Source organism: Microbacterium sp. 22215, assembly GCF_052045655.1.
Taxonomy (GTDB): Bacteria; Actinomycetota; Actinomycetes; order Actinomycetales; family Microbacteriaceae; genus Microbacterium; species Microbacterium phyllosphaerae.
In genome coordinates this window covers 1-115343 of sequence record NZ_JBQEPC010000006.1, presented here as the reverse complement: position 1 = coordinate 115343, position 115343 = coordinate 1, and the positions used below count along the sequence as shown (strand labels likewise).

Annotated in this window: 100 protein-coding genes and 1 tRNA gene (1 of these 101 running past the window's edge); 67 read left to right on the top strand and 34 right to left on the bottom strand. The window is 66.7% G+C overall.

Going from position 1 to position 115343, the window contains the following annotated elements; genetic code table 11:
* Window positions 1–286, bottom strand: partial view of an Hsp20/alpha crystallin family protein gene (locus tag ACTJKH_RS11795; RefSeq protein ID WP_440737082.1) — the 5' portion only. It extends 137 nt beyond the left edge of the window; the window shows 286 of its 423 coding nt (coding positions 1–286); its start codon is at window positions 284–286; the stop codon falls past the left edge of the window.
* 122 nt (window positions 287–408) lie between these two features.
* On the opposite strand from ACTJKH_RS11795, the gene ACTJKH_RS11790 reads away from it, so the two are divergent.
* Both ACTJKH_RS11790 and ACTJKH_RS11785 read left to right on the top strand, forming a co-directional pair.
* Window positions 409–693, top strand: a complete 285-nt coding sequence (locus tag ACTJKH_RS11790) for a MerR family transcriptional regulator (RefSeq protein ID WP_194765006.1) — start codon at window positions 409–411, stop codon at window positions 691–693.
* 38 nt (window positions 694–731) lie between these two features.
* Window positions 732–2462, top strand: coding sequence for a cation:proton antiporter (locus tag ACTJKH_RS11785; protein ID WP_210098939.1), 1731 nt, complete (start codon window positions 732–734; stop codon window positions 2460–2462).
* Between the two features lie 88 nt (window positions 2463–2550).
* Here the strand turns inward: ACTJKH_RS11785 and ACTJKH_RS11780 are convergent, their stop codons facing one another.
* Entirely contained in the window at window positions 2551–3975 is a 1425-nt protein-coding gene (locus ACTJKH_RS11780) for a dicarboxylate/amino acid:cation symporter (RefSeq protein ID WP_440737081.1), read from the bottom strand.
* Between the two features lie 137 nt (window positions 3976–4112).
* Window positions 4113–4460: a hypothetical protein gene (locus tag ACTJKH_RS11775; RefSeq protein WP_440737080.1), complete on the bottom strand. Its 348-nt coding sequence runs from the start codon at window positions 4458–4460 to the stop codon at window positions 4113–4115.
* A gap of 107 nt (window positions 4461–4567) precedes the next feature.
* On the opposite strand from ACTJKH_RS11775, the gene ACTJKH_RS11770 reads away from it, so the two are divergent.
* The gene (locus ACTJKH_RS11770; protein ID WP_440737079.1) at window positions 4568–4936 is read left to right on the top strand and encodes a YbjQ family protein; all 369 of its coding nucleotides are present in this window, start codon (window positions 4568–4570) and stop codon (window positions 4934–4936) included.
* A 108-nt stretch (window positions 4937–5044) separates the two neighbouring features.
* On the opposite strand, the gene ACTJKH_RS11765 is transcribed toward ACTJKH_RS11770, so the two are convergent.
* The 3 genes from ACTJKH_RS11765 to ACTJKH_RS11755 are packed head-to-tail and all read right to left on the bottom strand — an operon-like array spanning window position 5045 to window position 6671.
* Complete coding sequence (locus ACTJKH_RS11765; protein ID WP_440737078.1) at window positions 5045–5275, bottom strand: helix-turn-helix domain-containing protein; 231 nt, start codon at window positions 5273–5275, stop codon at window positions 5045–5047.
* Complete coding sequence (locus tag ACTJKH_RS11760) at window positions 5272–6051, bottom strand: hypothetical protein (protein ID WP_440737077.1); 780 nt, start codon at window positions 6049–6051, stop codon at window positions 5272–5274. The genes ACTJKH_RS11765 and ACTJKH_RS11760 overlap by 4 nt, the downstream gene beginning before the upstream one ends.
* The gene (locus ACTJKH_RS11755) at window positions 6051–6671 is read right to left on the bottom strand and encodes a hypothetical protein (protein WP_440737076.1); all 621 of its coding nucleotides are present in this window, start codon (window positions 6669–6671) and stop codon (window positions 6051–6053) included. Before ACTJKH_RS11755 ends, ACTJKH_RS11760 begins: the two co-directional genes overlap by 1 nt.
* A 227-nt stretch (window positions 6672–6898) precedes the next feature.
* Here ACTJKH_RS11755 and ACTJKH_RS11750 point away from each other — a divergent pair, with 227 nt between their 5' ends.
* The 3 genes from ACTJKH_RS11750 (at window position 6899) to ACTJKH_RS11740 (ending at window position 11500) form a co-directional block, all read left to right on the top strand.
* Entirely contained in the window at window positions 6899–9424 is a 2526-nt protein-coding gene (locus ACTJKH_RS11750) for an ATP-dependent Clp protease ATP-binding subunit (RefSeq protein WP_440737075.1), read from the top strand.
* 173 nt (window positions 9425–9597) lie between these two features.
* Entirely contained in the window at window positions 9598–10101 is a 504-nt protein-coding gene (locus ACTJKH_RS11745; RefSeq protein WP_210098931.1) for an amino-acid N-acetyltransferase, read from the top strand.
* Between the two features lie 988 nt (window positions 10102–11089).
* Entirely contained in the window at window positions 11090–11500 is a 411-nt protein-coding gene (locus ACTJKH_RS11740; protein WP_210098929.1) for a dehydrogenase, read from the top strand.
* A 37-nt stretch (window positions 11501–11537) separates the two neighbouring features.
* On the opposite strand, the gene radA is transcribed toward ACTJKH_RS11740, so the two are convergent.
* Window positions 11538–12905: a DNA repair protein RadA gene (gene radA, locus ACTJKH_RS11735; protein ID WP_210098928.1), complete on the bottom strand. Its 1368-nt coding sequence runs from the start codon at window positions 12903–12905 to the stop codon at window positions 11538–11540.
* Between the two features lie 100 nt (window positions 12906–13005).
* On the opposite strand from radA, the gene ACTJKH_RS11730 reads away from it, so the two are divergent.
* The 5 genes from ACTJKH_RS11730 (at window position 13006) to cydC (ending at window position 19662) form a co-directional block, all read left to right on the top strand.
* Complete coding sequence (locus ACTJKH_RS11730) at window positions 13006–13650, top strand: helix-turn-helix transcriptional regulator (protein ID WP_440737074.1); 645 nt, start codon at window positions 13006–13008, stop codon at window positions 13648–13650.
* Between the two features lie 109 nt (window positions 13651–13759).
* The gene (locus ACTJKH_RS11725) at window positions 13760–15175 is read left to right on the top strand and encodes a cytochrome ubiquinol oxidase subunit I (RefSeq protein WP_210098926.1); all 1416 of its coding nucleotides are present in this window, start codon (window positions 13760–13762) and stop codon (window positions 15173–15175) included.
* A 14-nt stretch (window positions 15176–15189) separates the two neighbouring features.
* Window positions 15190–16212, top strand: a complete 1023-nt coding sequence (gene cydB, locus ACTJKH_RS11720) for a cytochrome d ubiquinol oxidase subunit II (RefSeq protein ID WP_440737073.1) — start codon at window positions 15190–15192, stop codon at window positions 16210–16212.
* A 109-nt stretch (window positions 16213–16321) separates the two neighbouring features.
* Window positions 16322–17989 carry a thiol reductant ABC exporter subunit CydD gene (gene cydD, locus ACTJKH_RS11715; RefSeq protein ID WP_440737072.1) on the top strand — a complete coding sequence of 556 codons (1668 nt, stop codon included), beginning with the start codon at window positions 16322–16324 and terminating at the stop codon, window positions 17987–17989.
* Window positions 17986–19662 carry a thiol reductant ABC exporter subunit CydC gene (gene cydC / locus ACTJKH_RS11710; protein ID WP_440737071.1) on the top strand — a complete coding sequence of 559 codons (1677 nt, stop codon included), beginning with the start codon at window positions 17986–17988 and terminating at the stop codon, window positions 19660–19662. The genes cydD and cydC overlap by 4 nt, the downstream gene beginning before the upstream one ends.
* 103 nt (window positions 19663–19765) lie before the next feature.
* Here cydC and ACTJKH_RS11705 read toward each other — a convergent pair whose 3' ends face one another.
* Window positions 19766–20542: a hypothetical protein gene (locus tag ACTJKH_RS11705; RefSeq protein ID WP_440737070.1), complete on the bottom strand. Its 777-nt coding sequence runs from the start codon at window positions 20540–20542 to the stop codon at window positions 19766–19768.
* Between the two features lie 149 nt (window positions 20543–20691).
* On the opposite strand from ACTJKH_RS11705, the gene ACTJKH_RS11700 reads away from it, so the two are divergent.
* Window positions 20692–20782: transfer RNA gene (locus ACTJKH_RS11700), tRNA-Ser, on the top strand.
* Between the two features lie 271 nt (window positions 20783–21053).
* Here the strand turns inward: ACTJKH_RS11700 and ACTJKH_RS11695 are convergent.
* The 3 genes from ACTJKH_RS11695 to ACTJKH_RS11685 form a co-directional block, all read right to left on the bottom strand.
* The gene (locus tag ACTJKH_RS11695; protein WP_440737069.1) at window positions 21054–21833 is read right to left on the bottom strand and encodes an ATP-binding cassette domain-containing protein; all 780 of its coding nucleotides are present in this window, start codon (window positions 21831–21833) and stop codon (window positions 21054–21056) included.
* Window positions 21830–22921, bottom strand: a complete 1092-nt coding sequence (locus ACTJKH_RS11690) for an ABC transporter permease (RefSeq protein WP_440737068.1) — start codon at window positions 22919–22921, stop codon at window positions 21830–21832. The genes ACTJKH_RS11695 and ACTJKH_RS11690 overlap by 4 nt, the downstream gene beginning before the upstream one ends.
* A gap of 68 nt (window positions 22922–22989) precedes the next feature.
* Window positions 22990–24018, bottom strand: coding sequence for a substrate-binding domain-containing protein (locus ACTJKH_RS11685; protein ID WP_440737067.1), 1029 nt, complete (start codon window positions 24016–24018; stop codon window positions 22990–22992).
* Between the two features lie 163 nt (window positions 24019–24181).
* Here ACTJKH_RS11685 and ACTJKH_RS11680 point away from each other — a divergent pair, with 163 nt between their 5' ends.
* On the top strand, window positions 24182–25033 hold the full coding sequence (locus tag ACTJKH_RS11680) for a sugar phosphate isomerase/epimerase family protein (protein ID WP_440737066.1): 852 nt from the start codon (window positions 24182–24184) through the stop codon (window positions 25031–25033).
* Window positions 25034–25047: 14 nt separating this feature from the next.
* On the opposite strand, the gene ACTJKH_RS11675 is transcribed toward ACTJKH_RS11680, so the two are convergent.
* On the bottom strand, window positions 25048–25809 hold the full coding sequence (locus ACTJKH_RS11675) for a GntR family transcriptional regulator (RefSeq protein ID WP_440737065.1): 762 nt from the start codon (window positions 25807–25809) through the stop codon (window positions 25048–25050).
* A 162-nt stretch (window positions 25810–25971) separates the two neighbouring features.
* On the opposite strand from ACTJKH_RS11675, the gene iolC reads away from it, so the two are divergent.
* From iolC to ACTJKH_RS11635, 8 genes are all read left to right on the top strand, one after another.
* Window positions 25972–26925, top strand: coding sequence for a 5-dehydro-2-deoxygluconokinase (gene iolC, locus ACTJKH_RS11670; protein WP_440737064.1), 954 nt, complete (start codon window positions 25972–25974; stop codon window positions 26923–26925).
* Window positions 26925–27839 carry a class I fructose-bisphosphate aldolase gene (locus ACTJKH_RS11665; protein WP_440737063.1) on the top strand — a complete coding sequence of 305 codons (915 nt, stop codon included), beginning with the start codon at window positions 26925–26927 and terminating at the stop codon, window positions 27837–27839. The genes iolC and ACTJKH_RS11665 overlap by 1 nt, the downstream gene beginning before the upstream one ends.
* 24 nt (window positions 27840–27863) lie before the next feature.
* A complete protein-coding gene (locus tag ACTJKH_RS11660; protein WP_440737062.1) occupies window positions 27864–29381 on the top strand; it encodes a CoA-acylating methylmalonate-semialdehyde dehydrogenase in 1518 nt (505 codons plus the stop codon).
* Window positions 29382–29443: 62 nt separating this feature from the next.
* Window positions 29444–30379 (top strand): 5-deoxy-glucuronate isomerase, encoded by a 936-nt coding sequence (gene iolB, locus ACTJKH_RS11655; RefSeq protein WP_440737061.1) that lies wholly within the window; start codon window positions 29444–29446, stop codon window positions 30377–30379.
* Entirely contained in the window at window positions 30379–32292 is a 1914-nt protein-coding gene (gene iolD / locus ACTJKH_RS11650) for a 3D-(3,5/4)-trihydroxycyclohexane-1,2-dione acylhydrolase (decyclizing) (protein ID WP_440737060.1), read from the top strand. Before iolB ends, iolD begins: the two co-directional genes overlap by 1 nt.
* A gap of 37 nt (window positions 32293–32329) precedes the next feature.
* Window positions 32330–33274: a sugar phosphate isomerase/epimerase family protein gene (locus ACTJKH_RS11645; protein WP_440737059.1), complete on the top strand. Its 945-nt coding sequence runs from the start codon at window positions 32330–32332 to the stop codon at window positions 33272–33274.
* 25 nt (window positions 33275–33299) lie between these two features.
* Window positions 33300–34313 carry a Gfo/Idh/MocA family oxidoreductase gene (locus ACTJKH_RS11640; protein ID WP_440737058.1) on the top strand — a complete coding sequence of 338 codons (1014 nt, stop codon included), beginning with the start codon at window positions 33300–33302 and terminating at the stop codon, window positions 34311–34313.
* A gap of 15 nt (window positions 34314–34328) precedes the next feature.
* Window positions 34329–35195 carry a sugar phosphate isomerase/epimerase family protein gene (locus ACTJKH_RS11635; RefSeq protein ID WP_440737057.1) on the top strand — a complete coding sequence of 289 codons (867 nt, stop codon included), beginning with the start codon at window positions 34329–34331 and terminating at the stop codon, window positions 35193–35195.
* A gap of 177 nt (window positions 35196–35372) precedes the next feature.
* Here the strand turns inward: ACTJKH_RS11635 and ACTJKH_RS11630 are convergent, their stop codons facing one another.
* Window positions 35373–36821, bottom strand: coding sequence for a sugar porter family MFS transporter (locus ACTJKH_RS11630; RefSeq protein WP_440737056.1), 1449 nt, complete (start codon window positions 36819–36821; stop codon window positions 35373–35375).
* Between the two features lie 180 nt (window positions 36822–37001).
* Between ACTJKH_RS11630 and ACTJKH_RS11625 the strand changes: the two genes are divergently transcribed.
* From ACTJKH_RS11625 to ACTJKH_RS11585, 9 genes are all read left to right on the top strand, one after another.
* The gene (locus ACTJKH_RS11625; protein WP_440737055.1) at window positions 37002–37409 is read left to right on the top strand and encodes a tautomerase family protein; all 408 of its coding nucleotides are present in this window, start codon (window positions 37002–37004) and stop codon (window positions 37407–37409) included.
* A 12-nt stretch (window positions 37410–37421) separates the two neighbouring features.
* A complete protein-coding gene (locus tag ACTJKH_RS11620) occupies window positions 37422–38519 on the top strand; it encodes a transaldolase family protein (RefSeq protein ID WP_440737054.1) in 1098 nt (365 codons plus the stop codon).
* Window positions 38516–38962, top strand: a complete 447-nt coding sequence (locus ACTJKH_RS11615; RefSeq protein WP_440737053.1) for an acyl-CoA thioesterase — start codon at window positions 38516–38518, stop codon at window positions 38960–38962. Before ACTJKH_RS11620 ends, ACTJKH_RS11615 begins: the two co-directional genes overlap by 4 nt.
* 129 nt (window positions 38963–39091) lie before the next feature.
* Window positions 39092–40198 carry a LacI family DNA-binding transcriptional regulator gene (locus tag ACTJKH_RS11610; RefSeq protein WP_440737052.1) on the top strand — a complete coding sequence of 369 codons (1107 nt, stop codon included), beginning with the start codon at window positions 39092–39094 and terminating at the stop codon, window positions 40196–40198.
* A 120-nt stretch (window positions 40199–40318) separates the two neighbouring features.
* Window positions 40319–41596 carry an extracellular solute-binding protein gene (locus ACTJKH_RS11605; protein ID WP_440737051.1) on the top strand — a complete coding sequence of 426 codons (1278 nt, stop codon included), beginning with the start codon at window positions 40319–40321 and terminating at the stop codon, window positions 41594–41596.
* A 78-nt stretch (window positions 41597–41674) separates the two neighbouring features.
* Window positions 41675–42526 carry a carbohydrate ABC transporter permease gene (locus ACTJKH_RS11600; protein WP_440737050.1) on the top strand — a complete coding sequence of 284 codons (852 nt, stop codon included), beginning with the start codon at window positions 41675–41677 and terminating at the stop codon, window positions 42524–42526.
* A 4-nt stretch (window positions 42527–42530) separates the two neighbouring features.
* Window positions 42531–43448, top strand: a complete 918-nt coding sequence (locus ACTJKH_RS11595) for a carbohydrate ABC transporter permease (RefSeq protein WP_440737049.1) — start codon at window positions 42531–42533, stop codon at window positions 43446–43448.
* Complete coding sequence (locus ACTJKH_RS11590; protein WP_440737048.1) at window positions 43445–44977, top strand: glycoside hydrolase family 43 protein; 1533 nt, start codon at window positions 43445–43447, stop codon at window positions 44975–44977. Before ACTJKH_RS11595 ends, ACTJKH_RS11590 begins: the two co-directional genes overlap by 4 nt.
* A gap of 166 nt (window positions 44978–45143) precedes the next feature.
* The gene (locus tag ACTJKH_RS11585) at window positions 45144–45554 is read left to right on the top strand and encodes an FCD domain-containing protein (protein WP_440737163.1); all 411 of its coding nucleotides are present in this window, start codon (window positions 45144–45146) and stop codon (window positions 45552–45554) included.
* 101 nt (window positions 45555–45655) lie between these two features.
* Here the strand turns inward: ACTJKH_RS11585 and ACTJKH_RS11580 are convergent, their stop codons facing one another.
* Entirely contained in the window at window positions 45656–46810 is a 1155-nt protein-coding gene (locus ACTJKH_RS11580) for an ROK family protein (RefSeq protein ID WP_440737047.1), read from the bottom strand.
* Window positions 46811–46947: 137 nt separating this feature from the next.
* On the opposite strand from ACTJKH_RS11580, the gene ACTJKH_RS11575 reads away from it, so the two are divergent.
* A complete protein-coding gene (locus tag ACTJKH_RS11575) occupies window positions 46948–49434 on the top strand; it encodes a glycoside hydrolase family 2 protein (RefSeq protein ID WP_440737046.1) in 2487 nt (828 codons plus the stop codon).
* A 15-nt stretch (window positions 49435–49449) separates the two neighbouring features.
* Window positions 49450–50466: a Gfo/Idh/MocA family protein gene (locus ACTJKH_RS11570; protein WP_440737045.1), complete on the top strand. Its 1017-nt coding sequence runs from the start codon at window positions 49450–49452 to the stop codon at window positions 50464–50466.
* An 83-nt stretch (window positions 50467–50549) separates the two neighbouring features.
* Here ACTJKH_RS11570 and ACTJKH_RS11565 read toward each other — a convergent pair whose 3' ends face one another.
* Window positions 50550–52688, bottom strand: a complete 2139-nt coding sequence (locus ACTJKH_RS11565) for an alpha-galactosidase (RefSeq protein WP_440737044.1) — start codon at window positions 52686–52688, stop codon at window positions 50550–50552.
* Window positions 52689–52943: 255 nt separating this feature from the next.
* Here ACTJKH_RS11565 and ACTJKH_RS11560 point away from each other — a divergent pair, with 255 nt between their 5' ends.
* From ACTJKH_RS11560 to ACTJKH_RS11530, 7 genes are read left to right on the top strand one after another with little or no spacing between them, the layout of a single operon-like run.
* Window positions 52944–54647, top strand: coding sequence for an ABC transporter substrate-binding protein (locus tag ACTJKH_RS11560; RefSeq protein ID WP_440737043.1), 1704 nt, complete (start codon window positions 52944–52946; stop codon window positions 54645–54647).
* Between the two features lie 52 nt (window positions 54648–54699).
* Window positions 54700–55689 carry an ABC transporter permease gene (locus ACTJKH_RS11555; protein ID WP_440737042.1) on the top strand — a complete coding sequence of 330 codons (990 nt, stop codon included), beginning with the start codon at window positions 54700–54702 and terminating at the stop codon, window positions 55687–55689.
* A gap of 55 nt (window positions 55690–55744) precedes the next feature.
* On the top strand, window positions 55745–56758 hold the full coding sequence (locus ACTJKH_RS11550; protein WP_440737041.1) for an ABC transporter permease: 1014 nt from the start codon (window positions 55745–55747) through the stop codon (window positions 56756–56758).
* Window positions 56755–57645, top strand: coding sequence for an ABC transporter ATP-binding protein (locus ACTJKH_RS11545; protein ID WP_440737040.1), 891 nt, complete (start codon window positions 56755–56757; stop codon window positions 57643–57645). The genes ACTJKH_RS11550 and ACTJKH_RS11545 overlap by 4 nt, the downstream gene beginning before the upstream one ends.
* On the top strand, window positions 57642–58538 hold the full coding sequence (locus tag ACTJKH_RS11540) for an ABC transporter ATP-binding protein (protein WP_440737039.1): 897 nt from the start codon (window positions 57642–57644) through the stop codon (window positions 58536–58538). Before ACTJKH_RS11545 ends, ACTJKH_RS11540 begins: the two co-directional genes overlap by 4 nt.
* Window positions 58531–60702, top strand: a complete 2172-nt coding sequence (locus tag ACTJKH_RS11535) for a glycoside hydrolase family 36 protein (protein WP_440737038.1) — start codon at window positions 58531–58533, stop codon at window positions 60700–60702. Before ACTJKH_RS11540 ends, ACTJKH_RS11535 begins: the two co-directional genes overlap by 8 nt.
* A complete protein-coding gene (locus ACTJKH_RS11530) occupies window positions 60699–62741 on the top strand; it encodes a beta-galactosidase (RefSeq protein ID WP_440737037.1) in 2043 nt (680 codons plus the stop codon). Before ACTJKH_RS11535 ends, ACTJKH_RS11530 begins: the two co-directional genes overlap by 4 nt.
* A gap of 31 nt (window positions 62742–62772) precedes the next feature.
* Here ACTJKH_RS11530 and ACTJKH_RS11525 read toward each other — a convergent pair whose 3' ends face one another.
* Both ACTJKH_RS11525 and ACTJKH_RS11520 read right to left on the bottom strand, forming a co-directional pair.
* Window positions 62773–63528 (bottom strand): SDR family oxidoreductase, encoded by a 756-nt coding sequence (locus ACTJKH_RS11525; protein WP_440737036.1) that lies wholly within the window; start codon window positions 63526–63528, stop codon window positions 62773–62775.
* The gene (locus tag ACTJKH_RS11520; protein WP_440737162.1) at window positions 63525–64649 is read right to left on the bottom strand and encodes an alcohol dehydrogenase catalytic domain-containing protein; all 1125 of its coding nucleotides are present in this window, start codon (window positions 64647–64649) and stop codon (window positions 63525–63527) included. Before ACTJKH_RS11520 ends, ACTJKH_RS11525 begins: the two co-directional genes overlap by 4 nt.
* Before the next feature lie 151 nt (window positions 64650–64800).
* Between ACTJKH_RS11520 and ACTJKH_RS11515 the strand changes: the two genes are divergently transcribed.
* The 8 genes from ACTJKH_RS11515 (at window position 64801) to ACTJKH_RS11480 (ending at window position 73138) form a co-directional block, all read left to right on the top strand.
* Window positions 64801–66120 carry an MFS transporter gene (locus ACTJKH_RS11515; protein ID WP_440737035.1) on the top strand — a complete coding sequence of 440 codons (1320 nt, stop codon included), beginning with the start codon at window positions 64801–64803 and terminating at the stop codon, window positions 66118–66120.
* Between the two features lie 72 nt (window positions 66121–66192).
* On the top strand, window positions 66193–66870 hold the full coding sequence (locus ACTJKH_RS11510) for a GntR family transcriptional regulator (RefSeq protein WP_440737034.1): 678 nt from the start codon (window positions 66193–66195) through the stop codon (window positions 66868–66870).
* Window positions 66867–67754: an NAD(P)-dependent oxidoreductase gene (locus tag ACTJKH_RS11505; RefSeq protein WP_440737033.1), complete on the top strand. Its 888-nt coding sequence runs from the start codon at window positions 66867–66869 to the stop codon at window positions 67752–67754. Before ACTJKH_RS11510 ends, ACTJKH_RS11505 begins: the two co-directional genes overlap by 4 nt.
* A 28-nt stretch (window positions 67755–67782) precedes the next feature.
* The gene (locus ACTJKH_RS11500) at window positions 67783–68190 is read left to right on the top strand and encodes a carboxymuconolactone decarboxylase family protein (RefSeq protein WP_440737032.1); all 408 of its coding nucleotides are present in this window, start codon (window positions 67783–67785) and stop codon (window positions 68188–68190) included.
* Window positions 68191–68196: 6 nt separating this feature from the next.
* Window positions 68197–68997: an N-acyl homoserine lactonase family protein gene (locus ACTJKH_RS11495; protein WP_440737031.1), complete on the top strand. Its 801-nt coding sequence runs from the start codon at window positions 68197–68199 to the stop codon at window positions 68995–68997.
* 107 nt (window positions 68998–69104) lie between these two features.
* Window positions 69105–70238: an alpha/beta fold hydrolase gene (locus tag ACTJKH_RS11490; protein WP_440737030.1), complete on the top strand. Its 1134-nt coding sequence runs from the start codon at window positions 69105–69107 to the stop codon at window positions 70236–70238.
* Window positions 70235–71728, top strand: coding sequence for an NAD-dependent succinate-semialdehyde dehydrogenase (locus ACTJKH_RS11485; RefSeq protein WP_440737029.1), 1494 nt, complete (start codon window positions 70235–70237; stop codon window positions 71726–71728). Before ACTJKH_RS11490 ends, ACTJKH_RS11485 begins: the two co-directional genes overlap by 4 nt.
* 162 nt (window positions 71729–71890) lie before the next feature.
* Window positions 71891–73138 (top strand): MFS transporter, encoded by a 1248-nt coding sequence (locus ACTJKH_RS11480; protein ID WP_440737028.1) that lies wholly within the window; start codon window positions 71891–71893, stop codon window positions 73136–73138.
* Here the strand turns inward: ACTJKH_RS11480 and ACTJKH_RS11475 are convergent.
* Together ACTJKH_RS11475 and ACTJKH_RS11470 are read right to left on the bottom strand one after the other, a co-directional pair.
* Complete coding sequence (locus tag ACTJKH_RS11475; RefSeq protein WP_440737027.1) at window positions 73051–75210, bottom strand: alpha-galactosidase; 2160 nt, start codon at window positions 75208–75210, stop codon at window positions 73051–73053. The genes ACTJKH_RS11480 and ACTJKH_RS11475 overlap by 88 nt on opposite strands.
* Window positions 75211–75376: 166 nt before the next feature.
* The gene (locus ACTJKH_RS11470) at window positions 75377–76528 is read right to left on the bottom strand and encodes an ROK family transcriptional regulator (protein WP_440737026.1); all 1152 of its coding nucleotides are present in this window, start codon (window positions 76526–76528) and stop codon (window positions 75377–75379) included.
* A gap of 149 nt (window positions 76529–76677) precedes the next feature.
* Between ACTJKH_RS11470 and ACTJKH_RS11465 the strand changes: the two genes are divergently transcribed.
* The 5 genes from ACTJKH_RS11465 to ACTJKH_RS11445 all read left to right on the top strand — a co-directional run bounded on the left by ACTJKH_RS11465 (window position 76678) and on the right by ACTJKH_RS11445 (window position 82919).
* A complete protein-coding gene (locus ACTJKH_RS11465) occupies window positions 76678–77976 on the top strand; it encodes an ABC transporter substrate-binding protein (protein WP_440737025.1) in 1299 nt (432 codons plus the stop codon).
* An 82-nt stretch (window positions 77977–78058) separates the two neighbouring features.
* On the top strand, window positions 78059–79015 hold the full coding sequence (locus ACTJKH_RS11460; protein ID WP_440737024.1) for a carbohydrate ABC transporter permease: 957 nt from the start codon (window positions 78059–78061) through the stop codon (window positions 79013–79015).
* Window positions 79012–79929, top strand: a complete 918-nt coding sequence (locus ACTJKH_RS11455; RefSeq protein ID WP_440737023.1) for a carbohydrate ABC transporter permease — start codon at window positions 79012–79014, stop codon at window positions 79927–79929. Before ACTJKH_RS11460 ends, ACTJKH_RS11455 begins: the two co-directional genes overlap by 4 nt.
* Window positions 79926–80867 (top strand): aldo/keto reductase, encoded by a 942-nt coding sequence (locus ACTJKH_RS11450; RefSeq protein WP_440737022.1) that lies wholly within the window; start codon window positions 79926–79928, stop codon window positions 80865–80867. Before ACTJKH_RS11455 ends, ACTJKH_RS11450 begins: the two co-directional genes overlap by 4 nt.
* 9 nt (window positions 80868–80876) lie before the next feature.
* The gene (locus tag ACTJKH_RS11445) at window positions 80877–82919 is read left to right on the top strand and encodes a beta-galactosidase (protein WP_440737021.1); all 2043 of its coding nucleotides are present in this window, start codon (window positions 80877–80879) and stop codon (window positions 82917–82919) included.
* On the opposite strand, the gene ACTJKH_RS11440 is transcribed toward ACTJKH_RS11445, so the two are convergent.
* The 10 genes from ACTJKH_RS11440 to ACTJKH_RS11395 form a co-directional block, all read right to left on the bottom strand.
* Entirely contained in the window at window positions 82898–83749 is an 852-nt protein-coding gene (locus ACTJKH_RS11440; RefSeq protein WP_440737020.1) for a helix-turn-helix domain-containing protein, read from the bottom strand. The genes ACTJKH_RS11445 and ACTJKH_RS11440 overlap by 22 nt on opposite strands.
* 39 nt (window positions 83750–83788) lie before the next feature.
* Window positions 83789–84883, bottom strand: a complete 1095-nt coding sequence (locus ACTJKH_RS11435; protein ID WP_440737019.1) for an NADH:flavin oxidoreductase/NADH oxidase — start codon at window positions 84881–84883, stop codon at window positions 83789–83791.
* A 26-nt stretch (window positions 84884–84909) separates the two neighbouring features.
* Window positions 84910–85569, bottom strand: coding sequence for an SDR family NAD(P)-dependent oxidoreductase (locus ACTJKH_RS11430; RefSeq protein ID WP_440737018.1), 660 nt, complete (start codon window positions 85567–85569; stop codon window positions 84910–84912).
* Window positions 85570–85598: 29 nt separating this feature from the next.
* On the bottom strand, window positions 85599–86342 hold the full coding sequence (locus ACTJKH_RS11425; RefSeq protein ID WP_440737017.1) for an SDR family oxidoreductase: 744 nt from the start codon (window positions 86340–86342) through the stop codon (window positions 85599–85601).
* A gap of 35 nt (window positions 86343–86377) precedes the next feature.
* A complete protein-coding gene (locus ACTJKH_RS11420) occupies window positions 86378–86779 on the bottom strand; it encodes a RidA family protein (RefSeq protein WP_440737016.1) in 402 nt (133 codons plus the stop codon).
* Window positions 86780–86811: 32 nt separating this feature from the next.
* Window positions 86812–87465: an NAD(P)-binding oxidoreductase gene (locus ACTJKH_RS11415; RefSeq protein ID WP_440737015.1), complete on the bottom strand. Its 654-nt coding sequence runs from the start codon at window positions 87463–87465 to the stop codon at window positions 86812–86814.
* Window positions 87466–87677: 212 nt separating this feature from the next.
* Window positions 87678–89030: a hypothetical protein gene (locus ACTJKH_RS11410; RefSeq protein ID WP_440737014.1), complete on the bottom strand. Its 1353-nt coding sequence runs from the start codon at window positions 89028–89030 to the stop codon at window positions 87678–87680.
* A complete protein-coding gene (locus ACTJKH_RS11405) occupies window positions 89027–90067 on the bottom strand; it encodes a LacI family DNA-binding transcriptional regulator (RefSeq protein WP_440737013.1) in 1041 nt (346 codons plus the stop codon). Before ACTJKH_RS11405 ends, ACTJKH_RS11410 begins: the two co-directional genes overlap by 4 nt.
* A gap of 46 nt (window positions 90068–90113) precedes the next feature.
* Complete coding sequence (locus tag ACTJKH_RS11400; protein WP_440737012.1) at window positions 90114–92249, bottom strand: family 78 glycoside hydrolase catalytic domain; 2136 nt, start codon at window positions 92247–92249, stop codon at window positions 90114–90116.
* A gap of 371 nt (window positions 92250–92620) precedes the next feature.
* The gene (locus ACTJKH_RS11395; RefSeq protein ID WP_440737161.1) at window positions 92621–94822 is read right to left on the bottom strand and encodes a beta-galactosidase; all 2202 of its coding nucleotides are present in this window, start codon (window positions 94820–94822) and stop codon (window positions 92621–92623) included.
* A 398-nt stretch (window positions 94823–95220) separates the two neighbouring features.
* On the opposite strand from ACTJKH_RS11395, the gene ACTJKH_RS11390 reads away from it, so the two are divergent.
* Genes ACTJKH_RS11390 through ACTJKH_RS11375 form a run of 4 tightly spaced genes read left to right on the top strand, consistent with a single transcriptional unit; the run spans window position 95221 to window position 99297 of the window.
* Window positions 95221–96078, top strand: coding sequence for a carbohydrate ABC transporter permease (locus ACTJKH_RS11390; RefSeq protein ID WP_440737011.1), 858 nt, complete (start codon window positions 95221–95223; stop codon window positions 96076–96078).
* Window positions 96075–96896, top strand: a complete 822-nt coding sequence (locus ACTJKH_RS11385; protein WP_440737010.1) for a carbohydrate ABC transporter permease — start codon at window positions 96075–96077, stop codon at window positions 96894–96896. The genes ACTJKH_RS11390 and ACTJKH_RS11385 overlap by 4 nt, the downstream gene beginning before the upstream one ends.
* A gap of 47 nt (window positions 96897–96943) precedes the next feature.
* Window positions 96944–98215, top strand: a complete 1272-nt coding sequence (locus ACTJKH_RS11380; protein ID WP_440737009.1) for an ABC transporter substrate-binding protein — start codon at window positions 96944–96946, stop codon at window positions 98213–98215.
* Window positions 98212–99297 carry a LacI family DNA-binding transcriptional regulator gene (locus ACTJKH_RS11375; RefSeq protein ID WP_440737008.1) on the top strand — a complete coding sequence of 362 codons (1086 nt, stop codon included), beginning with the start codon at window positions 98212–98214 and terminating at the stop codon, window positions 99295–99297. Before ACTJKH_RS11380 ends, ACTJKH_RS11375 begins: the two co-directional genes overlap by 4 nt.
* 70 nt (window positions 99298–99367) lie before the next feature.
* On the opposite strand, the gene ACTJKH_RS11370 is transcribed toward ACTJKH_RS11375, so the two are convergent.
* From ACTJKH_RS11370 to ACTJKH_RS11360, 3 genes are all read right to left on the bottom strand, one after another.
* Window positions 99368–99529, bottom strand: coding sequence for a hypothetical protein (locus ACTJKH_RS11370; RefSeq protein ID WP_440737007.1), 162 nt, complete (start codon window positions 99527–99529; stop codon window positions 99368–99370).
* A 66-nt stretch (window positions 99530–99595) separates the two neighbouring features.
* Window positions 99596–100771: a 4-hydroxybenzoate 3-monooxygenase gene (locus ACTJKH_RS11365; protein ID WP_440737160.1), complete on the bottom strand. Its 1176-nt coding sequence runs from the start codon at window positions 100769–100771 to the stop codon at window positions 99596–99598.
* 91 nt (window positions 100772–100862) lie between these two features.
* Window positions 100863–101615, bottom strand: a complete 753-nt coding sequence (locus tag ACTJKH_RS11360) for an IclR family transcriptional regulator (protein WP_440737006.1) — start codon at window positions 101613–101615, stop codon at window positions 100863–100865.
* Between the two features lie 118 nt (window positions 101616–101733).
* On the opposite strand from ACTJKH_RS11360, the gene pcaH reads away from it, so the two are divergent.
* The 8 genes from pcaH to ACTJKH_RS11320 are packed head-to-tail and all read left to right on the top strand — an operon-like array spanning window position 101734 to window position 108152.
* On the top strand, window positions 101734–102552 hold the full coding sequence (pcaH, locus tag ACTJKH_RS11355; protein WP_440737005.1) for a protocatechuate 3,4-dioxygenase subunit beta: 819 nt from the start codon (window positions 101734–101736) through the stop codon (window positions 102550–102552).
* Between the two features lies 1 nt (window position 102553).
* Window positions 102554–103114: a protocatechuate 3,4-dioxygenase subunit alpha gene (gene pcaG, locus ACTJKH_RS11350; RefSeq protein WP_440737004.1), complete on the top strand. Its 561-nt coding sequence runs from the start codon at window positions 102554–102556 to the stop codon at window positions 103112–103114.
* 30 nt (window positions 103115–103144) lie between these two features.
* Window positions 103145–104446 carry a lyase family protein gene (locus tag ACTJKH_RS11345; protein ID WP_440737003.1) on the top strand — a complete coding sequence of 434 codons (1302 nt, stop codon included), beginning with the start codon at window positions 103145–103147 and terminating at the stop codon, window positions 104444–104446.
* On the top strand, window positions 104446–105216 hold the full coding sequence (locus ACTJKH_RS11340; protein WP_440737002.1) for an alpha/beta fold hydrolase: 771 nt from the start codon (window positions 104446–104448) through the stop codon (window positions 105214–105216). The genes ACTJKH_RS11345 and ACTJKH_RS11340 overlap by 1 nt, the downstream gene beginning before the upstream one ends.
* Window positions 105216–105608: a 4-carboxymuconolactone decarboxylase gene (pcaC, locus tag ACTJKH_RS11335; protein ID WP_440737001.1), complete on the top strand. Its 393-nt coding sequence runs from the start codon at window positions 105216–105218 to the stop codon at window positions 105606–105608. Before ACTJKH_RS11340 ends, pcaC begins: the two co-directional genes overlap by 1 nt.
* Window positions 105605–106354, top strand: a complete 750-nt coding sequence (locus tag ACTJKH_RS11330; protein ID WP_440737000.1) for a 3-oxoacid CoA-transferase subunit A — start codon at window positions 105605–105607, stop codon at window positions 106352–106354. Before pcaC ends, ACTJKH_RS11330 begins: the two co-directional genes overlap by 4 nt.
* A complete protein-coding gene (locus ACTJKH_RS11325) occupies window positions 106351–106986 on the top strand; it encodes a 3-oxoacid CoA-transferase subunit B (protein WP_440736999.1) in 636 nt (211 codons plus the stop codon). The genes ACTJKH_RS11330 and ACTJKH_RS11325 overlap by 4 nt, the downstream gene beginning before the upstream one ends.
* Window positions 106983–108152: a thiolase family protein gene (locus ACTJKH_RS11320; protein WP_440736998.1), complete on the top strand. Its 1170-nt coding sequence runs from the start codon at window positions 106983–106985 to the stop codon at window positions 108150–108152. The genes ACTJKH_RS11325 and ACTJKH_RS11320 overlap by 4 nt, the downstream gene beginning before the upstream one ends.
* Window positions 108153–108226: 74 nt before the next feature.
* Here ACTJKH_RS11320 and ACTJKH_RS11315 read toward each other — a convergent pair whose 3' ends face one another.
* A complete protein-coding gene (locus ACTJKH_RS11315) occupies window positions 108227–109816 on the bottom strand; it encodes a carboxylesterase/lipase family protein (RefSeq protein ID WP_440736997.1) in 1590 nt (529 codons plus the stop codon).
* A 232-nt stretch (window positions 109817–110048) separates the two neighbouring features.
* On the opposite strand from ACTJKH_RS11315, the gene ACTJKH_RS11310 reads away from it, so the two are divergent.
* Together ACTJKH_RS11310 and ACTJKH_RS11305 are read left to right on the top strand one after the other, a co-directional pair.
* On the top strand, window positions 110049–111350 hold the full coding sequence (locus tag ACTJKH_RS11310; RefSeq protein WP_440736996.1) for a C-glycoside deglycosidase beta subunit domain-containing protein: 1302 nt from the start codon (window positions 110049–110051) through the stop codon (window positions 111348–111350).
* Window positions 111351–111358: 8 nt separating this feature from the next.
* Window positions 111359–112837, top strand: coding sequence for a C-glycoside deglycosidase beta subunit domain-containing protein (locus ACTJKH_RS11305; RefSeq protein ID WP_440736995.1), 1479 nt, complete (start codon window positions 111359–111361; stop codon window positions 112835–112837).
* A gap of 1 nt (window position 112838) precedes the next feature.
* Here the strand turns inward: ACTJKH_RS11305 and ACTJKH_RS11300 are convergent, their stop codons facing one another.
* Window positions 112839–113783 carry a LysR family transcriptional regulator gene (locus tag ACTJKH_RS11300; protein ID WP_440736994.1) on the bottom strand — a complete coding sequence of 315 codons (945 nt, stop codon included), beginning with the start codon at window positions 113781–113783 and terminating at the stop codon, window positions 112839–112841.
* A gap of 228 nt (window positions 113784–114011) precedes the next feature.
* On the opposite strand from ACTJKH_RS11300, the gene ACTJKH_RS11295 reads away from it, so the two are divergent.
* Entirely contained in the window at window positions 114012–115313 is a 1302-nt protein-coding gene (locus tag ACTJKH_RS11295; protein ID WP_440736993.1) for an ABC transporter substrate-binding protein, read from the top strand.
* The last annotated feature ends 30 nt before the right edge of the window (window positions 115314–115343 follow it).

Genomic DNA, 115343 nt, shown 5'->3' with positions numbered 1-115343 from the left:
CGCCGAGTGTGAACTGCCGCAGGAACGAGCCCGCACCGCGTTCCCGCGCGAGCCAGCGGACGCCTTCGCGACCGTCGGCCGTGCGCTGGGCGCGGATCGTGAGCTGTCCCCCGTCGAGGTCGACGTCGATCGACCCCGGATCGATGCCGGGGAGATCGGCGTGCAGGACGTACCTGTCGCCGTCGCGGAAGAGGTCCACCGGCATGAGACGCGGTGCGCGGACGGAGTCCAGCACGCTCGCGGCGAAGCGGTCGAGCTGACTGAACGGATCGAATGACATGGCCATGAGTGTCTCCTTTCGTGTGGCCCTGTCGGGCTGTCTTGGTGCAGATTATCTGCACCGTTTGCTATAGATTTTTTATAGAACAAGTTCCGATAAAGTGCAAGTGATGCACGAAGGAGGTTCCGATGGCTGATCGCGATCCGGGTATGCCGGTGTATGGCATAGCCGTCGCCGCTCAGCTCAGCGGCGTCCCCGAGGCGAGTCTGCGACTCTTCGAGGCGAAGGGGCTCGTCACTCCTGCGCGCAGCGACGGCGGCACCCGCCGGTACAGCGATGACGACCTCGAGCGCATCCGTCGGGTGACCGGGCTTCGTGTCGAGGGGATCAACATCGTCGGCATCCGCCGCGTGCTCGATCTCGAGGACGAGAATGCCGGGCTCCGCGACGAACTCGCCGACGGCCGCGACTGACCTGCACCGCGACGAGGGCGGCCCAGTACCGTAAAGGCATGGATGCCGAGATCTTCTACGTGCTCGTCGGTGCTGTGGTCGTGGCGGCGATCGCCCGATGGCGCGGCTGGCCGGCGCCGCTGCTCGTGACGGTCGTCGCGCTCGCGGCATCCTTCCTGCCCTTCGTGCCCGACGTCGAGATCGACGGGCATCTGCTGCTCAACCTCGTGCTGCCGCCGCTGCTGTACTCGGCGGCGCTCGACGTCTCGTTCGTGGGCTTCAAGCGCAGCCTGCCGCAGATCCGCCGGCTGGGGATCACCCTCGTGCTGCTCACGACCCTCGCGGTCGGTCTCGTGGCGTGGTGGATCCTGCCGTCGCTGACCCTGCCGGGCGCCCTGCTGCTGGGTGCCATCGTCGCGCCGCCCGATGCCGTCTCGGCGGCGGCGATCGGTCGCAAACTCGGGCTGCCTCGTCGCATCATGACGGTGCTCTCGGGGGAGAGCCTGATCAACGATGCGACCTCGCTCACGCTCTACCGGGTGTTCGCGGCGATCATCGCCGGCGCCACTCTCACCGTGTGGGACGGAGTCGGGCAGTTCCTGCTCGCCGTCGGTGTCGGCGTCGCGATCGGTCTCGTCTTCGGCATCGTGCTGCACCAGCTGCGCATGCGCATCAACGACGCCGTCGTGATCGGGACGTTCGGGCTTCTCGCCCCGTTCGGCGCGTACGCGATCGCCGAGCACCTGCTGGGATCCGGTGTGCTCGCGGTCGTCGCGATGGGTCTCTACGTCGGATACAACTCCCCGCGCACCGACTACACGACCCGCCAGCAGGAGAAGCCGCTGTGGCTGTCGGCCGATCTGCTGCTCGAGAGCTTCGTGTTCGCGTACATCGGCCTGCAGTTCCCCCGCGTCCTCAGCGACCTCGGAGGCGAGGAGGTCGGACGCATCCTGCTGCTGTCGGGTGCCGTGCTGCTGGTCGTGCTCATCATGCGGCCGCTCTACGTGTACCCGGCGAACGGGTGGGCGAACTTCCAAGACCGGAAGCGTCTCGAACGCTGGGATCGCACGGTCGAATCCGGCGCCTTCGACGAGCGCCGCAGAGAATCGAAACGCTGGAAGGGCTACAGCGCCGAGGAGCTGCGCTCCAAGATCCTGCGCGACCAGATGGCCGGCCTGCAGCTGACGTGGAAGGACAACGCCGTGATCTCCTGGGCGGGCATGCGCGGCGTCGTCACGCTCGCGACAGCGCTCGCCGCGGCCGATCTCGCGGCCCTCGACACCGAACCGTCTCACGCGATCGTCGTCGTCGCCTTCATCGTCACCGTCGGCACTCTGCTGCTGCAGGGGCTCACGCTGCCGCTGCTGATCCGCGGGCTCGGCATCGCCAGCGACGTCGACGACGAAGACGACGAGAGGGCGATCACGGAGGTCCGGGAGAAGAGCCGCAAGGCCGGCAAGGAGTTCCTCGCCGAGAAGCGCGTCGAGTGGGAGCAGAAGTACGGCGAGGTCGACCTCAGCGTCTTCGACGCGTTCACGAAGCGCATGACGCGGGTCGAGCGAGACACCGACGAGGCGCAGGAGGTCGAGGAGGCCGTGGCCAGGCCCTCGTACGACGACCTCGTCGCCCTGTCGCGCGGCTGGCTGCAGGTGCGCCGCGACATCCTGCTCGCCGAGCGCGACGCCGGCAACCTCGATGAGGAGCTCATGCGCGAGCTGATGACCGCGATGGATGCCGAGGAGCTGGCGCTCGACACCCGCGGCGCCACTCGGCAGCAGGGGCGCGCGTAGCGGCGGGCGCTCAGCGCGACGGGAACGCACCTGCCGCATGCAGGAGCGCCCCGCCCCGAGAGGGGGCGAGGCGCTCGGAGGACGCGGGTCAGCGGGTGCCGGCCGGCTCCTTCTCGGATGCCGCGGCATCCGTCTCGGGGGCGTCGTCGTCGGAGTCGTCGGCGAAGGGCAGGCCCTCACGCGGGGCGTTGTAGAGCTCCTCGTCGAGGATGCCCTCACGCTTGGCGACGATGGTCGGCACGAGCGCCTGGCCCGCGACGTTGACCGCGGTGCGGCCCATGTCGAGGATCGGGTCGATCGCGAGCAGCAGGCCCACGCCCTCGAGCGGCAGGCCGAGGGTCGACAGCGTCAGCGTGAGCATGACCGTCGCGCCGGTGGTTCCGGCGGTGGCCGCCGAGCCGACGACCGAGACGAGCACGATCAGCAGGTACTGCACGAGGTTCAGCTCGATGCCGAAGAACTGTGCGACGAAGATCGCGGCGATGGCCGGGTAGATCGCGGCGCAGCCGTCCATCTTGGTCGTGGCGCCGAACGGCACGGCGAACGAGGCGTACGAGCGGGGCACGCCGAGGTTGCGCTCGGTCACGCGCTCGGTGAGGGGCAGGGTGCCGATCGACGAACGGCTGACGAAGGCCAGCTGGACCGCGGGCCACACGCCCGAGAAGTACTGCCTGATCGACAGGCCGTTGGTCTTGACGAGGATCGGGTAGACGACGAACAGTACGAGCGCGAGGCCGATGTAGACTGCGATCGCGAACCAGCCGAGCGAGGCGAGCTTCTCCCAGCCGTACTTGACCACAGCCGCGCCGATCAGGCCGAACGTGCCGAGCGGAGCGATGCGGATGATCCACCACAGCACCCGCTGGATGACCTTGAGCAGCGACTCGGTGAACGCGAGGAACGGCTCGGCCTTCTTGCCGGCCTTGAGAGCCGCGATGCCCACGGCGACCGCGATCACGATGACCTGCAGGATGTTGAAGTTCACGCTCGACACTGCGGTGCTCGCTTCGACGTCGACCTGCGTGCCGACGCTGAGGCCGAGGAAGTTCTGCGGGATCAGGCCGAGGAGGAAGTTCCACCACGTGCCCACCGTGTACGGGTCGCTCGGCTCGAGGCCGTCACCGGCGCGCGAGCCGGGCTGGATGACCAGCCCCAGCACGATGCCGATGGTCACGGCGATGAACGCCGTGATCGCGAACCAGAGCAGCGTCTGGCCGGCGAGGCGCGCGGCGTTCTGCACACGGCGCAGGTTCGAGATGCTGGCGACGATCGCGGTGAAGATCAGCGGCACGACGGCGGTGCGCAGCAGCGTGACGTACGAGCTGCCGATCGTGTCGAGGGTGGCCGAGAGGCCGTTCGGGCTGTCGGCGGTCGCGCCCAGCTGGCGGGCGATCAGACCGGCGGCGATGCCGAGGACGAGGGCCGCGAGGATCTGGAAGCCGAACGAGGTCAGCAGCTTCCGGACGGGACCGCGGGTGTCTGGCGCCTTCGTGGCGCGGACGGTGGTGCTCATTGGATTGGGGACTCCAGGATCGGTGCGCGCCTGGGGAGCGCGCGGACCTGATCAACGCTAGGAGCCGCTCCGGAGTCCGCGGCCCGAGATGACGAAGGATGACGGATGCCGAAGCATCCGTCATCCTTCGCCGTGTGTCACTCTTCGGTGTCCGGAGTCGCGCACTCGTCGAGGTTGTCCTGCAGGATCTTCGTGGTCAGGGCCTTGTCGGCTTCACTCGACTGCTTGTCTTCGCCGTTGGCGAGGAACGTCAGCGTCTCGTTGCTGAGTTCGGAGTCCACCAGGTATCCGGCGAAGCACTCGGAGGCGCCGTCGGGGAGCTCCTGGCCCTGCGACGTGAAGAACTCGTCCAGACCGGCGGCGACGTCGTCGGCGCTGGGTCGGGTGGAGCCGCCGCAGGCGGCGAGCGAGAAGGCGAGGGCCGCGATGGGCAGCGCCATGAGGAGGCGGGCGGGGGTGCGCAGGTTCCGGTCGTTGAAGGTCATGTCTATGACGCTATCGGCTCACAGTGAATTCATAGAGGGGCTTGCATGGGGACAAATACCCACTCCACTCCTGTCCGAGGCCGGCGCGTCTCTGGCACGATGACCTCATGTTCATGGTGACGACGAACGACATCCCCGGCTATCGCATCACCCAGGTGCTGGGGGAGGTCATGGGATTGACGGTGCGCTCGACCGACTTCGGGCAGGGGTTCGCCGCGGGCTTCCGTTCGCTCGGCGGCGGCGAGATCCCCGAGTACACGCAGGTCATGTACGAGGCACGGCAGGTGGTCATGCAGCGCATGTGGGCTGAGGCCCAGCAGCGGGGCGGCAACGCGATCGTGGCGATGCGCTTCGACGCCGGGTCGATCCAGAACTTCACCGAGATCTGCGCCTACGGCACCGCGGTGGTCGTCGAGCCTCTCGCGCCCGTCGCGCAGCCCCAGCCGCCGCAGCATCCTCAGGCTCCGGTCGCCTGACGGCTCTCGTCGCCCGACCTGGTTCCCGTCGCAGTTCGTGCCGCCTCTGGCGCCTTCAGGCGGCACGAAGTGCGACCCCAACCGCGACGCAGCGTCGCGCGCAGGCGATCAGGCGAGCACGAGCAGCTCGCCGACCTCGCAGTCGAGCGCGTCGCAGATCGCGCGCAGAGTCGAATACCGGATCGCCCGCGCCCGGTCGTTCTTCAGCACCGACAGATTCACGATGCTCACGCCGACGCGGGCGCTCAGCTCGGTCAGCGTCATCCCGCGTGCGGTGAGGAGCTCGTCGAGTCGGCAGTGGATGCCGGTGAGTTCGTCGTCGTTCTCCGCCGGGGTCATACGAGACCTCGCGTGTCGTTCTCGAGAGCTGCGTTCGTGCGTTCCAGCGCATCGCGCTCGTGCTGCAGCTTCAGGCCCTGGCGGAAGATCGTCGCGAGCGCGGCGAGCATCAGCGCGCCGACGAGGGGGAGCGGCGTCACGGTGAGCTGGAAGCGGGGCGGGTACCAGAGGCTGTCGGGAGTGAAGACCTCACGCAGAGCGGCGGTCGCGGCGATGCTGCCAAGCAGGTCGGAGGCCACGCCGAAGACGAGCACGCCTATCGCCCCACCGACGAGCGCGCGGGTGATGGTGCGCGAGAACGCGCGGCCCAGAAGGGTGTTGAAGCAGATGACCGCGAGGATGATCGCGGGCATCGTCGTGAAGACCAGGGTGCTCAGCTGTGCGGCTCCGGCGAGAGCGCGGAGGCCGAGGGAGGCGTTCTCGACCGTGAAGTCGGTCAGCTCCGTGCCGCCGCAGTGGAGCACCGCGCCAGGGGTCGTGCTGAGTGTCGGGTCGAGGCAGGGGATGGACGCGGGCCAGTCCATCCACACCAGCGTGCGACCCGAGAACTCGGCCCACCCGACCTGGAAGACCTTGACGACGATGCCGATGGCGCCGAGCGCCGAGAGCACGACCCACACCGCGCAGATCGAGTAGGCCGCGTTCAGCGCGATGGTCCTGCTGCCGCGGCGGCGCCCGACCCACACCACCAGGCCCACCACCACGGCCATGACTGCGAGCGCGATGCCGATGAATCGCAGGGAGTCCCAGACCGAGTCCGAGCCGAAGGTGATCATCAGACGAGTCCCTCGGTGTCGCGCTGCAGGCGGTCGCCGACCACGAAGACCGTGCCGATGAGCGCGAGGACGAACGCGGCGAGCACGAAGGTGAAGGGTTCGACGCTGATGACGGCGTTCTCGACGCCGTTGTCGGTGATGCGGGCGATCGTCGCGTTGGCGAGCATGTTGTCGAAGAAGCGGACGGCGGCGAACCCGACGAGCCCGGTGATGCCCGCGGTCGACGCGAGAGCGGTGTTGCGGCGGCTGAAGACACGACCGGCGAGAACGCTGCGGGCCAGCACGATGAGGCATCCGATCACGATGACGATCGTCAGGATCTGCGCGATCTGCCCCATGATGCCGGGCACGGCCGCGACCGTCGGCAGCTGAGGTGCCGTGATCACGGCGCTGTCGAGTCCGACGGCGACGGTGTCGCCCGAGGTCAACGGCAGGTCGACCGGGGTCTTCGAGCCGATGAACTCGGCGAGCACCGGGACGTCGACGCCGCGGGCGAGTTCGATGATCCGGACGATCGAATACACCGTGATGTAGGCGGCGATCATCACCCCGGCGATGCAGAAGCCGACCAGGGCTCCGGTGTCTCCACGGGAGAGCGTGCGGTTCTTCGTCGAGGTCATCATCCACTCCTTATCGATCTTCGTTATTACCGATAGTCGTTAACATAACGAGAATCGATATGGTGGTCAAGGCCTCGATCGCGAAGGTTCCCGTCACCGACCGTCACGGCGCTATGCCGACGGCGAACACGGGCATACTGCATCCGCACGGTGGTTACTCTCGATGTACAGGCGCGGAGACCGTCGAGGACTCAGCGCTTCGCCCCGTGCGAATAAGGAGTCACAGCATGTTCGAGAGATTCACGGACCGAGCCCGTCGAGTGGTCGTCCTCGCCCAAGAAGAGGCGAAGATGCTCAACCACAACTACATCGGCACCGAGCACATCCTGCTCGGCCTCATCCACGAGGGTGAGGGCGTCGCAGCCAAGGCGCTCGAGAGCCTCGGCATCTCGCTCGACGCCGTGCGCGAGCAGGTGCAGGACATCATCGGCCAGGGCCAGCAGCAGCCGACCGGGCACATCCCGTTCACGCCGCGCGCCAAGAAGGTCCTCGAGCTCAGCCTCCGCGAGGCCCTGCAGCTCGGCCACAACTACATCGGCACCGAGCACATCCTGCTCGGCCTCATCCGCGAGGGTGAGGGCGTCGCAGCCCAGGTGCTCGTCAAGCTCGGCGCCGACCTCAACAAGGTCCGCCAGCAGGTCATCCAGCTGCTGTCCGGTGCGCCCGGACGCGAGCCGGCAGCCGTCGGTGCGCAGTCGAACGACACCCCGAGCGCCCAGGGCGGCTCGCAGGTGCTCGACCAGTTCGGCCGCAACCTGACGCAGGCCGCGCGAGACAACAAGCTCGACCCGGTCATCGGGCGCGAGAAGGAGATCGAGCGGGTCATGCAGATCCTGTCTCGTCGCTCCAAGAACAACCCCGTGCTGATCGGTGAGCCCGGCGTCGGCAAGACCGCCGTCGTCGAGGGCCTCGCCCAGGCGATCGTCAAGGGCGATGTGCCCGAGACGCTGAAGGACAAGCAGCTCTACTCGCTCGACCTCGGCTCTCTCATCGCCGGTTCCCGCTACCGCGGTGACTTCGAGGAGCGCCTGAAGAAGGTCACCAAGGAGATCCGCACCCGCGGCGACATCATCGTCTTCATCGACGAGATCCACACCCTCGTGGGTGCGGGTGCCGCCGAGGGCGCGATCGACGCGGCCAGCATCCTCAAGCCCCTCCTCGCCCGCGGTGAGCTCCAGACGATCGGTGCCACCACGCTCGACGAGTACCGCAAGCACTTCGAGAAGGATGCCGCTCTCGAGCGCCGCTTCCAGTCGATCCAGGTGAACGAGCCGAGCCTCCCTCACACGATCAACATCCTCAAGGGCCTGCGCGACCGGTACGAGGCGCACCACAAGGTGCAGATCACCGACGGCGCGATCGTCGCGGCGTCGAACCTCGCCGACCGCTACGTCTCCGACCGGTTCCTGCCCGACAAGGCGATCGACCTGATCGACGAGGCCGGCGCCCGTCTGCGCCTCAGCATCCTGTCGAGCCCGCCCGAGCTGCGCGAATTCGACGAGAAGATCGCCAAGGTCCGCGAGCAGAAGGAGCTGGCGTCCGAAGACCAGGACTTCGAGAAGGCCGCATCGCTGCGCGATGAGGAGAAGAGCCTCCTCGCCGAGCGTCTGCGCCTCGAGAAGCAGTGGCGTTCGGGTGACGTCGCGACCCAGGCGGTCGTCGACGAGGGTCTGATCGCCGAGGTGCTCGCACAGGCCACCGGCATCCCGGTCTTCAAGCTGACGGAAGAGGAGTCCTCGCGACTCGTCTTCATGGAGAAGGCGCTGCACCAGCGCGTCATCGGTCAGGAAGAGGCCATCGCGGCTCTCTCCAAGACGATCCGTCGTCAGCGTGCCGGTCTCAAGGACCCGAAGCGCCCCTCCGGCTCGTTCATCTTCGCCGGCCCCACGGGCGTCGGAAAGACCGAGCTGGCCAAGGCGCTCGCCGAGTTCCTGTTCGACGACGAGGCTGCTCTCATCTCGCTCGACATGAGCGAGTTCGGTGAGAAGCACACCGTCTCGCGTCTGTTCGGTGCCCCTCCCGGATTCGTCGGATTCGAAGAGGGCGGCCAGCTCACCGAGAAGGTGCGCCGCAAGCCGTTCAGCGTGGTGCTGTTCGACGAGATCGAGAAGGCCCACCCGGACATCTTCAACTCGCTGCTGCAGATCCTCGAAGAGGGTCGACTGACCGATGGTCAGGGCCGCGTGATCGACTTCAAGAACACCGTCATCATCATGACCACCAACCTCGGTGCTCGTGACATCGCCGGTGGTCCGGTCGGATTCCAGATCGAGGGCGTCAACGCCACGACCTACGAGCGGATGAAGGGCAAGGTCAACGAAGAGCTCAAGCGCAACTTCAAGCCCGAGTTCCTCAACCGTGTCGACGACATCATCGTGTTCCCGCAGCTGTCGAAGAGCGAGCTCGTGCAGATCGTCGATCTGTTCACGAAGCGTCTCGGAGAGCGTCTGCTCGACCGCGACATGACGATCGAGCTCTCGCAGGCCGCCAAGGAGCGCCTCATCGAGATCGGGTTCGACCCGGCACTCGGTGCCCGACCGCTGCGTCGCGCGATGCAGCACGAGGTCGAGGACCGTCTGTCCGAGAAGATCCTGCACGGTGAGCTGAACCCCGGCGACCACGTGAAGGTCGACTCGAAGGACGGCGAGTTCCTCTTCGAGCACGGTCCGCGCGGCGAGCAGGTCGCGGTCGGCGTCAACACCGGCGGAGCGATCCCCGGCACCCCCGACCTGGCCATCGCCAGCGGAGAGTGACCTGAGACAGAAGGGGCGGATGCGAGCAGCATCCGCCCCTTCTGCGTGTCCGGGACCTTCGTCCGAATCGCGCACTTCGCAGGCTTCGGGCCGGACTGTCTGCACAGTGAGCGATTCGAACGGGCGAGACCGCTTCAGCGTCTGTGGAGGTCTCGGGTTCTAGGCTTGACGGTGTGAGCGAGTACATCGTCCGTCCGGCGCGCAGCGCCGACATCATCGGCATCCGGAATCTTCTGCAGCCGATGGTCGAGCAGCGCATCCTCCTCGGCAAGGATCTCGCCGTGCTCTACGGCGCCGTGCAGGAGTTCGTCGTGGCCGAGGCCGACGGCGAGCTGATCGGATGCGGTGCGCTTCACGTGTTCTGGGAGGACCTCGGTGAGGTTCGCACCCTGATGGTCCGCGCCGACTGGCTGCACCACGGGGTCGGAGGGGCCATCGTCGGAGCTCTCGAGGAGCAGGCGAGGGAGCTCGGCCTCAGTCGGCTGTTCTGCCTCACGTTCGAGATCGACTTCTTCGGACGCCGCGGCTACACCACCATCGGCGAGCAGGTCGTCGACCCCGACGTGTACTCCCAGCTGCTGCGAAGCGGCGACGCCGGTGTCGAGGAGTTCCTCGACCTCGCGCACGTCAAGCCGAACACGCTCGGCAACACCAGAATGCTGAAAAGGCTCAACTAACCTGGACTCATGCCCCGTCACTCCGCCGCCGTCTATCGTCGCCGGCGACTCGTGACCCTCGTCGCGCTGATCCTGCTCGTCGCCTTCATCGTCACCGCCGTGTGGCTGCTCGTGGCGCGGCCATGGGCCAGTGCGACCGACGCGACTCCCTCGCCGACCCCGTCTGCGTCCGCGTCGTCGACGCCGNGACGACGCCCGATCCGACTGCCGCCGAGTCGCCCTCGCCGGAGCCGTCGGCTGACGAGACGCCCGGCATCGTGGCCTGCAGCGCGCAGGACGTGGAGGTCGCGGCGGTCACCGACGCGGATTCGTACCAGGCCGGAGTCCTGCCGAAGCTCTCGATCTCGCTGACGAACCGCGGGTCCACCGACTGCACGATCGATGTCGGGTCGACGACCCAGGTGCTGACCGTGTCCAGCGGCTCGGACGTGTGGTGGCGTTCGACCGATTGCCAGGAGAACCCGAGCAGCATGATCGCGACGCTCGCCGCCGGCGCGACGGTGACGAGCAAGGTGCCGGTGACCTGGGACCGCACACGCTCGAGCGTCGAGACCTGCGCGCAGGAGAACCGTCCGCGGGCACCCGGCGGGGGCGCGTCGTACCACGTGGCGGTCGAGATCGGCGGCTTCAAGGGAACGACCACCGCGCAGATCCTGCTCTACTGAGGGCAAGCCGACCTGGCCAAAGGTCTTGAATACAGTCCTGAACTCAGTTTCGGGTGACACTGCGAATTCTTTGGGATACCATTGGGGTGACCCTCGCAGACTTGCGGCGCATGCCATCCCCAGTGGCGTCGAACACAGCGTCCCCAGCGCTTCGACACTGCCGCCCCGAGGGTCAGCGGGCCCTCTCGAGTACCCCAGTCCCCAATGGAGGACTCGAGAGGGCCCCAATCTTCTCTGCTGCGGCTCCGCGCGCAGGTCCGCGTTTCGCCGTGAGCGTCAGCCTCGGCAGTGAGCCGCGGTCGCGGGCTGAATAAGCTGGATGCATGGCATCGAAGAAGGCGAAGTCCGCGAAGAACAAGCCCGCGCCCGAGGACTTCCGGTCGGATGCTCTCGCGCAGGCGCTCGAGAAGCAGGACATCGCCGCGGTCGCCCTGGCGCTGCGCCATGGCACGACCGTCGTACCGCTCGTGAAGCCGGGTGCTCGCGACAATCCGCTCGACAGCGGCGAGGTGTGGACCTACCGCGACCCGAAGTCGGGTGACCTGGCGCTGCTGCTGTTCAGCGACGCGAAGAACAAGCCGGCCAACCTTCCGCCCGGCGTCGGCATCTACACGGCCGACTGGCTGCGCAAGTTCCTCGTCGCGCACCCCATCACCACGGTGTTCCTCGACATCGCCGGGCCGCATCCGATGCAGGCATCGCCCGACGAGCTGCTCAAGGCACTCGACGCTTGACCCCGGCTCGTCAGTGGCGGCGCTCCGCGCCTCCGGATCAGAACGGCGGGATGTCGGCTTCGCGACGCCGGGTGGTGTTGCGCGAGCGGACGTCGTTCAGAGCCGCTCGCAGCGTCTTCGAACGGTCGTCGACCACCTGCTCGTAGCCGAGGCGTGAGGCCTCGGACCTGCGCTGCGCCGACTGGGTGACGGGCCGGATCTCTCCGGCGAGGCTGAGCTCGCCGACCGCGGCGACCGTGCGCGGCACGGAGATCTGCTGGATCGACCCGGCGACGGCGATGGCGATCGCGAGGTCGGCGGCCGGCTCGGTGAAGCGCACTCCGCCGACGGTCGAGACGTAGACGTCGAGGGTGCTGGTCTTGATTCCCGCGCGGCGTTCGAGGATCGCCAGCACCATCGCCACCCGTGAGGAGTCGAGTCCGTGCACGACACGGCGAGGGTTCGGTGCGGTCGTGTTGATCGTCAGCGCCTGCACCTCGACAGGAAGCGCCCTGCGGCCCTCGAGCGAGATGGCGACGCACGTGCCCGGCTCCGTCTCGCCCTGCGAGAGGAAGAGGCCCGAGGGGTCGGGAACCTCGGAGATGCCCGCGCCCGTCATCTCGAAGCATCCGACCTCGTCGGTCGGCCCGAAGCGGTTCTTGAGAGCGCGGATGAAGCGCAGCGACGTCTGCCGGTCGCCCTCGAAGTGGCACACGACGTCGACGAGGTGCTCCAGAACGCGGGGACCGGCGACGGTGCCGTCTTTCGTGACGTGACCGACGAGGATGACCGGCAGCCCGCGGTCTTTCGCGACGCGGATCAGGGTGGCCGCGACCTCGCGCACCTGGCTGGGCTGTCCGGCGGCGCCGTCGATGAGCGACGACGACACGGTCTGCACCGAGTCGACGATCACGAGCTGCGGTGCCACCTCGTCGATGTGCCCGAGGATCGTCGCGAGGTCGGTCTCGCTGGCGAGGTAGAGCTCGTCGTGCAGCGCTCCGGTGCGCTCCGCGCGCAGACGCACCTGAGCGGGCGACTCCTCGGCACTCGCGTAGAGCACGCGCCGCCCCGACCGCGCGGCCTGGGCCGCGACCTCGAGCAGCAGCGTGGACTTTCCGACGCCGGGCTCGCCGCTCAGCAGGATCGCCGCACCCGGCACGATGCCTCCGCCGAGCACGCGGTCGAACTCGCCGACACCGCTCGTGCGGCGCGGGGCGTCTTCGGTGGTGATCTGCGTGATCGGGCGAGCGGCCTTCGCGGCCGTGGGCGCGAGCGGGGTGATGCGGCTCAGGATGCCGGTCTGCGCGCCCTGCTCCTGCACGGTGCCCCACTGCTGACATTCGGCGCAGCGACCGACCCACTTCGCCGTCGTCCACCCGCATTCGGTGCAGACATAGGCGGGGGGAGCGGGTTTTCGGGTGGCCATGCAGCCAGGCTATCGCCGGTATCCGACATCCCTATTGCGGGGCGCATTATTCACGGCCGAATCGTTCCCCACGCCGGCAGCACAACGGGATACTGGGTTCATGGCCAACGGCGGGCCCGTCTGCGGGCCGATCTCGACCTTCTCGCGAGTGCGGATCCTGCACGCGCTGTTCGAAGGTGGAACGACGCGGACGCGGGCGGAGCGCACGATCGGTGAGCTCTGCGACGCCACAGGTCTCCACCCGAACACCGTGCGCGAGCACCTGCAGCGACTGATCGAGGGCGGCTACGTCATCCAGGCCAGCGAGCACCGCACCACCCGCGGTCGGCCGCGCACTCTCTACAGTGCAGCCACCGGCATGGCGGATGCCTCCAGCCCCATCGCTCGCGACAAAGCCAAGGCTGCTGCCGAGCGCGGTGACCTGCTGCGCCGCGTGCTGCCCGCATCCGCCTCCACTCTGGGTCGCGACGCGACCTACCAGCTGGATGCCCTGATCGAACACTTGGAGGAGAGCGGCTTCGAGCCCGTCGTCGACGACGAGCAGCTCACCGTCGATCTCAGCCCGTGCCCGCACGCCGCGGGTCGCGCCGAAGACCGTCCGATGCTGTGCTCCGTGCACCTCGGTCTCATGCAGGGGGTGCTCACCGAAGCCGGTGGGCCGCTCGCTGCCGAGGCCGTGCGCACCTCCGCCCTGCCGGCGGACTGCACCGTGCAGCTGCGCCTGACGGAGATGACCGCCGCCTAGGCGTGCGTCTGACTTATTCACGGTCCGCGGCCCCTCGGGGGCGGCGGGCACGTGGTTAGCGTGGCACTCGGCACACAGAAGAACCAGGGCACGGAAGAAGGAGTGGCTCATGGAATGGCTCGACCCGCTGGTCCTGTCTCGATGGCAGTTCGGTCTGACGACCGTCTACCACTACCTGTTCGTGCCGCTGACGATCGGCATGGCCCTGGTCGCGGCGATCTTCCAGACCGCGTGGGTGCGCACCGGCAAGGTGCAGTACCTGCACCTCACGCGGTTCTTCGGCAAGATCTTCCTGATCAACTTCGCGATGGGCGTCGTGACCGGCATCGTGCAGGAGTTCCAGTTCGGCATGAACTGGTCGGACTACTCGCGCTTCGTCGGTGACGTCTTCGGTGCCCCGCTCGCGTTCGAGGGACTGCTCGCCTTCTTCTTCGAGGCGACGTTCATCGGCCTCTGGATCTTCGGCTGGGACAAGCTCCCGCAGAAGCTGCACCTCGCCACGATCTGGTGCGTCTCGATCGGGAGCATCCTGTCGGCGTACTTCATCATCGCCGCCAACGCCTTCATGCAGAACCCGGTCGGCTACGTCTTCAACCCCGAGACCAACCGCGCCGAGCTCACCGACTTCTGGGCGCTGCTGACGAACCCCGTCGCGCTCGCCGCCTTCCCGCACACGATCTTCGGGGCGCTGATGTTCGCCGCCGGTGTCGTGATCTCGGTGTCCGCGTGGCACCTCGCCCGCGGGCAGCACTTCGACACCATGCGCATCTCGCTGAAGTTCGGCCTCTGGGCGATGATCGTCTCGACCGCCGGAGTCGTGCTCACGGGTGACCAGCTGGGCCTTGCGATGTACGCCGCGCAGCCGATGAAGATGGCCGCCGCCGAGGCGACCTTCAACACGGTCTGCGGCCCCGACGCCTCCTTCAGCATCTTCACGCTCGGCACACCCGACGGCAGCTCCGAGCTCTTCTCGATCCGCGTGCCGTACTTGCTGTCGCTGCTGTCGACGCACACGTTCGACGCCTGCGTGCACGGCATCAACGACCTCAACGCCGAGTACGCCACGACGTTCGCCGACACGGGCCTCACCGAGTTCGCCCCCATCCTCTGGGTCACGTACTGGGCGTTCCGCTGGATGATCGGCCTCGGCATGGCCGCCGCGCTCGTCGCCGTCGTCGGACTCTGGGTCACCCGCAAGGGCGCCAAGAAGCCCCCGGCTCCGTGGATGTGGAAGCTCGCGATCTGGTCGTTCCCGCTCGCACTCGTCGCCAACATCATGGGCTGGGTCTTCACCGAGATGGGCAGGCAGCCCTGGATCGTCTTCGGGCTCATGACCACGCAGGACGGCGTCTCGCCGGGTGTGAGCGGCCTCGAGGTGCTGATCTCGCTGATCGCCTTCACCGCGATCTACGCGGCGCTGGCCGTGGTCGAGATCCGCCTCATCATCAAGGCGGCCCAGAAGGGCCCCGACACCGAAGAGCAGCCCCACGAGGAGACGGCCCAGCTGCCGTCTGTCGTGTACTGAGAAAGGGATCAGTCATGGAATACATGTGGTTCTGGATCGTCGCCTTCCTCTTCGTCGGCTACTTCGTGCTCGACGGGTTCGACTTCGGTGTGGGCATGTCGCTGCCGTTCCTCGGCAGGAACGACGTCTCGCGTCGCCAGGTCATCAACACGATCGGCCCCATCTGGGATCTCAACGAGACCTGGGTCATCGTCGCCGGTGCATGCCTGTTCGCGTCCTTCCCCGAGTGGTACGCCACGTTGTTCAGCGGGTTCTATCTGCCGCTGCTGCTGATCCTGCTCGCGCTGATCCTACGAGGGGTGTCGTTCGAGTACCGGCACCAGCGCGAGTCGGCGAAGTGGAAGCGCGGCTTCGACCGGATGATCGTGATCGGCTCGGCGGTTCCCGCGTTCCTCTGGGGCGTCGCGTTCGGCAACATCGTTCAGGGGGTGGCGATCGACGAGAACCATGTCTACGTGGGCGGCTTCTTCGCCCTGCTGAACCCGTACGCGCTGCTGGTCGGCGTCACGACGCTGCTGCTCTTCTTCCTGCACGGCGTGCTGTTCGTGGCACTCAAGACCGACGGACAGGTGCATGAGGATGCTCGTCGCCTGGTGAAGCTCGTTGCGGTGCCGACCGTGCTCGCCGCCGCCGTCACCGTGATCTGGACCGTCGTGATGGCCGCCGGGCGCGAGGCGCCGCTGCTGTACTTCGTGATCGCCTGCGGCCTCGTGGCTGCTCTCGCTCTCGTGGCGGCGATCGTCGCGTCGCTGCGCCGGCTCGACGGGTGGGCGTTCACGTTCGGCGCAGGCACCGTGGCATCCGCTGTCGCGATGCTGTTCGCGGCGCTGTTCCCGTACGTCATGCCGTCGACGATCGACCCCGCGTTCAGCCTGACGATCGAGAACGCGTCGAGCACGCCGTATACGCTGACGATCATGAGTTGGACCGCCCTGATCGCCCTGCCGCTCGTACTGGCGTACCAGACGTGGACGTACTGGATCTTCCGCAAGCGCGTCACCCGCCGCTCGATCGAGGGAGCTCCGGCGCACGCGTGAGAGTCGTCTTCTGCTCCGGTCGCAGTTCGTGCCGCCTTCCTGAACAGGGAGCGGCACGAACTGCCACCGGAGCGACCTCTCCCGGTTTCGTGGTGGATGAGGTGGAGCGGTGAAGCCGGTCGACATCCGCCTGCTGCGCTACGCGAGCGCGGCGCGCGGATTCCTGCTGCTCTCCGGCGTGATCGGCGTCGTGCAGACCGCGGTCACGGTCGCGTTCGCGTGGATGCTGACGGATGCCGTCATCGGCGCGCTCGCCGGGCGTGACGTCACGGCATCCCTGTTCTGGCTGCTCGGTCTCGCCGCGCTCCGCGGAGTGCTCATCGCCGCCTCGGATGCCGCCGGTACGCGCGCGGCGGCGAAGACCGGGATGCAGCTGCGCGCCGCCCTGATCGCGGCCGTCGGGAAGCTCGGACCCGGCTGGCTCGCGCAGCGCAACCAGGCGGGGCTCGCCGTGACCGCTGGACACGGGCTCGAGGCGCTCGACGCGTACTTCGCCCGGTACATCCCGCAGCTCGTGCTCACCGTCATCGCGACTCCGGTGCTCGTGGCGGTCATGTGGTGGCAGGACTGGCCGAGCGGGCTCACCGCGATCATCACCCTGCCGCTCATCCCGCTCTTCCTGATCCTGATCGGCATCGCGACCCGCACGGTGCAGCGCACGCAGTGGCAGACGCTGCAGCGTCTCGCGGCCCGATTCGCCGACACCGTGCAGGGTCTCTCGACGCTGCGTCTGTTCGGGCGCGAGCGCCGCGCCGCCGCGCAGATCGAGACGACGGCCGACGAGTACCGCCGCGAGACCATGAAGGTGCTGCGGTTCTCGTTCCTGTCGGGTTTTGCGATGGAGCTGCTGGCCTCGATCGCCGTGGCGCTGATCGCCGTCGCGGTCGGATTCCGGCTGCTGTCGGGTGATCTGTCGCTCGAGGTCGGGCTGTTCGTGCTGCTGCTCGCCCCCGAGGCGTTCCTGCCGATCCGTCAGGTCGGGGTGCAGTTCCATGCCGCCGCCGAGGGTGTCGCAGCGACGGAAGACGTGTTCGAGGTGCTGGATTCGGCCGCGGCTCGGGCGACACGCGTTCACGATTCAGCAGGAGATCACGACACCGGTGCTTCTGGCGGGGTGCATGCCGGTCGCGACGATATCCATGCTGAATTGCGAACGGCGCACGGGCGAGACCTCGTCGTCACCGACCTGCGGGTACGTGATCTGCCGCCGGTCGCGTTCAGCGCGACCCCCGGAACCATCACCCTGATCGAGGGGCCGAGCGGCGCGGGCAAGTCGAGTCTGCTCGCGGCGCTGCGCGGTGCGGTCGACTTCTCCGGTTCGGCGACGATGGGCGGCGTCGATGTGCGCGAGCTCACCCCGTCGGCATGGCTGGCCTGGAGTGGACAGCGCCCGCAGCTCAGCCGCGGCACGATCGCCGCCAACGTGGCGTTGGGCGATGAGGCGCCGGATGCCGACGGCATCCGTCACGCCCTCGATGACGCCTGTGCGAACGACCTCGACCCGGCGCTCGAACTGGGCGTGCAGGGGAGCGGGCTGTCGGGTGGCCAGGCGCAGCGCGTCGCTGTCGCGCGAGCGCTTTATCGGCATTCTGTTCGGCAGGATGCGGTGCTGGCGCTCGATGAGCCCTCCAGTGCGCTCGACCCCGACACCGAGGAGCGGCTCTGGACGTCGCTGCGCGCGCGGGCGGATGCCGGAGCCACGATTCTCCTCGTCTCGCACCGCCGCTCGGCCAGGGCGATCGCCGACCACGTCGTCGAGCTGGGGGTGAGGGTATGACCGGCACCACCACTACCGCGGCGCGCGTGCGCGGCATCCTCCGCCTCGCGCAGCCGCCGCTGCGTCGCTTCCTGCCTGGCGCGATCTGGGGTTTCCTGTCGGCGGGCGCCGCCGTGAGCCTGCTCGCCGTGAGCGGCTGGCTGATCGTCAGCGCCTCGATCGTGGACTCGCTCGTGCCGCTGTCGATCGCGGTCGTCGGCGTGCGCTTCTTCGCGGTGTCGCGTGCCGTCACCCGCTACCTCGAACGGCTGAGCGGGCACGATGCGGCGCTGCGTCAGCTCGCATCCGCTCGCGCCGACATGGTGCGACGCCTCACCCCTCTGTCGCCCGCCGGGCTCGGTCGCACCGACCACGGCCGGGTGCAGTCTGCGCTCGTCGATGACGTCGAGAACCTGCAGAACCTGCCGCTGCGCGTGGTGCAGCCGCTCGCGGTGTCGGGGCTCGTCGCCCTCGGCGCGGTCGTGTTCCTGCTGTTCGTGTCGGTGCCGGCCGCGCTCACGCTCGTCGCGTGCCTGGTGATCGCCGCCGCGGCCGCGATCGGTCTGGGGTGGCTGTTCGGATCGCGCGCAGAGGCCGCCGTGTCGCGTCGCCGAGGCGACCTGTCGGCGGCGCTGACCGACTACTTCGGCGCTCTCGACGTGCTGATCGCGTACGGCGCCGAGGCGCAGGCGCGCGAGCGGGTGCGACAGACGGATGTCGAACTTCGCCGAGCCGTCAGCAGGGCCTCGCTCGCGCAGGCGATCGCCGCCGGTGTGGTCTCGGCCGTCGCCGGCGCGGCATCGGTGTGGGCGCTCGCCGTCGCCGCCCCGGGGCTAGCGACCGGCGCGATCGACGGTCCGTGGCTGGCCGTGGCCGTGCTGGTGCCGATGGTCGTCTTCGAGGTCTTCGGTGCGGTGCCGATCGCGGCGGCCTCCTGGCGGAGCGTGCGATCGAGTGCCGAGCGCATCGTCGACGTGCTGCCCTCTGACGTTCCCGCCGAGCTGCGATCGGATGACGGAGAGGATGTCGAGATCTCCGGTGCTCCCGCTCTGACGCTCCGAGATGTCCGTGCGTGGTGGCCGGGCGGAGCGCCGGCGCTGCGGGGCGTCGATCTCGATCTGCAGCCGGGGGAGCGCGTGCTCGTCTCCGGCCCGAGCGGGGCGGGCAAGAGCTCGCTGGCTGCGGCGCTCGTCGGATTCCTGCGCGTCGAGGGTGAGTATTCCGTGGGCGGCATGGATGCTGCCGCGCTGTCGGGCCCCGCCCTTCGCCGCACGATCGGGCTGTGCGAGCAGAGTCCGCAGCTGTTCGATGAGGACATCCGCCAGAACCTGCTGTTCGCCCGGGATTCGGCGACGGACGATGAGCTGATCGCCGTGCTCGACCGGGTGGGCCTCGGGTCGTGGGCGCGCGAGCGCGGCGGGCTGGACGCCCGCGTCGGTGACCGGGGTGGGCTCGTCTCAGGCGGTCAGGCGCAGCGCATCGCCCTGGCGCGGGCGCTGCTGCGGGGCTTCCCCGTGCTCGTGCTCGACGAGCCGACCGCGGGCGTCGACCCCGATGCATCCGATGCTCTGCTGCGCGACCTGCTCCAGGCGGCGGGGGAGCAGTCGGTGCTGCTGATCTCGCACGTCGCGCCCCCGGCGGGGACGGTCGATCGCGTGGTCCGTCTGGAAGACGGGCGCACCGTCTCGGCGTAGTCGGGTGGCGCGCTTCGCCTCGCTGCGCTCGCTCAACGAGCGGGAGCGATTCGGGCGGTGAGCGAGGAGCGCAGCGACGAGACGAAACGGGGCGACGGGCCGGTCAGACGCTGAGGTCGGCGCGGGGCTCCATGACGATGCCCTGGGCTTCGAAGGCGCGACGGCGCTCTTCGATGCGGCGGTGAAGCTCGACCTGTGCGTCGTCGACCAGGCGCGGATCGAGATCGACGGTCGCCGGGTGCGGGTCGCCGTGGTTCGCCTCGATGTAGGCGTCGAGTTCGGGGCCTGACGTCCACGAGGTGATCAGCGCGTACCGCGGGGCTGTGCCCCGGTGCCAGACCGCGTGCCAGAAGCGCTGGGTGTCGACGATGATGCGCGACCCCTCGCGCAGGGGCAGGCGGATCTCGGTCGCCGGATCGAACCGGTCGGACCGCAGGAGGAGCAGCGACTCCGAGTCATCCGACAGGTTGTAATAGCCGCGTACGACCCAGCCGGTGCCGTCTTCGTTGAGGCGGTTGTTGTCGTCCTGGTGCAGGTTGTAGACGGCATCCGCGTACTCGTTGGGCTGCAGCTCGATCACGCGGCAGCGGCCGACTCCGGCGCCAGGCTCGAGCGCGCGGCGCTGCAGGGTCGGCGCGATCGCGACCTGCGAGTCGACCCACACGCCGTCCTTGTCGGTGCGGGGCGGGGTCTGGTTCCAGAAGCCGTTGCACTCGATCTCGCCGGCATAGCTCGCGAGCGGGGCGAAGCGCGTGACGCCCGACGAGCGCCAGCCGATGTACTCGAGGTCGAGCCACTCGGCAGGGTCGGATGCCTGGTCGTGGTCGTCGAGGACGACGTATCCGGTCTCTGCCAGCGCCTCTGATGTGATGAAGCCCATTACGTCCCCTCGGTGCCTCGACTCCGCGGCTCATCCGCGACGGATGCCTTAGGCCATCCTAACCAGCGGGGTCGCCGGTCGATCGAGGCCTGACCGGGTAAAACGCGCTCGATTCGCGCCGCGGCCCCCGGTGTCGTAAGCTTGTCCGCGGTGACGTGTCCGAGCGGCCGAAGGTGCAACTCTCGAAAAGTTGTGTAGGGTAACCCCCTACCGTGGGTTCAAATCCCACCGTCACCGCCACCACGAAGGCCCCGACTCCCTGGGAAACACTGGGATGCGGGGCCTTCGTCATGTCTGGAGTGGCGGTTGCGGTAACGCAGCGGTAACTGACGTTCGCCGGATTCTCGCGCAATGAAGCGTGCACCTCCAGCGGAGCCTCACTTGCCTGCCGGCTGACCGGATTGGCTTCGAGGTGTGCGGTGCGATCCTCGAGCGCAGAGCAGCCTCTGGGGTGGGAGATCTTGCTCCCACCCCAGACCGCTCATCGTCCGAAGACAGAAAATTCCACTCGTCAGATGGCCGCCCCGGCGCGGAAGCGATCGACTCCGACCTGACCTTCCACGACGGCGGCGGTCAGCTCCTCGACGCTGGTGTCCTCGCGGCGGACGTCGAGAATCTTCTTGCCGTGGTTCATCACGATGTGCCGGTCGCAGACCTTGTACGCGTGGTGCAGGTTGTGGGTGACGAGCACCGAGCTCACGCCCTCGGTCTTGAGCTGTCGAAGGTAATCCAGCAGAGCCTCCGTCGCGCGCACGGCCAGTGCCGATGTCGGCTCGTCGAGGATGAGCAGGCTGCGCTTGAAGTGCACGGCACGTGCGATGGCCACGGCCTGGGCCTGTCCGCCTGAGAGTGAGGAGACGAGCTGCTTCGAGCTCTTGATGCCCTCGATCGTGACGACCGTGTCGAGGATGTTCGTCGCGATCTCATCCATCTTCTTCAGCTTCATGAAGCCGAGCGGGTTGGTGATCTCGCGTCCCATGAAGATGTTGCGAGTGATCGACATCTGGTCCACGAGAGCGGAGTCCTGGAAGATGGTCTCTACCCCGAGCGCCTCGGTGGCGGGCCGGTTCACCGTCGGCACGGCGGCGCCGTCCCAGAAGTAGGACCCTGAGGTCATCGGTACGACGCCCGACATGATCTTCACGAGCGTGGACTTGCCGGCGCCGTTGTCGCCCAGCAGGCCCACCACCTCGCCGCGGCCGATGTCGAACGACACGTCCTTCAGAACCGTGTTGGCGCCGTACTTCTTGGTGACGCCTTCGAGGCGGAGCAGGTAGTCGGAGGAGGTCATGATGCCTTTCCTTCCATGAGCTTGTTGAAGACGGCGGCGACGACGATGATCAGCCCCACGAAGAGCTGGATGTAGAAGCCGGGTGCCTTTGCCAGGATGAGTCCGTTCTCGATCAGGCGGATCAGTGCCGCACCGATGATCATGCCGATCACCGAACCGCGCCCACCGTTCAGCGACGTGCCGCCGACCACTGCAGCGGCGATCGCCATCAGTGTGTAGTCGTCCGTGCTGCCGGGCTGCATGGAGCCGGTGCGCACCGAGATCAGGATCGCGGCGAATCCGACGAGCAGTCCGAAGACGCCGAAGGCCAGCAGGCGCACCGAGTTGGGCTTGATGGAGATCGCCTTCGCGGCGGAGGCGTTGCCGCCGACGGCGAAGATGTGGTTGCCGAGCTTGTGACGGTGCAGGAATGCCCAGGCGGCGAATCCGATGATGATCAACCAGATCAACTGCGATCGGAAGAAGCCGAAGTCGCCAGCGAACACTGTGACGAGCGTGTCGTCCTTGCCCTCGGCAAGGATCGCCGGAGACGTGCCGTTGACGAAGATGCTCGCGCCGACCCAGAAGAAGCCCATGCCGAGGGTGGCGATGAACGAGGGAATCCGCGTCAGCACGACGATCAGGCCGTTGATGAGCGCGATGGAGGTCGAGGTCGCGAGGCCTGCAACGATGCCCCATCCCCAGCCGGCGCTTTCGGAGACGTTGATGAAGACGATCGCGGTGAATCCGACGTTCGCGCCGAGGGAGAGATCGAACTCGCCCGCGACCATGAGGATGCCGGCACCGAGTCCCAGGAGAGCCAGCACCGGGATGCTCTGCGAGATCACTCCCGAGAGGTTGCTGGCGGAGAGGAAGGGGAAGTCGGCGGGGGCGGCCAGGCTGGCGATGATGAAGCCGACAAGGACGAGGGCGACGATCACGCCGATCTCGAGTGCGCCACGCCCACGGCTGTAGCGGATGCTCTCGCGCAGCCTGTCGCCGAACGAGCGGGGGGTGTTGTCGCCGAGCAGGCGGCCGGTGACGACCGCTTCGGTGGGGGCGGGAGCGGTCAGCACGTGCTCCCGCTGTCTTTCTGCGGGCTGAGTCATCTCATGCCTTTCAGGGAGGGGAAGAAGAGAAAGGGGGCCGCGCGACGGCGGCCCCGCGACCGGAGCGGTCAGAAGCGAACGCCCTTGAGCCTGTCGTCCTCGAGCAGGCCGACGTTCGTCTTGTCGATCAGACCGCGACCGCCGGAGTTGATGTTGGCGGGGGACAGTCCGAAGTCGATGTAGAGGACTCCCTGCGTGACGGACTGGAAGCCCTGCACGTATCCCTGCTGGTCGGCGGTGGCGATGATGTCGCCGTTCTTGATGCCGGCGACGACCTGCGGTGAGGTGTCGAACCCGACGACCGGAACCTTGACTCCGGCCGCCTCCATCGCGGCAACGATGTTGCGGTGCGGCGTGCCGCCCAGCGGCGCGATGGCGGCGACATCCGGGTTCGCGGTGAGCCAGGCGGTCAGAGAGTTGAGCGCCTCCTCGTCGTTCCCCGAGGTGCGCAGGAACTCACCCTTCGCACCGACCTCGTCGAGTGCAGTCTGCACGCCGCCGCCGCGGTTGATCGCGTAGGCCTGCTCCGGCTCCTCGGCGGGGAGCAGCACCTTGTCGCCGCTGCCGAGGCCTGCCTCCTTGACGAGCCGTGCGCCGACGATCTCACCGACCTCGCGGAAGTCCTGCCCGACGAAGCCCGAGACGCAGTCGGCTGCCGAGTCGGGGGCCGGCACGTTGTAGGCGACGACCGTGATGCCGGCCTTGGCGGCGTCGCAGGCGACGCCCACCCACTTCTCACCTTCGTTGAAGGGCATCAGGATCAACGCTGGCTTTGTGGCGATCGCGGTCTGCACCAGGTCGACCATCTTGTCGGGGTCGCCGTCTGCGGTCTGATGCGTGAGGTTCAGGTCGCCGAGCTCGGCGGCGTCTTCTCCGCCCTGCAGGATCTGCGCCCAGAAGGGATCGCCTGCCGGGTTGTAGTAGGTGAAGAAATAGGCGTCGCGGTTCTCGGCCAGGGAGCCGTAGCCGCTCTTGAGTCCGGCCTTCGTGTCCGTGTCACCGGCGGAACCGCCGGAGGTGCATCCGGCGAATGCCAGCGCAGACGCGGCGATGGCGACGAGGGCGAGACCCTTGCGAGTGCTGTGTGTGAGTTTCACGGCGTCGTGATCCTTTCTTGCGCCGGCGGGTTCCGGCTACCGTCTTTGGGTGCGCTGAGCGTATCGGCACTAAGATCAAAATGTCAATAGAATGTCCTGACATTCGTACTTTTGAAGACCGGGTGCGCTTCGGCGCAAGAGAGCGGGCATCATGAAGATCTCGATGAACTCGACCGCTGCGTTCCACGGAACGACGCTGCGCGACATCGCCGTGGCGAAGGCGACGGGGTTCGATGCCGTCGAGCTGCAGACGCCGAAACTGTTCCGCTTCCTCGACGCGGGCTACTCGGGGCATGATCTGATCGAACCGCTCGACGGTTTCCCCGTCTCGGGGGTAGGGGCGATCCAGGAGGCGCCCGATGCCGAGTTCCGCCACGACGCGACCAGGCTCGCGGAGGTGGCCAAGATCGTCGGGGCGCCTTTCGTGCAGATGTGCACCGGGCCGGTCGACGTGCGCGTCGTGAAGGAGTTCCGCGCCGGCACGCTGACGCCGCAGGACCTGCGCTACCGTGGCGCACTCGGGCTGACTGATGCGCAGACGCTGACCGAGACCGCGACACGAGTGGCGCTTGCCGCGGACATCGCCGCCGACCATGGCGTCGGTCTCTATCTGGAACCCCTGGCCTGGTCTCCGGTGAACCGAGTGGCTCAAGCCTTGGAGATCTTCGACCGGATCGATCGGCCGAACCTGAAGCTCTGCGTCGACTTCTGGCACTTCTGGGCCGCCGGCGACACACCGGACGATGTGGCGGCGCTCCCCGCTGACCTCATCGCCGCCGTGCACGTCTGCGACGGTTTGCACATCCCCGCCGGTGAGATTCCCGACCAGGGGATCTCGCGCAACGTCTGGACCGGAGCCGGAGACATCCCCCTGCAGGAATGGGTGGACGCCTGCCGCTCCACCGGCTACGACAGCTGGTACTGCTCGGAGATCTTCTGCGACAAGGTGGCCGAGTTGGACGATGAACTGGTCGCTTCGACGTTACGAAACACGATCGGCATGCTGTTGCGCTGAGGTCGAGCGGGCGTCTACTTCGCGACGAGCGTGGTCTCGAAGCTGTAGAGGTCGGGACGATAGATGTGTACTCCGAACTCGATCGCCCGGCCAGCGCCATCGAAGGAGGTGCGCTCCATCTGGAGCACGGGGCCGTCGCGATCGATCTCGAGGAGTTTGCCCTCGTCGTCGTGGGCTCTCCGCGCCCCGATGCGCTGCTTCGCGACACGGATCGTCACTCCGCGGCCTCGCAGCAACTGGTAGAGGCCCTGATCCTCGAGCTGCTCGCGGGTGATCTCCGCGATGTCGGCGGGGAACCAGTTCTCCAGGATTGCGACTGGGTTGCCGTCGGAGGTGCGGCGGCGTCGGATGTGCAGCACCTCCGCACCGACGGGGATGCTGAGATGCTCGGCCACATTCTCGGGAGCCAGGGCGACCTCGTGCACCAGAACGGTCGTTCCGGGGCTGTGCTTCGTGCTCTGCAGGTCGTCGAACAGGCTGGTCAGCTCGACCTGGCGAGTGACCTGCCCTTGCACGACTTGTGTGCCGATCCCGCGGCGGCGGACGAGCAGCCCGCGGTCGACCAGCTCCTGGATCGCGCGGCGCACGGTCGGGCGGGAGAGGCCGAGTCGCTCACCGATGGCGATCTCGTTCTCGAGGCGGGCACCCTGGGGGATCTCTCCCGAACGGATGGCTGCTTCGAGTCGGCTGGAGACCTGGAAGTAGAGCGGGATCGGGCCTGTCCGGTCGAGGTCGAGGAACAGGTGGTCCGGCCATACGCCGTCCGTGGTCGCCATCCGGTGATCTCCCTTGTTTGTCCCGACAATATTACGTCCTGGAGGGTTTGTCACTTCTCTTGGAAGCGACGATCCGTGATCTCTTCCTTGCACAGAACCATCCTTGTGTTATTGTTAGGACATAGTTAGTCCGCCCCGATCAGGAAAGTTGTACACAGGAGTATGACCGGAGAGAACATTCCCGACGTCGTCGCCATCGGCCGCCTCGGAGTCGACATCTACCCGCTCGAGAGCGGAGTCGGCCTGGAAGATGTCGCCACCTTCGGCAAGTACCTCGGCGGCAGTGCAGCAAACGTCGCCGTCGCCGCCGCCCGGTACGGACGGGCCGTGCAACTCGTCTCCCGCACGGGCGACGATCCGTTCGGGCGGTATCTGCACCGCGAGCTCCGCCGCCTCGGCGTCGACGACTCGGCGGTTCTTGTCGACCCGGACATGAAGACTCCGGTCACCTTCTGCGAGATCTTCCCGCCGGATGACTTCCCGCTGTACTTCTACCGGGAGCCGAAAGCACCCGACCTCAACATCACCGCCGATCAGCTCGACGCGGGTGCCGTGCGCGGAGCGGGAGTGCTCTGGTCCACCGTGACCGGACTCTCGCAGGAGCCGAGCCGACAGACCCACTTCGACGCCTGGGCGATCCGTGGCCGCGCCGAGCACACCGTGCTCGATCTCGACTACCGGCCGATGTTCTGGGCCGATCCCGCCGAGGCGACCACGCAGGTCGGCCGTGCTCTCGAGCATGTCACCGTCGCCGTGGGCAACCGTGAGGAGTGCGAGGTCGCGGTGGGGGAGACCGAGCCGCTGCGCGCCGCCGACGCCCTGCTCGAGCGCGGAGTGCGCCTGGCGATCGTGAAGCAGGGCCCCAAGGGTGTACTCGCCAAGACGGCGGACGAGGTCGTCGAGGTCCCTCCGCATTTCGTCGATGTCGTCAACGGCCTCGGTGCCGGCGATGCCTTCGGCGGGGCCCTCTGCCACGGACTGCTGGCCGGCTGGGGGCTCGAGGAGATTCTCCGCTTCGCCAACGTGGCAGGGGCCATCGTGGCCTCCCGCCTCGAATGCTCGACCGCCATGCCCACGACGGCAGAGGTGCAGGAACGACTCGAAGGAGCCCGCTGATGACCGGCATCACCCTCTCCGAAGACGACTTTGCCCGCCTCCGCGATCTGCGTGCCGCCGATCCCGTGCGCATCGGCGAGCGCCTGCGAGCCAGGCCGCGCCGTGACCTGCTCGGCGCCGATGGCAAGCTGTTCATCGTGGCCGCCGATCACCCGGCTCGTGGCGCTCTCGCAGTCGGATCCGATCCGATGGCGATGGCCGATCGCTACGACTTGCTTGACCGGCTCGCCACCGCCCTGCGGCGTCCCGGCGTCGACGGAGTGCTCGGCACACCGGACATCATCGACGACCTGGCCGGACTGGGCCTTCTCGACGACAAGATCGTGGTCGGGTCGATGAACCGCGGTGGCCTGCGCGGCGCGTCGTTCGAGATGGACGACCGTTACGGTGCCTACACCGTGGACGAGCTCTCTGCCATCGGCGCCGACTTCGCCAAGACGCTCGTGCGGATCAACCTCGACGATCCGGGTACGGCGCCCACGCTGCAGGCCACGGCCGAAGCGGTGACCGCCGCCGCCGAGGCGCAGCTTCCGATCATGCTCGAGCCGTTCCTCAGCCGCTGGGTCGATGGACGTGTCGTCAACGATCTGTCCACCGACGCCGTGATCCTGTCGATTGCGATCGCAGCGGGACTCGGAGCATCCTCGGCCTACACCTGGATGAAGCTGCCCGTGGTCGAAGACATGGAGCGCGTCATGGCCGCGACCACCATGCCGACGCTCCTCCTCGGAGGTGACTCCGGCGCCGATCCCGACGAGACGTTCGCCGCCTGGGAAGACGCGCTCGCGCTCCCCGGGGTGCGTGGACTCACCGTCGGCCGCACACTCCTCTATCCGCCGGACGGCGACGTGGCCGGTGCTGTCGACGCCGCTGCCGGTCTCGTCCGCGGCGCATCCGTCGCCTCCACCCGTTGAACCGCATCTCCCGAAGGAATCCTGATGACCTCTGTAATCCGAACCATTCCGCACTGGATCGACGGCGCTGAGAGCCCGTCGAAGAGCGGCCGCACCGCGCCCGTCTACAACCCCGCGACCGGAGCCGTGTCGGCGCACGTCGCTCTCGCCGACCAGGACGAGATCGACGCCGCGATCGCTTCGGCAGAGCGCGGTTACCGAGTGTGGAAGACCTACTCGATCGCCAAGCGCCAGACGGTGCTGTTCGCGTTCCGTGAGCTGCTGAACTCCCGCAAGGGCGAACTCGCGCAGATCGTCACCGCCGAACACGGCAAGGTCGTCTCGGATGCACTCGGAGAGATCCTGCGCGGCCAGGAGGTCGTCGAACTCGCCACCGGGTTCCCGCACCTGATCAAGGGCGCCTTCAGCGAGAACGCCTCGACCGGCATCGACGTCTACTCGCTCAAGCAGCCGCTCGGCGTGGTCGGTGTGGTCTCGCCCTTCAACTTCCCGGTGATGGTGCCGCTCTGGTTCGTGCCGATCGCGATCGCCGCCGGCAACGCCGTGGTGCTCAAGCCCAGCGAGAAAGACCCGTCCGCCGCGCTCTGGCTCGCGGAGCTGTGGAAGGAAGCCGGGCTTCCCGACGGCGTCTTCACCGTGCTGCAGGGCGACAAGCTCGCAGTCGACGGACTCCTGCACAGCCCGATCGTGCAGTCGATCTCCTTCGTGGGATCCACTCCGATCGCGCAGTACATCTACGAGACGGCATCGCGCAACGGCAAGCGCGTGCAGGCGCTCGGCGGGGCGAAGAACCACATGCTCGTGCTGCCCGATGCCGACCTCGACCTGGTCGCCGACCAGGCGGTCAACGCCGGCTACGGTGCGGCGGGCGAGCGCTGCATGGCGATCTCGGTGGCGATCGCCGTCGAGCCCGTCGCCGACGAACTCATCGCGAAGATCTCCGAGCGGATCGCGAAGCTGCGCATCGGCAACGGCGCCGGCCAGGACGGCGTCGAGCCCGACATGGGACCGCTGATCTCCGAGGTGCACCGCGACAAGGTGTCGTCCTACGTCGACATCGCTGAGGCGGACGGCGCCAAGATCGTCGTCGATGGCCGAGGCCTGACCATCGACGGGCACGAGGACGGCTTCTTCTTCGGCCCGACGCTGATCGACGAGATCCCGACGACCTCGCGCGCCTACCAGGAGGAGATCTTCGGCCCGGTGCTCTCGATCGTCCGGGTGAAGACGTTCCAGGAAGGACTCGATCTGATCAACTCCGGTCAGTTCGGCAACGGCACCGCGATCTTCACGAACGACGGCGGCGCCGCTCGGCGCTTCCAGAGCGAGGTGGAGGTGGGGATGATCGGCATCAACGTGCCGATCCCCGTCCCGGTCGCGTACCACTCCTTCGGCGGCTGGAAGTCCTCGCTGTTCGGCGACGCCAAGGCGTACGGTGTGCACGGGTTCGACTTCTTCACACGGGAGAAGGCCATCACGAGCCGGTGGCTCGATCCGGCCACCCACGGTGGGATCAACCTCGGATTCCCGCAGAACGACTGACACCATCCGGATGCCGCCCCGCGGGGGAGCGGGGCGGCATCCATTCCTCTGAGAGCACGAAGATGAGCACCACAGAAGATCGCTGGTTCCACCGCCGGGGCACGCTCGCGCGCGACGGCTGGCAGAGCGTCGTCGACGCCTCCCTGCCCGGATGGGAGCACACCGGTATCCGTGTCGCCGAGCTGTCGGACGGCGACGCCCTCGAGCTCGAGGCCACCGACGTGGAGCGCATCATCGTGCCCCTCGCCGGTTCGTTCCGCGTCGCTCACCACCATCACCCCGGAGAATGGCACACGCGGTTGCACGGTCGCGCCTCTGTCTTCGACGGACCCACCGACGTGCTCTACCTCTCGATCGGCACGACAGCGACGATCACCGGCGAAGGCCGCGTCGCGGTGACCGAGGCGCCGACGAGCGAGCGGCGCACGTGGCAGTACATCGCCGCGGACGAGACACCCGTGGAACTGCGCGGTGCCGGCCGGTCGAGCCGCCAGGTGCACAACTTCGGCACCCCGCAGGCGCTCGACGCGGCACGGCTGATCGTGTGCGAGGTCATCACGCCGGCCGAGAACTGGTCGTCATACCCCCCGCACAAGCACGACGAGCATCACCCCGATCACGAGTCCCGACTCGAGGAGATCTACTACTTCGAATCCGCGCCCGCCAGGGTCGGTGGCAACCCGGCCGCCGCGGACGGTGCGTTCGGGATGTTCAGCACCTACTCATCGCCGGCGGGCGAGATCGACATCAATGCCATGGTCGCAACCGGCGACATCGCTCTGGTGCCCTACGGCTACCACGGGCCCGCCGTCGCCGCTCCCGGCTACGACCTCTACTACCTCAACGTGATGGCCGGTCCCGATCCCGAGCGCACCTGGCTGATCAGCGACGACCCCGCGCATGCCTGGGTCCGCGACACCTGGGAGGGGCAGGAGTTCGACTCCCGACTCCCGTACGACAACGATGTGACCGAGAACGACGAGGAAGGCCAGCGCTGATGGCGAACACGAAGACGATGACGGTCAGCCAGGCGCTGGTCGAGTTCCTCGCACACCAGTGGACGGTCGACGGCGACATCCGCGAGCGCACCGTCGCCGGCATGTTCGGCATCTTCGGACACGGCAACGTGGCAGGCATCGGTCAGGCGCTCAAGCAGGCGAACGTCGAACAGCCCGATCTGATGCCGTACTACCAGGCGCGCAACGAGCAGGCCATGGTGCACCAGGCTGTGGGCTACGCGCGCATGCACCGCCGCCGGGGCACGCTCGCCTCCGCCGCATCGGTCGGACCCGGTGCCGCGAACATGCTCACGGCCGCGGCACTCGCTACGTCGAACCGGCTTCCCGCCCTGCTGCTGCCGAGCGACACCTTCGCCACGCGCGTATCCGACCCGGTGCTGCAGCAGCTGGAGCACCCTCACGACCCGGGCATCCAGGTGACGGACGCCTTCCGCCCGCTGTCGACCTTCTTCGACCGTGTGCAGCGCCCCGAGCAGCTGTACTCCATCGCGCTCGGCGCGATGCGCGTGCTGACCGACCCCGTCGAGACGGGCGCGGTCACGATCGCGTTGCCCGAAGACGTGCAGGCCGAGCGCATCGAGGTACCGCTCGAGTTCCTTCAGGATCGCGAATGGCACGTGCGGCGTCCGCTGCCGGAGCGCGCGGCCCTGGCTCGCGCCGTCGCCGCGATCCGCGGTGCGAAGCGGCCATTCATCGTCGCCGGGGGCGGCGTGCTGTACTCCGGTGCCGAAGACCAGCTGCGCACGCTCGTCGAGGCGACCGGCATCCCGGTGGGTACTTCGCAGGCAGGTGGAGGAGTGCTCGCCTGGGATCACCCCCAGTACCTCGGCGGGGTCGGTGCGACTGGCACGCTCGCCGCCAACCGCATCGCGGCCGAGGCCGACGTCGTGATCGGCATCGGTACGCGCTACAGCGATTTCACGACCGCATCGCGCACCGCTTTCCAGAACCCCGACGTGGTGTTCGTCAACATCAACATCGCCTCGTTCGACGCGTACAAGCACGGCTCGCAACTACCGGTCATCGCGGATGCTCGCGAGGCGCTCGCAGAGCTCTCGATCGAACTCGAGGGGTGGGAGATCACGTCCGAGCACACCGAGCGGATCACCCGCGAGAAGGCCGCCTGGGATGCGAGCGTCGACGCGGCGTTCGCCCCGTCGGGCCTCGCGCTGCCCGGTCAGCCCGAGATCATCGGTGCCGTACAGGCGGCATCCGCCCCCGAAGACGTCATCATCCAGGCTGCGGGATCCCTGCCTGGAGATCTGCACAAGCTGTGGCGCGTACGGGACCCGCTCGGATATCACGTCGAGTACGCGTTCTCGTGCATGGGTTACGAGATCGCCGGCGGCATCGGCGCGAAGCGAGGACTGCTCGCCGACGGCGACGACCGCGATGTGATCGTCATGGTCGGAGACGGTTCGTACCTGATGCTGAACACCGAGCTCGTGACGGCGGTCGCCGAAGGCATCAAGGTGATCTTCGTGCTGATCCAGAACCACGGCTACGCATCGATCGGGCACCTGTCGGAGAGCGTCGGGTCCGAGAGGTTCGGCACCTGGTATCGCGAGTACGACCCGGGGGCCCGCAACTTCCAGGGCGAGCAGATCCTGCCCGTCGACCTCGCCGCCAACGCCCGAAGCTATGGCCTCGATGTGATCGAAATCGAACCCGGAGCGTCGGCGATCGACGATCTCTCCGCCGCGATCGCCACAGCCAAGGCCTCGACGGCCTCGACGTTCATCCACATCAACAGTGATCCGCTCATCTACGCGCCGGACGGTGCCGGGTGGTGGGACGTACCCGTGCCAGAGGTGTCGACCCTCGCCAGCACCCAGCACGCCCGCACCGAGTACCTCGAGCAGCAGGCGCGCCAGCGTCCGCTCCTCGGTTGAATCCACGATCTCTAACTCAGACCCCACGGAGGCTGACATGACCACCCCCCTCGCAACGCCCACTTCGGGCGAGAACCCCGCCGGCCTGCGCATCGGCACCGCCCCCGACTCGTGGGGCGTCTGGTTTCCCGACGACCCGAAGCAGGTGCCCTGGCAGCGATTCCTCGACGAGGTCGTCGCCTCGGGATACTCCTGGATCGAGCTCGGACCGTACGGCTACCTCCCCACCGATCCCCACCAGCTCGAGGACGAGCTCGGATCGCGCGGCCTGAAGCTCTCGGCGGGAACCGTCTTCACGGGCTTCCACAAGGGGGAGGACCAGTGGCAGCGCGCCTGGGATCAGGCACTCGCAGTCGCGGGTCTCGCATCGAAGCTCGGCGCCGAGCACCTCGTCGTGATCCCCGACCTCTGGCGCAGCGACGCCACCAGCGAGGTGCTCGAGTCCCGCACGCTCTCCGACGAGCAGTGGAGGAAGCTCGCCGCCGGTCACGACCGACTCGGCAAGGCGCTGCTCGAGGAGTTCGGTGTGAAGCAGCAGTTCCACTCGCACGCCGACAGCCACATCGGCACCACGCGCGAAGTCGTCCGCTTCCTCGACGAGACCGATCAGCGCTACACGAACCTCTGCCTCGACACCGGTCATTTCGCCTACTACGGCGGCGACAACGTCAAGCTCATCGAGGAGCGCCCCGAGCGGATCGGCTACCTGCACCTGAAGCAGGTCGACACCTCGCTGCTCTTCGACGTGCTCAAGAACGACGTGCCGTTCGCGGATGCCGTGACCCAGGGCATCATGATCGAGCCGCCGCATGGCGTGCCGGACCTCGCCCCGATCATCGAAGCGGTCGCCAAGATCGACTCCGATATCTTCGCCATCGTCGAGCAGGACATGTACGGCTGCGACGTCGACTACCCGTTCCCGATCGCGAAGCGCACGCGCGAGCACATCTTCGGTTGCACGCACCTCGCCCGCATCCACTGACCTCTCTTCTCTGGAGTACTGAATCATGACCACTGACCTTCGCATCGGCGTCGTCGGCGCCGGCCTCATGGGCGCCGACCACATCACACGCATCACCCACCGCATCTCGGGAGCCGTCGTCTCGGCGATCATCGAGCCGGATGCCGGACGCGCCGCTGCGGCGCTGTCGAACGCACCCGGCGCTGCGGCATTCAGCCGTGTGGAAGACGCGATCGCCGCGAACGCGGTCGACGCCGTGCTGATCGCGACGCCGGGGCAGTTCCACAAACCCGTGCTGGTGCCGGCGCTCGAGGCGGGTCTGCCGATCCTCTGTGAGAAGCCGCTCACTCCCGACTCGGCGACCTCGCGCGAGGTGCTCGAACTCGAGCAGAAGCTCGACAGGCCGCACATCCAGATCGGCTTCACGCGCCGCTTCGACCCAGAGTACGCGGCACTACGTGACCTGATCGCCTCGGGTGACGCGGGCGACCTGGTGATGGTGCGCGGTGTGCACCGCAACCCGTCCGTTCCCGACAGCTACACCCAGACGATGCTCATCACGGACTCGGTCGTGCACGAGTTCGACGTCATCCCGTGGCTGGCAGGTTCCAGCGTGAAGTCGGTGGAGATCAAGTTCCCCCGACGCAACACCCTCACCCCCGAGCACCTGCGTGAGCCCATCCTCGTGATCATGGAGCTCGAGAACGGCGTGCTCGTCGACGTCGAGATGAACGTGAGCGTGCAGTTCGGCTACCAGGTGGGCACTGAGGCCGTGTTCGAGAAGGGGATTGCTCGCATCGGGCAGCCCTCCGGTCTGCAGCAGTGGCGGGACGGGCAGTTCATCATCAACGACCACGTGAGCTTCACCACGCGCTTCGCGACGGCGTACGACCGCCAGATCCAGCGCTGGGTCGACGCCGTGAAGGACGGTCGGCTCGTGGACGGCCCGAACGCGTGGGACGGCTACCTGGTCGCGCTCGCGTGCGAGGCGGGTGTCAAGGCCCTGGATGGCGGTATCGTTCCGGTCGAGACCGCCGAGCGCCCCGCGTTCTACGCCTGAGTCAGGAGACGACACATGGTTCGCATCGCTCTGGACCCCACGCCGTACCACCACGATCACTCGCTGCTGGATTTCCCCGACGTCGCCGCACGTCTCGGGTACGAGTATCTGCACCTCACGCCGCACGCCGACTTCGCGCCGTTCTTCCGGCATCCGAAGGCGGATGACGCCCTGGTCGCCGCGCTGAAGAAGCGCGCGGCAGACGCCGGCGTGACGATTCCCGCTCTGCTGCCTGTGCAGCGGATCTCGTCGCCGGTCGAGGCGGAGCGGGTCGCCGCGGTGCGCAACCTGCGGCGGATCATCGAGCTCGCCGTCGCGCTGGAGGCTCCCGTCCTGAACACCGAGTTCTCCGGGCGCCCCGAGCGCCAGGAGGAGAGCGAGGATGCGTTCTACCGTTCGATGGAGGAGCTGCTGCCGATCCTCGAGCGTGAGGGCGTGCAGTTCAACATCGACCCGCACCCCGACGACTTCGTCGAGGACGGGCTGGAGGCGTGGCGTGTCATCCGTGGGCTGAACTCCTCGGCCGTGGGCTTCGTCTACGTCGCCTCGCACACCTTCCACTACGGTGACCGCGCGACGACGCTGCTTCCCGAGATCGGTGAGCGTCTGGGGGCCGTCTACACCGCGGACACCTTCGACCACCACCGTTCGCACGGACTCCGCTACATCTCGAACCCCCCGGGCAACGCCGCGCGGGTGCATCAGCACCTGCGGATCGGGGATGGCGATGTGGACTGGGTGGAGCTGTTCACGACGCTGAAGGACACGGGATACCTCGATCGTCCCGACGCTCTCGTCGTCTCGAACGTCTTCGCCGAGGACGAGCGGGCCGACGAGGTGTCGCGCTTCCAGCTGCAGACGCTGCGTGAGCTGATCGGCTGATCCGGATCACGCGCCACGCGCCCGAAAGCCCCCGGCCACTCAGGCCGGGGGCTTTCGCGTGCTCGGGGTCTTCGCCGTGGTGGCGCGGGGCTGCCGTGCTCCACGGACGCAGCGCACAGGGACCCGAAGAAGGGGGCGTCGTCGATCAGTCGACGACGCCCCCTTCTTCGGGTGAACTCAGCGCGCGCCGAGGCGGTCCCGCCGGGGGATCGTGCGGATGGCCTGGGTGCGGAAGTCGTCTTCCAAGGTCTCCAGCGAGCGTCCCTTGGTCTCAGGAACCTGGGTCAGGACGAACCAGAGCGATACGGCGTTGACAGCCGCGAACAGGGCGAAGGTCCAGGTCGAGCCGATGCCTTCGACGATCTGCGGGAAGACGAAGGAGATCAGCGCGTTGACCGTCCAGAGCACGAACACGGCGAGACCCATCGCGAGCCCGCGGATGGCGAGCGGGAAGATCTCGCTCAGCAGCAGCCACACGACCGTGCCGATGAAACCCTGCACGAAGGCCACGAACAACATCATCGCGGCGAGGATCAGGTAGCTCACGGCGTCCGAGTGAGGGAGCAGGAAGACCAGTGCGAGCACGATCTGTGAGCCGACCACACCGCTGAACCCGATCGCGAGCATCCTGCGACGCCCGACGAAGCCGATCAACCAGATCCCGACGACGGTCATGGTCACGCTGGTGAGCCCGACGCCGATCGTGGCGATCAGGGCGGCCTGGTCACCGAGTCCCGTCTGCTTCAGGATGCTGGGAGCGTAGTAGTTGACCGTGTTGATCCCCGTCGCCTGCTGGACCGCAGCGAGTCCGAATCCGACGTACAGCAGCCGTCGCATCCAGCGATTGTCGCGCAGCGCGCGCCACGCATGACGCCGCTGGTCGCCCTCGGAGCGGGAGTTCTTCTCGATCTCGGCGAGTTCGGTCTCGACCTCTTCGGGGGTGCGGCTGCGGCTGAGCACGGCACGCGCTTCGTCGAGGCGTCCGCGGGCACCGAACCAGCGAGGAGACTCGGGCAGCACCAGCATGCCGACGAGGAGGATGAAAGCGGGAACGGAGGCCACTGCGAGCATGATGCGCCACACGTGAGTGTCGCTGATGAGCACGGCGAGCAGCGCGTTGATCGCGAAAGCGAGCAGCTGTCCGGTGACGATCATCAGCTCGTTGATCGTCACCATGCGTCCGCGCTTGTCGGCCGGCGCCATCTCGGCCAGGTACAGCGGGCAGGCCACCGCTGCCGCTCCCACGCCGAAGCCGAGGAAGATGCGGGCGATGACCATGATCGCCACGTTGGGTGCGATCGCACAGGCGATCGCACCGATCAGGAAGATCACGGCACAGACGAGAAGGCTGCGTTTGCGGCCGAGGGCATCCGCGATGCGACCGCCGAGGAGGGCACCGAACGCGGCGCCCGGGAACAGGAGCGAGCTCACGACCCACGCCTCTTCACCCGTCGACATCGCGAGGTCGTCGCGCATGTAGAGCAGGGCGCCGGAGATCACCCCGGTGTCGTACCCGAAGAGCAGACCGCCCAGGGTGGAGATCACCGTCAGGCGGGCGAGGAAGCCGCGAGAACCGGGCTTCCCAGAGGCCACCGGCGATGGCCTGGTGATGCGGGAATTCGACACGAGGACGCTCCTTTGCGTGGATCCGCCGTCCGCGGGTGCGGCGGCGTCTTGGGACACGGTTCACCTGGGCAAAGCCATGTAAAGACATTCTTGCATGACATTTTCGATCAGTGCAAGCCTCGTTGACATCCCCAAGAGACGATGTAAGAATGTTAGAACAAAGTTGACCAAGGAGACCGCATGCCACTCGTTCGCATCGACCACAGCGACGCCCGCACGAACTCGACACAGATCGCCGCGGCGATTCACGACGCTATCGTCGCGATCTACGGCATCCCGCAGCGGGACCGGTTCCAGGTCATCACCGCTCGAGGGGCATCGAGCATCGTCGCCGAAGATGCGGGTCTCGGATTCGACAGGGTGGACCCTGTCATCATCCAGATCTTCACGCAGCGCGGTCGCAGCGACGAGACCAAGCAGGCCCTGTACGCCGAGATCGCCGAGCGACTGGCTGCCGTCGGCGTCTCCGGAGAGGACGTGTTCATCGGATACGTCGAGAACGGCCCGCAGGACTGGTCCTTCGGGTTCGGTCGAGCCCAGTATCTGACCGGCGAACTCGACGTTCCCGCCGCACAGCCGAGCGTCTGAGGGGGCGACGACATGAGCACCATCGCATCAGCCATGAACGCCACCGCATCCGATCTCCCGCTCGCTCGCGCAGTCGCCGGCTACCCCACCGCCCTCTGGAATGACTCAGCAGACCCTGAGGAACTGCGTCGCTCGATCGAGTTCGGCGCGGTCGGTGCCACCTGCAACCCGGTGATCGCGTTGACCGCGATCCGCACCCATCCCGACGTGTGGACGCCGCGTCTGCAGGCCCTCGCCGACGAGCATCCCACCTGGGGCGAATCCGAGCTGGGGTGGGAAGCGGTGCGGGAACTGTCGATCGCCGCGGCCGCTCAGCTGCTCCCCGCCTTCGAGGCATCCGGTGGACGCAATGGACGACTCTCCATCCAGACCGACCCCCGCCTGCACCGCGACCGCGATGCGCTCGTCGCCCAGGCGGAGGAGTTCTCGCAGCTCGCGCCGAACATCATCGTGAAGATCCCCGCGACGGCGACCGGCGTCGCGGCGATGGAGGAGGCGGCGTACCGCGGGGTCAGCATCAACGCGACGTTGTCGTTCACCGTCGCGCAGGCGGTCGCTGTCGGCGAAGCGTTGGAACGCGCGCTCGACCGGCGAGCGGCGGAGGGTCTTCCTGATCGGGAGTTCGGTCACGTCGTGACCATCATGGGAGGCCGTCTGGATGACTGGCTCAAGACATGGAGCGCGAAGAACCGCATTCTCGTCGCACCCGGTGCCCTCGAGTGGGCGGGAGTGGCCGCCCTCAAGCGCGCGCACGTGATCTTCACCGAGCGCGGATATCGCAGCCGCATCCTCTCGGCGGCCTTCCGCAATTCGCTGCAGTGGTCGGAGCTCGTCGGGGGGGACCTCGTCATCTCGCCACCGTTCGACTGGCAGGCGCGAATCAACGAGAACCACCTGCCGGTGGCCGATCGGATCTCGATGCCCGTCGATCCGATCATCCTCGATGCCCTGCTCGCTCTGCCGGAGTTCGTCCGGGCCTACGAACCCTATGGCCTGACGCACGAGGAGTTCGCGGACTTCGGTGCCGCACGCAATACTCTGCGGCAGTTCCTGGATGCGGCCGCCCAGCTCGATGCTCTCGTGCGCGATGTGCTCGTCCCGGCGGTATGACCGCAGCAGCTGAGCCCGTTGACGGAGTCTCCTTCCGGTCGCGCCGGTGGGTGCGGCCGGAAGACCTCAATGCGCACGGAACACTCTTCGGCGGCAGTCTGCTGAGGTGGATCGACGAAGAAGCAGCGATCTACGCGATCCTGCAACTCGGCAACCCACGGGCCGTGACGAAATACATGTCCGAGATCGACTTCGTGAGTTCAGCCGCCCAGGGCGATCTGATCGAGCTCGGCATCCGGGCCACCGCGTTCGGTCGCACCTCGCTCTCGATGCGCGCCGAGGTGCGGAACATGGTCAGCCGGCGACAGATCCTCGCGATCGAGCGGATCGTCTTCGTCAGCCTGGGGGTGGACGGTCTTCCGCAACCGCACGGCCACACCGAGATCACCTATAAGCGGGATCGGCTGTCGGGGGGATCATCCTCCGGCCGTGATCCCCAGTGAACTCACGACGGGCTGGACTGCAGATGGTCTCCGACGCCGAGACGCGGATGCGCTGGTGCGCTCCAGGGCCTGCTCGGCGGTCCTGCTCGCCACGGAGTATTGGGGATCGCCTGTACTCTGTGTCGAGAGATGAGCGATCGACCCCGCGATACTGCCGCCAAGCGACCGACGGTGTACGACGTCGCCCGGCTGGCCGGAGTCTCCACCGCCACCGTCTCGTTCTCGTTCTCCCGCCCGGAGCGCGTCAAGAACGAGACGCGTCTGGCCGTGTTGAAGGCGGCCGAGCAGCTGGGATATGTGCCGAGCGCCAGTGCCCGCGGTCTCGCCCGGGGCAAGACCGGCGCGCTCGGACTCTACTCGTTCGATTACCTCCTGGAACCGAGTCTCCGCGCGGGCTCCAGCGACGATCTCGTCGCGCATGCGTTGGCAGTTCCGGACGGTCGACTCTTCCCCCTCTACGCCGACGAGGTGCAGCGCGGGGTGCAACTCGAGTGCCGTGCACAGGGGTACGCCCTGATGCTGGGTGCCGGCAGCCCGACGGATCTGCCCGACGTGGTGGATGTCGCCGGGCGGGTCGACGGCCTGATCGCTTTCGCCGGGGCTGCGCCTGCTGATTCGCTGGCGCAGATCAGTGCACGGCTGCCGGTCGTGGAGTTGGGGGGTGCCGTTCGCCGCACGGGGATGCACACGGTCTTCGTCGATCAACGGACGGCGATGGTGGAGCTCGTCGAGCATCTCCTCACGGTCCACGGCTACCGTCGGCCCTGGTACGTCGGTGCCCTCAGCACCCCCGAGTTCGAGGCGCGCTACGAGGCGTTCGCCCGGGTCGTCGGTGATGCCGGACTGCCCGTGCCTCCTGTGACGGACAGTCATCCGGGCGACGATGTCTCCACCGAGGCCGCTGTGCGCGCCGCGCTGGCCCGGGAGGACAGGCCTGACGTCTTCGTCTGCTCGACCGACCAGGAGGCGCTCGTCGCCATCCGCGTCCTGCGGGAAGAAGGGTTGAGGGTCCCGCGTCACATCGCGGTGACCGGGTTCGACGGAGTCATGGCGGGGCGATTCGGCGCGCTCACGCTGACGACCGTCCGGCAGCCCATGGAGGCGGTGGGGCGCGTAGCTGTGCGGATCCTGCTCGAGGCGCTGAACGGAGATGTTGCGGCGGACCACCACGCGACTCTTCCCTCCGCCGTATGGCTCGGGGAATCCTGCGGCTGCGAGGGTGCACCGCTCGCCTGAATCCGAGGCGTCAGCCGAACGAGCGAAGATTCTCTTGCGTAACGGATGTTATGCGCTTAGATTTTGACTCAACCCGTTCAAGGCGGCCCCTGCCGTCGTTCGACATGAGTAGGAACGAAGATGATCCGAACTAAAGCGACACTTGTCGTCGCACTCGCCGCAGTCGCGGCTGTCGCACTCTCCGGCTGCGGCCGAACTGATGACGCGAAGCCGCAGGAGGAAGCGGTCGAGCTGACCGACGGTCCCGCGACCGGAGATCTGACGATCTGGGCGCAGGGCACGGAGGGGGAGGCGCTGAAGAAGTTCCTGGCCCCCTTCGAAGCGGCTAACCCTGATGTCAACATCGAGGTCACGGCGGTTCCGTGGGATTCCGCGCAGAACAAGTACCAGACCGCGGTCGCGGGCAACACGACGCCCGACATCGGCATGCTCGGCTCCGACTGGATGGCTTCGTTCCGTCAGGCGCTGCTGCCCACCCCCGCCGAGATCGATACGAGCGACATCTTCCCCGTCGCCCTCCAGACCACCGATCTCGGGGGCACGCAGTTCGGAGTGCCCTGGTACGTCGAGACGCGTGCGCTGTTCTACCGCACCGACCTGATGAAGCAAGCCGGAATCTCGGAGTTCCCCACGGACTGGGACGGGTTCAAGTCACTCGCCAAGGCCTACCAGGACAACGGCGCCGATTACGGCGTGACCCTCCCGGCAGCGGGATGGAACTCGTTCATCGGCAACCTCCCGTTCATGTGGTCCAACGGTGGCGAGATCATGAACGACGATCAGACCGAGTGGACGATCGATACCGAAGAGAACGCCGCGGGACTCGAGTACGTGCGCAGCTTCTTCGACGAGGGCATCGCCGACCCGAACCCTGACAACGAGAGCGGCTCGCAGGTATCCCGCTTCGTCGACGGTTCCACGCCGATGTTCATCAGCGGCCCGTGGGACGTGCCGGGTGTGCTCGATGCCGGAGGCCCGGACTTCGCTGACAAGTACTCCGTCGCGCGCATCCCCGCGTCCGCGACGGGGGAGTCGACCTCGTTCTCGGCCGGTGGCAACCTCGCGGTCTTCAAGAACTCGAAGAATCCGGATGCCGCCTGGAAGCTCATCCAGTGGCTCATCGAACCCGATGTGCAGGTCAAGTGGTACGAGACGGTGAACGGTCTGCCCTCTCAGCAGTCCGCGTGGGAAGACCCCGCACTCTCCGATAACCCGATGACTGTGACCTTCGGCGAACAGCTGCAGAGCACCCGGACCGCGCCATCGCTGACCGTCTGGCCCGAGGTCTCCTCGGCGGCGGACACGCAGATCGAGCAGATCATGCTCGGAGTGATCTCCGCGAAGGATGGTCTGGCGGCCATCCAGGCTGAGGCCGACAGCTTGGGACTCGGCGACTGACGATGAGCGTGATCTCTCCACGAGCCGCCGCGGCNCGGCGGCGGTGGTCCTGCGGGAACGCGGAACCGCACGACCTGGGTGGCCTATCTGTTCGCGCTGCCTTTCATCGCGAGCTTCGCCCTCTTCATGCTCTACCCGCTCCTCTCGTCGTTCGTGATGTCGTTCACGGACTTCACCAGCCGTGACATCGGCGACCCTTTCGCGGTCGACTTCGTGGGGCTCGGTCAGTACGTCGAGCTGTTCCAGAACCCGCAGTTCACGCGCTCGATGTGGAACACGGCGTATTTCGTCGGCATCGGCATCCCCCTGACGATGATCGTGGCGCTGGCGCTGGCTGTCGCCCTGAACAACGGCATCACCCGATTCCGCACCGCTTTCCGAGTCGGTTTCTACGCACCCGTCGTGACGAGCATCGTCGCCGTCGCCGTCGTCTGGCGATTCATCCTGCAGCCAGACGGTCTGCTGAACATCCTGCTCGCCGGTGTCGGGATCGAGGGGCCCAACTGGCTCAACGACCCCATCTGGGCGATGCCTTCGCTCATCATGATGGCGGTGTGGCGCAACATGGGGACGCTGATGATCATCTTCCTGGCCGGGCTGCAGAACATCCCGCAGGATGTGCTCGAGGCCGCCGAGGTGGACGGCGCAGGGGCCTGGCAGCGTTTCGCACGGATCACGCTTCCGATGCTCCGCCCGACGCTCCTGCTCGGAGCGATCCTGCTCTCAGTTGGGTTCCTCCAGTTCTTCGAAGAGCCGTTCGTGATGACCAAGGGCGGACCGCTCAGCTCGACACTGTCGATCAGCTACTTCACGTTCAACCAGTTCGGCTTCGGCAACTACGGCACTGCATCGGCCGCAAGCTATGTGCTCTTCATCGCGATCGCCCTGCTGAGCCTCTTCCAGTTCCGATTCTTCCGTTCGAAAGCCTGATGCCATGAGCACGCAGATCTCCGCCGCCGCCACGACCGTGGCGACCGCTTCGACCCATGGCAGACCGGATGAGTCCGCCTCTTCCCGTGCGCGCAAGCGTCGCCCCCGCTCCTCGGCGCGCATCGTCGTGTACGTGGTGCTGACGCTGGCCGTGCTGGTGACGATGGCCCCGTTCGTCTGGATGTACCTGGGATCGGTCAAGACGCAGCAGGAGTTGGTGCGTCGTCCACCCACCTGGTGGCCGGAGTCCTTCACCTGGGACAACTTCGTCACCTGGTTCACGAAGCTCGATTTCGGCACCTTCTTCTTCAACAGCGTTGTCGTCGCCGGCTTCACGGTTCTCGGCACGCTGCTCTTCTGCTCGATGGTCGGCTACGCTCTGGCAAAGCTGCAGTTCCCGGGCAAGAGTGCGCTCTTCGTCCTCGTCCTCGTCACGCTCATGGTGCCCGGTGTGGTGACGTTCATCCCGCTGTTCGTCGTCATCAGCAACCTCGGACTGGTGAGTACCTATCCCGCCCTGATCCTGCCGTTCCTGGCAGGTCCGCTCGGTGTCTTCCTGATGCGTCAGTTCATCGGGGAGATCCCCGATTCACTGATCGAGGCTGCGCGCATCGACGGCGCGGGAGAGATGCGCATCTTCGCGACGATCGTGCTGCCGTTGTGCAAGCCTGCGCTGGCGACGCTCGCGATCCTGACCTTCCTCGGATCCTGGAACAACTTCCTGTGGCCGCTCGTCGTGGCGCAGAGCGAGCGCATGTACACCCTTCCGGTGGCGCTCTCGCTCTATTCGGTGGGACAGAACGCCACCAACTACGGAGTTCTCCTCGCGGGATCCGTGCTGGTGATCACGCCCGTCCTGCTGATGTTCATCGCTCTGCAGAAGTACTTCATCCAGGGCATCGCCATGACGGGAATCAAGTGAACACGAACCTCGACACCACGACCACTCGTGGCGACGTGCGCGAACCCGTGCGCTTCGCGGCGAGTCGGGAACCGATCATCGCCGGTTTCCATCCCGATCCGAGCATCTGTCGCGCAGGCGACGAGTACTTCTTGGTGAACTCATCTTTCGAGTACTCGCCCGGCGTGCCGGTGTGGCGCAGTCGAGATCTGGAGCGGTGGAGCCTGATCGGCAACGCCTTCACCCCCGAGCAGAACTGGGTCCCGGGGCACGCCAGTCCGGGAGGGGGGATCTACGCGCCGACGATCCGCCACCACGACGGGCGGTTCTGGATCATCACCACCGACGTGTCGGCCTCGGCGGGACAGGTGATCACGTCGGCCACCGATCCGGCGGGGCCGTGGTCGTCGCTGCAACGCATCGAAGGGCTGGTGGGCATCGATCCCGACATCGCCTGGGATGGCGATGACTGCTACGTCACCTATTGCTCGACCGATCCCGACATGCCGGGCATCGCGCAGGCGCGTGTGGACCTGGCTACCGGAGACATCCTCGAGGGTCCGCACGTGCTGTGGCGGGGGACAGGACTCGCGTTCCCCGAAGCGCCTCACCTCTATCAGCACGATCACTGGTGGTATCTGGTCATCGCTGAGGGCGGTACAGAGCGGGGGCACGGAGTCTCGGTCGCGCGCTCGCGCTCTCCCCGTGGTCCGTTCGTCTCCTCCTCAGAGAACCCGATCTTCTCGCACCGGAGCACTTCTCACGCCGTGCAGAACACCGGCCATGTCGACCTCGTCGAGAAGCCCGACGGGGAGTGGGCGGCGGTCTACCTGGGTGTGCGCCCGCGGGGTGTGACGCCGATGTTCCACGTCAACGGGCGAGAGACTTTCCTCGCCGGAGTGACCTGGAGTGACGGGTGGCCGGTGATCGAGGTCGATCGCTACGAGCTCGATGCTCCGGACCGGTCCTTCACCGACACCCTCGAGGCCCCGTTGCACCCGCGATGGATCTCACCGGGGCTCGCCCGCGAATCCCAACTGCTCCCACGAGACGATGGTGGTGTCGACGTGGTCGAGGTGGCTGGGCCGACTCGCTCGCTGACCGCTGTCGTGACGCGCGTCACGGACGAATGGTGGAGGTTCGATGCTGCCGTCGATGACATTCGGGGCGAGGCCGCGGCGGTCCTGCGGATCGACGACGACCACTGGGCGGAGGTCAGAGCCGAATCCGGCAAGGCGGTGGGGATCCTACGCATAGGTCCTGTCGAGCATCGTCTCGGCGAACCGCTCCTCCTCGACGCGTCGGCGCCGGTGGTTCTGTGTGTGAGGACGACCGACTCCCGGACGGGCGGGCCGGATGACGTGGTCCTCGGGCTGGTGCAGGCCGGAGTCGAATACGAGCTGGGGCGTTTCGACGGGCGATATCTCTCGACGGAAGTCGCTGGAGGGTTCACCGGTCGCGTCGTCGGGGTGAGAGCGGTCTCCGGAGCGTTTCGGGTCAGGAGCGTCGTCTACACCGCGCGTGAATCCGCGTCGGACGAGCGGGACTGAGGCTGCTGCCGCGGAACCGGTCTGGGTGCGGGGAAGCTTCCGGCCGCGGCCAGCCCGGAGCGAGGTACCACCCCCGCGGCGATGCTGATGAAGCGCCCGGCGTCGGTGGCCGCGGCGATGTCGATGGTGGTGTGGTGTCCGCTGGCGTGCAAGGCCCAGGCGAGGTCTGGGATTCGCCGCCCGGCGTGCAGCTTCGAGGGCCCAGCAGGACGACGTCGCCGATCTCATCAGGATTCAGACAGAGCTCGAGGATGCCGTCGCCGGCGGCGCCAGCGGATGGCTCGACGTCGTCGCAGATGCCAACGTCCGATTCCATACGCGCATCCTCGAGATCTCGCAGACCCCGTTCCTCGACGGCTTCGTCGCAACCCTGCACTCCGCGTCTTTCGTGCGCCGAGCGTTCCGCGGGTATTCGGCCGAGGACATCCGGCGGACCATCGGTTCGCATCGTGACATCATCGCCGGGATCCAGACGGCGAATGCGGCTCTCAGCGAGGCCGCGATGCAGGCGCACATTCTCGCGGCGATCCCGGCTGCCACGCAGGTCTTCCGCGGTACGTCGGAGCTCCCGGACTGATCGCGAGGGAGGATGCGCGCGCAGCCGAGCGCCGGCGGTCAGCGAGCGGTGCCGTCAGGGAGGTGATCCTCTCGGCGGCGCGAGGCCGTCGCTCGTCGCCGTCAGAAGCGGAGCAGGCTGCGGATCGCGACGACCGCGCCCGCACGAGCCCATTCCGTGAACTCGAAGGGCTGGATGTCGAGGGGGGCGGGCAGTGCGCTCGGCAGGCGGACCGCCTCGAGCGTCTGCAGCACCACGTCGCCGGCCAGGTCCATCACGGCGAGACCGTCACCGGTGAGGACGATCTTCTCCGGATCGAGTCCGTTCAAGACGGTGCCGAGAAGGAGTCCGAGTGCGCGGGCGGCGTCCTGGAATGCCGACACGGCGTCCGCATCGCCGGCGCGCGCGAGCTCGACGGCCCCGTCGTAGTCGAGACCGTCGACGCCGATCGAGCGCACGATGCTCTCGCTGGGGAGATACGCGCTCGCGCAGCCGTGGTGACCCAGCCCGCAACGCGGGCCGTTCGAGTCCACCACCAAGTGGTCGAGCTGACCGGCGCGTCCGTTGTGCCCCGTGACCACCCTGCCCTCGATCACGAGGCCGAAGCCGATGCCCGCGCCGACGGTGACCAGTGCGAGCGAATCGCACCCCGCGCCCGCGCCGAACCAGTGCTCCGCAGCAGTGAGGGCACGGACGTCGTTGTCGGCGGTGACGGGGATGCCGAGCCGGGCCTCGAGCATCTCGGCCAGGGGGACGTCGTGCCACTGGAGGAAGTAGGACGCGACGACGATCTGGCGTCCGCCGATCGTCGCGAGGTCACCGGCCAGGCAGATGCCCGCGGCGCGGATGTCGCCGACGGTGTCGGCGAAGTGTCGATGGATCCGCGTGATCTGATCGATCGTGTCGTCGACGGACGTCGACACGAGCCGTTCCTCTACCGAGGCGATGGTCTCCGCGCGCAGAGTGGTCACCACGGCGAACACGGCATCACCGGTGAGTTTGATCCCGAGCAGGTGGTGGGAGTCGCCGCGGACGACGAGCATCTCGCTCGGGCGGCCCATCGCGCCGCGGAGGGTGATCTCGTCCTCAGCGATCAGCTGGTTGTCCACCAGCATCCGCGTCGCGCGGGTCATGCTGGCGCGGGAGACCTGCAGCCGCCGGGCGATCTCGGCGCGGGGAAGGGGGCCGTGGATGAGGAGTTCGCGCAGGGCGCCTCGCTCGACTCCGGTCAGGTAGGGCCATGCGTGGGTTCCCACGTCGGCAGCTTCGTCCGTCACCTGTCCTGCTTTCGATCCATCGACACCCGGATCCTATCGCCAGGGCTATACTAGGTTCACTTTGTAAACCTAGGTAATAAAGTAGCAGGTCGTCGACGCGACCTCCTCCACGAACCCGCCTCAATGCAAGGATGCTCATGGCCTACCGACCGCTGCATGACAACTGGACCCTTTCCGCCGTCTCCGGCCCGTTCCCCGCGACGCTTCAGGACCTCTCGGTCGCGGCGACGGTGCCGGGTTGCGCCCACACCGACCTGTTCGCAGCCGGGCTGATCGATCCGCCGTTCGACGGGGACAACGAGTCGCGTCAGCAGTGGATCGGGAACACCGTCTGGCGCTACGAGACGGAGTTCGAGTGGCACGACGACGGTGCCGACCGCCATGACCTCGTCGCGCAGGGGCTCGACACGGTCGCCGTGATCGAGGTCAACGGTCACCTCGTCGCCGAGACAGAGAACCAGCACCGCAGCTACCGGTTCGACGTCGGATCCGTGCTCCAGGAGGGAGTGAACACGGTGACGATCACCTTTCGCGCGCCCGTCGACGAGGCAGAGGCACGCAGCGCCGCGCACGGACCCCGACCCCACGTCAACCACCACCCGTACAACGCACTGCGCAAGGCAGCGTTCAACTTCGGCTGGGACTGGGGGATCGACGTCGCGACGAGCGGCATCTGGCGGCCGATCGGACTGGAGAGCTGGTCAGGTGCGCGAATCGCGTCGGTGCGCCCCCTCGTCGACCTCCGTCAGGGCGCCACGGGCGCGGACGGTCTGCTCGATGTGCGGATCGCCCTGGACTGGGCAGGGGCTTCAACCGGTGAGGCGGTGGAGGTCACTGCATCCGTCGGCGGTGCGGTCGTCACCGAGCTCGTGCCTGAGGGGACAGCTGAGGTGAGGTTGGCCCTCGAGGTGCCGGACGTCCAGGTGTGGTGGCCGGTGGGACACGGCGGGCAGCCCCTGTACCCGGTCGAGATCGGCGTGCAGCGCGGGGGCGTCGCAGTCGATGCGTCCGAGACCAGGGTCGGGTTCCGCACCGTGCATGTCGACACACAGCCGGATGTCGAGGGAGCGCCGTTCACGGTGATCATCAACGGTCGGGTGATCCAGGTGCGGGGGGCGAACTGGATCCCGGACCACGCCTTCGTCACCGAGGTCGACGCGGATCGGTACCGTCGCCGCATCCGCGACGCCGTCGAGTCGAACATGAACCTTCTGCGGGTGTGGGGTGGCGGCATCTACGAGTCCGACGACTTCTACGCGGCCTGCGACGAGGCCGGCATCCTGGTCTGGCAGGACTTCCTCTTCGCGTGCGCCGCGTATGCCGAGGAGGAATGGCTGGCGACGGAGGTCGAGGCCGAGGCGCGCGAGGCGATCGTGCGGCTCAGTGCGCACCCCTCGCTGGTCATCTGGAACGGCAACAACGAGAACATCTGGGGTTACCACGACTGGGGCTGGCAGGAGAAGCTGGACGGGAGGACCTGGGGCGTCGGCTACTACCGGACCCTGCTCCCGGCCCTGGTGGCCGAATTGGACCCGACGCGCTTCTACTCCGCGGCGAGTCCCTACTCGTTCGACGACGACCTGCATCCCAACGACGAGTCCCACGGCACCATGCACATCTGGGACGTCTGGAACACGGAGGACTACTCCGTGTATCGAAACCATCGCCCGCGTTTCGTCTCGGAGTTCGGCTTCCAGGGGCCGCCCGCCTGGACGACCCTGGTCGATGCGGTGCATGACGAGCCGCTCGAGCCCTACGGCACCCAGATGCTCGTGCATCAGAAGGCCGCGGACGGCAACCTGAAGCTGGAGCGCGGCATGCAGGGGCACCTCCCGGAGCCGAGGTCGATCGAGGAGTGGCACTGGGCGACGCAGCTCAATCAGGCTGCGGCCGTGCGCTTCGGCATCGAACACTTCCGGTCCCTTTCGCCGCGGAACACCGGCGTGATCGTCTGGCAGCTGAACGACAGCTGGCCGGTCGTGTCGTGGGCGGCGGTGGACTTCGCCGAACGCCGCAAGCCCCTCTGGTTCGCGTTGCGCGACGTGTACGAACCGCGCCTGGCGACATTCCAACCGCGCGAGGGCGGTGTGGCGCTCGTCGTTCTGAACGACACCGACGAGCCGTGGCAGGGCGACATCCGATTGCAGCGGACGTTATTCGACGGCTCGTCGCTCGCCGAATCGCGGGTCTCCGCGTCGGTGCCCGCTCGTGGCGAGGCGACGGTGCAGGTCCCCGCAGACCTCGCGGCCTTCGGCGATGACTCCCGTGAGATCCTCACCGCCCGCCTCGACGGCTACGCGACCGCGATCCACGATCCGGCGCAGGTCGTCGACCAGGCGCTCGATCCCGATCCTCTCGCCGTGGAGGTCCGAGAGGTCGCCGGTGAGAGCGGGGTCGTGCTCGTCGAGGTCTTCGCTCGCTCCTACGTCCGCGACATCACGCTGCTCGTGGACCGCTTCGACGTCGATGCCCGCGTGGACCGGGGGATGGTGACGCTGCTCGCGGGCGAGAGCGCGGTGTTCCGGGTGACGACCGCCTCCACAGCGGATCGGAGCGGCCTCGTCGAGTCGGCCGTGCTGCGGCACGCCAATTCCCTGCACAGCGCGTACAGCGCCGCGATCTGACATCAGGCACCTCCGATGATCCGACTTCCGGAGCCCGCCGTCACCCCCCTGCGCGGCGGTCCCATCGCCCGCTGGGGGGTGCTGGGACCGGGCGGGATCGCCGAGGACTGGGTGAGCGCACTCCACCGACACACCGATCAGCGGGTGGTCGCCGTCGCGTCGCGGTCGGCCGATCGTTCGGAGGCGTTCGCTGCACGCCACGGAATTCCGAGGCACTACGAGGGGCACGAGGCGCTCCTGCAAGACCCCGACGTCGATGTCGTCTACATCTCGGCACCGCATGCGCAGCACCATCCCCTGGCGCTCGCGGCCATCGAGGCCGGTAAGCACGTGCTGATCGAGAAGCCCATCGCCCTGAACGTCGCACAGGCGGAGGAGATCGCGAGGGCCGCTCGCGCCGCCGGGGTCTTCGCGATGGAGGCGATGTGGTCGAGGTACCTGCCGCAGTCGGATCTCATCGCCCAGCTCCTCGCAGCAGGAGAGCTGGGTGACGTGCGACTGGCCACCGCGCACCTCGGGTGGCAGTGGCGGTACGACCTCGCCGATCGCAATTTCGATCCGGCGGCGGGGGGAGGGGTGATGATCGACGCAGGCGTCTACAGCCTCTGGTTCGCGCACTCGGTGCTCGGTGCGGCGAGCACGGTGTCTGCGCGAGGGGCACTTGCTCCGACCGGCGTCGAGACGGAGGCGGTGATCCTCCTGGAGCACGAGAGCGGTGCTCATGCGGCGGTGAGCGCCTCGTGCACGGTGACGACCCCGGGGCTGGCGGCCGTCTACGGCTCGTCGGGAAGCATCCGTTTCGAATCCAGCTTCGTGTTCCCGGCAGAGCTGCGCATCACCGTGCGCAGCGACGAGGCCCACTGGCGTGACCGGAGCGGGCTGACCGGGCGCGACGGGCTGGCCTGGCAGGCCACGGCCCTCGCCGCCTACATCGCCGAGGGCAGAACGGAATCGCCGGTGCACTCCCTCGACGATTCGGTCGCGGTGATGCGCACCCTCGATGAGGCGCGACGGCAGATCGGCAGCCTCTGACGACGGCTGCCGCCGTGGCCATCCGCCGACGCCGGCCGGCTCAGGGGCCCGCCACATCCCTCATGCGGCGGGCCCCCGACGCGTCATCGACGGACGACGTGCAGGACGATCGCCTGCGCGGGCCACAGCGGAGGGACCTGCAGGCCGACTGAGCCGAGCACGGAGCCCGACAGGGCGACCCTGCCCGCCGAGAGCCAGGCGGGCGTCGCGAATCCGTGCTTCGACGTACCGATCTCATCGCGCACCCGCACGTCGTACACGGCGTCCTGGTCGAGACCGTGCAACCGGATCCGCTCAGGAAGTGAGTCCTCGATCGTGGCGACGCTCGCGATCGTGAACACCGCCTCGGAGCGATCGCGGGTCACCGCACCGACCACGCGCAGCGCCGGGTCGCGTACGTCGGCGTGCACAGCGGTCCCGGTATGGATCACGTGCCGCAGTTCTTTGTAGAGGGCGGCCCAGCGAGAGATGGTCTGCACCTCCTCCGGCGTGCAGTCGGCGATGTTCCATTCGAATCCCGCCGATCCCATGAGGCTCGTCGCCAGTCGGAACGAGAGCGGCGTGGTGCGGCCGGACGAGTGCGCGGTCGTCGGCCCGACGTGGCCGCCGACCAGCTCGGGGGCGAGGAGGAGCTGCGTCCACCGCTGGATGTCCTGACGTTCGACCGGATCGTTCGAGTCGCTCGCCCAGACGCGATCGGCCACGCTCAGGATGCCGAGATCGCTGCGCGCACCGCCGGACGAGCATGACTCGATCTCCAGGCGTGGATGGCTGGACTTGAGCTCCGCCATCATCCGATAGAGAGCCCGAGTCTGGGCGTGAGTGCCGGGGCGGCCGGCGTGGACGGGCTCGACGAGGTCGCGGTTGTGATCCCACTTGATGAAGTCGATCCCAAGCTCGGTCACGAGTGCGTCGATACGGCCGAGGATATGGTCGTACACCTCCGGGCGAGCGATGTCGAGGACGTACTGCGTGCGCCAGGACAGTCCGGAAGGTCGCGGCAGATGGTCGTCGGGATGGAGCAACCAGTCGGGATGCTCGCGGGCCAGTTCGGAGTCGAGGTTGATCATCTCCGGCTCGAACCACAGTCCGAACTCCATGCCGAGCTCGTGCACATGATCGGCCAGCGGCCCCAGCCCCTCGGGCCAGATCGTGGTGTCGACGATCCAGTCGCCGAGGCCGCTCCGGTCGTGGCGGCGGCCGAGGAACCATCCGTCGTCGAGGACGAACCGCTCGACACCCACCTGCGCGGCGCGATCAGCCAGAGCCAGCAAGAACGCGGGGTCGTGGTCGAAGTACACGGCCTCCCACGTGTTCAGTACGAGGGGGCGCGGAGTCCGCGGATGCTCCGGTCGAGCGCGTTCGAAACGGTGGAACCGGTCTGTCATCCCGTCGAGGCCCGCGTCCGACCAAGCGAAGTATGCCGTCGGCGTCGTGTATGACTCGCCGGGGCCCAACACGATCTCCCCGGATCGCAGCAGCTCTCCGGCACCGAGGATGTTGACGGAGTCCGGAAGCCGGTCGTTCCGGTACGTCACGTCGGCGCTCCATCCCAGGTGCACGGCCCAAAGCTCGCCGGTGCGGTCTCGGGGAGCATCGATCGAGACGATGTAGAGCATCGGAGAGTCATGACCTCCGCGCCCTCGCCGCGTCTGCCTGGTCGTGGATCCGCGAGGGATCCCGCTCGTGTGCGGATACTTCTCCCGCGTCCATCGACCGGCGAACGTGGTCAGATGGTCTACGGCCTTCGGCGCGGGAAGGGTTGCCTCTACCCAGAGGATCGTGAGGTCATCTCCGGCGTCGCCCGATGATCCCGCAATCGAGGTCACCGTGTGCTCGACCGTGACGATCCCGCCGTCGCGGACGGCGATCGACGAGGACACCCGGAGGCCGTTGCCGATGTCGTCGGCGTCGACCGACAGGGAGCGACCGTCGGCGCTCGGGGTCGCGACGATGTCGGCCCACCGCGGATGCACGGGGACGCCGCGGCGCGTCACAGACAGCCCCGGCCGGCCGGCCCACCCATCGCCTTCGACGGGAAGGATCGATGCCTGCCACGCAGCGTCGAGCGTGCCCGAGGCGTCCTGTCGGCTGACCGCGGCGCCCAGGTCGCTGAGCTGCGCGCTGTCGACCGGGCCGAGATCGCCGCCCCAGAAGAGCACCTGCGGCAATGTCGGCGGATCGTCGAGGTGGGCGGTGGTTGCGATGGTCTCCACCACCACGGAGACCCCGTCGCCGCGGAGATGGACGAAGCGGGGGGACGGAGAAACGTGTGCGGCGTCGCTGCCACGCACAGGGAAAACTGCGAGATCGGTCATGGTGCCCTCTCGAACGGCAGCCGTTCGGTCGACTTGTCGGAACTGCTTGACGGACATAGTTTACCTAAGTAACAATAGGGACGGAAGATGCAGATCTTCGTCCAGCACACACAGTCGGCGCCGACAACTCTCAGTGGAAGCGCCTGAGAAAGGACAACGATGTTCCTCAGGAAAAAGGGCTCGCGGCCCGGCACTCGCACGTGGGTCACGGGAGCCGTCGCGGCTGCCGCGACCGCCCTGCTGCTCTCAGGATGCGCACCCGCAGACGGCGGCTCGTCGTCAGGCTCCAGCGGAGACACCCTCATCGCGTACACCGGTCAGTCCGGCGACTACCAGATCAACTTCAACCCGTACTCGCCGTCGCAGATCGGCGGCATCGGCACGATCTACGAATCGCTATTCTTCGTCACGAACGTGAACAGCGACCCCTACACGCCGCTGCTCGGCACCGAGTACACGTGGAGCGACGACGGAAGGCAGCTCTCCGTCACGCTGCGCGACGACGCGACCTGGTCCGACGGAGAGGCGTTCACCGCAGACGACGTGGCCTTCACGTTCACGATGCTCCTCGACACCCCGTCGCTCAACAACGGCGGTTTCGACGGCACCGTAGAGGCGACCGACGACACGCACGTCGTCTTCACCTGGGACTACCCGGCCTTCGTCAGCGGACCGACGCTGCTGGGCAGGACGCCGATCGTTCCCGAGCACGTGTGGTCGGGCATCGATCCCACGACCGACGTCATGGAGAAGCCGATCGGCACGGGGCCGTACACGCTCGGCAACTTCAAGCCGCAGGCGTTCACGCTGACGGCGAACCCCGACTACTGGGACGGCGAACCGGCCGTGAAGAACGTGCGCTACCTCTCGCTCTCCGGGAACACGGCCGGTGCCGACGCGCTCAAGGCCGGCACGATCGACTGGCAGACCGGACCGGTGCCGGACATCGAGAACGTCTCGACCACCTACCCGGGGTACGACGCGATCACCATCCCGCAGAACCAGGTCGCACTGCTGACCTGCGCGAGTGCCGATCTCGGCTGCACGGGCCCGCAGACCGACCCCGCGGTGCGCCAGGCGGTCTACGTCGCACTCAACCGCGATCAGATCAATTCGCTCGCCTTCCAGAACACGGCCAGTGAGATCTCGCCGACGTTCGCCCTGACCACGACCCAGAAGGATCTCATCTCCTCCGCGGTCGTCGAGCCGGTCGCACCGAGTACGCCCGACCCGGACAAGGCCGGCGAGCTCCTCGAGGCTGCCGGGTGGGTGAAGGGCTCCGATGGCATCTATGCCAAGGGCGGGGAGTCTCTGGCGCTGACGGTGGAAGTCGTCACCGGATGGACCGACTACATCACGGCGATCGACACGATGGCCCAGCAGCTCAAAGCCGCCGGCATCGAGCTGCGCGTCTCGCAGTCCTCGTGGAACGAATGGACGGACAAGAAGGGCAAGGGCACGTTCCAGCTCGCGATCGACGGGCTCGGACAGGGCGCGGCATCCGACCCCTACTACCTGTACGACAAGTACTTCAACACGGAGTTCACCGCTCCGGTCGGCGAAGTCGCTCCGCAGAACGTCGCGCGTTTCAGTGACCCCGACGTGGATGCCGCGCTCGCCGTCCTCAAGGCGACCAGCCCGGAAGATACGGCCACCCGCCAGGCACAGTTCGACATCATCCAGGAGAAGATCGTCGCCTCCATGCCCTACATCCCGGTCCTGACCGGCGGAACGACGAGTGAGTTCCACTCCGACAAGTTCACCGGATGGCCGACTCTGGACGATCTCTACGCATTCCCGGCAGTGTGGGCATCGCCCGACAACGCGCAGATCTTCAAGTCGCTGAAGCCGACGGGAGAGTGAGCGTGATCGTCGCTGAGGAGGAGTTCGTCACACGAGGTGAGGGACGGGCGTCGTGAACTATTTCGTCCGCAAGCTGGGGTTCTACGTGGTCGCCCTGTGGGCGGCGCTGACCCTCAACTTCCTGATCCCGAGGCTGTTGCCGGGAAACCCCGTCGACATCCTGCTCGCCAAGCTGCAGCAACGGGGCGGTATCGTCACCCCCGACACGCGCAAGGCGTACGAGCTCCTTCTCGGCGGCGATTCCTCCGAGCCGCTGCTGCTGCAGTACTGGAACTACCTCATCAACGTGTTCCGAGGCGACCTCGGCGTCTCGGTCAGCTATTTCCCCACCCCGGTCACCGAGGTCATCAGCACCTCGCTGCCCTGGACGATCGTCCTCGTCGGGATCGCCACAGTCCTTGCGGCTGTGATCGGTGTGACCCTCGGGGCGATCGTCGGATGGAAGCCGGGTACCTGGCTGGACTCCCTGGTGCCGGCCACCACCCTGCTGGCAGCCGTTCCCTACTTCTGGCTGGCGCTGATCCTGGTCTACTTCTTCGCCTCCACCCTCAAACTCTTCCCCTCGCAGGGCGGCTACGACGTGGTGCTCGATCCCGGGTTCTCCTGGGAGTTCATCGCCTCGGCCATCCAGTACGGGTTCCTGCCGGCGTTGACGATCGTCATCGCTTCGCTGGGCGGGTGGTTGCTCGGGATGCGCAACATGATGGTCTCGACACTGTCGGAGGACTACATCGTGACAGCGCAGGCGAAAGGGCTGAGCCCCGGCCGCATCCTTCGCAGCTACGCCTCACGCAATGCGGTCCTCCCGTCGATCGCCGGCTTCGCGATCTCTCTCGGGTTCGTGGTCTCCGGCTCCATCGTCACGGAGCAGGTCTTCTCCTATCCGGGTATCGGATCCAAGCTGCTCTCCGCCGTGACCAACAACGACTACGCGCTCATGCAGGGTCTCTTCCTCTACATCACGCTCGCCGTCCTCGGAGCCAACCTCATCGTGGATCTGTTCTACGGCCTGATCGATCCGCGCACCCGGGTGAACGCATGATGTGCGCTGCGCCCCTGGCCGTGCCCACGCTGCACTTCTCGGAAGGAGTCGGCCGATGACGAACCTCTCGCCCCGCACGGAGTCGAACGTCGCCGATGCGACGATGGCTCTCGCCACCGCTGCCGCTGAGCGAGGGAAGAAGCCCCGTTCCGCCTGGCGCATGATGCTGCCGACGATGACACCATGGCTGGCCTTCGGACTGCTCCTCGTCGGAGGGATCACGCTGTTCGGCGTGATCGGTCCCCTCTTCGTGCAAGATCCCACCACCATCCGTGATGCGGGGCTGCAGCCCCCGAGCGCCGAGCACATCCTGGGGACGACCCAGACCGGTCAGGACGTGTTCGCACAGCTCGCCTACGCGACGGCCGGATCGTTGCAGATCGGACTCATCGTCGGCGTGCTGGCCACGATCCTCTCGGCCTTCTTCGGCATCCTGGGGGCGTACATCGGCGGATTCGCGGATGAGGCCTTCTCGCTGTTCTCGAATGTCTTCCTCGTGATCCCCGGCCTCCCGCTGGTGATCGTGATCTCCGGGTTCGTGCCGCAGGAGCAACGCGGCCTCTGGACGATCGCCGTCGTGCTCGCGATCACCGGCTGGGCGGCGTCGAGCCGCGTGCTCCGCGCACAGACCCTGTCGATTCGCAACCGTGACTACGTCGCCGCCTCCCGCGTTGCCGGGGAGAGAGCCGGACGGGTTATCGCGGTCGAGATCCTCCCGAACCTCCTGCCCGTGCTCGCCTCGCAGTTCGTGTTCGCCGTGATCGCGGCGATCCTGGGCGAGGCAGGGCTCTCGTTCCTGGGGCTGGGAGCGTCGAACTCCTCGACGTTGGGAACCATGCTGTTCTACGCCCAGAACGGCTTCGCGCTGTCGCTGGGCGCCTGGTGGTGGTTCATCCCACCGGGGCTGATCATCGCCCTGTTCGGCATGGGGCTGTCGCTGATCAACTTCTCGATCGACGAGATCATCAATCCCAAGCTCAAGAACGTGCGGTTGCACCGCAAGCGCGCACGGGCAGCGGTTCGGCAGGAGCGCAGCCGTCTCGCTCGCGAAAGGAAGGCAACGGCATGACACTCCAGGAAGCGCCTCCGCTTCGGTCGGTTCGCCCCTCCGTGATCACGATCGAAGACCTCTCTGTCGTCTACGAAGTCGAGAGTCCCGTGACGGCCGTGAAGAACGCCTCCCTCTCGCTCGCGCCCGGAGAGATCCTCGGTCTCGCCGGCGAATCCGGCTGCGGCAAGACCACCCTGGCCTACGCGATCAACAGGCTGCACAAGCCGCCGGCGCGGATCTCGAGCGGGCGCATCGTCTTCCACGACCGCGACGGCAACGATATCGACCTGATAGCGCTCGAAGAGGAACAGCTCCGCGCGTTCCGATGGACGAAGCTGTCGATGGTGTTCCAGGGCGCGATGAATGCGTTGAACCCGGTGACCTCGATCCGCGCACAGCTGTGCGACGTGCTGCTCACACACCGGCCCGAGATGTCGAAGCGGCAGCGCATCGAGCGTGCCGGTGATGTGCTCGAGAGAGTCGGTGTCGACCGGAGTCGACTGCAGTCCTATCCGCACGAGCTCTCCGGAGGCATGCGCCAGCGGGTGATGATCGCGATGGCCATGCTCCTCGAGCCCCAGGTCATGATCATGGACGAGCCGACGACGGCTCTGGATGTCGTCGTGCAGAGAGACATCCTGCGTGAGATCGTGCGCCTGCGCGATGAGTTGGACTTTGCCGTCATCTTCATCACCCACGACCTTCCCCTGCTGCTGGAGATCAGCGATCGGATCGCGATCATGCTGCGGGGGGAGATCGTGGAACTCGGCCCGGCCGACCGCATCTACCGCTCGCCCGAGCATGAGTACACGCGCAGACTGCTCTCCTCTTTCCCGAGCCTCAGCGGCTCGCGGGGAGCGTTCATCCGCACGGGTGATGACGAAGGACAGGAGCAGGGACGATGACGACGATCCGCGTGTCAGAGCTGACCAAGGACTACACGATCAAGAAAGGCTTTCGTCGCGCCGCCTTCCGTGCGGTCGATCGGGTCTCCTTCGACCTCGTCCCCGGCCGTACGATCGCGCTGGTCGGCGAATCAGGGTCAGGGAAATCGACGATCGCGCGGATGCTCGCGCGGCTGGAGACCCCTTCTTCCGGTCGGATTGACGTGACCAGGGACGACGGCTCGCGTATGCCGCGCTCGCTGTATCGCCGTCACGTGCAGATGGTCTTCCAGGACCCGTTCGCCTCGCTCAACCCTTTTCACACGATCGAGCATCACATCGCTCGTCCGATCCGGATCCATCACCGCGCACGGGGGCAGGCCGCAGTGCACGAGCAGGTGCTGTCGATGCTGGAGCGCGTGAATCTGATGCCCGCGGCGGATGTGGCGGCACGCCGACCGCACGAACTGTCCGGCGGGCAGCGGCAGAGGGTGGCGATCGCGCGTGCGCTCGCCCCGGGGGCCGAGGTTCTGATCGCCGACGAGCCGGTGTCGATGCTCGACGTGTCGATCCGACTCGGGGTGCTCAACCTGATGGGGAGGCTGCAGCGGGAGGACAATCTGGCGCTGCTGTACATCACTCACGACCTCGCGACCGCGCGACACTTCTCGGATGAGATTCTCGTGCTCTATCGCGGACGTGTCGTGGAACGCGGGCCTGCAGACGATGTGATCCTCAACCCGCAGCACGACTACACCCGACTTCTCGCGATTGCCGCGCCGGACCCCGAGAAAGTGGGCAAGGTCGTGTCGGGAGAGGCCGCACCCGACCGCGCTTCGCTCGACAATTCCGTGTGCTACAACCACTTCACGCAGGCGTGGGAGTCCGCGGACCGGGAACCGACGCGTGTCTGAGGCGCCCCCCGACGACATCCTCGTCTGGGGCACCGACGCACTCGAACTCGTGTTCGCGACCGCGTCCGACGCGCCGGTGTCGCTGATCGCGATCGGTTCCGCCGGTGATCACGCCGCCGGTGCGCCCTCGTTGCCGCCATCGCGACGGCAGCCGCTGGTGGAAGTGTCGGGCTTCGGGTACGGACGCTTCCCCGGGAGCTTCCGCTCTGTGGACACGGTGATCGGCGCGCGCCTGCGCCTGCTCTCGACAGCCGATGACGGGGGTAGGCTCCGGATCCGGCAACGCGATGACACGACGGGCGTCGAGGTCACCAGCGTCTTCGAAGCAGCGGAGGGTATCACCGCGTTCCAAACCTGGAGCGTCGTCAACCATGCGCCCTCGGACGACGACCACCCGGACACGATCACACTGGATCTCGTCTCGACGTTCGCGTCCGGAGCCTTCCTGGCGGCGGTGGAGGACATCGACGATCTCCTCCTCGCCACGGCTGCGAACGACTGGGTCTCCGAGAGCCGGTGGTCGACCCGGTCGCTGCGTGACCGAGGGCTCGCCCGGATCGATCGCGCGCTGCAGCATCACCCGCCGCGCAGCCGCGTGCAGGTCGCCAATCGCGGTTCGTGGTCGACCGGTGAACAGGTGCCGACGGCGGCACTGCTCACTCGGTCCGGCGACGTCGCGCTCGCCTGGCAGGTCGAGCACAACGGGCCGTGGAGTTTCGAGCTCGGCGAGCGTGAGGACGGCGCCTACCTGCTGCTCGCCGGGCCCACCGACCAGGACAACCAATGGAGCGTCGCCCTGGCGGCGGGGGAGTCGTTCGAGACCGTCCCCGCATCGGTTGCCTACGCCCCCGGCGGGATCGATGACGTGCTGGGTCAGATGACAGCGCAGCGCCGCGCCCTGCGTCACGTGCGAGAGGTCGACCGCACACTGCCCGTCATCTTCAACGACTACATGAACACCCTCATGGGGGACCCGACCACGCAGAAGCTGCTTCCCCTGATCGACGCCGCCGCCGAGGTCGGCGCTGATGTGTTCTGCATCGACGCCGGGTGGTATGCCGAGGGCAGCTGGTGGGACTCGGTGGGAGAGTGGCAGCCCTCCGCGCGCCGCTTTCCCGGAGGGCTCGGGGAGGTCATCGACCGGATCCGCTCCCACGGCATGACGGCGGGGCTCTGGCTGGAGCCCGAGGTCATCGGGGTGCGCTCGGCACTCGCTTCGTCGGAGAAAGGTCTGCCGGACTCGGCGTTCTTCTCCCGCGGAGGCGTCCGCCTCGCCGAGCACGGTCGACACCTCCTGGATCTGCGCGACCCCGCGGCCAGAGCGCACGTCGACGGCGTCATCGATCGGCTCGTCGCCGACTACGGCATCGGCTTCATCAAGATGGACTACAACACGATGACCGGACCGGGCACGGATTCCGGTGACGTCGCACCCGGTGCGGGCCTGCTCGAGCACGACCGTGCGCTGCTGACGCTGCTCGATGACGTGCAGACCAGGCATCCTCGCCTCCTCATCGAGAGCTGCGCCTCCGGGGCGATGCGGATGGATCAGCAGATGCTGTCTCGCCTGCATCTGCAATCGACCTCCGATCAGCAGGATCCCGTGATGTACGCATCCATCGCTGCGGCCGCCCCCGCGGCCATGCTGCCGGAACAGGCGGGCAACTGGGCGTACCCGGTTGCCGGAAGCACCAGGGAGGAGGTGATCTTCTCCCTGGTGAACGGGCTTCTCGGACGCCTCTATCTCTCCGGGTACCTGAACCGGATGACGCCGCCGGAGCGCGCACTGGTCCGTGCGGCGGTCGACGCGCAGCGCACCGTGTTGACGGTGATCGAACGCGCGCTCCCGTTCTGGCCGCTCGGCCTGCCGGGCTGGGAGGACCCGTGGGTCGCTCTCGGGCTACGCGATCCCGACGGCGACGCGCTGCTGAGCCTCTGGCGCCGCCCGGGGGCGGCTGACACCGTCGTGGTCCCCCTGCCGCGGTGGCGCGGCGAGGAGATCCTCGTCGACGTGTTCTTCCCCGACGCGCCCGACGGCTGGTCCTGGCGATGGGATGCAGCCACCGGCGAACTCCGCGTCTCCGCCGTCGTCGCGCCCACCGCCCGGGTGCTCCGCGTGAAGCGGGCGCCCGACACCGCACCCCTGAAAGAGGAATCCGCATGACCAGCAGTACCGACGTCATCTCCCACGCCCCTCGGAACGCCGCACCGTGGCCGACAGAGGCGCTGTCGTTCGGTGGCGACTACAGCCCTGAACAGTGGTCGTGGGATGTCGTGCAGGAGGACATGACCCTGATGCGCGAGGCCGGCGTGAATCTCGTCACGCTCGGGGTCTTCTCCTGGATCATGCACGAGCCGCGGGAGGGGGTTTTCGATTTCTCCTGGTTGGACAGCATGCTCGATCTTCTCCACGCGAACGGCATCTCCGTCGATCTCGCCACCCCCACGGCCGCGGTGCCGATGTGGCTGCATCGCCTGCATCCGGAGATCCTGCCTCAGGACATCCACGGTCACCCCCTCGCACCCGGCGGGCGTCTGGGCTGGTGCCCGTCGTCGACGGTGTTCCGCGGGTACGCGGTGCGGATCGTGGAACGTCTCGCCGCCCACGTCGCAGGCCATCCGGCGGTGCGCATGTGGCATGTGGGCAACGAGCTCGGCGGCGGAAACGCGCGTTGCCATTGCCCTGTGTCGAACGCGCGCTTCCGCGAGTGGGTGACCGAGAAGTATCGCACCGTCGACGCGCTGAACGCCGCATGGGGGATGTCCTTCTGGGGCAACACATACTCCTCGTTCGAGGAGGTGACCACGCCGTGGGGGGCGACGGCTCACAATCCCGGACAGCTGCTCGACTACGAGCGGTTCTCCTCGGACGAGCTCCTTGCGCAGTACCGCGCAGAGAAGGAGGTGCTGCGACGCCTCACCCCGGATCTTCCCGTCACCACGAACTTCATGGTGGGGCTCGGACCCGACGTCGTGGACTACACGCGGTGGGCCGACGAGATGGACATCGTGGCCAACGACCACTACACGTTCGGTCCCGATCCGCTCCGGCATCAGGACCTCGCCTTCAGCGGGGACCGCATGCGCGGCATGAGCGGGGGGCGACCGTGGATGCTCATGGAGCATGCGACCGGCGCTTCCAGCTGGCATCCGATCAATCAGCCGAAAGAGCCGGGAGAGATCAGCAGGCACGCGATCGCGCACGTCGCCCGCGGTTCGAACAGCGTCATGTACTTCCAGTGGCGGGCATCACGGTTCGGCACCGAGCAGTTCCACTCGGCGATGCTGCCGCATGCCGGCCGGGACAGTCGCGTCTTCCGCGACGTCGTCGCCCTCGGGGCGCAACTGACCGCGCTCGCCGAGGTGAAGGACACCACCGTCGCCCCGGCGCAGGTGGCGATCCTGCACGACAACGAGGCGGGGTGGGCGGCGCGGTCGGGGCTCAAGCCGGCGAACAACCTCCGCTACGCCGACACGGCCCGCGCGGTGCACAACGCGCTCTTCGAACGTACGGTGACGGCCGACATCGTCGCGCCCTGGACGCCTCTCGACGACTATCGGTTGGTGATCGTCCCCGGTCTGTACCTCGTGTCCGACGAGAACGCCCGCGCTGTCCGGGAGTATGTCGAAGCCGGCGGCACGGTCCTGGTCACCTGGTTCTCGGGGATCGTCGACGAGGCGAACACCGTGCGCATCGGAGGGTATCCCGGTGCGTTCCGCTCGCTGCTGGGGGTGACGAGCGAGGAGTTCTTCCCGCTGGAGGAGGGGCGCACGTTCGCTCTCGACAACGGGTGGACCGGGCGTCGCTGGGCCGAGCGGCTGCGCGCCCCCCGACTCGAGGACGACGCGGAGGTCATCGCCGCCTACGCGGAGGGCCCGCTGCGCGGGCATCCGGCTGTCACCCGCCGCCGCGCCGGCGCCGGCACGGCCTGGTACGCGTCGACGGATCTCGACGAGGCGAGTCTGGGCGAGCTGGTCGAGCTTCTGATCGCCGAGACCGCGGTGACGGCGACGGCGACCGTCTCACCGGGCGTGGAAGCCGTGCGACGGAAATCGGGCGACGCGTCATACCTGTTCCTGCTCAATCACGCAGGCGATGCCGGATGGGCGCAGGCATCGGGCATCGATCTGCTGACGACGCGCGCCCACGACGGCCGGGTGGACCTTCCGGCCGGCGGGGTCGCCGTCATTCGCGAGAGCTGAGCCTCTGCCTGTAGTCCTGCTGCGGGAGATGTCACCACGCGCTGCTCCCTCCGTCGATCGTCAGGATCGAGCCGGTGGCGAACGTGGACCGGGAGGATGCGAGCCACGCGATGGCCTCGGCGATCTCTTCCGGCTGCCCCATCCGCCGCATAGGCGCACGCCCGTTGAGCTCGTCCAGAAGCTCGCCAGGGTTGTCCGCCTCGGCGATCATGGTGCCGAAGTACGGTGAATCGATCGTCCCCGGTGCGACGGCGTTGACGCGGACGCCCTCGGCCACGTGGTCGAGGGCCATCGCGCGGGTCAGCGCCGTGACCGCGCCCTTGGACGCCACGTAGGCGGCGCGGTCGGCGATGCCGACGAGCGAGGTGTATGACGAGGTGTTCACGATTCGGCCGGTCCCCGTGGCGGCGAGGTGCGGCATCGCGTACTTCGAGCAGAGGAAAACTCCGCGCACGTTCACCGACATGAGGCGATCCCAATCGGCCTCCGCGATCGTGGTGACGTTTCCGCGGAACCCGAAGCCGGCGTTGTTGCAGAGCACGTCGAGACGTCCGAGCTGCTCCACCGTCGTGGTGATGAGGTGCTGCACGGACGCGCTGTCGGACACGTCGACCTGGACGGCGAGGGCTCCCTCACCGAGCTCGGCGGCGAGCTCATCGGCAGCCGGTCCGTTGACGTCCGCGATGACCACGCGAGCTCCGCGCGAGTGCAGGAGGGATGCGGTGGCGCGCCCGATGCCGCTGGCGCCTCCCGTGATGATGACGACGTCGCCGTCGAACTCAGTCATGCGTTCTGCTCCTTCTGGGTGGCGGTGAGATCGATGATCTGACGGATCTCGCGACCGTCGTGCAGTCGATCCATCGCGGTGTTGATGTGGTCGAGGTCGGTGGTTCCGGTGATGAGCCTGTCGATCGCGAGCGATCCGTCGAGGTACATCTGTGCGTAGCGCGTGATGTCGTCCGCAGGGACTCCCGAGCCCATGTATGAACCGATCAGGGAGCGAGCGGATGTCACGAGTGCGAGCGAGTCGACGGTGATGGAGGATCCGGGCTTGGGGAGTCCGACGGTCACGGTCTTGCCGCCGACGCCAGTGAGCGCGATCGCGGAGGCGAGTGCGGCAGGATGGCCGACGCACTCGATCACGATGTCGAAGGTGAGGCCTGCGGCGATGGCGTCCTCCGGCGTGTGAGCGGTGTCTGCGACGATCTCGATCGCCGATGTCAGCTTCTCCGGATTGGTGTCGATCGCCGCGATGCTCGCGGCATCGATCGCGCGGGCCACGAGCGCGGCGGCGAGTCCGACGCCTCCCATCCCCACGATCGCGACCGACTGTCCTGGCTTCGCCTGAGCTGCGTTGATCACCGCTCCGCCTCCGGTGAGAACCGCGCATCCGAGCAGGGCACCGACGGACGAGGGGATCTCGCGGGGGATCACCACGACCGAGTGCTGATCGACCACGGCGTACTCAGCGAATGCCGAGACTCCCCCGTGATGGTCGATCACCTCATCGCCGATGCTGATGCGCTTCCCGCCGGCGAGCATCTCACCCGCGGCGTTCGCCGCCAGGCCGCGCTCGCAGAGCCGCCAGCCGGAGGCGCGACAGGATGCGCATTCTCCGCATCGGGGCATGAAAGTCATCGTCACCTTGTCGCCGACCGCGACGCCGTCGACTCCCGGTCCGACCTCCGCGACGATGCCGCATCCCTCGTGTCCGAGGAGCATCGGCACATGGCACTCGCGAACACCAGCGATGCGGGAGAGGTCGGAGTGGCAGACGCCAGCTGCCTCCATCCGAACGAGAACCTCGCCTCGCTGCGGCGGTGCGAGGTCAACGGAAGTGACGTCAATGGGGACAGACCCGGCCCACGGGGCAGGCGAGTCGGTGCTGCGAAGGACGGCTGCCTTCATCTTCATGGGGTACTCCATTCGTCTTTGAACGTCACCACTCAACTCGGTTGTTGACACCGCCGTCGAGGAGATCTATCGTCTTGCGTACTACGGTAATACCGTCCTACCATCATCTCAACTGGTAATCTCAGTTCCAACCAAAGGACCCGCAATGGCGCGAACAACCGATGCCCCACCCTCTCCGCTGAAAGTCGCTGGGGCGAGCTTCATCGGCACCACCATCGAGTGGTACGACTACTACATCTTCGGCACCGCCGCGGTGCTGATCTTCAATACGCAGTTCTTCCCGAACCTCGATCCGCTGGCCGGCACGCTGGCTGCGTTCGCGACGTTCGCCGTCGCATTCATCGCCCGTCCCTTCGGTGGCGCGTTCTTCGGCCACTTCGGCGACCGAATCGGACGCAAGAAGATGCTCGTCTGGTCTGTCCTCTGCATGGGACTCGGAACCCTCGTCGTCGGGTTCCTTCCGACCTACGCGCAGATCGGCATCTGGGCGCCGCTGCTTCTCGTGATCTGCCGCTTCCTGCAAGGCTTCGCCGTAGGCGGCGAATGGGGTGGAGCAGTGCTGATGTCCCTCGAGCACGCTCCCGCGAACAAGCGCGCGTTCTACGCCAGCTTCCCGCAGGCCGGCGTGCCTGCCGGAACCGTGCTGTCCGCCGGCACATTCGCTCTGCTCACCCTCATGCCTGACGAGGATTTCAACGCATGGGGCTGGCGCATCCCGTTCCTCGCGTCGGTGATCCTGGTCGCCATCGGTCTGTACATCCGTCTCAAGGTCACGGAGTCGCCCGAGTTCCTGGCGGTCAAGGAGTCCAACCAGACCCCCAAGGTCCCGGTCTGGGACGTCCTGAAGTTCCACAAGTGGGCGCTCATCGTGGGCATGATGTGCGGTTTCGCACCGAACATCGTCTTCTACATCGCCACGGTGTTCATGGTGAAGTATGGTCCGACCGACCTCGGCATCGACTCCAATGTGATCTTCGTCGCCATGATGATCGCCGCGTCCATCCAGGTCGTCTCCATGCCGTACATCGCCACCTTCGCCGACAAGACATCGAAGCGTCGCCTGTTGCTCATCGGTTGCGTCATCGTCGCTCTCGGCGCTTTCCCGGTGTTCTGGCTGTTCAACATCGGCACGTTCTGGAGCATCCTCGCCGCACTCCTGATCGCGCTGCCGATCATGCATGCCGTCTCGTACGGGGCGATCTCCGGCTTCACCGCTGAGCTGTTCCCCGCTCGGGTGCGGTACACGGGCACGTCGCTCGCTTACCAGCTCGGTGGCATCATCACGTCAGCTCCGGTCCCGATCATCGCCACGCTCCTGCTGGCCGAGACGGGAACATTCGCCGCGGTCGCCGGCTACATGATCGTGGCGGCCGCCCTCGGGTTCGTCTTCATCTTCTTCGCTCCGAAGGGGCACAAGGCGATTGCGACGAACGACACCGCTCGAGTGGACGAGTTCGCCCAGTAAGCCACCATGGATCACACACCGTCCGGGCGGGGAGCACCCTCCCCGCCCGGCACCCTCGAAAGGACACCGCCCATGCTCCAGCGTGAAGCTGCACCTCTCCGCGCCCAGCTCGTGAACCGGCTGCGCGAGAACATCATCGCCGGACACTACCGGGCGGGAGACCGACTGATCGAGAAGAACCTGGAAGCCGAGTACGGCGTCAGCCGCACGGTCGTCCGCGAAGCACTCCGTCAGCTGGAGAGCGAGAAGCTCGTCGAGATCGTGCCCAACGTGGGCCCGAGGGTGCGTGGCCTGAGCTATGACGATGTCGTCGACCTCTACCAGGTGCGGTCGGCACTCGAGTCCGCGGCATCACGTCTCGCTGCGCAGAGTGCTTCCATCTCGCAGGTGAAAGCGCTCCGCGCCGGCTTCGACCACCTCACCCAGCGCGCAACAGAGGTCGATGTCGCCGATCTCATCAGCGAGAAGAACGCATTCTACGACGCGCTCATCGAGGCGAGCGGCAACCCGATCATCGGCGAGATGCTCGCCAACGTGCAGGCACGCATCGCCCAACTACGCTTCATCACCCTCGCAGCCCCCGACCGCGTTCCACACATGCTCGCCGAGCTGAGGAAGGTCGTCGAGGCCATCGAAGCCGCCGACCCCGCCGCTGCCGGCAGCGCCTCGCTGACGCACGTGGATTCGGCGGCGCAGATCGCTCTGCGCCACATCGCCCACCTGCGCTCCACGGAAGGAAATCTCACATGACCATCCTCTTCATCGGACTCGGAGCGATGGGCGAGCCCATGGCGCGCAACATCGCCCGCACGGCCGACGTCCTCCTCTACGACGTCAACGCGGAAGCAGCCACGCGCCTCGCAGAGGACATCGGAGTGTCCGCACTCGACACCCTGGACGTGCTGCCGGACAGTGTCGACACAGTCGTCCTGATGGTGCCGAACTCCCGCATCGTCGAATCACTCCTCGTCGAGGACGCGAAGCTCCTGAACAAGCTTCCGGCCGGATCTCTGATCATCGACATGAGCTCGTCCGAGCCCGGAAGCACAGCGGAACTCGCCAAGCGCGCATCCAGCCGATCCGTGGCCTACATCGACGCTCCCGTATCCGGAGGCGTCGCCAAAGCGAAGACCGGCGAGCTGGCCGTCATGGTCGGTGCGACGCCCGAATCGTTGCAGCGCGCTCGTCCCATCCTGGACGCCGTTGCCGGGAGCGTGCACCATGTCGGCGGCCCCGGGGCCGGCGACGCCGCCAAAGCCCTCAACAACCTGCTCTCAGCGACCAACATCGCCGCCGCAGCCGAGATCCTGACGGCAGCCACCCGATTCGGAATCGCTCCGGAAGCCATGCTCGGCGTCATCAACGCGTCCACCGGTCGCAGTCAGGCAACCGAGGTGAAGTACCCCGCCTTCGTTCTCAGCGGCAGCTTCGCCTCCGGATTCGGAATGGACCTCATGCTCAAAGACCTCGCCATCGCGAAGTCGCTCACCAGCGGAGCGGGCCTCGATACGCCCGTCACCGATGCGGCAGGCACCATCGCGAACGCTTCCCGCGAGTACGCCGGAACCCCGCCCGACCACACCGAGATCGTCCGTTACTACGAGAACGCGAACGACGTCCTCGTCCGCGCCTGACACGACCGCACACACAGAAGGAGCCACCATGAATGCTGCTGCCCAGACCTATATCGACGACATGGCGACGAAGCGGGGATACGTCCTCGACTACCACAAGGTGATGGCGGCCGCGGACTTCCCCGTCCTGCAGGCTGCCAACCATGTCGTCAGCGCTGCCTACCTCGACCAGCGCCGCCTGGACCGCACCACGAAGGAGCTGCTCTTCATTCTCAGCCTCACCGTGATGCGCGCCCCCAAGCCCCAGCTCAAGAGCCACATCCAGGTCGCCCTCGACCTTGGACTCTCCGCTGAGGAGATCCTCGAGGCAATCGAGATCGCGCTTCCCGAAGCCGGAATCGTCGCGTTCCAGTGGGGCGTCGAAGCATGGCAAGAGGTCATCGGCATCGATGTCCTCGAGCCCACAGTCGCCGTTCACAGCGGCAAGGACGACTGAACGCCGATGGACACGCCGCACAAGAGCGGCGACACCTACCGCGTCTATACCCTTCGGCACGGAACACGTGAGACCACTCGCGCTCACGTGTTCCTCGACTACGCCTCTTACGGTGAGCCGGACGGCCCCCATACGGTCGACTACTACTTCTGGGTGCTGCAGAGCGCACAGCGAGTGATCGTCGTCGATACGGGGTTTGACGCAGACGTCGCGCGCCGCCGAGACCGGGTCGTTCTCCACGACCCCATCGACATGCTCCGCACCACGCTCGGCGTGGATGCGAAGGATGTGGACACGGTGATTGTCACCCACTGCCACTACGACCACATCGGAAACCTCTCGAGGTTCCCGAACGCCCACGTGTACATCGCGGAAGCGGAGCTCGACTTCGCGACCAGTGGCGCGCTCGACAAGCCGCTGGTCGGGCACTTCACCGAACCCGAAGAGGTGAGTCGGCTCATCGGCCTTCGCCGCGAAGGAAGGCTGAGCGCGATCAGCGAGGACAAGACCATCGCGCCCGGCGTTCGACTGTTGCCGGTCGGCGGACACACGCCTGGTCAGCTGATGGTGGAGGCCGATACCGCTGATGGAGTGGTCCTTCTGGCTTCCGACGCCCTGCATTTCTCGGAAGAGCTCGAGCGGGACATGCCCTTCATCTCGTCCATGGATCTCCCGGCGACGTACGAGGTGTTCGACCTGATCCGACGGCGACTCAATGACGGAGTCGCCCATGTGGTCCCGGGTCACGATGCGCGAGCGCTGGTAACGATGACACCTGTCACGACTGACATCGGAGTTCTCGGATGAACTCGACCTCCACAGCCTCCCTCATCGAAGCCCTTGCTGCGGACGACGAGTTCCTCCGCCTCGCCTCGGGCGCGGCTGTCGAGTTCGCGCTGGCTTCTGCGGGCGCGGTGCTCGCCAGCATCCGTATCCAGAGCGGGACGGTGGACGCCGGCGAAGCGCCGGAGTTCACCGTGTCGCTCGCCGCGGAGAGCTGGGATCAGCTGCTCGCTGCCGCCCCGCTTCCGGGGACACAGCATCTCCTGGCGCACCTTCGCCCGCGAGGGACGGGAGAGGTGCGGGGGAGCGAAACCACATTCGCCCAGCACCTGCACCTCGTGCGGCGAACCATCGAGGTGCTCGCCGCGCGACCTGCCGTGCCAGCGCGCCGTGTCGACCGATCAGGAATCACCGGCCGCTACGTGCAAATCACCGTGGCCCCATGGGGAACCTGCGATGTCTTCGTGGAGGAAGCGGGCTCGGGCCGCCCCGTGCTCTTGCTCCACACCGCCGGCGCAGACAGCTCGCAGTTTCACGGCCTGATGAGCCTGCGAGACGAGGTGCCGGGTCACCGACTCATCGCCTTCGACCTGCCCTGGCACGGTCGGTCCGCGCCAGCTCGCGGCAGCTCCATCCACGACTACGCACTCACCAGCGAAAGCTATGCGGACTGCATCGCCGCCGTCATCGAGGCGCTCGAGCTTCTCGAACCCCCGATCCTTGTTGGCGCATCCATGGCGGGTGCTGCCGTCGTGGAGACTGCAGCACGCCACCCTGGAGCGATTGCCGGTGCCATCGGCTGCCAGGCCGGTCCACGCGTCGCGAACCGCAGCACCCCGTGGCTTCGTCACCCTCAGATCAATCAGGCATTGTTCGTTCCCGAATGGACCTTCGGCCTCATGTCTCCGCACTCGCCGAAATCAGAGCGGGACCGCGTGTGGTGGGGTTACTCACAGGGCGGCTACGGAGTCTACGAACGAGACATCGCCTACTACTCCACGTGCTGGGATATCGACAACGTCATCCACCTGCTCGGCGCCGACACCCCACCCATCGTGCTGATGTCCGGGGCATACGACTACACGGTACCTCCGGACGCCACCCGAGAACTCGCAGACATCATCCCGCACGCGATCTACCGGGATATGCCCGAACTAGGACACTTCCCTCACGCCGAGAACCCGGTCGCCTTCGCCGCACACCTGACCTGGGCGCTCGAACAGATCGACCGCGCGGACACTGACCCCTCCAAGGACCTCTCATGACAACCACAGTCACCCCAGATCTCGCTGCATGCATCTCTGCCGCGCTGAGCCACGCCCCCACCGGACTGCTCATCGGAGAGTCGTTCCGACCGTCCTCCAGCGGGAAGGAATTCGACGTCAACGACCCTGCGACGGGGCAGCGACTGACCTCGGTCGCGGACGCTTCCCCTGCGGACGCTCTAGAGGCTCTCGAGACCGCGCACCGTTCCCAGAAGGCGTGGGCTGCGACCCCTCCCCGCCACCGCGGAGACATCCTCCGCCGCGCATACGAGCTCATCCTGGAACGCAAAGCGGACCTCGCTCTGCTGATGACGCTCGAGATGGGAAAGCCCCTCGTCGAGTCGGAGGCGGAGATCACCTATGGCGCCGAGTTCCTCCGATGGTTCTCCGAAGAGGCAGTCCGCTTCGGTGGGCGGGCGAGCACGTCCCCGACAGGGGACACAAGGATCGTGACCGTTCAAGAGCCGGTGGGGCCGAGCCTGCTGGTCACCCCGTGGAACTTCCCCCTCGCTATGGGAACACGCAAGATCGGCCCAGCTCTCGCAGCCGGCTGCACGGTCATCGTGAAACCCGCAGCCCTGACACCCCTGTCCATGAACGCATTGGGCGCCATCCTCATCGAGGCGGGGCTCCCCGCCGGCGTCCTGTCAATCATCCCGACCTCGTCATCGTCCCCCACCGTGGCATCGCTCATGAGCGACCGGCGGCTGCGGAAGATCTCGTTCACCGGATCGACGGAAGTCGGCAAGCAGCTCATCCGGCAGTCGGCGGATCAAGTGCTGCGCGTGTCGATGGAGCTCGGAGGCAACGCGCCTCTCATCGTCTGCTCCGACGCCGATGTGCCCCACGCCGCTGCCGAGGCGATGAAGGCCAAGCTCCGCAACAACGGCGAAGCCTGCACCGCTGCAAACGTCTTCTGGGTGCACGAAAGCGTCCTCGCAGAGTTCACAGCCCAGGTGGCCGCGCAGTTCGACGAGTTGACTGTCGGACCGGGCTATGCGGCAGAGACCAACGTGGGGCCGATCATCGACCAGCGCTCGGCAGACGGTCTCCAGGAGCTCGTCGAAGATGCCCTGCAGCGCGGCGCCAAGATCGTCAGTCAGCGGCCATCACCCGAGAACTCCGGCGGCAGCTACTTCCCACCCACGCTCCTCACCGACGTCCCCCGCGACGCCCGCGTCGTTCAGGAAGAGATCTTCGGACCGATTGCACCCATCGTGTCGTGGTCCGACGAGGACGACCTCTTCAACCACCTCAACGCGAGCGAGTACGGCCTCGCGGCATACCTCTTCACCGACGACCTCACCCGAGCCCGCGTCTTCGCCGAACGCCTCGAAGTAGGAATGGTCGGCATCAACCGTGGCGTCCTGTCGAACGTCGCTGCGCCGTTCGGCGGGATAAAGCACAGCGGGTACGGGCGTGAAGGCGCCGACGTCGGCATCAACGAGTACCTGTCAACGAAATACCTGTCAGTCGACGCCCCACTCTAGGAACCTTCCCGCACCGTTCCACCCCCTCGGTCGGTGGCATCGCCACCGATTCCGCGAACAAAGGAGATCGCAATGTCCTCGCACGCCCAAAAACAGGATGCGAACGCAACAACAACCAGCATGGGGTTGCGTCGACTATCCTCGTCTGACCGCCGCAAACGCATGGTCGCCGTCGGCATCGGCAACTTCATGGAGTGGTTCGACTTCGCAATCTACGGATACTTCGCAGCCATCATCGGGGCGCAGTTCTTCCCCTCCGGCGACCCCACCGCAGAGATGCTGTCGGCACTGGCGGTCTTCGCCGTCGGGTTCATCTCCCGACCGGTCGGCGCGCTGATCCTCGGCCCCATCGGCGACAAGTTCGGCCGCCGAACCGTGCTCATCATCACCGTGCTCGGCATGGGCGTCGTCACCGCGCTCATCGGATTGGTCCCTGCTTACGCGACAATCGGTGTGGCCGCTCCCATCATCATCGTCACCCTCAGACTGATCCAGGGAATGATGGTCGGCGGAGAGTGGACGAGTGCCGCCACCTACATCGGCGAGAGCGCTCCGACGAAACACCGCGCACTGTACGCGAGCCTGATCACCGCAACGGCCGGACTGGCTTTCCTCGTCGGCACCTTCTTCGCTGTCGTGCTCACTGGCGCAATGAGCGCGGACGCCCTCGCCGCCTGGGGCTGGCGCATCCCGTTCATCGCCTCCCTGATCATGGCAATCGTCGCGGTCTACATCCGCCGCCGCCTCGACGACACCCCTGTCTACGAGGAGCTCGAGCGCAAGAGAGCCAACGGAGAGATCGAAGCCACGAGCTGGAAGGTTCGCGGCAAGGCATTCGTCATGACCCTGGCATTCTCGGGCATCTTCGGCGTGAGCCTCTACTACCTCGTCACCTACATGAACAACTACATGTCCGGCCCCATCGGTATGCCGCGCTTCGATGCCCTCCTGACCACAGGCGTGGTCATGGTCATCTACGTCGCGTTCAATCCACTCGTCGGGATGGCGGCTGACAGATGGGGACGACGCCCCGTGAACCGCGCGGGGATCATCGGACTGATCATCTGGTCGCTGCCCGCATTCGCCCTCGTCAGCACCGGCAACGTGTGGTCGGCCATCGTGGGACTCATCCCCTTCGCACTGTTCGTCGCGTGCACGGCTGTGACGGCGAACGTGTTGTTGGTCGAGGTCTTCCCTGCCTCGATCCGCTCTACCGGGTCTGCCATCGGATACAACGTCGCCTACGCGCTTCTCGCCGGCCCAGGCCCTCTGATTGCGGCCGGCCTCGTCGCGAGCACCGGAATCCTGGTCTCTCCCGCGTTCTACGTGATCGGGGTCGCCGTGGCAGCGCTCGCTGTGTTGTGGCCGCTGCTTCCCGAGACCCGCGGAGCCGACATCTCGCGCGGGTAGCCACCGGAGTCGACCTGCTCCATCTCGAGGACCAGAGCCTGGCCGGGGCCGAGCAGTGGCAGTCGGATGCCATGGCGCGCGATCGCCGCACCGGTGAGCACGAGGTGGCCGCGCTCCATCCATGGAGGCGGGGTGGGTTCGATCGGCCGTGGCACACGCAGCTCAGGGACCGGACGCACGGTGTAGTGGGCGTGCGGGGTGAGACCCGGGATCTGCAGGCGGCGGGGCAGCGCTCGATCCGAACTCGTGACCCTGGCCACTCTCACCACGGCGCGACTCGCATCCTGAGCGGTCACCGATGTCACTCGGATTCCGGCGTCTCCGCCGTCCGGATGCGCGAGGGAGCCCGTATGCAGCAGGTCGCGAAGGCGCCGGTACCCCGTGATCGCGTCGCGAAGCTGGTCGAGCTCGTCTGCGGAGCATTCCGTGATGTCCCACTCGATCCCGAACGATCCGAAGAGCGCGACCGCGATCCGGAGTCCGAGGCCGGTGTCGCGGCGGGTGGTGTGCGTGGTCGGCGGACCGATGTGGGAACCGATCAGCTCGAGCGGGAGCAGCAGCTCGGTCCATCGTTGGATGTCGAGGCGTTCGATGGGGTCGTTCGTGTCAGATGCCCAGACGCGATCCGTGCGCGCGAGAACGCCGAGATCGACCCTGGCGCCTCCGGACGCGCAGGACTCGATCTCCAACTGAGGGTGTCGCAGACGCACCGCGTCCAGCAGCGCGTACACAGCGACGGTGTGGCGATGCACGCTCGCTCTGCCGGCATGGAGCGCTTCGATGAGGTCTCGGTTCTGATCCCATTTCACATAGTCGAGCTCGTACTCGGCGATCAGCCGTGAGATCGACTCGAGCAGGTAGTCGAACACATCGGGGTTCGCCACGTCTAGCGCGTACTGGTTGCGCCAGGCACGGACCCCGGCGGGGTCCTGCAGCAGCCAGTCGGGATGCTCGCGCGCGAGGTCGGAATCGACGTTGACCATCTCCGGTTCGAACCAGAGCCCGAACTGCATCCCCAGTCCGCGCACCTCCTCGACCAGCGGGTGCAGCCCCTCCGGCCACACGGCCGGGTCGACGGTCCAGTCCCCGAGGCCGGCTTCGTCGTTTCGTCGCCCTTTGAACCATCCGTCGTCGAGGACGAACCTTTCGACCCCGATCTCCGCAGCGGTGCGGGCGAGCGTGTTCAGGCGTCGGATGTCGTGCTGGAAGTACACCGCTTCCCAGGTGTTCAGGGTGACGGGGCGCGTCCCGGGGTGCATGGGGCGCGCGCGCAGCGACGTATGCAGTCGAGCTGCGAGCGCGTCGAGCCCATGATCGCTCCAGACGAAGGTGGCGACCGGCGAGCGGTATCGGGCACCGGCTTCGAGCACGATCTCACCAGCGCGGATCAGCGGGCCGGTGCCGAGGAGCGTCCGCGACTCGGGGAGTGCGTCGTATCGATACACGGAGTCTGCGCTCCACGCCAGATGGACGCCCCAGACTTCGCCCGTTCCGCTACCGAAACCCTCGGTGCCGAGGACCAGCAGCATGGGCGAGTCATGCCCCGTGCGCCCGCGTCGAGTCTCTCTGATTCGGCTTCCCTCCAGCAATCGACTCCGCTGCGGGGTTCGCTCTCGTGTCCACCGCCCTGAGAAATCCATCGCATCGGTTGCGAGATCGCCCACCGGCATCGTGGCCTCGAGCGCCAGGAGCTCCAGGTCATCCGCGCCGGTGTTGAGCAGGTCGTGCGCGACTCGCAGCACTCCTGCGTCGTCCAGCGACATCTCGACGCGGAGGCGAAGCCCCTCGTCTGAGGCGGTGATGAGCAATCGGGCGTCATCGCCGGTCATCTCGACATCCCGCCAGACGGGTAGTGCCACCTGTCCAGCGCGGTGCGCAGCGAACCCGGGCCGTCCCTCCCACCCGTCATGCTCGCCGGGGAGCACGGTCAGCGGCCATTCGTCGTCGAGGGCGCTCGATGACACCTGCCGTCGCGATGCGAGGATCAGCTCGTCGATGTCAGGGCTGCCGAGGGGAGCTCCCCAGTGCAGCACCTCGGGCAGGCCGGCGTCTGCGACAAGGATGACCTCCACCCCTGCCTGCCGAAGGACGTGGTGTCGCACGAGCGTTCGCCCTGGTGACTTAGTTCGCTCGTCCACCGACACACGGGTCTCCTTCGACTTGACGCGAGCGCTTTCGCCCCTGGGGTCACAGCCTGCTAAGAAATCTTCCGTTTGTCAACGACTGAAACTAACCGCCTCAGAATCGGAGGACAGTGCGGATGCCGAGCACTGCCGCTGCGCGCGCCCACTCGTCGAACTGGAATGGCTGCACGTCGAGGTCGAGCGGCGCGGAGCTCGGGATCAGCGTCTTGTCGATCGCGGCGCGCACGTCTGCCGAGGCAAGCTCCCACACCGCCAACCCGTCTCCGGTGAGGATGATCTTCTCGGGATCGATGCTGTTGGCGAGCGTTGCGATCACCTTCCCGAGCGCCTCGGCTGCCTTGCGGAAGGCGCGGATCGCTCCGGGGTGGCCCGCTCTGGCGAGCTCGACCGCCCCCGGGTAGTCGATCTCCGGTCCGTCGATGCCCCGGGCGATCGCCTCATTCGTGAGATACATCGAGGCGCACCCCCTGTGGCCGTTCGCGCAGACCGGGCCGCTCGCGTCGATCTCCAGATGATCGAGTCGCCCGGCGCGGCCGTGGGCGCCGGTCACGAGTCGATCGTCGATCACGAACCCGAGCCCGATTCCCGCGCCGACGGTGATCAACCCGAGCGAGGAGCATCCTGCCCCCGCACCGAACCAGTGCTCGGTCGCGGTCAAGGCTCTGACGTCGTTCTCGGTGGCGATCGGGATGCTCAACCGCTCCGTCAGCATGCGAGCCAACGGGACGTCTTTCCATCCGAGGAACGGAGAGTCGACGATGACCTTCCGGTTCTGTGTCAGGTCGCCGGCGACGCAGACGCCCCCGGCGACGATGTCGTCGAACCGTTCGGTGAACGCGGTGAAGATGCCGCCGATCTGGGCCGCGACATCGTCGCTCGCGCGCGAGACGATCGGCTCCTCAGCCGTGGCGATCTCATGCGCCCCGAGGTCGGTGACGGTGGCGAAGATGGTGTCGCCGGTGAGCTTCACACCGAAGAAGTGACGAGCGGTCGGCGCGATCTCGAACAGCTCGCTCGGGCGTCCCGTCCATGCGCGCTGTTCGGTCGCACCTTCGACGATGAGGCCATGTTCGAGCAGATTGCGGGTGACTCGGGTGAGATTCGCTCGCGACACACCCAGACGGCGCGCGATCTCGGCGCGCGGCAGCGGGCCGTGGATGAGGACTTCGCGGAGGGCTCCGCGCTCGACAAGGTTCAGTGTCGGCCAAGCGGGAGATGGGCTCTCGCGGGTCTGTGGAGTATCCATCGTCATTACGTTCCGCCCTCGATCAGATCCCATCATGCCGCATCGCCTTGCGACAAAGTTAGTTTCACTTGTTGACAAAGAGTGATGGCCGGGGCAATCTAAGTGAGCCGGGGAGTGTCCGGCGCACGCAGCTGTCAAAGGAGATGTTGATGCGTATTCATCGACCGCTTGCCGTCGTGGTGACGGGCTTGACCATCGCCGGTATCGCCGGCCTGACCGGGTGCTCGGCTACAGGGACCCCGGATGATGGGCCGGTGCAACTCGAGTACTGGGCGTGGGCCTCGAACTCGCAGGACGTCGTGAACCAGTGGAACAAGGAGAACCCTGACATCCAGGTCAAGTACACCGATGCGGGAGGCGGCACCGACTCGTCCGCGAAGCTGCTGACGGCCAACCGGGCGGGCAACGCCCCAGACATCGCACTGGTGGAATACACCACGCTCCCTGCGATGATCGTCGCCGATGTTCCTGCGGACATCACCGAATACGTCTCCGATGTGCAGGACGCGTTCACCGAGGGGACATGGGCACAGACCACGTTCGGCGGGGTCGTCTACGGCATCCCCCAGGATGTCGGTCCGATGGCGAACGTCTACCGCGCAGATCGGTTCGCCGAGCTCGGGGTCACTCCGCCGAAGACCTGGGAAGAGTTCCGTACAGCTGCGGAGGCGATCAAGGCCGCTGATCCCGCATCGGTGATCGCAGCCCTCCCGCCCGCCGAGTTCGGCTTCTGGGCCGGTGTCTCCACCCAGGCCGGCGCGCAGTGGTGGTCGAGCGAGGGCGACGAATGGACGGTCGGCATCGCCGATGAGCCCTCCCTTGAGGTTGCCGACTTCTTCGAGGCGCTCGTCGAGGATGGCCTGGTCAGCACGGACCCGCTGCTGACGCCCGAGTACAACGCGGCGCTGAACGCCGGGACGATGCTGTCGTGGCCGTCGGCGGTGTGGGCACCCAGCGTGATCGAGAACGTCGCCGCCGACACCAGCGGAGGGTGGGAGATGGCACCGCTCCCGCAGTGGACGGCTGGCGACGCCGCCGTCCCCTACCAGGGCGGCTCCGCACTCATCGTGACGACCAGCAGCGAACACCCGGCTGAGGCGGCTGAGTTCGCGGCATGGCTCAACGCCTCGAAAGAGGGCAACGACCTCATGATCAACACCCAGTCGCTGTATCCGGCGGCGATCGTCGGTCAGGAGCTGACGGAGAGCAACGACCCGCCTGCGCTGATGCCGCAGCAGACCGACTTCTACAGCGTGGCATCGGAGATCTCCGCGGATACGATCCCGGTGACCTGGGGACCGAACGTCAACCTGGCAAGGACGGTCTTCGCCGACGAGCTGCAGAAGGCGATCGACAACGGCACCCCCTGGCGTGACGCCTTCATCGCCACGCAGAAGGCCGTGGTCGACGACATGGTCAAGAGCGGATTCACCGTCACCGACAAGTGAGCTCACGGGGCGTCGGCTGACGCCGGCGCCCCGAACAGCTCGTCCGGTGCTCCAGAGTCTGAGAAGAAGCGAGGCAATGCGCGTGACCACCACACAACCGCCGCACACCGAGTCGGCGACAGAGCATCGGCCGAGGGCGAAGCGGCGTGCGTCGGGCCGACTGGCCCCGTACCTGTTCACGACGCCCGCGATCGTGCTCTACATCGTCTTCACCGTCATCCCTCTCGGCTATGCGATCTGGCTCAGCCTCCGCGCATATCGCGTCACAGGAGGAGCGCTCGGCCGCAAGCAGGATGTGTTCGTCTGGTTCGAGAACTACGTCGCTGTGCTGCAGGACTCGACGTTCCTCGAGGGGTTCGGGCGACTGTTCGTCTACGGCATCATCGCGATCCCGTTGACCCTCGGTCTCGCCCTGCTCTTCGCCCTGCTCCTGGACGCCCCGGCCGTGCGGGCCAAACGATTCAGCCGCACGGCGATCTTCATCCCCTATGCGGTGCCCGGTGTGGTCGCGGCTCTGCTCTGGGGCTTCATGTACCTCCCGAGCACCAGCCCGTTCTCATTCCTCACCAAAGCAGCAGGATTGGGACCGATCCCGTTCCTCGAGGAGTCCGGCATCTTCGGCTCTCTGGCGAACATCGCCATCTGGGGTGGCGTCGGATTCAACATGATCATCATCTACACCTCGCTGCGGGGGATTCCCGCAGACATCTACGAGTCCGCACGTCTGGACGGCGCGAACGAGATGCAGATCGCCTGGCGGATCAAAATTCCACTGGTGGCGCCGGCGCTCGTACTCACCGGATTCTTCTCGCTCATCGGGACGATCCAGCTGTACAGCGAGCCTGCGACGTTGCGACCGATGACGAGCACGATCTCCGCGAGCTGGGTTCCCCTGATGGCGATCTATCGAGACGCGTTCGGGACCGACAATCTGCCGCAGGCCGCTGCGGCCTCCACGCTCCTCGCACTCGGGACCGTGCTCGTCTCGGCTCTGGTGCTCAGAATCGTGAACCGCCGACGTAACGGAATGGAATCATGACATCCACGATCACACGCTCGATCGTGCTGCGCGACGAGACGTCCCGCTCAGCTCGAGCCAGGCGAGCTGGCGAACGCAGCAGGCAGGGTGGGTGGGGCGTCCTCCCGAGCATCATCCTGATCATCGGCGCCATCTACTGCCTGATCCCGGTGGCGTGGGTGTTCACTGCGGCGACGAAATCCCGAAGCGAACTCTTCACCACGTTCACATTCGCGCCCGGCAGCGGACTGTGGGAAAACCTGGTCGAGGTGTTCACCTACCAGGGCGGACAGTACCTGCTCTGGTGCCTCAACTCGCTGCTCTACTCGGGCGTCGCATCGGTGCTGTCCGTCTTCGTCTCGGCGATGGCCGGCTTCGCGTTGGCCAAGTACAACTTCCGTGGTCGTACAGTCATCTTCTTCGCCTTCCTCGTCGGCATCCTGATCCCCGGTATCGTGCTGGCAGTGCCGCAATACCTCCTGATGTCGACCTTCGGGCTGACCGGCACGCAGTGGTCGGTACTGCTGCCGAGCATCGTCAGCCCGTTCGGCATCTACCTGTGCCGCGTGTACGCGATGTCCGCAGTGCCGCAGGAGACGCTGGAGGCGGCACGCATCGACGGCGCGGGCGAGTGGCGAATCTTCCGGATGATCGTCTTGCCGTTGATGGTCCCCGGGATGGTCACCGTCTTCCTCCTCCACTTCATCGGCACGTGGAACAACTTCCTGCTGCCGTACATCATGCTCTCCGACCAGGACCTCTATCCCCTCACGGTGGGGCTCTTCACCCTCCTGTCGAAGGGGTCGGGAAGCCCGGCGCTGTATTCGGTGGCCATCACCGGAGCGGCGATCTCGATCATCCCGCTCGTCGCCTTGGTGCTGTCCCTGCAGCGTTACTGGCGTCTCGACCTGGTGTCCGGCGGGATCAAGGGGTGACGACGGTGCGGCAGACCGACCGAGTGCCGACGCTGGCGCGACTCAGCGTCGGCACGAGCCCGCTCGGCGGCAACGTGCAGACCTACGGCTACGACGTGGGCGAGCGCGTGGCCGTCGACACTGTGCGCAGGCTCCTCGACAGCCCGATCCGGGCACTCGACACTTCGAATCAGTACTCGGGCGGAGAGAGCGAACGTCGGATCGGCCGCGCGATCGAGGAATCGGGTGGGCTTCCCAACGACTTCATGATCGCCACGAAGGCGGATCCGCTGCCGGACGAGAGCTGTTTCACCGGGGGCAGAGTCCATCGTTCGTTCCGAGAGAGCACCGAACGGCTCGGCGGGTCACGGTTCGGTGTCTACTACCTCCATGATCCGGAATGGTTCGAGTTCGACACCATGATCGGCAGTAACGGTGCTGTGGCCGCGATGAGGGAGCTCAGAGACGACGGCCTCGTCGACGCGATCGGCGTCGCCGGCGGAGACCTCGACGAGATGCGTCGGTATGTCGATCTCGGCGTCTTCGACGTCATCTTGAACCACAATCGCTACACCCTCCTCGACAGGTCGGCCGACGCGCTCATCGACCATGCGATCGAGTGCGGTGTCTCATTCGTCAACGCCGCGCCGTATGCCAGCGGCATCCTGGCGCGGCCGGCCAGCGCGAGCCCCACCTATCAGTACCGAGCACCGAGCCCTGAGATCCTCACGACGACGCAACGGCTGCGGGAGGCGTGCGACCGTCGCGGCATACCACTGCAGGCGGTGGCGCTGCAGTTCTCGTCGCGGGATGCCCGGATCAGCTCGACCGTCGTCGGGGTGTCGTCCCCGCACAGAGTCGACGAGCTCGTCGCCAATGACCGCCTCGTCGTGCCGGACGATCTCTGGACCGAGGTCGGGGCCATCATCGATGCCGACCTCTCCCACCTCTCGAACTGAAGGACCCCTATGTCGAACGCGCAGTATGCTCCCGGGAAGTTCCTCTTCGGGGGCGACTACAGTCCAGAGCAGTGGTCTCGAGAGACGTGGGTAGAGGATCTCGAACTCATGCGCCGAGCGAAGGTCAATACGGCGACGATCGGAGTCTTCTCCTGGGCGATGATCGAGCCGCGTGAGGGCGAGTACGACGTGGCCTGGCTCGACGACGTGATCGAGGGCCTCGACGCGGCGGGCGTCGGATTCTTCCTCGCCACGCCGACGGCATCACCGCCCCCGTGGTTCTCGATCGCGCACCCTGACGCGCTCCCCGTGCGTGCTGACGGCAGCGCGGTGCTGCACGGTTCACGAGACACGTACGCGATCAGCGCGCCGGCGTACAGGGAAGCAGCGCGGCGCATCGCGCGGTTCCTCGCAGAGCGCTACGGCTCCCATCAGGGGTTGCGCGGGTGGCACGTCCACAACGAGTACGGCACCATCGACTACGGTCCGCACGCGGCAGCGGCCTTCCGACGGTGGCTCCAGCGCACCTACAGCACGCTCGATGCGCTGAATGCCGCGTGGTGCACGGCATTCTGGTCGCAGCGCTACAGCGAGTGGGATCAGATCCTCCCGCCCATGCAGACGCAGTACCTGCATAATCCGGCGCAGCTCGTCGACTTCAAGCGATTCAATTCCGACGAGATGCTGGATGCGTATTCCGAGCAGAAGACGGAGATCCGGGCGAGCGGTTCCACCGCCCCGATCACGACCAACTTCATGCTGCCGACCTGGAACTACCTCGAGCAGTGGAAGTGGAGCGCCGAGCAGGACCTCGTCTCTCTCGACCACTATCTCGACACTGCCGGTCAGGATGGCGAGACGCATGTGGCATACGGAGCTGATCTCGCGCGGTCGTGGGCGGGCGGGCCGTGGGTGCTGATGGAGCAGAACGCGACCGGTATCCGAGTCGGCGAGCAGACGCTCACCAAGCAACCCGACCGGATGATCCGCAACTCTCTCGGATACATCGCCCGAGGCTCTCAGAGCTCGCTGTTCTTCCAGTGGCGGGCCTCCGCCGGCGGCTCCGAGCTCTGGCATGGAGCGCTGGTGCCCCACGCCGGCCCCGAGTCTCGTGCCTTCGCCGCCGTCGAGGAGCTCGGCGGCATCCTCGAGCGGATCGCCGAAGTCGCTGAGCCGCCGGCGGACGGAGTGCTCCTGGAATCGGAGGTCGCGATCGTCTGGGACGCGGAGGGCTGGTGGTCATGGGAGACACCGCATCTGCCGAACGACGCAATCGCGTACCCGGACGAGGTACGGGCGGCACACCGCTCGCTGTGGCGAGCGGGCCACACCGTCGACTTCGTGCGGCCGGGCGGCGACGTCTCCCGGTATCGGATGCTCGTGGTGCCCGCTCTCTACGCGCTTACCGCGCAGACCGCGCACTGGCTCGCGGAATATGCGCGCTCCGGCGGCGACCTCGTGGTGACGTTCGCCTCAGGGACGGCTGACCGGAACCAGCGCATCGTCACCGGCGGATACCCGGGTATGCTGCGGGAGCTGCTCGGCATCCGGGGCGAGCAGATCCTTCCGAGAGCGGAGGGGGATCTCGTACCGCTCACCTCCGGATTGCGCGCTGGCGCGTGGACCGAGCTGCTCCACACCGAATCCGCTCGCGTCGTCGACCGCTACGAGTCCGGCCCGCTCGCCGGGATGCCTGCCATCACCCGAAACGACGTGGGAGCGGGAACCGCGACCTACGTGTCGACCAAGTTGGAGCAGATCTCTCTCGATCGCTTCCTCGCCGAGTCTGCCTCGCGGTCCGGAATCCGGCCGCTGCTCCCGGAGGCTCGTGTGCTCGGGGTGGAGGCGGTACGCCGACGAGGTGCAGCGGGCGACTATCTCTTCATCCTCCACCACGGGGAACGGGCCGTCCAGGTCGACGGCGACGGCGTCGACCTGATCAGCGGTGCACACGGACGCATCGTGCTGCAGCCCGGTGGGGTGGCCGTCGTACGGGAGTCCGCTCGTGCGTGGTCGCTGAGGGCGATCGATCAGGATCCTGAGGCAGGCTGATCGGACACCAGCCGGCTGAGGGCGGAATCCGCCGTCGATCCAGGGGCAGCGCTGTAGATGTGGAGTGTCTGACCCTGGGCGCCTGAGATCGGGAAGGTCTCGTAGTCCAGATCCATGCGTCCGACCAGCGGGTGGAACAGGGCTTTCCGCCCGAACGTGCACTCGAAGACATGGTGCGTATGCCAGGCTCGGCGGAAATCCTCGCTCGTCGCCATGAGCGAGCCGACGAGCGAGGCGAGCCCCGGGTCTTCGGGTGACGACGCGACATCGAGTCGCAGCATCGCGGCGTTGTCCGCTGCGACCGACTCCCAATCGACATATCGCGTGCGAGCTTCCGGGTCCAGGAACGTCCAGACGGTCAGGTTGCGTTCGGCGACCGGGCGCGCGTCGATATCGAAGAACAGCGCCCTGGCCATGTCGTTCATGCCGAGGATGGCGGTTCCGCGGCCGAGGATGAACGCGGGCGCATCGATCACGGCGTCGAGCAGTCGTCGAGCCCCTGGGCGGACGAGCTCGGTCGCCTCGGCAGAAGCAAGCGATCTGGTGGGCGGTTCCGCGAGGGCGAGGAGATAGTCGTGCTCGGTCGGGTTGAGGCGCAGTGCGCGGGAGAGACTGCTGAGCACTGATCGCGATGCCTGTTTGGTTCGACCCTGCTCGAGCTTGGCGTAGTAGTCGGCGCTCATGCCCGCGAGCTGGGCTACCTCCTCTCGTCGGAGACCCGGCACCCGGCGCCCCCCGGCGAGAGGGCTCGCGGGGAGCCCGACATCGCCCGGGGCGAGCCGTGACCGGGACGAACGGAGGAAGTCGCCCAGCTCTGTGTTACGGGTCATCCTGCAATTGTCCTCCTGAACGGTGACAGGAGTCCGGATCTAAAGCGCGTAGTCGTACTGTTCGATGTAGCTCGGCTGCTCTCCGAGAGCTGCAGCGGCGTTGTTCGCCCACGAGGCATCGCGCAACATCGGCCTGCCGATGAAGACCGCATCGGCCTGGCCGTCGGCGATCAGCTCGGCTGCCCAGTGGGGGTCGGAGATCCGCCCGACGGCTGCGACGGCACCGGCTGCCTCGTGCTTGATCCGAGCGGCATTCCGCGTCTGGTACTCGCGTATGTGCGGGATCGGCACGGGCTCCGTGCCGCCGCTGGACGCGTCGATGAGATCGATGCCCTCCGCTCGCGCGATACGGGCAAGTTCGACGGTCTCCTCGACGGTCCAACCCGCGCGGCCATCGTCGAGGTTCTCGTCGATCCAGTCGGTCGTCGACACGCGGAGGAACACCGGACGGTCGTCCGGCCACACGGCCCGCACGGCAGCGATGACCTCCCGCACGAGGCGGATACGGTTCTCGAAGCTGCCGCCGTACGCGTCGGTGCGGGTGTTGGACGCGGGGGACAGGAACGAGTGCAGCAGGTATCCGTGCGCGGCGTGAACCTCGACGATCTCGAAGCCGGCTTCGAGCGCGCGGGCAGCCGACCGGGCGAATGACTCGGTGATCTCGGTGATCTCGGTGATCGTCAGCTCCACGGGTGCCGGATATCCGGGGAACGCCTTCGCGCTCGGGCCGACGGCGTCCCAACCGTGTTGCGTCTCATCCAGCGGTTCGCCGCCGGACCACGGCTTGTCCACGGACGCCTTGCGGCCGGCATGAGCCAGCTGGATGGCAGGAACGGCCCCGGCGGCCGCGATGCTGGAGGCGAGTCGCGCGAAGGCCGTGGTCTGCCGGTCGTTCCAGAGACCGAGATCGAATGGGGAGATCCTGCCGTCCGGCCGGACCCCGGTGGCCTCGATCATCACGAGGCCGGCACCGCCGGCGGCGCGAGCGGTGTAGTGGGCGAGGTGGAAGTCCGTCGGGGCTGCCGTCTCCGGCCCGATGGCGGCAGCGCTGTACGTGCACATCGGCGACATCCAGACACGGTTGCGGATCTCGACGCCGCGAAGGCGGATGGGGGAGTACATGGTGGGCATCATGCGAGCTTTCTGTGGACGGGGCGGGTTCAATAGGTGATCTCGATCGCCCAGTCGTCGTTCGACTGGCCGGCCAGGTGCACGAACGCGTCCGCGATGGCGGCGGCCGAGTAGTGCTCGTCATCGCCGTCGACCGTACCCGTGATCGTGACGGTCGCGGCGTGGATCCCGCGCGGCGCGACCTCCTGAGCGAGCGCATGCACATATGCGCGCAGCGCCGCCTTCCCTACTGAGAGCGAAGCGAAGTCGACCTGGGGGTCGAGCGCGAAGCCGCCCCCGGTGTACAGGAGCACGCCCTTTCCGCCGGGGAGCAGGGGGAGGACGGCGTCGGTGGCGGCCTTCGCTCCGACGACGTTGACGGCGAGCGTGTCCGCGAACTGGTCGGCGGAGAGCTCGCTGGCCCGGTCCTGTCGCACCGCGGCGGCGTTGTACACGAGCACCTCAGGTGCGCCGAGGTCACGCGCGGCTGCTTCGATCACCGCGCGCAGCGCTGCGGTGTCGGCGGCGTCCGCAGGATACGCCCGAGCGGTGTGGCCTGCTGCCTTCAGGGCGCCGACGAGGCCTTCGAGCTTCTGCGGGTCGCGGGCGATGAGAGCGACGGAGTGTCCGCGTGCTGCGAAGGCCGTCGCGAGGGCGCTGCCCATCCCCGGGCCGGCGCCGACGATGATGGCGGTGCTGTTGTGCGTCATGGATGTTCCTTTCACGGTGGCGACCGGAGTCACCAGTTCTGCTGCGTCGGCGAGATGATGAGGTCGTTGATGGTGATGTTCTCCGGCTGGTTGAGTGCATAGACCACTGCAGAGGCGACGTCATCCGAGCCGATCGCGATCGCGTTGAGCTTCTGGGCGGCCTTGCGGCCTTCGGGATCGGTGACCTTGTCCGCCCACCCCGTGTCGATGACGCCGGGGCTGACTGTGTTGACCCTGATGTTGTGGTTGACCCCGAGGTCCTTGCGCATTGACTCGGTCATGGCCTGCACGAAGAACTTCGTCGAGCTGTAGATCCCCGCTGCGGGATCGACCTGATGCCCGGCGACGGAGTCCATGTTGAGGATCTGCCCGGATCCCTGCGCGAGCATCAGCGGCAGCACACCCGCGATGGAGTACAGGTAGCCCTTGATGTTCGTGTCGATCATCGCCTCCCAGTCCTCGACCACGAGATCCGACCAGAAAGAGAACAGCATCAATCCGGCGTTGTTCACCAGCACGTCGACGCGGCCGTAGGTATCGTTCGCGTAGTCTGCGAGCGCAGCCGCGTCGGCGCGGTCGGTGACATCGGAGACGCGGTACGAGGCCGTGCCGCCGCCGGCGATGATGTCGTCGACCAGCGTGGCGAGTCGTGCCTCGTTCCGCGCGGCCAAGACGACAGTCGCGCCCTCCGCGGCGAGTGCTCTCGCGGTCGCCGCCCCGATGCCGGAGGATGCGCCGGTTACGATGACGACCTTGTTCTTGAGGTGGTTCATGGTTGTTCCCTTTCGTCGGTTGGCGTCTGGCGTGACTACGCCGGAAGCCGAGTGTCGGCGATGAAATTGATCTCGAGAAGCTGGCCGGGGAAGAACAACGAGGCGACGCCGACGGTCGTGCTGGTCGGGCGGTGCGCACCGAAGTACTCCAGATGCGCGGCCGCCACCGTGGCGGCGTTCTGGGGCAGGTCCACGACGAAGACGCCATCCTGCACGATCTGGTTGCGAGTGACGCCGTAGTGTGCGAGAACCTTCTCGAGGTTCGCCCAGACCTGCCGGAACTGTCCGTCGATATCTCCGGGGTGGAGGAAGTCGCCGTGCTCGTCGTGTGCGAGCTGACCGGAGATGTAGATGGTGTCGCCGACCTTGATGGCCTGCGCGAATCCGAACTCCTTCTCTCCGGAGACGTCGTGGCTGAAGGTGTCGATGGTGGTCATGGTGATGCCTTTCGTGGTGGGGCGATTGGATCTCAGCGCGCGGCGAGTGTGGCCACGGCGTCGGAGACGGGGACGGTCCCCTCGGTCACTTCGATGATCAGACGGTTGACGAGAGCATCGTGCAGCACGGCGTCGATGACGGCGGCGACATCATCGCGACTGACCGACCCGTACTCGACCGCGATTCCGGCCGACACCCGCCCGCCGCCGGGCGCCTCGGTCAGCATCCCTGGTCGCACGATCACCCAGTCGAGATCGGTGGCGGCGAGGTACACGTCCGCGGTCTTCTTGGTGCGCATGTAGTGCTCGAAGTCGTCACCGAGCCCTTTACTGCGCTCGGATTCGGGAAACGCGGACACCAGGACGAACCGGGTCGCACCGGCGAGCCGGGCGGCGTCCGCAGCTTTCTCGAGGCCCTTTCCGTCGATCAGCGTCGTCTTCTCGCGCCCCGTGCCGTGGGCACCCGCCGAGAACACGACCGCGTCATGGCCAGCCATCTTCGCCGCGAGGGATTCCACGGAGTCGCTGATCAGGTCACCGGTGACGGGCTTCGCTCCGCTGTCACTGATGGTCGTTGCCTGCTCGGGCGAGCGGTGCATGCCGGTGACCTCGTCGCCTCGCTCGACGAGGATCGGCGAGAGTCGCCGTCCGATGTTGCCGGCGGCGCCGATCTGGAAGATTCGCATGGGGATGCTCCTGGTGGTTGGGGTTGCGGACATGTACCCCAACCTCGAAGCGTCGCGAACATTTCCGCTGGGGCTGGTGCTCTGCTGCCTAGGTCTCGGAGAACCACCCAGGATCCGGTCGGAGCGAGAGCCGACTCAATGGAACGGTCGTCCTCCGGACCGACGCTCATTCGCGTCGAATCATGTGGAGCCCGTGCTCAGGCCTATCCAGATCAGGGCGCTGCGAGGGTAAGAGCGGCAGCTCCGAACGGGGAGACGATCACGTCGGATGGTGGGCCCTCCGTCGTGGCGCCGTCAGCATCGAGCAGAGATGATCGGAGACCATTGAATACCGGATCTCGTGTCTCTATGAGCAGCGCGTCTGGTGAGGTGTTCACGACGATCACGGTGCGCACGCCACAAGCCCCCGTGAACGCGGCTATCGTCTCGTTCGCGGTCATCTGCAGCGAATGTGACCGAAATGGGCCCTCGCCCAGTCGGCAGTGCACGCTGAGTAATCTGAACGCGGCAGCTTGCGGCCACAGCGTCGCCTGCTCGTGGTCATTCCAGTCATAGATCGCTTGATTGAGCCGCAGACCTGGGGCGTTCTGATCTGGATCGAGCTCGATGTCTCCCGGTAGGGCGGACATGAAAGCAGCTCCGGCGAGTTGCGGATGTTGCGCAAGGCTCAAGAGGGTGCGGAGCGTGTATGCGACCGCTCTGCGCCCCACGATTTCAGCTGCGGCAGAGTCTGGGTCGTAGTCGTGGTTCCACTCGTTCAGGTAGACAGGCAAGGGCGGGCGACCGCTGGAGCGGATCAGTGCATGGAGATCATCGAGACGCAGGTCAGAGCCGGGGTCCGGGTGATACGCGTGGTACGAAAGAAACTGAAGTTCGTCGTCAGGAATGCGTTGATCTCGGAGTATCGTTCCGATGGATCCGAACTCTCCGCCCCGTCGATCCTCGCCGGGACCACCGATCAGCACATCAGGCAGATGTGTCCTGATGCACCGAGCGGTCCGCCTGTAGAGTTCGCCCGCTGCGCGCTCAGTGGACTGGTACTTGGTGTTCGAGATGTCCAGCATCGCGGGCGTGAGCGGTTCGTTGAGCACATCGACCGAGTCGATCAGGTCTGCGTGTCGGGAGACGATCACTCCGATGATGTCGTCCCATGCTCCCCAGTCGAGAGGCACCCCGGTGACTTCTCCATTGTGCGAGAGCCATCGAGGAACGTGCAGAATGTTCAGTTGTGCGACGATGCCGTGGCGCTTGGCGTTCGTGAGCCACTCGAGGGGGCGCCAATCCCAGGAGCCTGGGTCACGCATGCCGCCGGTGTTCTGGACCCAGTCCGTCAACGTGGCGTCTGGGAAGCGCTCGTCGAAGAGGCGATTGACGTGGATGGTTCCTCGTTGAAAACGGAAACCGGACTCCGCCAACAGAGGGTAGACCTGCTCGGCGTGATCTTTGGACGGCTCATTCGAGATGCCGAAGAGCGACGGCGAGGCGTGTGGGTTGTTGACTCTTCGGAAGTCGGGCGATACGTGGATGCTACGAAACCCGCGGTTACCGCGCCGCTCGTCGGTCATGCCGACTCGCGGATGATGAGGGACGTCGGAAGCGAGTGCCCGACGACTTCTTGTCCTTCGATTCCGGCCAGGACCTCTCGCACCATCGTGCGGGCCACGTCCACGACCGGTTGCCGAACGGTCGTCAGAGACGGGGTGGAGCGCACTGCGATGGATGAGTCATCGAAGCCCGCGACCGCCATGTCTGAGGGGACGAGGAGGCCCGCGTCCTGCGCTGCTTCGATGGCACCGCGAGCGAGAGCATCAGACGTCGCGAACACGCTGTCGGGCGCCCACGGGGAGGCGAGGATCGTGCGCATCGCGTCGTAGCCTGCCTGTCGCGTGTAGCCGGATGTGGGTTCGACTCCCACGAGGGCACGGCCAAGACCGCGCTGAAAACCGTCGACACGGGTTCGCGGGCCGAGCGTGTCGAAGTGGGCCACGATGGCCGCTGTCCGCTGATATTGCATTCGGCGGAAGTGCTCGCCCAGCGCCTCGCTGCCAGGGGCGTCGTCTGCTTGAACGAGAGGGATTCGGCGAGATTCGGCGAAGGGGTTCCCGCATACGATGGTGGGGAGTGCGCCGGATTCCAGAAAGTCCAATAGAGGGTCGCTTCCGCTCTCGGCAGGGCTGACGAACAGGACTCCGTCGACGTGACCGGATCGCAGGTACCTAGCGACTCGTTCGCGTTCGTGAGCATCAGGGGCGGTGAGGAGGCTGAGCGAATAGTCGGCGTCGGCAAGCGCACGGCTCGCTTCCTGAAGGATGATCGCGTAGTTGGGATCCTCGAACAGCGTCGTCGGAGCGGCGCCGAGAACGAGCGCGACACTCTGAGTGCGCTGGTTGACGAGTGAACGGGCGGATGCGTTTGCGGTGAAACCTGTCTTCCGCACCGCAAGCATCACTTTTTCGCGAGTGTCTTCGCTTACCCACGTTCGGTTGTTGAGTACTCGTGAGACGGTGCCGATGGAGACCCCCGCGACGTTCGCGACGTCCTGGATGGTGATCCGTCCCGCGCTCCGTCGCGGTCGTGGGGGCGAGTACTTCTGTTCGGTCATCGTGTCCCTGGTGGAAGGCAAGACGTCATGTCCCGCACCTATGACCCTACTCGGCACGGGTGCTGGTGTCAGGGATCGGGTATCGACCACTCGACTGCTCGACAGATTGCCGACGAGCGCTCTCGCCAGGCACATCGACCTTGGCTCCCGGTGGGGCGCTATACGACAGTTGGCGGACTCCGGTCTCATCTCGTTGCCACTTCACCTCATATCTGCCGTGCGGAGACTCGAAGACGAGTGAGCAGTCGGATAGCTCCGGAATGTCGACCGGGTCGATCACCACATGGCTCCATCCGACTCCGTCAGGGTGCTGCCGTAAGCCGGCGACGTGTCCGAGTATCCAACTGTCAATGGCGCCCAGCATGAAGTGATTCTGGGACAGCACCCCCGCGGTCCCCTGCGTCCCGCCCCAGGACTCGGTGAGCGCTGTGGCTCCACGGGCGAGCTGCAGACCGTAGCCGGGCACATCGTCTCGCTCGATGACGGCGAGCAGAAGTTCGCTGTCGCCGTTCTCTGCGAGCGCGTTGATCAGCGGCGACAGCGAGATCTCGCCCACCGTCAGCGCGTCTCCGTCTCCGTGAATCGCGTCGACGAGCCGCCGATACACCTCTGCTCGCTCGTCGCCGTGATGAACTCGTGCGTCATGGGCCAGTGCCCAGCTTCCTTGAGACCCGCTGCCCCACACTCCGGTGGTTTCGTCGAGATACTTGTGTCTCCATGCAGCCCAGATGTCGTCAGCGAGATGCTCGAAGCGAGTCTGGCTGGCGGTGTCGTCCAGGACCCGCGCGATCTTCGCCGCTGTATCGGCTGCTGACGCGTATCCCCATGTCGCCACCATGCCGACCGGAGTGCTGTCGTCCAATGTCACCCAGTCGCCGAGGCCGTAGTCGAGAAGATGGCCATCGGCCCGAGATGCCAGATAGTCCAGATACTTGATCGCTGCCGGCCACGCCATCTCCATCGCCGTCGTGTCTCCGTAGTGGCGATAGAGCTTGTAGGGGAGCTCCAGGATCGCGCGGCCCCAATTGGGATCGTCGCGGAAGGCGGTGATGTCGCCCGCGTGCGGGAATGAGTCGAAGACGATGTGCTCGGGCGCGATGTTCGGTACGAGGCCCGCGGGCGTCTGAGCGTGGAGCATGTGTTGGACAGCGCCAGTGAGGTGCGCTTTCGCATCGTATCCGCGTGCAATGGCATCGAAGCAGAGATAGAGCTGCTCGAGCCACCCCAGCTTCTCCCGGTGCGGGCAGTCGGTGAAGACGCTGTACATGTTCGATTGCACCGCGCGGTCGACGGCGTCGTGCAGCCTCTGCAGAAACACGTGAGACGTCGAGAACGTCTGGACGAGCTCGTTGGACGCTCGCATCACTTCCAAGTCGACCGTCGCGTCGTCCGGTCCGCCGCGAAGCTGCAGATACCGTCCTCCGTGGTACACGAATGACGGCGCCCAGTTCGAGTGCCGTCCATCGAGCCGGACGGCATCCCAGATAGGGGTGCCCGTCGTGCTCTGGTCGATGCTTGTGCCGTCTGCGGTGAGCACCTCACCCGGGGTGAGCACTACTCGCTCTGACCGCGCTGAGGGTGCCGTGACGCGGAACCGACCGGCGGCGTTCGTACCAGCATCGAAGATCCTGCTCCCTTGTGTCCGCTCCATGAGTCGAGCGGGGAGCACCTCGGACACCTCTACGGGTTTTCCCCAACGCCATGAATGCTCGGGGGATGGGACCTCCACAGCCCTCACCCATGGTGTGCCTTCATGGGGGTCGTGTTCTTCTCCGCCGTACCAGTGAGCATCCACTGTTCCACCCAGGCGGGTTTCCCACTCTCCACTGGTGATCACGGACTCCACTCGGCCATCGCGGTGGTGTACCTGGATCGCCGCACGCACCCAGAGCGGTTCGCCGGTTCGCGAGAACTTCGAGTACCGGTCGTGTGACCGCGGAAGGAATGCCATGCCGCTGCCGAGGCGGAGAACGACCTCGTGGGTCCCCGGAGCAAGGTGAGCGGTGATGTCCCATGAGACAGCCGGGGTAGGCCCGTCGGGCTGGGAATACCCGGGTTCCAGCTGACCGCTGATCGCAGGACGATCGTCGATCAGAGGAACGACGACACCGTTACTGGTGAAGGCGAGTCGCGCTCTCTCCACGGTGCCAGAGACGTCTATCACCGAACGGACCTCTGGCATCGGCGTCGGTCGTGTCGGCGTCACCCACCGGGGATGAGTGATGGCTCGCGCGTGAGACAAGTCTCGAACAGGACTCTCCACGCGTGCGGGATCTGACCAGGTCAGGTAGCCTCCGGCGTGAACTCCGACCTGCCAGTAAGTCACCTCGCCGTCCCGAAGGTCAGGACCGATCCATGGTGATGCCAGCGGCTCGCCGATGCTCGCTTCGGCTCTGTGAAGACGCTCTATCGACGGGGCGCGACGCACGAGGACCGATTGGATGGCCTCCGGGCATTCACCTCGCAGACGCCAGGTGAGCCGCGGTCTCGTCCTCGGCGCCGCGATCGGATCCGTATGACCGTCTGCCTGCAGCGCGTATGCGGAAGCGGGGCTCATGCGGTTCCTGCGAGCGCGCCTGTACCGCCCGCGGCGATGGGAAGGTGCGTCAGGGTCTGGACCGGGTGCGCAACGATGCGCTTCACGCCCTGGGTGTGACAGTTCTCAAGGCGTACTCGGGCGTCGGGGTGCAGCCACACGGATGCGTCCTCGTGCAGCGGGAGCACATGGATGCCGATTGTCTTCACTCCCGCGGGGATACGAACGTGCCATTCGGTTCCGTCCCAGAAGCGGTCGGAGATGACCGATCCGTCTGCGGTCAGCACAGCCACATCGCCCACCCACTCGAGCGCGAGCTCGACATCGCGGTCATGCATGGACGACGGTACGACCGCTTCGGTCAACATCCCATCCTGGAGTACTCGCGCGATGGAGGGCGCCGAGGCGCGCCCCTCGAACTCTCCGTAGGACGGGGCGGGAGCAACGCCGAGACGGACGACGCTCAGTTCGAGGGAGACCGCCGGTGCGGCGGACTCGGTGGCCTGCAGATCGAAGAAGGCCAGCTCTTTCGTGTCGAACGCTCGCACTCCCGCTCCCGACCGCACCCAGGTGCGAACTTCTCCGTCGGTGGGATCGAGCTCATCGGCGCTGAGGTAGAGCTTCCCGTCGACAACCCAGGCAGACTCGGCATCTTCGGCAGGGAGCATGACGATCGCGTCGTCGCCGAAGGCATGGACCCCGATGGAGTCCGCGTCAGCATCGAAGGCCTTTCCGTTGACGGAGATGCGTGGTGAGAGGCCCTTGACCCCGAAGAGCACCGCGACGGTGCCCCCATGCGGCCGCCGAAGAACAGTCAGCAGGTTTGCGGTCGCCCAGTCGATCTCGGCCTCGCCGACCGGCTGTCGGAAGGGGAATCGGGCGACCGTGCCCACCGGAATCCGGATGGGCTGGTCAGGGAAGGTCATCTGCGTCGACGCGAGATCGAGCTGGAATTGCACGGGACCGCTCGGTGCAAGCGGAACATGCGGCTGCTGACGATTCACGAACACATAGCCGCGGTGCCCGTCAGATCGCATGGCCCACCGCATCGTCGTGAGATCGTGGACGTTCTCGGGCATCGCATCCGGAAGAGTCGAAGTCATCAGCACCAGCTCTTCACCGACGGCGGCCAGGAATGCATGTTGCTGCCGCAGGAGCGCGTGCGTGCGAGTGATCTGGCCCGCAGATCCTATAGGGGCGTGAAAGTCATAGTCGATCTGCGGCATGTCGTTCGGGTATCCCGTTGCATGCGACTCCTGCAGATCCGGACTGGGGTTCAGGCCTCCGGCGAACATGTAGTACCCCTGCCAGGCGGAGCCGTTGCCGATTTTGGCATTCGCGACTGCGGCGACGTCCTCGGCCGTGAGGACAGGGCGCCGATGATAGGCCGTCGCCATCCCGCCGCCGAGTTCGCAGGTCACCGGCGGGAACGTGTCGGAAGGCGACTGGCGATCCGGAGCAGGCGGTGTCCCGCCGAGTGACCGCACGTCGGCGCCGATGCCCGGGTCATCCCATACGTGGCTGAAGTAGAAGTGCTCGCGGAACGAGTCATCCCACGGAGCGCCGGCGTCCACCCAGAAGCCATCGGCGTACCCGCCGTACATCGGCAGGACCTCATCAGCGGGGAGTTGCGCGCTTCCCCATGCGGTTGCCATCCACAGGGGGGCATCCATTCCGACGTCCTTCGCCAGGCCCTTGAGCGTCGCAACATGATCGGACTGGTCGTAGATCTCATTCTCGATCTGAATCCCGATGATGTTGCTGTCAGGACCGAATCGTCCGGTCAACTGGTGGCTCAGCGCGCGATACCACGGCTCTACCAGGGCGAGATAGCGCGGGTCGTCGGTTCGGTGGTCGACGTCGGCGCTCTGCACCCAATCGGGAAAGCCGCCGTTCCGCACCTCACCATGGCACCAGGGGCCGATGCGCAGAACAACGTCGAGTCCGAGCTCTGCACAGAGATCGACGAAGGCGGCCACGTCTCGGTTGTCGTCGAAAGCGGGAGACTCATGCGCGAGAGGCTGGTGATGATTCCAGAAGATGTATGCGGCGACGGTGTTCACTCCGCCGTTGCGCATCGCCCGTAGGCGCCGCTGCCACTGCGTTCGTGGAATTCGGGTGAAGTGGAATTCGCCCGACACGGGGAAGTACGGTCTCCCTCCGCGCGTGATGAACCGGCTGGTGAGACTGGTCCGACCGTCCGCGTGACGGTCCGTCATGGGCGGCGAGGTCAACGGAGCGAGCCACGGACGGAACGAGGCGGTCAGGACAGCGGTGTCGGGCGAAGTCAAGGCAGGTCTTTCTACTCGAGCGTGCGCTGATGCGCGCAACGCGGTCAGCTTAGGCTAAAAACGTTTTCAGGTTTTCGCAAGGGCTGATTGACAAGTCAGTGAATCGAGGTCTATCGTCGTTCCTCGTCAGCTGGAAACGTTTTTAGTTGCCGAATTTTGGCGCCAACATCGAAGGAGATGCACGTGTACGGTGCTTCCGCGCTCAGAGGTCAAGAGCCATCGTGATCATCCAAGCGAACTCGTTGGATGGCGCGCAGGAGTCCGGGCAGGGGGCAGAGCGATCGGCCGCAAGCAGGCCCAGACGGAGACGTCCGCGGTCATCGGGAGTGGTTCCGCCGATCTGGTTCATCATCCCCGCACTGGTTGTGTACCTGGCCATCGTCCTGATTCCCAACGGTCAGGGGCTTTTCTTCTCGTTCACGGATTGGGACGGACTCGGATCCCTCTGGGAGTTCGTCGGAGTTCAGAACTACCTGACAGTGCTCAACGACCCGAACTCGATCCGTGCGATCCTCAACACGTTCTTGCTCACAGCGATCGTGACGATCGGTCAGAACGTCCTCGGACTCCTGCTGGCCTTGGGCGTGAACACTCACATCAAGAGCCGATATGTCCTGCGGCTCGTGTTCTTCCTCCCCGTGGTGCTGACCCCTATCGTGGCCGGGTTCCTCTGGCGTTATCTGCTCACTCCGGCCGGGACTGTGAACACCTTTCTGGAATCGATCGGACTCGGTGCGTTCCAGCAGAACTGGCTCGGTGACCCTGACCTCGTCATCTTTTCGGTGTGTGCCGCCATCGTGTGGCAAGGAGCGGGGTACTCGATGGTGATCTATCTCGCCGGCCTTCAGGCCGTTCCGACTGAAGCGCTCGAGGCGGCAGCCGTCGACGGTGCCGGGCCGTTGCGTCGCACGTGGTCCATAACTCTTCCGCTCATCAACGGAGCCATCGTGGTCAATCTCCTGCTCACGGTCATCGCGAACCTCAAACAGTTCGACACCGTCTTCTCGATGACCGAGGGCGGTCCGTCCGGGGCGAGCGAGACGATGGCGACCATCGTGTACAAGACGGCGTTCACGTACCTGCAGTATCCGAATGCGCTCGCGCAGGGAGTGGTGCTCACTGTGCTGGTCGGAGTCATCGGGTTCATACAATTCCGCCTCACGCAGCGGAAGGCGCTCGCATGAATCGTTATACCTGGCGCACCTTCGGCCTCGAGGCCGTGCTGATTCTCGTCGCCGTGGTCTTCATGATCCCTCTGTTCGTCCTTGTCGCCGTCGCACTTCGCGACGTGAACGGCGTAGAGGGCTTCCTCGGATTCACCTGGCCACTGAACTTCTCCAACCTGGTAACAGCATGGGTCGAGTCCGCGATGGGTCCGAGCATCGTCAACAGTGCGGTGATCACGTCCGTCTCGGTCATCCTGATCATCGCGCTGTCGTCTACCGCCGCCTACACGCTCACGAGACGCACGCAGCATTGGTCGCGCGGCCTCTTCTATCTCTTCCTGGCGGGATTCCTGTTCCCCGGGCAGCTCGCCATGCTTCCCCTCTATCTCGCCTTCGCGTCGTTGGGACTGGTCGGCAACCCGCTCGCCGTCATCCTCATCAACGTCGGCGGGTTCATGCCGTTCGCGATCTTCCTCTATGCGGCTTTCCTCCGCGACCTCCCTCGGGAATATGAAGAGGCAGCCACCATCGACGGCGCGAAGCCGTTGCGGATGTACTGGGCGGTCGTGTTTCCGCTTCTCCGTCCGGTCACCGGCACCGTCGGCATCCTCACGGCGCTGTCGATCTGGAACGACTTCTTCACGCCGCTCCTCTATCTCACGGGAAGCGACAGTCAGACTGCGCCGCTGTCGGTCTACACGTTCGTCAGCATCTACGGTGCCAACTGGCCTCTGGTGTTCTCGGCTCTCATCACGTCTGTCATCCCGATCCTCATCGCCTACTTCCTGATGCAGCGCTTCATCATGCAGGGCTTCGCATCAGGTCTCAAAGGGTGAGCACCGTGCTCTCCCTTCCGGCAACACCCCACCCGAAAGGCACCCACATGCTGTCATCGAAGACACGCCACCGCGTCGGCGCGGTCGTGCTTGCAACAGCTCTCTCCGCAACAGTCCTCGCTGGCTGTTCCACCGGCGGAGGCGCTGATGGAGGCGACGAGAACGTCCTCACCATCGGCACCAACGGCGGCAATGCGATGAAGGGCATCATCGCCGACTTCGAGGCCGCCCACGAGGGGGTGACAGTCAAGGTTCAGGATTCTCCCGAGAACTACCAGCAGGTCACCGCCACTCAGCTCACTGGAGGAACCGCTCCGGATGTGCTGCAGGTGTACCCAGGAACCGGCAACAACGTCAGCGTGAAGATCGCGGGCGACAAGGGGTTCCTCGCGGACATGTCTGCGGAGGAGTGGGCATCCAGCATCCCCGATGCGGCCAGAGACCTGCTCTCCACCAGTGACGGGGAGCTTGTCGCGGTGCCGATGACCTTCTCTTCCATCGGCGGCATCTACAATCAGGGCGCCCTCGATGAACTCGGACTCGCGATTCCGACGACGTGGAGCGAAGTCCTCCAATTCTGCTCAGACGCGTCAGCCGCCGGCAAAGTTCCCTTCGGGCTGGGGCTCTCCGATACCTGGACGACCCAGCTCCTCCCGTACGCATTGACCGCGACGCTCGTCTACGCCGATGACCCTGACTTCGCGCAGCAGCAGGTCGACGGCGCAGCCACGTTCTCGGACTCCGGGTGGCAGACGGCGCTGGACAAATACCTTGAGCTGGACGCCGCAGGATGCTTCAACGGGTCCCCGAACGGCACCCCGTACTCGGAGGTTCAAGACGGGATTCGAAGCGGTGACACGCTCGCGACGGTCAGCGTCGCAGCTGAGACCAGCGCCATCGCTTCCACCGGGCCGGACGGTCTCGTCCTCACCTATGCGGCCTTCCCCGCAACGGATGATGAGTCGACGACATACCTCTCTGCGACCACGGGCCCATCGTTCGCAGTCAATGCAAAGTCGAACAAGGTGGATCTCGCGACGGAGTTCCTCGCGTTCCTTGCCTCGCCGGAGACCCAGATCAAGTACGCGGATCTGTATGGTGACACCGCTGCCCTGCCTGGCGATCTCGTCCAGGACAGCCAGGTCGCCGAGCTTGTCACGAGCTTCGTGACCGAGAACAAGATCTCGACCTGGCCTGATCAGCTGTGGCCGAGCACGACGGTTCAGCCGACACTCTTCGATGGGGTCCAGGCCCTCTTCAGTGGTCAGGATGACGTCGCAGGTGTGCTCAGCAAGATGGACGCCGCGTTCGTGCAGTGAAACCATGCAGGTGGGGCCGTCCTGGAAGGGGCGGCCTCACTCGCCCTCCCAGAGACGGGGCAACTGTAGTGAACTCCTCCGGCCGACGCCGGCCGACCATAGAAGACGTCGCACGCGCCTCCGGAGTATCCGTGGGAACCGTGTCGCGAGCAATCAACGGCGCGCACTGGGTCAGCCCCGCTGCCAGGAAAGCCGTAGAGGACGCCGTCGTCGCCACTGGCTATCGGGCCAATGCCCACGCGCGCAATCTTCGCCGAAGAACCTCCGGCACCATCGCGATCCTCGTCGGCGAGTCCGCAGGTCGTCTGTTTGCCGACCCGAACTTCGGCGCTCTCGTCCGAGACATCTCTTCCGAGCTCGATACAGCGGGTAAGACGATGGTGCTCGCAGTGTCAGGCAACGCGAGCGAACGAACGCGTGTTCTCGATCTCGCCATCTCGGGGCAGGTCGACGGCGTGATCGTCGTCTCGTGGCACGACGATGAAGACATCCTCACGGAACTTATTGCGCATGGTGTTCCTTCAGTTGTCATCGGCATCCCCACCGCACCGTTCTTGAAGCGGGTGAGTTGGGTCGCCTCGGACGACTATGAAGGTGCGCGCATGGCCGTCGCGCATCTTCGTGCGCAGGGGAGAAGACGGATTGCGCTCGTGTCCGGGCCGGCGGACTTGCCGGGTTCTCGACTGCGACTCGACGGCTATGCCGGAGCCATCGGGTCTCAGCAGCCCCTGGTGGCCTATGGCGACTATTCTCACGAAAGTGGCTCCAGAGCTGCTCAGACACTGATCGACTGCTCTGACGGGGCAGGCATCGATGCGATCTTCGCCGCGAACGACGCCATGGCCGCGGGGTGCATTGAGTTCCTGGGAGATCGAAGGATCTCGGTTCCGGACTCTGTCGCCATCGTCGGATTCGACGACAACAGAATCGCCAGATCCACCCGCCCTGCGCTGACCACCATCCGCCAGTCCTTCGGCCTGGTCGCCGCGGAGGCTGTAGCCCTTCTCAAGGGGGAACTCATGAGCGACCCCGCGGCGAGCACCGTGATTCCTGTCGAACTCGTCCGCCGCGCGTCGGCATAGAGAGATTTCGCGACTCGACGCTCATCCCCGCCGGAGTGTGACCACCCGTCACCGATCGCGCTGGTCGCGCTCAGACTGCGGGCTCAGCCCTCCGGGGCGATGCGGCGAACGGCGGGAGGTGCGGGATCGCGATGGGCGCCGTCGTGCGGTCGGGCGTCGCGTGGAAGCTCAGCAAGTCTTGGAGAACGTCGTCGGCCGACATGTACGACGCGGACAGCGGGAGGTCGCGCATCCAGAGCACATCGACGGGTCGCGCTACTCCGCGGCGTGAGCGCGCGAGCGCGGTGTGGACGTGTAGTCACGCCGGGTGCGGCCACCCCGTGTACGCCTCCGCGAGAAAGGTCCTGCCTGACTCAGATTCGACCACCGAGCGAAGTTCCCCCGTCTGGCGACGGCGGTCGAACTCCGATGCGTCCTGCACGGTGTGCAGCATGCTCGTCATCCACCAGGAGAAGTGCTGGGCCTTCCAGATGCGCTGCAGTGCGGTCTCGGCGAACGCGTCGATCAGCCGCGCGTCGTTCTCGAGGAGAAGTGCGCGCAGCGCGCGGTCGAGCAGGACGACATCGGCCACCGCGAGATTCATGCCCTTCGCCCCGGTCGGCGGGACGGTGTGTGCCGCGTCGCCGACGAGTACGGCGCGACCGCGACGGAGCTCGTGCGCCACGAAGCTGCGGAAGCGCAGTACGTCGCGCTGGAAGATGGGGCCTTCGGTCAAGGTCGTGCCGGGGACCCGCGCTTGCAGGGTGTTCCAGATCTCGGCCTCGGAGAGCGCGTTCGGGTCGGCGTCGGGATCGCACTGGAAGTACATGCGCTGCACGGTCGCGCTGCGCTGACTGATCAGCGCGAATCCGTCGGGGGAGTTGCTGTAGATCAGCTCACCGGAGCTCGGGGGCGCCTCGCACAGGATGCCGAACCACGCGAATGGGTACTCGCGGAAGTATCCGCCGGTCGACGACCCGGTGACCGCTGGACGGACGACACTGCGCGACCCGTCGGCCCCCACCACGAACTCGGCCTCGATGCGCACGTCGGCACCGTCGATCGTGGCGGTGACCCAGGGGCGGTCCGTGGATACGTCCCCGACCCCGGTGACCTCGGCTCCGAAGCGTAGATCCTGCCCCGCGGCGAGACGGGCGGCGATCAGATCCTTGAGCGCTTCGTGCTGCGGGTACAGCCACACACTGCGTCCGGTGAGAGAAGGGAAGTCGATACGATGCCCTTCGCCCTCGAAGTGGAGTTCGATCCCGTCGTGGCGGTGTCCCACCGTGAGTACGCGATCGCTCGCCCCGGTCTCGCTCAGCACGCGCACCGTCTCCTGCTCGAGGATCCCCGCGCGGATGGTCGATTCGATCTCGGACCGGCTGCGACGATCCAGGATGATCGACTCGATCCCCGCCTCGGCGAGCAGATGAGAGAGCAGGAGTCCTGCGGGGCCGGCGCCGACGATGGCGACGCGGGTGCGGACGGTGGTGATCATGGCGTCTCCTTCGACGGACGTGTCGCCAGCCATTCTGAGTACCGACGGAGCGTCTCCACGCATCGCTACCGTTGAATGAGAGAAGTCCTCAGCGGCGCCCTCCCAACGCGCGCTCGATGTCGCGCGCGGCGCCGAGCAGCTCGCGCAGCGCCGGTTCCACCGGATCCTCCCGACGCAGGACGACCGATAATGCGGCTGCCACAGTGCCCGTCTCGTCGTGCACCGGCACGGCGACACCGGTCGAGACCGCTTCGATGTAGCCCGGTGCGGTGGCGTGACCGACGGCTCGGACTTCGGCGAGCTTGCGGCGCAGCGCGGCGGCATCCGTGATGGTCTCCGGCGATACCGCGGTCAGCGGGCCGGCGAGGATGCGCTCCTGCACCGCATGATCTGCGTAGGCGAGGAGCACGAGGCCGGACGACGAGGCGTGCAGGGGGAGGCGGCCCGCCACGCGGGTGACGTTCGAGCCCGAATCCGGGCTGCTGAGCCTCTCGAGGAAGAGGGCCTCGTCCTGTTCGAGGATCGCGAGCTGCGTGTGCTCGCGCACCCGCGCCTGTACGCGCTCCATGAACGGCAGTGCCGCCTGGCGCAGCCGCAGCGCATGGGAGGAGCGGGTGGCGAGCTCCCACAGGCGCATGCCGATCCTGATTCTGCGGTCGTCGTCGCGTTCCAGTATCCCGGCGTCGACCAGCTCGCCCACGATGCGGTGGGCCGAGGAGGCCGGCAGTCCCGCCCTGCGACCGATGTCCGACGCGCTCTGCACGGTGCGGGAGGGGGTGAACGTCTCGAGCACGCGGATCAGGCGTTCGGTGACGGAGTCGCCAGAGGGGGAGTTGGCCATGCGACGATGATGTCACGGACGGAGGCTTGTGTCCCATTGAGTGGGAATCTATCGTCATCTCCGGCGGGGTGCGACGAGGATGCTGTGAACGCAGCCCGCCCGTGTCGAAGGAGACACCATGACCGCCGCAGCCGGAACGATCGCCGCAGCCCCCGAGTCGCTGCTCGCCACGCCCGTGCAGGTCTCGCAGGCCGAGATCACGACCGAGATCGTCGGCCTCCACGCCTCTCTCTCGCGCCGTGAGCGGGGTGGCGAGAGCCTTCCGGCGACCATGCACGACTTTCCGCCGTACCGGTCGAGCATCCTCCGGCATCCGACCAAGAATCCGCGGCTGGTCGACCCCGAGACGATCGAACTCCTGTCTCCGGCCTTCGGCCAGCGCGACGTCGCCGCGATCGAGTCGGACTTGACGATCCAGCACACGGGTGAGCCGCTGGGTGAGCGCATGACGGTGCGCGGACGACTGCTGGACTCCTGGGGGCGCCCGCTGCGCAATCAGCTGATCGAGCTGTGGCAGGCGAACTCGTCGGGCCGGTACATCCACCAGCGCGACCAGCACCCGGCCCCGCTCGACCCGAACTTCACCGGCGCGGGCAGAGCGATCACGAACGATGACGGCGAGTACCTCTTCACCACGATCAAGCCGGGCCCGTACCCGTGGAAGAACCACGTGAACGCCTGGAGGCCCGCGCACATCCACTTCTCGGTCTTCGGTTCCTCGTTCACCCAGCGCCTCGTCACGCAGATGTACTTCCCCGGCGATCCGCTGTTCGCCCTCGACCCGATCTACAACACGATCTGGCGGCAGAAGGATCGCGATGCCCTCGTGGGCGTGTACGACCATGATCTGACCTCTCCCGAGTGGTCTACGGGGTACCGCTTCGACATCGTCGTCGACGGGCCCGACGCGACCTGGTTCGAGCAGGAGGAGAACTGACATGGCGGCTCCCGCCAGGACCCACCGCGCCACCCCCGGCCAGACGGTCGGACCGTTCTTCGCCTACGGCGTCGAGTATCCGAAGATGCACGAGGTCGCCTCACCGCATTCGCCGGGCGCGATCCTGCTCGCCGGCACCGTGCGCGACGGTGCGGGCGATCCGATCCCCGATGCGTTCATCGAGATCTTCGGTGCCGATGCCGACGGAACCGTGCCCCGGGCCCGCGGCGCCTTCCGCCGCGACGACCACACGTTCACCGGATTCGGTCGGGCCTTCACCGATGACGAGGGACACTACGAGTTCTGGACCCGCAACCCTGGACCCTCCGGCACGGGGGCGCCGTTCTTCGCCGCGATCGTCTACGCCCGGGGGCTGCCCGACAAGCTGCACACGCGGATCTACCTTCCGGAGAACACGACGGCACTCGAGAGCGACGCGCTTCTGGCCTCGCTTTCGTCCCAGGAGCGTGCGACCCTCGTCGCGACACGCACCGCTGACGGATGGCTTCACCACGACATCCGGTTGCAGGGCGAGAGGGAGACGGTGTTCCTTGTCTACTGACTTGTGCTGCCCGATCACGCGGGGGAGACCATGACCGCCTTCGACGACGGACTGCTCTCGCCGGTCGCGACCGGATTCGACGACGTGGTCTGTGACGACGCGGTCGTCGATGCCCTGGTGGGCGCCGAACGGGCGCTCGTCTCGGCGTACCGCGAGACGGGGATGCTGACAGAGGTCGACCACGCGGTGCTCGCCGATGCGCTCGGAACGGGGCCGGCTGGTGGTCGGGTGGCTGCAGCAGCGCTGGCGGCGGCATCGGTCTCCAGCGGGAATCCCGTGATCCCGCTCGTCGCCGTGCTGCGTGATCGGGTACCCGAGCACCTCCGGCTCTGGATCCACCGGGGCGCGACCAGTCAGGACGTCGTCGACACGGCGCTGATGATCGTGGCGCTCTCCGCGGTCGAGCGCCTGAGGGCGTCTCTCGACCGAGTCCTCGACGGGCTCGTGACGCTCGACGAGACGCACGGCGCAGACGTGGTCGTCGCCCGCACACTGACCCAGCACGCGGTGCCGACCACCATCGGTGCGCGGTTGCGCACCTGGTCCCGAGGCGTCGAGCGGGCGGTCTCCCGTCTCGCCATGCTCGAGTTCCCGGCGCAGCTCGCCGGTGCCGCGGGCACGAGGGCATCGTTCGTGCAGATCACCGGTTCGGTCGGCGGAGCGGAGGCGCTCGCCGCATCGTTCGCCAGGCATGCCGGTCTCGAGGAGCCGGCGGGCTCGTGGCAGGTCAATCGGTGGCCGATCACCGAGATGGGTGACGCCCTCGTACAGACCCTCGACGCGCTCGGCAAGGTCGCGACGGACATCGCGACCCTGTCCCGCACGGAGATCGGCGAGATGGCGGAGGGCGCCGGCGGCGGGTCGTCGGCGATGCCGCACAAGAGCAACCCGGTCGAATCGACCCTCATCCGCTCGGCATCGCTGCGCGCCCCGCAGCTCGCCGCGACCCTGCACCTCGCTGCGGCCCAGGCCGCAGACGAGCGCCCCGACGGAGCCTGGCACGCCGAGTGGCCGACCCTGCGGGAGCTGCTCCGGCTCGCCCTGGGTGCGTCCGCCCACGCAGCCTCGCTCGTGGAGGGACTGCGCATCGATGTCGCGGCCGGCACTCGCAACCTGGATCTCACCGGAGGGCTCATCATCACGGAGCGTCTGGCGATCGTCCTCGAGCCCCTGATCGGTCGAGCACGGTTCGACGGCGTCCTGTCCGCAGCCCGCAGCGGGCAGGACCTGCGCGGCCTGATCCACGCGCTTCCGGAGGCGAACGATCTCGATGTCGACGCTCTGCTCGACCCGGAGCGATATGTCGGCGGAGATTCGGCGGGGGAGTGCTGATGGAGCTCTCCTTCACCGACCCCGTGGGCCCTGCAGACGGCCCGCTGCTCATCCTGGGCCCGTCACTCGGCACGTCGACGATCCTCTGGGAGTCCGTCGCACCCGCGCTCGCGGCGGCGCACCGCGTCATCGCCTGGGACCTCCCCGGGCACGGGGCCTCGTCTCCGGCGGTCGAGTCATTCTCGGTGGCCGACCTCGCCGACGCTGTCGCCGCCGCAGCCAGAGACGCCGGTTCCGGCAGCATCCGCTATGCCGGCGTCTCGCTCGGGGGAGCGGTCGGTCTCGAACTGCTGTTGCGGCATCCTGCTCTCGTCGAGCGCGCGGCGATCCTCTGTTCGGGGGCGGTGATCGGCAGCCCCTCGGCATGGCGTGAGCGTGCGGCGAAAGTGCGGGCCGAATCGACCTCGGCCCTGATCGTCGCTTCGGCGCAGCGGTGGTTCGCGCCGGGCTCGATCGCTCGGCACCCGGACCTGACGGGACGCCTTCTGCACACGCTGCAGAACGCGGATGACGAGAGCTACGCACGATGCTGCGAGGCGCTCGCCGAATACGACGTGCGCGCGCACCTGCGAGAGATCGACGCTCCCGTGCTCGCGGTCTGGGGCGAGCATGACCAGGTGACGCCGGAGAGTTCCGCAGCGGAGATCTCCGACGGCGTGCGCGACGGACGCTCGGTGCGGATGCCCGCGGCATCGCACCTCGCTCCGGTCGATGCCCCCGCCGAGGTCTCGGCCCTGCTCGATCACTTCCTGACTGAGAGGAGCCGGTGATGGCCGGTCTCACCGATGACGAACGTCGCGCACAGGGGTTCGCGGTGCGCCGCGAGGTGCTCTCGGATGCGCACGTCGACCGTGCGATCGCCGCGACCACCGACTTGAACGCCGACTTTCAGGACTTCATCACCCGCGTCGCGTGGGGCGAGGTCTGGTCGCGTCCCGGGTTGGATCGACGCTCGCGGTCGATAGCCGTGCTCTCGTCGCTCATCGCGAACGGCCACCACGAGGAGCTCGCGATGCATCTGCGCGCCGCTCTGCGCAACGGCCTGTCCGTCGACGAGATCCGCGAGGTGATACTGCAGTCCGCGGTCTACTCGGGGGTGCCCGCGGCGAACACCGCGTTCCGCATCGCCGGCGAGGTCTTGCGGGCGGAGAGCGCATCGTGATCGACAAGACCGTGCCGGATGCCACCACGGCCGTCGCGGGGATCCGCGACGGTGCGACGGTGATGATCGGCGGATTCGGACGCGCGGGGCAGCCGGTCGAGCTCATCGACGCTCTCATCGCCCAGGGCGCCGGCGACCTGACGATCGTCGCCAACAACGCCGGGAACGGAGACACCGGGCTCGCCGCCCTGCTCGCGGAGCGCCGCGTGCGCAAGATCATGTGCTCGTTTCCCCGGCAGCACGACTCGTGGGTGTTCGACGGCCTGTACCGGGCGGGGGAGATCGAGCTCGAGATCGTGCCCCAGGGCAATCTCGCGGAGCGGATCAGAGCTGCGGGTGCCGGCATCGGTGCCTTCTTCTCACCCACCGGGGTCGGCACCGAACTCGCCGCGGGCAAGGAGGAGCGCACGATCGACGGGCGGAGGTACGTGCTCGAGTACCCGATCGCGGCAGATGTGGCGTTGATCAGCGCTCGCACGGCCGATCGATGGGGCAATCTGCTCTATCGCGAGACCGCGAGGAACTTCGGTCCCGTCATGGCATCGGCAGCAGCAGTCACGATCGTGCAGGTCGACGAGATCGTGCCGCTGGGATCCATCGATCCTGAGAGCGTGGTGACTCCCGGTCTCTTCGTCGACCGCGTCGTCGCGGTCGGCCGACGTCCGTGGCTCGGCGAGCAGGGGTTCGTCGGCGGCGTCGACATCGAGGGCAGGCCGCGGGATGCTGTCGAGGAGGTCGCACCATGACCACGAGCGTCACCCGAAACGAGCTCGCCGCGCGGATCGCCGCGGATATCCCTGAGGGCTCGGTGGTGAACCTCGGCATCGGCGCACCGACCCTCGTCGCGAACTTCCTGCCCGCCGACCTCGAGATCATCCTGCACACCGAGAACGGTCTGCTCGGCATGGGGCCTGCGCCCGAACCGGACCGGATCGACCCCGATCTCATCAACGCGGGCAAGCAGCCGGTCACGGCGCTCCCTGGCGCCGCCTACTTCCACCACGCCGACTCGTTCGCGATGATGCGCGGCGGGCATCTGGATGTCTGCGTGCTCGGCGCATTCCAGGTCGCGCAGAACGGCGATCTCGCGAACTGGTCGACGGGCGCGCCCGGGGCGATCCCGGCGGTGGGCGGCGCGATGGACCTGGCTATCGGAGCGAAACAGGTGTTCGTCATGACCGACCTGCTCGCGAAGGACGGCTCATCGAAGCTCGTCGCCGAGTGCAGCTATCCGCTCACCGGTGTCGGATGCGTGACCCGGGTCTACACCGACCACGCCGTCTTCGACGTCGTGGACGCTCGTTTCGTCGTGCGGGAGGTCTTCGGCGACAACACCGTCGAGACACTGCGCACTCTGACCGGACTGGAGCTCTCATGACCGCAGCGATGATCTATGACGCCGTGCGCACTCCCTTCGGTCGCGCGGGTGGCGCACTGTCGGGCATCCGTCCCGATGATCTGGCTGCGGTGACCCTCCGAGCGATCGTCGAGCGGACGGGCATCGATCCCGCACGCGTCGACGACGTGCTCCTGGGTGATGCGAATCAGGCGGGGGAGGACAACCGCGATGTCGCGCGGTTCGCCGCGCTGCTCGCCGGATTTCCGACGACGGTGCCCGGTGCCACCGTGAACCGTCTCTGCGGATCGAGCCTCGAGGCGGTGATCCAGGGGTCGCGCGCGATCGAGACGGGTGACGCCGCCGTGATCCTCGCGGGCGGTGTCGAGTCGATGAGCAGAGCCCCGTTCGTGGTGGAGAAGTCGGCGAGACCCTGGCCCGCGGTCGGCAATCAGACGCTGTGGAACACCGCGATCGGCTGGCGGATGACCAACCCCGCGCTGCCCGCGGACTGGACCATCTCGAACGGCGAGTCCGCCGAGAAGCTCGCCACGACGTTCGGCATCACGCGAGAGGAGCAGGATGCCTTCGCGCTGCGCAGTCATCGCCGTGCCGCCGAAGCATGGGCCGCAGGAGTGTTCGACGCTGAGATCGTGGCCGTGCCCGGAGCGACTCTGGCCCGTGACGAAGGCATCCGCGATGACACTTCGCTCGAGAAGCTCGGTGCACTGCGTACGCTGTTCGCCGACGACGGCACGGTCACGGCGGGGAACTCCTCACCGGTCAACGACGGCGCCTCCGCCGTGCTGATCGGTGCGGAGGGCGTGCTTGACGCCGAGCCCCTGGCGCGTATCGCCGGTCGCGCAGTGCTCGGCAACGATCCCGATGTGTTCGGCATCGCCCCTGTGGAGGCGGCGAACCGGGCGCTGGCCCGCACAGGTCGCACATGGGAGGACGTCGACCTGGTCGAACTCAACGAGGCCTTCGCCTCGCAGTCGCTGGCATGCCTCGCCGGCTGGCCGGACCTGGACCCGGACCGCGTCAATGTGCACGGGGGGGCGATATCGATCGGCCATCCTCTTGGTGCCTCCGGGGGGCGGCTCATCGCTCGGGCAGCGCACGAACTGCGTCGCCGTGGTGGAGGAATCGCCGTGGTCGCACTGTGCATCGGCGTGGGACAGGGGCTCGCCCTCGTGCTGGAGCGCTGAGCTCGAACCCGTGTGTCTGCGCACACGTTCGCCCACGGACCAGATTGATCCGTGGGCGAAGGTGTGTGTGCTGATCAGCGCGTGGGTGAGCTCGCCCAGAATTCGCACTGGTGGACGTCGGCGAAGTCTGTGAAGGTCTCGTCGCCTTCGGAGGAGAGCTTCAGGAAGCGCGGGTCAGACTCCTCGAACCGCTGCCAGGGTTCACCAAGCTCGCCCGTCGCCGCGAAGGCACCCCAGTAGTCCATCATCCGGTGCGAGAGTTCCTTTTCGGCGTCGGTCAGAGGCCGCTCCACATCCGCGAAGTCGAACAGGTAGGCCAGCTCCGACGAGTGCGCGCTGGACATGTCCAAGCCCTCGATCGCCATTCCGGCCATCGTGGGAGACGTGGGATCCTCGAATTCGTAGGCGTACACCGGTACCTGTGTCGACGCTGACGAGGCGAATGCGTACGTGGTGCATCCGAAAGTGCTGTCGGTGTCGATGGCAGCGAGAGCCATTGCGGGGGAGTCGTAGTCTGCCGCCTGATAGCGCTGCAGAATCTCCTCGGCGTCGTCGCCGTAGCTCTGTCGGATGCGCTCGTCGTACTCCTCGGCGGTCATACTGCCCGCGTCCGGGCCGACGCTGAAGAAGATGCCCTGCTTGCCCTCCCAGCGGTTCGATCCGACAAGGAGGGGGATGGCGTCCCAGTCGCCCTCGGCGATCGCATCCTGCGGTCGTGTCGGAAGGACGGAGCTGCCGAAGACGGGTGTGAATCGGGCCGGCGCGTTCACGAGCTCGGTGGTGTCCACGCTCTGCAGGCATTCGAGTTGTTCATCGCCTGCCGGGCAGCCGATCTCAGTGGCGAGCTGATCGCCCTTCTCGACTGCGTTCTCACGAGCGGTGTAGGCGTTGAACGCGCAGGACCCGCTCTGGAGTATTGCTCCACTGATCAGGCCGGTGGTCGAGGGTGCGGCGAGGAGACCACAGATCGACATCGCGCCGGCGGACTGTCCGGCTACGGTCACTCGATCCGCGTCGCCGCCGAAGTCAGGGATGTTCTCGTGCACCCATCGGAGGGCTGCGACTTGGTCGAGCAGACCGAATGAACCAGCATCGGCGCCCATCGTCTCGGTGGCCAGGTACCCCATCGCGCCGACACGGTAATTGATGACGGCGACGACGGTGCCGGTGCGGTCGGCAAATTCGGAGGGATCGAACAGCGCTGCGCCGCCCGAACCGAAGCCGCCGCCGTGGATCCACATCACCACGGGCAGAGCATCGGTGGAAGTGGTCGATGCGGGTCGGTACACATCGAGGTAGAGGCAGTCCTCGCTCGTCTTCGTTCCGGCGACCTCGCCGTCACCTCCCTGCAGACACGAGTTGCCATGCGCGGTCGCCTCGCGGGTGCCGTCCCATCCGGCGGCTTCGGCGGGAGCGGCGAAGCGGTTCTCCTCGACGGGCGGTGCCGCGTAGGGAAGGCCGAGGAAGGATTCTGAGCCGTCGGCGCTCACGCCAGAGATCATTCCCTGGGTGATCTCGACGACGGGTGGTGTCGTCGTCGACGGCGTGTCGGCTTCGGGCGCGCAGGCGGCCATCCCGACTGCCAGAGCCACTGCGGCGACGGCGGCTCCGAGGGCGCGGGTACTGCGCGCCGGGGTTGGCAGTGTGGTCGTGTTCTCGCTCATGAGGACTCCATCGTCTCGGTGGCGCATAAGCGACGAGAACCATCACTTATGTACTATTCATGTACAGATAAGTAGGAAATCGACTTAACCGCAAGCCCCGATGGGGTTACCCAGTCGGGTCGGTCTGGGTATCTGCTGCGTCGATAGGCGCATAGAAACCTCTTATGTCTAAAAATGGCAGAAGTTCGATAGCCTTCAGAGGAGGCGTTCACACGCCAGAGAGGAAGCGCTGATGCTTCTCGAAAGAGACCTGATCCAGTCCGTGGGCTTTCGCAATGTGCGCGAGGGAGCGGAGATCGTCGGATTCCAGTTCCGCGTGCGGATGCCCTCATATCGGGGGATGGCCGCATCGCTGATCGACGGGATCGCCGTGTCGATCCCCGGTCTGGTCGATGTTGCCGCGAACGTTCCCACCTGGACTCTGCAGGGGGAGATCTACACGCTCGACGAACTGTGGGCGAGCGACGGCGTGCGCTGGCAGCTCGAGGATGCAGCCGTCATCACGGTGCCCCTCGCCGGCGGGCTGCCGGACGGCATCCATGAGCTCTCGATCGACCTGCGCCTGCGCATGTCGTACATCCCTCAGGAGCACCAGCCCAGCCGGTATCAGGTGACCAGGGCGATCACCCTCTCGCCCGAGGCCACCGGCGCGCCTTTCCGCTACGGCGTCTCCCTCTACAGCTTCATGGGCGACTACGGCACATGTCTCGATCTCGAGACGGCGCTGCATCAGATCGCCGATCTCGGCGCCACCGGTGTCGAGATCCTCGGAGAGGGACACGTGCCGAACTATCCGGATCCGCCCCAGGAGTGGGTGGATGACTGGTTCCGCCTGCTGAAGAAGTACGGCCTCCAACCGACCAACATGGGCTCGTGGATCGACACCCGCCTGCATTCCAGCGGTGAGGCCGCGCGAGAGATGTCGGTCGATGAGGGCGCCGCGATCCTCCAGCGCGACCTGCGTCTGGCACAGCGACTCGGCTTCCGGTTCCTGCGACCCAAGATCGGCGTCGTCTCCAGCGACCTGATCCCGCACTCGATCTGGACCGAGGTCGTCGAGCGCAGCCTGCCCCTCGCCGAGGAGCTCGACGTCATCATCTGCCCGGAGATCCACGCACCGACGCCCATCAAGCATGAGGTGGTCGAGGATTACGTCGCCCTGATCACCCGCACGGGCACCAAGCACTTCGGGCTGCTGCTGGACACCGGCATCTTCCAGGATCGACCGATCCCCCTGCGCCCCGGTGAGCTGCCCGGCCGTCGACCCGCGTTCCTCGACGGCATCGGCGTGGACCCCGCCGACATCTTCGACGTGATCGAGCATGTGGTCTTCATCCAGGCGAAGTTCCACGACATCGATGATGATCTCGTGGACCAGCAGATTCCCTGGGAACCGGTGCTCCGCGCGCTCCGAGATGCCGGATACACGGGCTATCTGTCGAGCGAGTATGAGGGGGAGCGTATTCCCTGGCGCTCGGTCGAGCAGGTGCGCCGCCAGCATTCCCTCATCCGCCAGACCGTCGACGCCCTCTAGGAGACATCATGCCCAACGGACTCATCCACGCAGACAGCCTGCGCCCGCATCCGGACGGACTGGCTCTGAGCCTCACCCTGCCCTGGTACCGCAGCCTGTGGCTGTCGTCCGTCTCCGCCCTCGCCCTCACGGTGGACGGCGAAGAGGTGGCGCCAGAAGATCTGCGCTTCGAACTGCACGGGCGCTCCTATGCCATCGACGAGCTCAGCGACCAGAGCGAGACGCTCTGGTTCCTGCAGGAGCATCCTCTGCTCATCGCGCGGCGCGATGTGCCGGTCGAGCGCGGCGAGAGCCACGACGTCATGCTGGTCGGGCAGCTCCGCCTTCCCTACATGCAGATCGTCCCCGGTGCGGACGGCGGTCCCGGCATGTACGTGCCGAACTTCGTGCGCGACGTCCACACGCTGACCGTCACGGATTCCCCGGCCCCAATCCCGGCGCTCGTGAGCGACGTCCCTCCTGCGCCCCCGGCGACCGATGCGGATCCGTTCCAGCTCGGGTTGACGCTCTACTCCGCGAGCGCCGAGTTCCGTGCCGGGTGGTACGACTTCGACAGCTTGCTCGACCGCGTCGCCGAGCTCGGCATCGGTCCCGGCATCGAGATCGTGGCCTCGCAGATGGTGCCCACCTACCCGGTGGTGTCGGACGACTTCGTCACGCGCTGGCGCGCCGCGTTCGACCGGCACGGCTTCGACGCGAGCTCGTTCGGCGCGAACCTCGACATGGGCCGTCGGCGTGACCGCGACATGACACCGGATGAGGAGTTCGAATTCTCGAAGCTGATGTTCACCGGTGCGAAGCAGCTCGGTTTCCCCCTGGTGCGCATCCAGAGCGCGAAGCCGGAGCTGCTGCGCAGGCTCCTCCCGATCGCCGAGAGCCTCGAGCTGAAACTCGCCTACGAGATCCACGCACCCGTCGGCCCGAACGCGGAGTCCGTCCTCAAGGTGCGCCAGACCTTCGCGGAACTGGACTCGCCGTTGCTCGGCTTCGTCGCGGACTTCTCCTCGACCATGCACGCGATGTCTCCGACGCTGTTGCGCGCCGTCCGCCGAGCAGGCCTCGACGATGAGTCTGTGGCCAAGCTCCAGGAGATCTGGGCGACCGATGCGACGATGCGCGAGCGTCAGGACGAGTTCATCGGCTACCTCCACGGTCGCGACTTCGACCCTGGTCGGCTCGGATCCTTCGCGCATCTCGCCTTCAACATGCACGGGCATGTTGCTCCGCAGGAGTGGGCGGACATCATGCCGCAGATCCTGCACGTGCACGCGAAGTTCTACGACATCGATGAGGCAGGGCAGGAGCCGGCGATCGACTATCCGGAGCTCGTACGCGTGTTCGTCGAGGGCGGCTACCGGGGCTACTGGTCGAGCGAGTGGGAGGGGCACGCCTTCGCCGAGCTCGGCGAAGTGGATCCCCTGGTGCTCGTGCGTCGACAGCATGATCTGATTCGCGCGAGCATGCGCACGGCGGTACAACCCGCCTGAGTCAGTCGTTCGTGTGCGCCCCGGATTCGACGATGCGGCCTGCCTCCTGGAAGAGTTCCACCATCCAGGCGTGCTCGGGGTCACGCGCATGCACGGGGTGCCACCAGAGTGCATGCACGAGGGGTGTGGGCTCGAACGGGAGTTCCACAATGCGCACGCCGCCGAGGCGTGCCGCGAGCGGTGCGAGCGCGCGCTGGATCAGGCCGATCCGGCGCGTGCCCGCGACGTAGAGGGGGAGCGCGAGAAAGCTCTCCACGACGGCGTCGATGCGCGGCTCCACGCCTAGCTGCTGGATCTGCCGGCTCGCCGATGTGAACGCCGTCTGCGACTGGTAGGTCATCACGTAGGGACGATCGGCGAGGTCCGCCATCGTGAGTTCGCCGTCGATTCCCTGCTCTCCCTCGGCGACGAGCGCGACCCACTCGTCGTGCCAGAGATCGGCATAGGAGAGATCCGTGAGGAACCCGTGCGGGATGATCATGGCGTCGGCGGAACGCAGTCGGTTCGGGGCGTCTTCGACCACCGTCGGGTTGTGCAGCATGAAACGGAACCGCACGCCGAGCCCGCGGTCGGCAGCCAAGCGGGAGACCACCGCGCCGATGGTGGCGAAGCCGTAATCCGAGCCGTAGATGGCGAACTCGCGCGTGGACTCCGACGGTGTCCAGGTCGCCTGACTCTCGAAGACGCGTCGAGCAGCTTCGAGCGCGGTCGAGGTGTGCTCGGTGAGCCGCAACGCGAACGGGGTCAGTTCGTAGGTGTTTCCTCGACGCGCGAGGATCGGGTCGTTGAAATGGGTGCGCAGACGCGCGAGCGAGGCACTCAGTGCGGGTTGGCTCAGATGCAGCAGCTCGGCGGCGCGCGTGACGCTGCGTTCAGTCAGCAGTGCGTCGAGGGACACGAGCAGGTTCAGATCGAGTCGAGACAGCAGGGCATGATCGGTCGGCATCAGAACCTCCGGCAGGGGGGGCGGGTGTCTCGATCTTATCGACGTCACCGATTCCGCCGGCATCGCGCATTCTCCTGCCGAATAGCGGGAAGCGCGCAGCGTTCAGGCCGACTTATGCGATGCATCCAAAGCACTTATGTGTGTTTCCGGCAAATGGGGGCAATACTGACAGGACAGCACCGGGCTCGATCCGAAGAGTCCTCGACAACGTAGTCAGAAAGGCTGGACATGTCACAGCATTCTCGATCCCGCGTCCTTCGCACCGGCATCCTCGCCGCGGCGACCGTGGGAGTCGTCATCCTCGCCGGTTGCTCCGGTTCCACGCCCGATCAGGGCTCTGGAGACTCCGACGGGGCGCAGGCCTTCAGCTTCACGTTCGCGACCTCGAACAATCTCGAGAGCCCGTACGAGTCGCTCGCCAAGGCTTACATGGATGAGCACCCCGACGTCAAGATCACCCTCAACCCGACGCCCAACGACAAGTACGGCGAGACGATCCGCACGCAGTTCCAGGCAGGAAACGCGGCCGACGTCGTCCAGACCACCCCGGGATCGGGTGATGCCCGCGGCGTCATCCCGCTCGCAGAGGCAGGCTTCCTCGAGCCGCTCGGCGACACTGCCACGGGGCTGGTCCCGGCGGGCAGCGAGCCGATCTTCGAGATCGACGGCGAGACCTACGGGCAGCCGATGGACTTCACCATCGCCGGCGTCGTGGCGAGCATGGGGACCGCCTCGCAGAGTGGCCTCGACGACTGGCCGACGGACGAGAAGGAGATGTTCGCGGCATGCACGGAGCTCGCGGGCGAAGGAAAATCGCTGTTCGCTCTCGCTGGAGCCGCCGGACCGAACGCGGGCCTCACTGCCCAGGGCATCGCGGCCACACGCGTCTACGCCGGTGAGCCCGACTGGAACACCCAGCGCGCCGACGGCAAGACGACGTTCGCCGAGTCCGACGGCTGGAAGGACACGCTGCAGATGGTCATCGACCTGCACGACGGCGGATGCTTCCAGCCCGGCGCAGAAGGCGGTGGCTTCGACGCCATCACCAACGGCCTCGCACAGGGAACCTCCGTGGGCAGCTTCATCCCGTCCGGCTCCGCTGTCGAGATCGCCACGGCCGCACCCGCCGAGGCGAACTTCAAGGTGCAGCCGTTCCCGGCGGCCGACGGTGGAGACCCCTACATCCTGGCGAGCTCCAACTACACGATCTCGATCAACGCGGCCTCGAAGGTGAAGCCCGCGGCCGAGGAGTTCGTCGAATGGCTCGCAACGGACGAGGCGCAGGAGCTTTACTACGAGAAGTCGGGTCTGCTGCCCATCTCGGGCTATAAGAACCTCGACCTCTCCGACACCATCTACTCGCCGGTGGTCGACCTGATCGCAGACGGCTCCTACGCCACCCTGCCGAACAACATCTGGCCGAACCCGTCGGTCTACGACGCGCTGCAGGTCGGCGTTCAGGGGCTGCTCACCGGGCAGAAGACCATCGACCAGGTGCTCCAGGACATGGACAACGCCTGGGGCGACTGACACAGAGGGCCGTCCGGGGCCGCGAACGAG

Coding starts and splice junctions, on each gene's coding strand:
- ACTJKH_RS11790 (WP_194765006.1), top strand. CDS start 409: ATGGCTGATCGCGATCCGGGTATGCCGGTGTATGGCATAGCCGTCGCC.
- ACTJKH_RS11785 (WP_210098939.1), top strand. CDS start 732: ATGGATGCCGAGATCTTCTACGTGCTCGTCGGTGCTGTGGTCGTGGCG.
- ACTJKH_RS11780 (WP_440737081.1), bottom strand. CDS start 3,975: ATGAGCACCACCGTCCGCGCCACGAAGGCGCCAGACACCCGCGGTCCC.
- ACTJKH_RS11775 (WP_440737080.1), bottom strand. CDS start 4,460: ATGACCTTCAACGACCGGAACCTGCGCACCCCCGCCCGCCTCCTCATG.
- ACTJKH_RS11770 (WP_440737079.1), top strand. CDS start 4,568: ATGTTCATGGTGACGACGAACGACATCCCCGGCTATCGCATCACCCAG.
- ACTJKH_RS11765 (WP_440737078.1), bottom strand. CDS start 5,275: ATGACCCCGGCGGAGAACGACGACGAACTCACCGGCATCCACTGCCGA.
- ACTJKH_RS11760 (WP_440737077.1), bottom strand. CDS start 6,051: ATGATCACCTTCGGCTCGGACTCGGTCTGGGACTCCCTGCGATTCATC.
- ACTJKH_RS11755 (WP_440737076.1), bottom strand. CDS start 6,671: ATGACCTCGACGAAGAACCGCACGCTCTCCCGTGGAGACACCGGAGCC.
- ACTJKH_RS11750 (WP_440737075.1), top strand. CDS start 6,899: ATGTTCGAGAGATTCACGGACCGAGCCCGTCGAGTGGTCGTCCTCGCC.
- ACTJKH_RS11740 (WP_210098929.1), top strand. CDS start 11,090: ATGGCATCGAAGAAGGCGAAGTCCGCGAAGAACAAGCCCGCGCCCGAG.
- radA (WP_210098928.1), bottom strand. CDS start 12,905: ATGGCCACCCGAAAACCCGCTCCCCCCGCCTATGTCTGCACCGAATGC.
- ACTJKH_RS11730 (WP_440737074.1), top strand. CDS start 13,006: ATGGCCAACGGCGGGCCCGTCTGCGGGCCGATCTCGACCTTCTCGCGA.
- ACTJKH_RS11725 (WP_210098926.1), top strand. CDS start 13,760: ATGGAATGGCTCGACCCGCTGGTCCTGTCTCGATGGCAGTTCGGTCTG.
- cydB (WP_440737073.1), top strand. CDS start 15,190: ATGGAATACATGTGGTTCTGGATCGTCGCCTTCCTCTTCGTCGGCTAC.
- cydC (WP_440737071.1), top strand. CDS start 17,986: ATGACCGGCACCACCACTACCGCGGCGCGCGTGCGCGGCATCCTCCGC.
- ACTJKH_RS11705 (WP_440737070.1), bottom strand. CDS start 20,542: ATGGGCTTCATCACATCAGAGGCGCTGGCAGAGACCGGATACGTCGTC.
- ACTJKH_RS11695 (WP_440737069.1), bottom strand. CDS start 21,833: ATGACCTCCTCCGACTACCTGCTCCGCCTCGAAGGCGTCACCAAGAAG.
- ACTJKH_RS11690 (WP_440737068.1), bottom strand. CDS start 22,921: ATGACTCAGCCCGCAGAAAGACAGCGGGAGCACGTGCTGACCGCTCCC.
- ACTJKH_RS11680 (WP_440737066.1), top strand. CDS start 24,182: ATGAACTCGACCGCTGCGTTCCACGGAACGACGCTGCGCGACATCGCC.
- ACTJKH_RS11675 (WP_440737065.1), bottom strand. CDS start 25,809: ATGGCGACCACGGACGGCGTATGGCCGGACCACCTGTTCCTCGACCTC.
- iolC (WP_440737064.1), top strand. CDS start 25,972: ATGACCGGAGAGAACATTCCCGACGTCGTCGCCATCGGCCGCCTCGGA.
- ACTJKH_RS11665 (WP_440737063.1), top strand. CDS start 26,925: ATGACCGGCATCACCCTCTCCGAAGACGACTTTGCCCGCCTCCGCGAT.
- ACTJKH_RS11660 (WP_440737062.1), top strand. CDS start 27,864: ATGACCTCTGTAATCCGAACCATTCCGCACTGGATCGACGGCGCTGAG.
- iolB (WP_440737061.1), top strand. CDS start 29,444: ATGAGCACCACAGAAGATCGCTGGTTCCACCGCCGGGGCACGCTCGCG.
- iolD (WP_440737060.1), top strand. CDS start 30,379: ATGGCGAACACGAAGACGATGACGGTCAGCCAGGCGCTGGTCGAGTTC.
- ACTJKH_RS11645 (WP_440737059.1), top strand. CDS start 32,330: ATGACCACCCCCCTCGCAACGCCCACTTCGGGCGAGAACCCCGCCGGC.
- ACTJKH_RS11640 (WP_440737058.1), top strand. CDS start 33,300: ATGACCACTGACCTTCGCATCGGCGTCGTCGGCGCCGGCCTCATGGGC.
- ACTJKH_RS11635 (WP_440737057.1), top strand. CDS start 34,329: ATGGTTCGCATCGCTCTGGACCCCACGCCGTACCACCACGATCACTCG.
- ACTJKH_RS11625 (WP_440737055.1), top strand. CDS start 37,002: ATGCCACTCGTTCGCATCGACCACAGCGACGCCCGCACGAACTCGACA.
- ACTJKH_RS11620 (WP_440737054.1), top strand. CDS start 37,422: ATGAGCACCATCGCATCAGCCATGAACGCCACCGCATCCGATCTCCCG.
- ACTJKH_RS11615 (WP_440737053.1), top strand. CDS start 38,516: ATGACCGCAGCAGCTGAGCCCGTTGACGGAGTCTCCTTCCGGTCGCGC.
- ACTJKH_RS11610 (WP_440737052.1), top strand. CDS start 39,092: ATGAGCGATCGACCCCGCGATACTGCCGCCAAGCGACCGACGGTGTAC.
- ACTJKH_RS11605 (WP_440737051.1), top strand. CDS start 40,319: ATGATCCGAACTAAAGCGACACTTGTCGTCGCACTCGCCGCAGTCGCG.
- ACTJKH_RS11595 (WP_440737049.1), top strand. CDS start 42,531: ATGAGCACGCAGATCTCCGCCGCCGCCACGACCGTGGCGACCGCTTCG.
- ACTJKH_RS11575 (WP_440737046.1), top strand. CDS start 46,948: ATGGCCTACCGACCGCTGCATGACAACTGGACCCTTTCCGCCGTCTCC.
- ACTJKH_RS11570 (WP_440737045.1), top strand. CDS start 49,450: ATGATCCGACTTCCGGAGCCCGCCGTCACCCCCCTGCGCGGCGGTCCC.
- ACTJKH_RS11560 (WP_440737043.1), top strand. CDS start 52,944: ATGTTCCTCAGGAAAAAGGGCTCGCGGCCCGGCACTCGCACGTGGGTC.
- ACTJKH_RS11550 (WP_440737041.1), top strand. CDS start 55,745: ATGACGAACCTCTCGCCCCGCACGGAGTCGAACGTCGCCGATGCGACG.
- ACTJKH_RS11545 (WP_440737040.1), top strand. CDS start 56,755: ATGACACTCCAGGAAGCGCCTCCGCTTCGGTCGGTTCGCCCCTCCGTG.
- ACTJKH_RS11540 (WP_440737039.1), top strand. CDS start 57,642: ATGACGACGATCCGCGTGTCAGAGCTGACCAAGGACTACACGATCAAG.
- ACTJKH_RS11530 (WP_440737037.1), top strand. CDS start 60,699: ATGACCAGCAGTACCGACGTCATCTCCCACGCCCCTCGGAACGCCGCA.
- ACTJKH_RS11525 (WP_440737036.1), bottom strand. CDS start 63,528: ATGACTGAGTTCGACGGCGACGTCGTCATCATCACGGGAGGCGCCAGC.
- ACTJKH_RS11520 (WP_440737162.1), bottom strand. CDS start 64,649: ATGAAGGCAGCCGTCCTTCGCAGCACCGACTCGCCTGCCCCGTGGGCC.
- ACTJKH_RS11515 (WP_440737035.1), top strand. CDS start 64,801: ATGGCGCGAACAACCGATGCCCCACCCTCTCCGCTGAAAGTCGCTGGG.
- ACTJKH_RS11510 (WP_440737034.1), top strand. CDS start 66,193: ATGCTCCAGCGTGAAGCTGCACCTCTCCGCGCCCAGCTCGTGAACCGG.
- ACTJKH_RS11505 (WP_440737033.1), top strand. CDS start 66,867: ATGACCATCCTCTTCATCGGACTCGGAGCGATGGGCGAGCCCATGGCG.
- ACTJKH_RS11500 (WP_440737032.1), top strand. CDS start 67,783: ATGAATGCTGCTGCCCAGACCTATATCGACGACATGGCGACGAAGCGG.
- ACTJKH_RS11495 (WP_440737031.1), top strand. CDS start 68,197: ATGGACACGCCGCACAAGAGCGGCGACACCTACCGCGTCTATACCCTT.
- ACTJKH_RS11485 (WP_440737029.1), top strand. CDS start 70,235: ATGACAACCACAGTCACCCCAGATCTCGCTGCATGCATCTCTGCCGCG.
- ACTJKH_RS11480 (WP_440737028.1), top strand. CDS start 71,891: ATGGTCGCCGTCGGCATCGGCAACTTCATGGAGTGGTTCGACTTCGCA.
- ACTJKH_RS11470 (WP_440737026.1), bottom strand. CDS start 76,528: ATGGATACTCCACAGACCCGCGAGAGCCCATCTCCCGCTTGGCCGACA.
- ACTJKH_RS11465 (WP_440737025.1), top strand. CDS start 76,678: ATGCGTATTCATCGACCGCTTGCCGTCGTGGTGACGGGCTTGACCATC.
- ACTJKH_RS11455 (WP_440737023.1), top strand. CDS start 79,012: ATGACATCCACGATCACACGCTCGATCGTGCTGCGCGACGAGACGTCC.
- ACTJKH_RS11445 (WP_440737021.1), top strand. CDS start 80,877: ATGTCGAACGCGCAGTATGCTCCCGGGAAGTTCCTCTTCGGGGGCGAC.
- ACTJKH_RS11440 (WP_440737020.1), bottom strand. CDS start 83,749: ATGACCCGTAACACAGAGCTGGGCGACTTCCTCCGTTCGTCCCGGTCA.
- ACTJKH_RS11435 (WP_440737019.1), bottom strand. CDS start 84,883: ATGATGCCCACCATGTACTCCCCCATCCGCCTTCGCGGCGTCGAGATC.
- ACTJKH_RS11430 (WP_440737018.1), bottom strand. CDS start 85,569: ATGACGCACAACAGCACCGCCATCATCGTCGGCGCCGGCCCGGGGATG.
- ACTJKH_RS11425 (WP_440737017.1), bottom strand. CDS start 86,342: ATGAACCACCTCAAGAACAAGGTCGTCATCGTAACCGGCGCATCCTCC.
- ACTJKH_RS11420 (WP_440737016.1), bottom strand. CDS start 86,779: ATGACCACCATCGACACCTTCAGCCACGACGTCTCCGGAGAGAAGGAG.
- ACTJKH_RS11415 (WP_440737015.1), bottom strand. CDS start 87,465: ATGCGAATCTTCCAGATCGGCGCCGCCGGCAACATCGGACGGCGACTC.
- ACTJKH_RS11410 (WP_440737014.1), bottom strand. CDS start 89,030: ATGACCGACGAGCGGCGCGGTAACCGCGGGTTTCGTAGCATCCACGTA.
- ACTJKH_RS11405 (WP_440737013.1), bottom strand. CDS start 90,067: ATGACCGAACAGAAGTACTCGCCCCCACGACCGCGACGGAGCGCGGGA.
- ACTJKH_RS11400 (WP_440737012.1), bottom strand. CDS start 92,249: ATGCCAGAGGTCCGTTCGGTGATAGACGTCTCTGGCACCGTGGAGAGA.
- ACTJKH_RS11395 (WP_440737161.1), bottom strand. CDS start 94,822: ATGACGGACCGTCACGCGGACGGTCGGACCAGTCTCACCAGCCGGTTC.
- ACTJKH_RS11385 (WP_440737010.1), top strand. CDS start 96,075: ATGAATCGTTATACCTGGCGCACCTTCGGCCTCGAGGCCGTGCTGATT.
- ACTJKH_RS11380 (WP_440737009.1), top strand. CDS start 96,944: ATGCTGTCATCGAAGACACGCCACCGCGTCGGCGCGGTCGTGCTTGCA.
- ACTJKH_RS11370 (WP_440737007.1), bottom strand. CDS start 99,529: ATGCGCGACCTCCCGCTGTCCGCGTCGTACATGTCGGCCGACGACGTT.
- ACTJKH_RS11360 (WP_440737006.1), bottom strand. CDS start 101,615: ATGGCCAACTCCCCCTCTGGCGACTCCGTCACCGAACGCCTGATCCGC.
- pcaH (WP_440737005.1), top strand. CDS start 101,734: ATGACCGCCGCAGCCGGAACGATCGCCGCAGCCCCCGAGTCGCTGCTC.
- pcaG (WP_440737004.1), top strand. CDS start 102,554: ATGGCGGCTCCCGCCAGGACCCACCGCGCCACCCCCGGCCAGACGGTC.
- ACTJKH_RS11345 (WP_440737003.1), top strand. CDS start 103,145: ATGACCGCCTTCGACGACGGACTGCTCTCGCCGGTCGCGACCGGATTC.
- ACTJKH_RS11340 (WP_440737002.1), top strand. CDS start 104,446: ATGGAGCTCTCCTTCACCGACCCCGTGGGCCCTGCAGACGGCCCGCTG.
- pcaC (WP_440737001.1), top strand. CDS start 105,216: ATGGCCGGTCTCACCGATGACGAACGTCGCGCACAGGGGTTCGCGGTG.
- ACTJKH_RS11325 (WP_440736999.1), top strand. CDS start 106,351: ATGACCACGAGCGTCACCCGAAACGAGCTCGCCGCGCGGATCGCCGCG.
- ACTJKH_RS11320 (WP_440736998.1), top strand. CDS start 106,983: ATGACCGCAGCGATGATCTATGACGCCGTGCGCACTCCCTTCGGTCGC.
- ACTJKH_RS11315 (WP_440736997.1), bottom strand. CDS start 109,816: ATGAGCGAGAACACGACCACACTGCCAACCCCGGCGCGCAGTACCCGC.
- ACTJKH_RS11310 (WP_440736996.1), top strand. CDS start 110,049: ATGCTTCTCGAAAGAGACCTGATCCAGTCCGTGGGCTTTCGCAATGTG.
- ACTJKH_RS11305 (WP_440736995.1), top strand. CDS start 111,359: ATGCCCAACGGACTCATCCACGCAGACAGCCTGCGCCCGCATCCGGAC.
- ACTJKH_RS11300 (WP_440736994.1), bottom strand. CDS start 113,783: ATGCCGACCGATCATGCCCTGCTGTCTCGACTCGATCTGAACCTGCTC.
- ACTJKH_RS11295 (WP_440736993.1), top strand. CDS start 114,012: ATGTCACAGCATTCTCGATCCCGCGTCCTTCGCACCGGCATCCTCGCC.